This window comes from Paraburkholderia sp. Ac-20340 (genome assembly GCF_017104965.1).
GTDB lineage: Bacteria > Pseudomonadota > Gammaproteobacteria > Burkholderiales > Burkholderiaceae > Paraburkholderia.
In genome coordinates this window covers 400702-484407 of the sequence record NZ_JAAGPR010000003.1, presented here as the reverse complement: position 1 = coordinate 484407, position 83706 = coordinate 400702, and the positions used below count along the sequence as shown (strand labels likewise).

At 64.0% G+C, this 83706-nt stretch carries 72 protein-coding genes and 1 tRNA gene; 53 read left to right on the top strand and 20 right to left on the bottom strand.

All coding sequences use genetic code 11. From position 1 onward, the window contains the following. The 5 genes from hrpA to G3N59_RS07325 form a co-directional block, all read left to right on the top strand. A partial coding sequence (gene hrpA / locus G3N59_RS07345; RefSeq protein ID WP_241023228.1) for an ATP-dependent RNA helicase HrpA occupies positions 1-3991 on the top strand: 3991 nt, incomplete at its 5' end. A 196-nt stretch (positions 3992-4187) separates the two neighbouring features. Beyond that, positions 4188-5174, top strand: a complete 987-nt coding sequence (locus G3N59_RS07340; protein WP_346777857.1) for a beta-propeller fold lactonase family protein — start codon at positions 4188-4190, stop codon at positions 5172-5174. 19 nt (positions 5175-5193) lie between these two features. After that, a complete protein-coding gene (locus G3N59_RS07335; RefSeq protein WP_205981885.1) occupies positions 5194-6222 on the top strand; it encodes a sterol desaturase family protein in 1029 nt (342 codons plus the stop codon). 150 nt (positions 6223-6372) lie between these two features. Then, entirely contained in the window at positions 6373-7206 is an 834-nt protein-coding gene (locus tag G3N59_RS07330; RefSeq protein WP_205981884.1) for an EI24 domain-containing protein, read from the top strand. Between the two features lie 54 nt (positions 7207-7260). After that, positions 7261-8070: a molybdopterin-binding protein gene (locus G3N59_RS07325; RefSeq protein ID WP_205981883.1), complete on the top strand. Its 810-nt coding sequence runs from the start codon at positions 7261-7263 to the stop codon at positions 8068-8070. Positions 8071-8208: 138 nt separating this feature from the next. Here G3N59_RS07325 and G3N59_RS07320 read toward each other — a convergent pair whose 3' ends face one another. Then, positions 8209-8673: a rhodanese-like domain-containing protein gene (locus G3N59_RS07320; protein WP_205981882.1), complete on the bottom strand. Its 465-nt coding sequence runs from the start codon at positions 8671-8673 to the stop codon at positions 8209-8211. A gap of 379 nt (positions 8674-9052) precedes the next feature. On the opposite strand from G3N59_RS07320, the gene G3N59_RS07315 reads away from it, so the two are divergent. From G3N59_RS07315 to G3N59_RS07295, 5 genes are all read left to right on the top strand, one after another. Continuing rightward, positions 9053-9226 (top strand): hypothetical protein, encoded by a 174-nt coding sequence (locus G3N59_RS07315; protein ID WP_205981881.1) that lies wholly within the window; start codon positions 9053-9055, stop codon positions 9224-9226. Continuing rightward, positions 9223-10638 (top strand): type I glutamate--ammonia ligase, encoded by a 1416-nt coding sequence (gene glnA / locus G3N59_RS07310; RefSeq protein ID WP_205981880.1) that lies wholly within the window; start codon positions 9223-9225, stop codon positions 10636-10638. Before G3N59_RS07315 ends, glnA begins: the two co-directional genes overlap by 4 nt. Before the next feature lie 185 nt (positions 10639-10823). Further along, complete coding sequence (gene glnL / locus G3N59_RS07305; protein ID WP_205981879.1) at positions 10824-11966, top strand: nitrogen regulation protein NR(II); 1143 nt, start codon at positions 10824-10826, stop codon at positions 11964-11966. A 78-nt stretch (positions 11967-12044) separates the two neighbouring features. Continuing rightward, positions 12045-13613 (top strand): nitrogen regulation protein NR(I), encoded by a 1569-nt coding sequence (gene ntrC / locus G3N59_RS07300; protein WP_205981878.1) that lies wholly within the window; start codon positions 12045-12047, stop codon positions 13611-13613. A 115-nt stretch (positions 13614-13728) separates the two neighbouring features. Beyond that, positions 13729-15810 (top strand): prolyl oligopeptidase family serine peptidase, encoded by a 2082-nt coding sequence (locus tag G3N59_RS07295; RefSeq protein WP_205981877.1) that lies wholly within the window; start codon positions 13729-13731, stop codon positions 15808-15810. A 57-nt stretch (positions 15811-15867) separates the two neighbouring features. On the opposite strand, the gene xth is transcribed toward G3N59_RS07295, so the two are convergent. Then, positions 15868-16653, bottom strand: a complete 786-nt coding sequence (gene xth / locus G3N59_RS07290; protein WP_205981876.1) for an exodeoxyribonuclease III — start codon at positions 16651-16653, stop codon at positions 15868-15870. A gap of 153 nt (positions 16654-16806) precedes the next feature. Continuing rightward, on the bottom strand, positions 16807-17532 hold the full coding sequence (locus G3N59_RS07285; protein WP_205981875.1) for an SDR family oxidoreductase: 726 nt from the start codon (positions 17530-17532) through the stop codon (positions 16807-16809). An 82-nt stretch (positions 17533-17614) separates the two neighbouring features. Here G3N59_RS07285 and G3N59_RS07280 point away from each other — a divergent pair, with 82 nt between their 5' ends. Then, positions 17615-18235: a 2-hydroxychromene-2-carboxylate isomerase gene (locus tag G3N59_RS07280; protein WP_205981874.1), complete on the top strand. Its 621-nt coding sequence runs from the start codon at positions 17615-17617 to the stop codon at positions 18233-18235. A gap of 68 nt (positions 18236-18303) precedes the next feature. On the opposite strand, the gene G3N59_RS07275 is transcribed toward G3N59_RS07280, so the two are convergent. Next, a complete protein-coding gene (locus G3N59_RS07275) occupies positions 18304-19290 on the bottom strand; it encodes a nitronate monooxygenase family protein (RefSeq protein WP_205981873.1) in 987 nt (328 codons plus the stop codon). A gap of 172 nt (positions 19291-19462) precedes the next feature. On the opposite strand from G3N59_RS07275, the gene G3N59_RS07270 reads away from it, so the two are divergent. Together G3N59_RS07270 and G3N59_RS07265 are read left to right on the top strand one after the other, a co-directional pair. Then, positions 19463-20011, top strand: a complete 549-nt coding sequence (locus tag G3N59_RS07270; protein ID WP_205981872.1) for a helix-turn-helix transcriptional regulator — start codon at positions 19463-19465, stop codon at positions 20009-20011. Between the two features lie 132 nt (positions 20012-20143). Beyond that, a tRNA-Met gene (locus tag G3N59_RS07265) sits at positions 20144-20220 on the top strand. A 63-nt stretch (positions 20221-20283) separates the two neighbouring features. On the opposite strand, the gene G3N59_RS07260 is transcribed toward G3N59_RS07265, so the two are convergent. Continuing rightward, complete coding sequence (locus G3N59_RS07260; RefSeq protein WP_205981871.1) at positions 20284-21000, bottom strand: aspartate/glutamate racemase family protein; 717 nt, start codon at positions 20998-21000, stop codon at positions 20284-20286. 240 nt (positions 21001-21240) lie between these two features. Between G3N59_RS07260 and G3N59_RS07255 the strand changes: the two genes are divergently transcribed. After that, the gene (locus G3N59_RS07255; protein ID WP_205981870.1) at positions 21241-22527 is read left to right on the top strand and encodes an amidohydrolase family protein; all 1287 of its coding nucleotides are present in this window, start codon (positions 21241-21243) and stop codon (positions 22525-22527) included. 81 nt (positions 22528-22608) lie between these two features. Here G3N59_RS07255 and G3N59_RS07250 read toward each other — a convergent pair whose 3' ends face one another. The 4 genes from G3N59_RS07250 to fixL all read right to left on the bottom strand — a co-directional run bounded on the left by G3N59_RS07250 (position 22609) and on the right by fixL (position 29331). Next, positions 22609-24705, bottom strand: a complete 2097-nt coding sequence (locus G3N59_RS07250; RefSeq protein ID WP_205981869.1) for a M3 family metallopeptidase — start codon at positions 24703-24705, stop codon at positions 22609-22611. Positions 24706-24997: 292 nt separating this feature from the next. Next, positions 24998-25852, bottom strand: coding sequence for a bifunctional methylenetetrahydrofolate dehydrogenase/methenyltetrahydrofolate cyclohydrolase FolD (folD, locus tag G3N59_RS07245; protein WP_205981868.1), 855 nt, complete (start codon positions 25850-25852; stop codon positions 24998-25000). A 309-nt stretch (positions 25853-26161) separates the two neighbouring features. Continuing rightward, positions 26162-26818 carry an oxygen response regulator transcription factor FixJ gene (fixJ, locus tag G3N59_RS07240; RefSeq protein WP_205981867.1) on the bottom strand — a complete coding sequence of 219 codons (657 nt, stop codon included), beginning with the start codon at positions 26816-26818 and terminating at the stop codon, positions 26162-26164. Then, positions 26815-29331, bottom strand: coding sequence for an oxygen sensor histidine kinase FixL (gene fixL, locus G3N59_RS07235; RefSeq protein WP_205981866.1), 2517 nt, complete (start codon positions 29329-29331; stop codon positions 26815-26817). The genes fixJ and fixL overlap by 4 nt, the downstream gene beginning before the upstream one ends. Before the next feature lie 298 nt (positions 29332-29629). Between fixL and aceE the strand changes: the two genes are divergently transcribed. The 3 genes from aceE to lpdA all read left to right on the top strand — a co-directional run bounded on the left by aceE (position 29630) and on the right by lpdA (position 35936). After that, the gene (gene aceE, locus G3N59_RS07230) at positions 29630-32326 is read left to right on the top strand and encodes a pyruvate dehydrogenase (acetyl-transferring), homodimeric type (RefSeq protein ID WP_205981865.1); all 2697 of its coding nucleotides are present in this window, start codon (positions 29630-29632) and stop codon (positions 32324-32326) included. Between the two features lie 78 nt (positions 32327-32404). After that, positions 32405-34066 (top strand): dihydrolipoyllysine-residue acetyltransferase, encoded by a 1662-nt coding sequence (gene aceF, locus G3N59_RS07225; RefSeq protein WP_205981864.1) that lies wholly within the window; start codon positions 32405-32407, stop codon positions 34064-34066. 103 nt (positions 34067-34169) lie between these two features. Then, positions 34170-35936, top strand: coding sequence for a dihydrolipoyl dehydrogenase (gene lpdA, locus G3N59_RS07220; protein WP_205981863.1), 1767 nt, complete (start codon positions 34170-34172; stop codon positions 35934-35936). 266 nt (positions 35937-36202) lie between these two features. Here the strand turns inward: lpdA and G3N59_RS07215 are convergent, their stop codons facing one another. Next, the gene (locus G3N59_RS07215; protein ID WP_205981862.1) at positions 36203-36775 is read right to left on the bottom strand and encodes a phasin family protein; all 573 of its coding nucleotides are present in this window, start codon (positions 36773-36775) and stop codon (positions 36203-36205) included. A gap of 749 nt (positions 36776-37524) precedes the next feature. On the opposite strand from G3N59_RS07215, the gene pbpG reads away from it, so the two are divergent. The 3 genes from pbpG (at position 37525) to G3N59_RS07205 (ending at position 39812) form a co-directional block, all read left to right on the top strand. Continuing rightward, complete coding sequence (pbpG, locus tag G3N59_RS07210; RefSeq protein ID WP_205981861.1) at positions 37525-38706, top strand: D-alanyl-D-alanine endopeptidase; 1182 nt, start codon at positions 37525-37527, stop codon at positions 38704-38706. A 259-nt stretch (positions 38707-38965) separates the two neighbouring features. Beyond that, positions 38966-39274, top strand: coding sequence for a hypothetical protein (locus tag G3N59_RS36920; RefSeq protein ID WP_241023227.1), 309 nt, complete (start codon positions 38966-38968; stop codon positions 39272-39274). 13 nt (positions 39275-39287) lie between these two features. Continuing rightward, positions 39288-39812 (top strand): DNA-binding protein, encoded by a 525-nt coding sequence (locus tag G3N59_RS07205; protein ID WP_205981860.1) that lies wholly within the window; start codon positions 39288-39290, stop codon positions 39810-39812. 33 nt (positions 39813-39845) lie between these two features. Here G3N59_RS07205 and G3N59_RS07200 read toward each other — a convergent pair whose 3' ends face one another. Next, a complete protein-coding gene (locus G3N59_RS07200) occupies positions 39846-40646 on the bottom strand; it encodes an IclR family transcriptional regulator (RefSeq protein WP_205981859.1) in 801 nt (266 codons plus the stop codon). Between the two features lie 213 nt (positions 40647-40859). Here G3N59_RS07200 and G3N59_RS07195 point away from each other — a divergent pair, with 213 nt between their 5' ends. The 12 genes from G3N59_RS07195 to iscX all read left to right on the top strand — a co-directional run bounded on the left by G3N59_RS07195 (position 40860) and on the right by iscX (position 50457). Then, the gene (locus G3N59_RS07195; protein WP_205981858.1) at positions 40860-41582 is read left to right on the top strand and encodes a (Fe-S)-binding protein; all 723 of its coding nucleotides are present in this window, start codon (positions 40860-40862) and stop codon (positions 41580-41582) included. 38 nt (positions 41583-41620) lie between these two features. After that, positions 41621-43060, top strand: coding sequence for a lactate utilization protein B (locus G3N59_RS07190; RefSeq protein WP_205981857.1), 1440 nt, complete (start codon positions 41621-41623; stop codon positions 43058-43060). Positions 43061-43236: 176 nt separating this feature from the next. Continuing rightward, positions 43237-43473: a hypothetical protein gene (locus G3N59_RS07185; protein ID WP_205981907.1), complete on the top strand. Its 237-nt coding sequence runs from the start codon at positions 43237-43239 to the stop codon at positions 43471-43473. A gap of 102 nt (positions 43474-43575) precedes the next feature. Beyond that, positions 43576-44058: a low molecular weight protein-tyrosine-phosphatase gene (locus G3N59_RS07180; protein ID WP_205981856.1), complete on the top strand. Its 483-nt coding sequence runs from the start codon at positions 43576-43578 to the stop codon at positions 44056-44058. Between the two features lie 165 nt (positions 44059-44223). Next, entirely contained in the window at positions 44224-44757 is a 534-nt protein-coding gene (iscR, locus tag G3N59_RS07175) for a Fe-S cluster assembly transcriptional regulator IscR (RefSeq protein ID WP_143887201.1), read from the top strand. A gap of 79 nt (positions 44758-44836) precedes the next feature. Then, a complete protein-coding gene (locus tag G3N59_RS07170) occupies positions 44837-46060 on the top strand; it encodes an IscS subfamily cysteine desulfurase (RefSeq protein WP_205981855.1) in 1224 nt (407 codons plus the stop codon). A 107-nt stretch (positions 46061-46167) separates the two neighbouring features. Beyond that, a complete protein-coding gene (iscU, locus tag G3N59_RS07165) occupies positions 46168-46572 on the top strand; it encodes a Fe-S cluster assembly scaffold IscU (protein ID WP_205981854.1) in 405 nt (134 codons plus the stop codon). Between the two features lie 173 nt (positions 46573-46745). Beyond that, positions 46746-47069: an iron-sulfur cluster assembly protein IscA gene (gene iscA / locus G3N59_RS07160; RefSeq protein ID WP_205981906.1), complete on the top strand. Its 324-nt coding sequence runs from the start codon at positions 46746-46748 to the stop codon at positions 47067-47069. 108 nt (positions 47070-47177) lie between these two features. Next, positions 47178-47714, top strand: a complete 537-nt coding sequence (hscB, locus tag G3N59_RS07155) for a Fe-S protein assembly co-chaperone HscB (RefSeq protein WP_205981853.1) — start codon at positions 47178-47180, stop codon at positions 47712-47714. 159 nt (positions 47715-47873) lie between these two features. Then, on the top strand, positions 47874-49745 hold the full coding sequence (hscA, locus tag G3N59_RS07150) for a Fe-S protein assembly chaperone HscA (RefSeq protein WP_205981852.1): 1872 nt from the start codon (positions 47874-47876) through the stop codon (positions 49743-49745). Positions 49746-49891: 146 nt separating this feature from the next. Then, entirely contained in the window at positions 49892-50233 is a 342-nt protein-coding gene (gene fdx / locus G3N59_RS07145) for an ISC system 2Fe-2S type ferredoxin (RefSeq protein WP_205981851.1), read from the top strand. A 26-nt stretch (positions 50234-50259) separates the two neighbouring features. After that, a complete protein-coding gene (gene iscX / locus G3N59_RS07140) occupies positions 50260-50457 on the top strand; it encodes a Fe-S cluster assembly protein IscX (protein WP_027814936.1) in 198 nt (65 codons plus the stop codon). A gap of 109 nt (positions 50458-50566) precedes the next feature. Here the strand turns inward: iscX and G3N59_RS07135 are convergent, their stop codons facing one another. The 5 genes from G3N59_RS07135 to G3N59_RS07115 all read right to left on the bottom strand — a co-directional run bounded on the left by G3N59_RS07135 (position 50567) and on the right by G3N59_RS07115 (position 57448). Beyond that, entirely contained in the window at positions 50567-51292 is a 726-nt protein-coding gene (locus tag G3N59_RS07135) for a glycine zipper 2TM domain-containing protein (protein WP_205981850.1), read from the bottom strand. Positions 51293-51658: 366 nt separating this feature from the next. Next, positions 51659-53203, bottom strand: coding sequence for a lysine--tRNA ligase (lysS, locus tag G3N59_RS07130; protein WP_205981849.1), 1545 nt, complete (start codon positions 53201-53203; stop codon positions 51659-51661). 133 nt (positions 53204-53336) lie between these two features. Then, a protein-coding gene (gene prfB, locus G3N59_RS07125) for a peptide chain release factor 2 (RefSeq protein ID WP_205981848.1) occupies positions 53337-54441 on the bottom strand; the annotation gives its coding sequence in 2 pieces (ribosomal slippage) (positions 53337-54359 and positions 54361-54441; 1104 coding nt in all). 152 nt (positions 54442-54593) lie between these two features. Further along, positions 54594-56300 carry a single-stranded-DNA-specific exonuclease RecJ gene (recJ, locus tag G3N59_RS07120; RefSeq protein ID WP_205981847.1) on the bottom strand — a complete coding sequence of 569 codons (1707 nt, stop codon included), beginning with the start codon at positions 56298-56300 and terminating at the stop codon, positions 54594-54596. A gap of 17 nt (positions 56301-56317) precedes the next feature. Further along, a complete protein-coding gene (locus G3N59_RS07115) occupies positions 56318-57448 on the bottom strand; it encodes a regulator (RefSeq protein WP_205981846.1) in 1131 nt (376 codons plus the stop codon). 372 nt (positions 57449-57820) lie between these two features. Between G3N59_RS07115 and G3N59_RS07110 the strand changes: the two genes are divergently transcribed. The 9 genes from G3N59_RS07110 to ftsB all read left to right on the top strand — a co-directional run bounded on the left by G3N59_RS07110 (position 57821) and on the right by ftsB (position 69143). Continuing rightward, complete coding sequence (locus tag G3N59_RS07110; RefSeq protein ID WP_205981845.1) at positions 57821-59074, top strand: lipoprotein-releasing ABC transporter permease subunit; 1254 nt, start codon at positions 57821-57823, stop codon at positions 59072-59074. After that, entirely contained in the window at positions 59067-59798 is a 732-nt protein-coding gene (locus tag G3N59_RS07105; protein WP_205981844.1) for an ATP-binding cassette domain-containing protein, read from the top strand. Before G3N59_RS07110 ends, G3N59_RS07105 begins: the two co-directional genes overlap by 8 nt. A gap of 42 nt (positions 59799-59840) precedes the next feature. Beyond that, positions 59841-60629, top strand: a complete 789-nt coding sequence (locus G3N59_RS07100; protein WP_205981843.1) for a TatD family hydrolase — start codon at positions 59841-59843, stop codon at positions 60627-60629. A 61-nt stretch (positions 60630-60690) separates the two neighbouring features. Next, positions 60691-63270: a ComEC/Rec2 family competence protein gene (locus tag G3N59_RS07095; protein WP_205981842.1), complete on the top strand. Its 2580-nt coding sequence runs from the start codon at positions 60691-60693 to the stop codon at positions 63268-63270. Positions 63271-63411: 141 nt separating this feature from the next. Continuing rightward, entirely contained in the window at positions 63412-64215 is an 804-nt protein-coding gene (locus tag G3N59_RS07090) for an alpha/beta hydrolase (protein WP_205981841.1), read from the top strand. Between the two features lie 209 nt (positions 64216-64424). After that, positions 64425-66086: a CTP synthase gene (locus G3N59_RS07085; RefSeq protein WP_205981840.1), complete on the top strand. Its 1662-nt coding sequence runs from the start codon at positions 64425-64427 to the stop codon at positions 66084-66086. Beyond that, positions 66083-66937, top strand: coding sequence for a 3-deoxy-8-phosphooctulonate synthase (kdsA, locus tag G3N59_RS07080; protein ID WP_205981839.1), 855 nt, complete (start codon positions 66083-66085; stop codon positions 66935-66937). The genes G3N59_RS07085 and kdsA overlap by 4 nt, the downstream gene beginning before the upstream one ends. 401 nt (positions 66938-67338) lie before the next feature. Continuing rightward, the gene (gene eno / locus G3N59_RS07075) at positions 67339-68622 is read left to right on the top strand and encodes a phosphopyruvate hydratase (RefSeq protein WP_205981838.1); all 1284 of its coding nucleotides are present in this window, start codon (positions 67339-67341) and stop codon (positions 68620-68622) included. Positions 68623-68723: 101 nt separating this feature from the next. After that, positions 68724-69143 carry a cell division protein FtsB gene (ftsB, locus tag G3N59_RS07070; RefSeq protein WP_205981837.1) on the top strand — a complete coding sequence of 140 codons (420 nt, stop codon included), beginning with the start codon at positions 68724-68726 and terminating at the stop codon, positions 69141-69143. 120 nt (positions 69144-69263) lie between these two features. Here ftsB and G3N59_RS07065 read toward each other — a convergent pair whose 3' ends face one another. The 3 genes from G3N59_RS07065 to G3N59_RS07055 form a co-directional block, all read right to left on the bottom strand. After that, on the bottom strand, positions 69264-69686 hold the full coding sequence (locus tag G3N59_RS07065) for a hypothetical protein (RefSeq protein WP_241023226.1): 423 nt from the start codon (positions 69684-69686) through the stop codon (positions 69264-69266). A 76-nt stretch (positions 69687-69762) separates the two neighbouring features. Further along, the gene (gene hslO / locus G3N59_RS07060) at positions 69763-70725 is read right to left on the bottom strand and encodes an Hsp33 family molecular chaperone HslO (protein WP_205981836.1); all 963 of its coding nucleotides are present in this window, start codon (positions 70723-70725) and stop codon (positions 69763-69765) included. Between the two features lie 73 nt (positions 70726-70798). Beyond that, complete coding sequence (locus tag G3N59_RS07055) at positions 70799-71323, bottom strand: gamma carbonic anhydrase family protein (RefSeq protein ID WP_205981835.1); 525 nt, start codon at positions 71321-71323, stop codon at positions 70799-70801. Positions 71324-71541: 218 nt separating this feature from the next. Between G3N59_RS07055 and G3N59_RS07050 the strand changes: the two genes are divergently transcribed. The 10 genes from G3N59_RS07050 to G3N59_RS07005 all read left to right on the top strand — a co-directional run bounded on the left by G3N59_RS07050 (position 71542) and on the right by G3N59_RS07005 (position 80718). Then, the gene (locus G3N59_RS07050) at positions 71542-72387 is read left to right on the top strand and encodes a ferritin-like domain-containing protein (protein WP_241023251.1); all 846 of its coding nucleotides are present in this window, start codon (positions 71542-71544) and stop codon (positions 72385-72387) included. A 94-nt stretch (positions 72388-72481) separates the two neighbouring features. Next, positions 72482-73381 (top strand): alpha/beta hydrolase, encoded by a 900-nt coding sequence (locus G3N59_RS07045; protein WP_205981833.1) that lies wholly within the window; start codon positions 72482-72484, stop codon positions 73379-73381. Between the two features lie 117 nt (positions 73382-73498). Continuing rightward, positions 73499-74329, top strand: coding sequence for a 3',5'-nucleoside bisphosphate phosphatase (locus G3N59_RS07040; RefSeq protein ID WP_205981832.1), 831 nt, complete (start codon positions 73499-73501; stop codon positions 74327-74329). A 170-nt stretch (positions 74330-74499) separates the two neighbouring features. Next, positions 74500-75135, top strand: coding sequence for an L-threonylcarbamoyladenylate synthase (locus G3N59_RS07035; protein WP_205981831.1), 636 nt, complete (start codon positions 74500-74502; stop codon positions 75133-75135). Positions 75136-75195: 60 nt separating this feature from the next. Continuing rightward, positions 75196-75861, top strand: coding sequence for a site-2 protease family protein (locus G3N59_RS07030; RefSeq protein WP_205981830.1), 666 nt, complete (start codon positions 75196-75198; stop codon positions 75859-75861). A gap of 4 nt (positions 75862-75865) precedes the next feature. Continuing rightward, positions 75866-77068, top strand: a complete 1203-nt coding sequence (locus G3N59_RS07025) for a tryptophan--tRNA ligase (RefSeq protein WP_205981829.1) — start codon at positions 75866-75868, stop codon at positions 77066-77068. A gap of 6 nt (positions 77069-77074) precedes the next feature. Further along, complete coding sequence (locus tag G3N59_RS07020) at positions 77075-77743, top strand: class I SAM-dependent methyltransferase (RefSeq protein ID WP_205981828.1); 669 nt, start codon at positions 77075-77077, stop codon at positions 77741-77743. A 44-nt stretch (positions 77744-77787) separates the two neighbouring features. Beyond that, entirely contained in the window at positions 77788-78693 is a 906-nt protein-coding gene (gene dapA, locus G3N59_RS07015) for a 4-hydroxy-tetrahydrodipicolinate synthase (protein ID WP_205981827.1), read from the top strand. Between the two features lie 98 nt (positions 78694-78791). After that, positions 78792-79934: an outer membrane protein assembly factor BamC gene (gene bamC, locus G3N59_RS07010; RefSeq protein WP_205981826.1), complete on the top strand. Its 1143-nt coding sequence runs from the start codon at positions 78792-78794 to the stop codon at positions 79932-79934. A 7-nt stretch (positions 79935-79941) separates the two neighbouring features. After that, on the top strand, positions 79942-80718 hold the full coding sequence (locus G3N59_RS07005) for an MBL fold metallo-hydrolase (protein WP_205981825.1): 777 nt from the start codon (positions 79942-79944) through the stop codon (positions 80716-80718). Positions 80719-80831: 113 nt separating this feature from the next. On the opposite strand, the gene G3N59_RS07000 is transcribed toward G3N59_RS07005, so the two are convergent. Then, positions 80832-81530, bottom strand: a complete 699-nt coding sequence (locus G3N59_RS07000) for a Bax inhibitor-1/YccA family protein (RefSeq protein WP_027814910.1) — start codon at positions 81528-81530, stop codon at positions 80832-80834. 305 nt (positions 81531-81835) lie between these two features. Between G3N59_RS07000 and ndk the strand changes: the two genes are divergently transcribed. Together ndk and rlmN are read left to right on the top strand one after the other, a co-directional pair. After that, positions 81836-82261 (top strand): nucleoside-diphosphate kinase, encoded by a 426-nt coding sequence (gene ndk / locus G3N59_RS06995; protein WP_205981824.1) that lies wholly within the window; start codon positions 81836-81838, stop codon positions 82259-82261. A gap of 133 nt (positions 82262-82394) precedes the next feature. Continuing rightward, positions 82395-83555, top strand: coding sequence for a 23S rRNA (adenine(2503)-C(2))-methyltransferase RlmN (gene rlmN, locus G3N59_RS06990; protein WP_205981823.1), 1161 nt, complete (start codon positions 82395-82397; stop codon positions 83553-83555). The last annotated feature ends 151 nt before the right edge of the window (positions 83556-83706 follow it).

The following is an 83706-nucleotide window of genomic DNA, read 5'->3' as shown; positions in this document are numbered from 1 at the left end:
CCCGGAGCGCGAACCCCGCGAACCGCGCGAACCGCGCCCGCCCCGCGCCCCGCGTGCGCCCGTCACGCCCAACCCGATCCCGCCGATCACCTTCCCCGAAGCGCTGCCGGTTTCCGGCCGCCGCGAGGAAATCGCGCGCGCGATCGCCAACAACCAGGTCGTGATCGTCAGCGGCGAAACCGGCTCGGGCAAGACCACCCAGTTGCCGAAGATCGCGCTCTCGCTCGGGCGCGGCCTCGGCGCGGGCGGCAGCGGCCTGATCGGTCACACGCAGCCGCGCCGGATCGCGGCTTCGGCGACCGGCCGGCGTATCGCCGAAGAACTCGGCACGCCGTTCGGCGAAGTGGTCGGCTACAAGGTGCGCTTTACCGACAATCTGTCGCCCGGCGCCTCGGTCAAGCTGATGACGGACGGCATTCTGCTCGCGGAAACGCAGACCGATCCGCTGCTCAAGGCCTACGACACGATCATCATCGACGAGGCGCACGAGCGCAGTCTGAACATCGACTTCCTGCTCGGCTATCTGAAAGAGATCCTGCCGCGCCGGCCCGATCTCAAGCTGATCGTCACGTCCGCGACCATCGACGCCGACCGCTTCGCGCGCCACTTCGGCAGCGACGACAAGCCCGCGCCGGTGATCGAGGTGAGCGGGCGTCTGTACCCGGTCGAGGTGCGCTATCGCCCGGTGCAGGAAGACAGCCCGGCTGTGAAGAACGCGCAGGGCAATGCGCCGACGAAAAAATCGCAGCGCGACACCGATCGCGACCTGATGGACGCCATCGTCGATGCCGTCGACGAACTGTGCCGCGAAGGCTCGGGCGACGTGCTCGTGTTCCTGCCCGGCGAGCGCGAAATTCGCGACGCCGCCGAGGCGCTGCGCAAGCATCATCCGCCGCACACGGAAATCCTGCCGCTGTTCGCGCGCCTTTCCGCGCAGGAGCAGGAGCGCGTGTTCAAGCCGTCGAACGCGCGCCGCATCGTGCTCGCGACCAACGTGGCGGAAACCTCGCTGACTGTGCCGGGCATCCGCTATGTGGTGGATACGGGCCTCGCGCGCGTGAAGCGCTATTCGTATCGCAACAAGGTCGAGCAACTGCAGATCGAGTCGATCTCGCAGGCCGCCGCGAACCAGCGCGCGGGCCGTTGCGGCCGGGTCGCCGACGGTATCTGTATCCGGCTTTACGAAGAATCGGATTACATCGCGCGCGCGCGCTTCTCGGACCCGGAAATCCTGCGTTCGTCGCTCGCGGCGGTGATTTTGCGCATGAAGTCGCTGCATCTCACGGCGATCGAAACCTTCCCGTTCATCGAGCCGCCGCCGGGCCGCGCGATTGCGGACGGCTATCAACTGCTCAACGAACTCGGCGCCGTCGACGACGATAACGCGCTCACCACGCTCGGCCGCGAACTCGCGCGCCTGCCGCTCGACCCGCGCGTGGGCCGCATGATTCTGGCCGCGCGCGATTCGCAGTCGCTGCGCGAAGTGCTGGTGATCGCCAGTGCGCTTTCGGTGCAAGACCCGCGCGACCGCCCGATCGAGGCGCAGGAACAGGCCGATCAGGCGCATCGCCGTTTTGCCGACGAGCGCTCCGAATTCCTCCAGTGGCTGAAGATCTGGGCGTGGTTCGAGGATGCGGTCGCGCACAAGAAGTCGAACAAGCAACTGGTCGACTCGTGCCGTGCGAACTTCCTCTCGCATCTGCGGCTGCGTGAATGGCGCGATGTGCATTCACAATTGTTGACGGTGGTGCGCGAGCACGGCTGGCGCATCAACGAAGCGGATGCGACCTACGAGGAAATCCATCACGCGCTGCTGACCGGTCTGCTCGGCAATATCGGCCTGAAGGCGGAAGACGAGCCGCATTTCCTCGGCGCGCGCAGCATCAAGTTCCATCTCTGGCCCGGTTCGGCGCTGGTGAAGAAAGCGGGGCGCTGGGTCGTGGCGGCGGAACTGGTCGAAACGAGCCGCCTGTACGCGCGCTGTATCGCGAAGATCGAGCCGGAATGGCTCGAAAAAGTGGGCGCGCATCTGCTGAAGACCTCGCTGTCCGAGCCGCATTGGGAAAAGCGTGCGGCGCAGGTCAGCGCGTTCGAGCGCGGCGTGCTGTACGGCTTGCCGGTGTATCAGCGGCGTCGGGTGGCGTTCGGCAAACAGGACCCGGCGCGGGCGCGCGAATTGTTTATTCGCGGCGCGCTGGTCGAAGGCGAATTCGACACGAAGCTGCCGTTCTTCGCGCACAACCGCAAACTGCTCGCCGATATCGAGCAACTCGAACACAAGTCGCGCCGCCAGGACGTGCTGGTCGACGACGAACTGATCTTCGGTTTCTACGATCAGGCGATTCCCGACGGCATTTACGCGGGCGCGACGTTCGAGCGCTGGTATCGCGACGAGGTGAAAAAGAGCGGTCAGTCCGAGGACAAGCTGCGTCTGCTTTATCTCTCGCGCGACGACCTGATGCGCCACGAAGCGGCCGGCGTGACGACCGAGCTGTTCCCGAAGCGCATGACCATGTCGGGCGCGGCGATGGCGCTCACGTATCACTTCGAGCCGGGTTCGCCGCGCGATGGCGTGACGCTCGCGGTGCCGCTCTATGCGCTCAATCAGGTCGATGCGCGCCGCTGCGAATGGCTCGTGCCGGGCATGATCAAGGAGAAGGCGCATCTGCTGCTGAAGTCCTTGCCGCAGAAGCTGCGCCGCCATTGCGTGCCCTTGCCGGAATACGCGGCGGGTTTCGCCGATCGCCTGGGCGGCGAGCGCTTCGGTGCGGGCGGCCTGGTCGAAGCCTTGATCGCCGATGTGCGCGCACAGAAGCAGCTTCAGCTGAAATCGTCCGATTTCAAGCTGGAGACGCTGCCCGCGCATCTGTTCATGAATTTCAAGGTGATCGACGAGCACGGACGTCAGCTCGCGATGGGCCGCAATCTCGCGCAGTTGCGCACGGAACTGGGCGCGCAGGCGCAGCAGCAGTTCCAGAAGCTGGCGAGCGCCACCGCGCTGGCGGCGCTGGAAACGCATGCGCAGGGCGAGGGCGCTCAAGGCGCGGCAGCGGCAGATAAAGCGCAGTCGTCGCAAAGCGTGGCCAAAAAACTCAACACGCCGCACACGCCCGCAAGCGGTGACACGGCCGCGACCGCGCTCTACGAAAACCTCACGACGTGGAATTTCGGCAAGCTGCCCGAACTGCTGGAAATCCGCCGTGGCGGCCAGACGCTGTACGGCTATCCGGCGCTGGTCGATCGCGGCTCGCATTGCGACGTCGAGGTATTCGATTCGCCGGAAGAGGCGGCGCGGATTCATCGCGCGGGCTTGCGCCGTCTGTTCGGGCTGCAGTTGCGCGAGCCGATCCGCTATCTGGAGAAGAACCTGCCGGGCCTGCGCGAAATGGCGATGCAGTTCATGGCGCGCGCCACCCAGGAAGAGTTGCGCGATCAACTGGTCGAACTGGCGCTCGATCGCGCCTGCCTGCAAGACCCGCTGCCCGACGACGATGCGAGTTTCCACGCCCGCAAGGACGAAGGGCGCGGACGTCTTTCGCTGCTGGCGCAGGAGATTGCGCGCCTGGTCGGCCAGATTCTGGCGGAATACGCGTCGCTGGCGAAGAAGCTCGTGCAGGCGAAGGCGTTCGGCGCGCCCGCTGCGGATATGCAGGCGCAGGTCGATGCGCTCATCAGCAAGCGCTTTATTCTGGACACGCCGTACGCGCAACTGGTGCATTTCCCGCGCTACCTCAAGGGCGTGGCGCTGCGCATCGACAAGCTGCGCGCCGATCCCGGCCGCGACGCGCGTCAGGTGGCCGAATTCCAGCCGCTCGCGCAGCAGTATCAGCGTGCGCTGTCGCAACGTGGCGGCGTGTTCGATGCGCGCCTGAGCGAATTCCGCTGGCTGCTCGAAGAGTTGCGCATCTCGCTCTTTGCGCAGGAGTTGCGCACGCCGATGCCGGTGTCGGTCAAGCGGCTCCACAAGGTCTGGGAATCGATGCAGCGATGAAGTCGATGGCGCTTTGCGGGCCATAACAATAGTTCGAAAAAGGGGCGCGCGTTGCGCCCCTTCCACATTTCAGTGGCCCTACGTCAACCTTGCGAACCGGCAAGCGTTCTACAATCACTGATCTGCCAGGGAACGACTCTTCATGCGTACAAACGAATTCCGCCGTACCGCCGCAAGCTTTGCGAAAAAGGCCGTGATGTTTGCGTGCTCCGCGCTGGTCGGTGCCGCGCTCACCACGGTTATGCCGAGCATTGCGCATGCGAACAACATCATCGTGCTCAATTCGGGCGAGGCAACGCTGAGCCTCATCGACGACAAGACGCACGAACTCGTCGGCACGGTGCCCACGGGCAAGGAGCCGCATCACCTGTTTCCGACGCCGGACAACAGCTCGCTGATCGTCGCGAACTCGGTGTCGAACAACCTGCTGTTCGTCGATCCTAAAACCGGCAAGCCGCAGCGCTGGATCGAAAACGTCGAAGACCCGTATCAACTGGGTTTTTCGCCGGATAACAAGTGGTTCGTGACCACCGGCCTGCGTCTGGACCGTCTGGATATTTATCACTACGGCGGCGCGGGCAATTTCACGGTCGCGAAGCGCCTGCCGCTTTCGGCCATGCCCAGCCACCTGGCGTTCACGAAGGACAGCAATATCGTGTTCGTGTCGCTGCAGGTCTCGGGTGAAATCGCCGCGGTCGATCTGCCTACGCAGAAAGTGCTGTGGAAGATGAAGGTTGGCCCGGCGCCCGCGGGCATGTGGCTCACGCCTGGCGAAAAATATCTGCTGGTGGGCATGACGGGCGCCGATTACGTCGCCGTGGTGGACTGGCGCAACCAGAAAATCGTCAAGACGATCCAGGTGGGCAAGGCCGCACATAACTTCCGCTCGATGGTGGATGGCCGCCACGTGCTGGTGTCGAGCCGCGTGTCGAACGTCATCAGCATCATCGACGAAGAATCGCTTGAGAAAGTGGGCGAGATCAACGGCCTGATGCCCGGACCCGACGACATGGAACTCTCCGCCGACAAGCGCTGGCTGTGGGTAACGTTCCGTTTCGCCAAGCACATCGGCCTGATCGACATGCAGACGAAGAAGCTCGTCAAGACGATTCCGGTGGGCCGCTCGCCGCACGGCATCTACTTCTACGACCGCGCGCCGGTCATGTCGCCCAACGGCGCTTAACGTCTGCACGTCACCGCCCATGTTCGCCTTCCTCGGTTCCTGCGCGCATTGGGTGGTGGCTGGCGCCGACGACTTCGTGTCGTGGCTCCAGACGCTCCTCTACGTGAACGTGCTGCAACCGGCGTTATTCGACGCCGGTTTCATGAACGTGGACGAAGACAGCTTCGACGCGCTCTACTGGGTGATCGTCGGGCTGCTGGAAATGGTGGCGATGTATTTGCTGCTGCGTCCGCTCGAAGCGCTCATGCCGGCGGAGAAGTGGGGCGACCGCAAGGGCGTGGGCGTGGACGCCATCTATACCTGGGTCACGCGCCTGGGCATTCTCAATCTGTTCTTTTTCTTCGCCATGCAGCCGGCGTTCGACCGTGCGCAAAGCTGGCTGCGCCTGCATGGCGTCATGAGTGTCGATATCGACAATCTCTGGCCCGGTGTGACCACCGTGCCGCTCGTGGCGTTCGCGATCTATCTGGTCGTGCTCGACTTTTCCGGTTACTGGTATCACCGCCTGTCGCACCGCTACAGCCTCTGGTGGGAATTGCACGCGGTCCATCACAGCCAGCGCAAGATGTCGTTCTGGTGCGATAACCGCAACCATCTGCTCGATGTGCTGATGCAGTCGTGCATGTTCGCGGGCATCGCGCTGGTGATCGGCGTGCCGCCCGCGCAGTATGTCGTGCTGGTGGCGCTCACGAATTTCGTGCAGAACGTGCAGCATGCCAATATCCGCGTGCATTTTGGCTGGCTGGGCGAGCGGCTGCTGGTGAGCCCGCGTTTTCATCGGCGTCATCATGCAATCGGCTACGGTCACGAAGGCACCACGTATGGCTGCAACTTTGGCGTGCTGTTTCCGTGGTGGGACATGCTGTTCGGCAGCGCGTCCTTCAGCGAGCGGATCGAGCCTACGGGCATTCGCGCCCAACTCGCAGGCGCGCGTTATGGCGAGGGCTTCTGGGCGCAGCAGGGGCTCGCGTTCGCCCGCATCGGGCAGCGGCTGGCGGTGCGTCGGCGTCTGAAAGCCGGTTTTGCCCAGCGCAATTCACAACAATAAGATGCTCAGGCGGCCCACGCCGCCTTTTTCCTTTCACCGCCGCGCGCCTCGTGCGCCGGATGCGCGCCGTGGTTTATGCTGTCGTTTTGCCGCACTGAACCACGCAGGCTTCGTGACCCGTCTCCGTTTTTCCTCCGCTTTCACGCCCGCATGAACGACTTGTTGCGCTCGTTTGGACGCGCGCTCACCAGCGCATTCCACCCCTCGATGCTGTTCCTCACGTTTGTGCCGTTCCTGGTGGCGGCCGCGGTGTGGGGCGGTCTGCTCTACGCCTTCTGGCAACCGCTGATCGACGGCGTGCGCGGCACGCTCGACGCCTGGCCCGCCACCGGTTACGTCTACCATGTGTTCGACTGGGTGGGCTTCGGTTCGCTGCGCAGCATGATTGGGCCGTTCGTGGTCATCATCCTGTCGATTCCGCTGATCGTCATCACCGTGTTGCTGCTGATCGTCGCGCTGGCGATGCCGCGCGTGATCCGCCATCTGACCACGCGCCAGTACGCCTCGCTCGAAGCGCGCCGTGGCGGTAGCTGGTACGGCAGCGTGCTGCACTCGCTCTGGACCACGCTGCTGTGCATCGTGCTGCTGATCGTGACCTTGCCGTTCTGGTTCATTCCGCCGTTTTGCGTGCTGGTGCCGCCGCTGCTCTGGGGCTGGCTGACCTACCGCGTGATGACTTACGACGCGCTCGCGCTGCACGCGAGCAGCGCGGAGCGCCGCGAACTCGTGCGCCGCAACCGCCTGCCGCTGCTGGCGATCGGCGTGGCGAGCGGGCTGCTCGGCTCGCTGCCGACGGCGATCTGGGTGGCGTCGGCGTGGATGCTACTGTTCTTCCCCGTGATCGCCGCGCTGACTATCTGGATTTACGCTTTCATTCTGGTGTTCACGGCGCTCTGGTTCGGCCATTACTGCCTGCGCGCGCTGCAGCGCCTGCGCACGGAAGAGGCGCACCGTCTGGGCCATGAAGTGACCATCGTGCACTGACGTCCCCGGCATCCGCCGACACTTTCAAAGAACATTCATACGACGAGGCAACACATGGCATTTGGCGTCATCATCATCGGCGACGAGATTCTGTCGGGCCGCCGCACCGACAAGCATTTGCCGAAGGTCATCGAACTGCTGGGCGCGCGCGGCCTCGCGCTCGACTGGGCCGAGTACGTGGGCGACGATCCCGCGCGCATTACCGCCACGCTCAAGCGCTCGTTTGCCTCGGGCGATATCGTGTTCTCGACGGGCGGTATCGGCGCGACGCCGGACGATCACACGCGCCAGTGCGCGGCGGCGGCGCTAGGCGTGCCGCTCGCGCTCCATGCGGACGCAAAGGCGGCGATCAGCGAGCGCATCCGCGATATGCACACGGGCAGCGATCCGGTCGATTTCGGTTCGCCCGAAAATCTTCACCGCTTCCAGATGGGCACCTTCCCGCAGGGCTGCGAGATCATCCCGAACGGCTACAACAAGATTCCGGGCTTTTCGATTCACGATCATCATTTCGTGCCGGGCTTCCCGGTGATGGCGTGGCCGATGATCGAATGGGTGCTCGATACGAAGTACGCCCATCTGCATCATCAGATGCCGCACGCGGAAAAGTCGCTGCTGGTGTTCGAGTTGCCCGAATCGACGCTCACGCCGCTGATGGAAAGCATCGAACGCGATTTCCCGGGCGTGCGCGTGTTCAGTCTGCCGAGCGTGGGCGACAGCGAGCGCGGCGGCATCTATGCGCGCCGCCATATCGATCTGGGCGTGAAGGGTGAGCCGGAAGCGGTGGCGGCGGCTTTCGTGAAGCTGCGCGAAGGCGTGCACCTGCTGGGCGGCGATGTGGTGGAGCCGCCGGAAGCGGCTTGAAGTTGCCCGGAATCGCTCGATGAGGCTGGATGGAGCGCCCCGGCCGCATCATCGGCGTGTCACACGGGGCGCTCAAAGTGGCCGGTCAGGGTTTTGGGCTGGCGGGGGTTGTGAGGGTGTCTAACGAGCGAGGCAGCTTCAGGCGCCGAGCCACGGCAGGCCGCGGAAGCACCAGCCGGAAACGGTCTTGCGATGGCCTTCGCTGTTCTTGTCGCCTTCGAAGCCTTCGAGCAGATCGAAGGCCTGGGTGAAGCCGGCCTTGGCCGCTTCGATGGCGGCCAGTTTCGAGCGCGCGGCGCTGCGGCACAGGAACAGGATGGGCGTGTCGGCGTCGGCGACGCTCTTGAGCTGCGCGACGAACTCGGCGTTGGGCACGCCGCCCGGATAGCGCGTCCACTCGACATGCGCATACTGGCCGTCGCCGATCACCGGGCGGCCGACCCAGTCGAGTTCGGCGCGCGTGCGCACATCGACGAGCTTGACGCGCGCATCGAGTTGCAGGAGCTCGAACGCCTCGGCGGGCGAGAGCGCGCCGGCATACGGCAGCTGGTTCTCGGCGCGGCGCGTGTCGGCCTGGGCGTACAACTGTTCGAGCGTACTCATGACGATCAATCTCCCGTTTCATGTTGGACCAAAGGATTATTCTAGCGCGCTGCATGAGTGCGGGAAGCGCCGGGCCGTGGCGCGCTAATGAGCAGGAGCGGGGCACGGCACGCGTTGCAGGCAGGGCCGCCGCGCGTCGCGGTGGCATATTTGCGCAGGCTTGGTGCGTAAACCGGTTTATGCACCATAATGGAGTGAGTTTCGCGCGCCAAATCCGGGATTGCACGGAATTGGTGCCGGGAAGTGGCCCGAGAAGGGGGCGCTGGGGAAAACGAGGGGCGGGAGTTACCCGCATGTTCGGTGTAGTTGCCCCTTGGTTGCCCAACGCTCGCCCCTTGGGGACGCATCCGGATCAAATTTGCGCCACGCTGGCGCAAACATGGCACGGAAGCTGCTTTATATGTCGCGATCGAATCGCAACCGGCCTGCCACCGGACTCCGGCTGTACCAGCTGGCGACCGAAGGCATGCCGCAAAGCGGCAACCGGCAAGATCAGAAGATTGGGCAGGCGGCAGCGTTCGCCGAAATCGTTAATCAGGAGAATAGGTTATGAGTAAATCCGTGGCCGACGTCATGCAACTCGTCAAGGACGAAGACGTCAAGTTTGTCGACTTCCGCTTTACCGACACGCGCGGCAAGGAGCAACACGTTTCGGTTCCGCTGTCGCACTTTGACGAAGACAAGTTCGAGTCGGGTCATGCATTTGACGGTTCGTCGATCGCCGGCTGGAAGGGCATCGAAGCCTCGGACATGCTGCTCGTCCCGGACGCGAACACGGCTTTCATCGACCCGTTCTATGAAGAACCCACGCTGGTTCTGACCTGCGACGTGGTCGAGCCGGCTGACGGCAAGGGCTACGAGCGCGATCCGCGTTCGCTGGCAAAGCGCGCTGAAGCGTACCTGAAGAGCACGGGTCTGGGCGACACGGCATTCTTCGGTCCGGAACCCGAATTCTTCATTTTCGACTCGGTCCAGTGGAACACGGACATGTCGGGCTCGTTCGTCAAGATCGGCTCGGACGAAGCTCCGTGGTCGTCGGGTCGCGAAATCGAAGGCGGCAACACGGGTCACCGTCCGGGCGTCAAGGGCGGCTACTTCCCGGTCGCTCCGGTCGACACGTTCCAGGACATCCGTTCGGAAATGTGCCTGCTGCTCGAACAGATCGGCATCCCGGTCGAAGTGCACCACCACGAAGTCGCTGGTCAAGGCCAGAACGAAATCGGCACCAAGTTCTCGACGCTGGTTCAGCGCGCGGACTGGACGCAGCAGATGAAGTACATCATCCATAACGTGGCGCACACGTATGGCAAGACGGCGACGTTCATGCCGAAGCCGATCGTTGGCGACAACGGTTCGGGCATGCACGTTCACCAGTCGATCTGGAAGGACGGCCAGAACCTGTTCGCAGGCAACGGCTACGCAGGTCTGTCGGAATTCGCGCTGTTCTACATCGGCGGCATCATCAAGCACGCTCGCGCGCTGAACGCCATCACGAACCCGTCGACGAACTCGTACAAGCGTCTGGTTCCGCACTTCGAAGCACCGGTCAAGCTGGCTTACTCGGCACGCAACCGTTCGGCATCGATCCGTATTCCGCACGTCTCGAACCCGAAGGGCCGCCGTATCGAAACGCGCTTCCCGGACCCGATGGCCAACCCGTACCTGTGCTTCTCGGCACTGATGATGGCAGGTCTGGACGGCGTCCAGAACAAGATCCATCCGGGCGAAGCCGCCGACAAGAACCTGTACGACCTGCCGCCGGAAGAGGATGCAAAGATCCCGACCGTGTGCGCCGGCCTCGACCAGGCTCTGGAAGCACTCGACAAGGATCGCGAATTCCTGACGCGCGGTGGCGTGTTCACGGATTCGATGATCGACGCCTACCTCGCACTGAAGGAAGGCGAGCTGCAACGCGTGCGTATGACCACGCACCCGGTCGAGTTCGAACTGTACTACTCGCTGTAATCGACGATGGCGCTTCGCTCGCACTCGCGTAGCGAAGCGTCTGTCCGACGTTCGCGACGGGTCACGAAGGGACGGCGGTGCCGTCCCTTTTTTGTTGGCTGCGTGGACGTCATCGACGTCGTCGTGCCAACCATCATCGACATGGACAGCCAGCCGGCGCGCCCTCAAGCCACCGGTGCCGAAACATGGTGCTCAAGAATCTGATCAAGGCAAGAAAAGGCCACGCGGACGCGCTTTCGGACGATGTGCCGCTCGTCGAATCGGGTTTGCTGCCCGGCTTCGAAGCGCTGCCGACGGTCGTGCTCGTGCTCGACAAGCGCAGCTTGCGCGTGGCGTTCGCGAATCCTTCGGCCGAGGCGATGCTCGATCTGTCGCGCCGTCAGCTTTCGCAGATGGTGTGGTCCGATCTCTTTTCCAACGCCGACGAGTTGCTGGAGACGATCGCGTCGATCGCCGCGCATCGCTTTCACGCGACGCGACTCGACGCGACGCTGGAGCGCCCGGGCCGCGAATCGTTGCACGTGCACGCGATTGTCGGCTTCCTGGAAAGCGCACCCGATTACGTGCTGCTCGAACTCTTCGAGAACGAGCGGCATCTGAAGAGCGATCGCGAGGAGCGGATTCATGACCTCGCGACCGTCAATAAACATCTGATCCGCAATCTCGCGCACGAAATCAAGAATCCGCTCGGCGGTATTCGCGGCGCGGCCCAGTTGCTCGAATTCGAGCTGGGCACGCTCGAGCGCGGCGAGTTGCGCGAGTACACGCAGGTCGTCATCAAGGAGTCGGACCGCCTGCAGACGCTGGTGGACCGGCTGCTCGAACCGCACCGTCATCCGCATATTGTCGGCGACGTGAATATTCACGAGGTCTGCGAGCGCGTGCGCGCCGTGATTCTCGCGGAGTTCCCGCGCGGCCTGACGATCGAACGCGATTACGACGTGAGCGTGCCCGACCTGCGCGGCGACAAGGAGCAACTGATCCAGGCGCTCCTGAACATCGTGCGCAATGCGGCGCAGGCGCTGCGCGAGCGCATTTCGCGCGGCGACGCGCGCATCGAATTGCGCACGCGCGTCGCGCGCAAGATCACGATTTCAAAACGCTTGTGCAAGCTGGCATTGGACTTGCATATCATCGATAACGGACCCGGCATTCCCGAGGACATCCGCGACCGCATCTTCTATCCGCTCGTTTCGGGACGCGAAGACGGCAGCGGTCTGGGCCTCACGCTCGCGCAGACTTTCGTCCAGCAACACGACGGTCTGATCGAAGTGGAAAGCCGGCCAGGACATACCGAGTTTCAGATCCTGCTGCCGCTCGATGCCTGAAGCCGTTTGAAGAACATTAGCTGAACCTGTTTTCCGATCTACCGCTACCGCACGCCACCAGGACTTCTGACCGACCTTATGAAGCCGATCTGGATAGTTGACGACGACCAATCGATTCGCTGGGTGCTTGAAAAAGCACTCGCCCGCGAAAATTTCGCGACCCGCAGCTTCTCGAACGTGCGCGATGCCGCGGCCGCGCTCGACCACGACAGCCCGCAGGTGCTCGTCTCCGACATTCGCATGCCGGGCGGCTCGGGGCTCGAGCTGCTGCAAACCGTGCGCGAGCGTCTGCCGGGGCTGCCCGTCATCATCATGACGGCGTTCTCCGACCTCGACAGCGCGGTGGCCGCGTTCCAGGGCGGTGCATTTGAATATCTCGCCAAGCCCTTCGACGTCGATAAGGCAGTCGAGCTGATTCGCCGCGCCGTCGACGAAAGCATGCGCGGCGAGCAGCACTGGGACGAGCGTCCCGCCGAAGCGCCCGAAATGCTGGGCCAGGCGCCCGCGATGCAGGACATGTTTCGCGCCATCGGCCGGCTTTCGCATTCGGCCGCGACCGTGCTCATCACCGGCGAGTCGGGCACCGGAAAGGAGCTTGTTGCACGCGCCTTGCACCGACATAGCCCACGCGCGAACGGTCCGTTCATCGCGCTGAACACCGCGGCCATTCCGAAAGATCTTCTGGAATCCGAACTGTTCGGCCACGAGCGCGGCGCGTTCACGGGCGCGCAGGCGATGCGCCAGGGCCGCTTCGAACAGGCGGAGAACGGCACGCTGTTCCTCGACGAAATCGGCGATATGCCGTTCGATCTGCAAACGCGTCTGCTGCGTGTGCTGTCGGATGGCCAGTTCTATCGTGTGGGCGGCCACAATCCGCTGCGCGCCAATGTGCGCGTGATTGCGGCCACGCACCAGAATCTGGAAACGCGCGTACGTCAGGGTCTGTTCCGCGAGGACTTGTATCACCGCCTCAACGTGATTCGTCTGCGTCTGCCGGCACTGCGCGAGCGCAGCGAGGACATCCCGCTGCTCACGCGCCACTTCCTGCAGAAGAGTGCGCGCGAACTGGGCGTCGAGCCCAAGCGCGTGTCGGATGAAGCGCTGGCGTATATGTCGTCGCTGCCGTTCCAGGGCAACGTGCGTCAGCTGGAGAATCTGGCCAACTGGCTCACGGTGATGGCGCCGGCGCAGACCATCGAAATCAAGGATCTGCCGCCCGATCTGCTGCCCGCCCACGTGGCGGCGACCGAAGGCGCGCAGGCGCTGGCAGGCGACGTTGCGGCCGCGGGCGCAGTGGCGGTCAATGGCGCGCTTGCGGGTGTGGCGGCGGGCTCGGGCGTCGGCCTTGGCGGTTTGCCGGGCGTGGCGAGCGGCGTGGGCGGTGGTTTGCCCAGCGGCTTCCCCGCCGTCAATGGCGTGGCCTCGCTGGCGGTGAGCGTCTGGGAAAGCGGCTTGCGTACCGAAGTCGCGCGTTTGCTGCGCGAAAATAGCGCCGATGTCATGGACGAACTCTCGCGTCGTTTCGAAGCCGCGGTGATTCGCGAAGCGCTCGATTTCACGCGCGGGCGCAAGGTCGAAGCCGCCGAGCGGCTGGGCATCGGCCGTAACACCATCACGCGCAAGATCCAGGAACTCAACCTGGAATAAGCGCACCGTGCGCAGCGGTCAAGGCGGTCCCGGCGATGAATGCGCGGTCCGCCATGCCGCTGCGCACGAACCCTCTCGGGCATAATCGACGCTGTTTTCCTGTCGATGACCGAATATGCCCGTGACTTCTCCATGGCCCGCCGAGGCCGATCCTTTCCTGTCCCTCGAAGAACTCGACGATCCCGCCGCGATGGCGTGGGTCGAGCAGCAGAACGCGCGCACGCGTGCCGCGTGGCAAGGCGGCGCGCGTTTCGAGGCGCTGGAGAAGCGCCTGGCGCAAGCCTATCTGCCGCGTGAGCGGCCCGTGATCCCCACCCGCTGGCAGGAGTGGGCCTACGATCTCTGGGAAGACGAAGACAATCCCAAGGGACTCTGGCGCCGCGCGAAATGGGCGGACTGGCGTGCGCATCGTCCGCAGTGGGAAAGCCTGATCGATTTCGATGCGCTCGGCGAAGAGGAAGGCGTGCCCTGGGTGTGCGCCGGTATCGACATTCTCTATCCCGACGGCGATCGCGCGCTGATTCAGCTTTCCGATGGCGGCGCCGATGCCGTCGTCGTGCGTGAATTCGATCTCGAGCGGCGCGTGTTTGTCGACGGCGGGTTTGCCATCGGCAAAGAGGGCAAGCACACGATTTCGTGGATCGACCGCGATACGGTCTACGTCGGCTGGGACCACGGCAAGAAGACGCTCACGCGCTCGGGTTATCCGCGCGAAGTGCGCCGCTGGAGCCGTGGCGCGCGTCTGGCCGATGCGCCCGTGGTGTTCCGCGGCGAGTTCGACGATATCAGCGTGGAAGGCGACTACGATCCGATCGAGCAGCGTCACGACGTGGTGCGCAGCGTCGACTTCTTCGATTCATATTCATATCGTCTCGATGCGAACGGGCAGTGGCAGGTCTACGACGTGCCTTCGCACGTGGCGGTGGGCGCATGGCATGGCTGGCTGCTGCTCGAACCGCGTCTGGACTGGACGCTCGGTGCGCATACGTATGCGGGCGGATCGCTGCTGGCGATTCGCGAAGACGCATTTGTGGCCGGCGATCGCAATGTCACGGCGCTCTTTACGCCCACGCCGGTGACATCGGCGTGCGACTGGACCTATACGAAGAACGTCTTGATCGTCTCGTGGCTCGACGACGTGCAAAGCCGCACGATGCTCTGGCAGCCCGTCGAAGAGCAGGGCGCATGGACGTGGCAATCGCGCCTCTTTCCCGCGCGGGCAAGTTCGCAGGTGGAGGTTTCGCCGATCGAAGACACGCTCAACGATGAAGTATTCGTCGATGTCGACGATTATCTTTTGCCGCCCGAGTACTGGCTTGCCGACCTCGCGAAAGACGATCTGCAGACGTGGGAATTGCTCGATCGCTGGCCCACGCAATTCGATGCCGCACCGCTGACGGTGATCCGCTCGCACGCGCGATCGGCCGATGGCACGCGGGTGCCGTTCACGGTGATCGGCCCGCGCGACGCGCTCGAAGGCGGCGCGCGCAAACCGCTGCCGTGTCTGCTGGAAGGCTATGGCGGCTTTGCGATTTCGCTCACGCCGCAGTATCTGGTGGGATCGGGTATCGGCTGGCTGGAGCAGGGCGGCATCGTCGCCATCGCGCATATTCGCGGCGGTGGCGAATACGGTTCGTCGTGGCACGTGGAAGCGCAGCGCGAAAACCGTCAACGCTCGTTCGACGATTTCATCGCGGTTGCGCAGCAACTGGTGACGGAAGGCTTCACGAGCGCGCCGCAACTCGGCATTCGCGGCGGCAGCAATGGCGGCCTGCTGGTGGGCGCGTGCATGGTCCAGCGCCCGGAACTGTTCGGCGCGGTGCTCTGCGAAGTGCCGCTGCTCGACATGCAGCGCTATCCGCTGCTGCACGCGGGCGCTTCGTGGATCGACGAATATGGCGATCCTGAGGAGCCCGAAGAAGCGCAGGCGCTCGCGGCGTATTCGCCGTATCAGCGTGTGAAGCCGGGCGTGGTGTATCCGGACGTGCTGTTCACGACCTCGACCAGCGACGATCGCGTGCATCCTGCGCACGCGCGCAAGATGGTCGCGCGCATGCAGGAGCAGGGGCACGCGAACGTCTGGTATCTGGAGAACACGGACGGCGGCCACGGGCCGGGCAGCGATTCGCTGGAGCGCGCGCAGTACGATGCGCTGGTGTTCCGCTTTCTGTGGACTACGTTGGGCGGAACGTGGTGAAGCGGGTTTGAGCGCGGGCGGCGTACCTGATGCCGCCCGCGTTGGTCGATAAGGTTTTTAGCCCGCGAGATGGATATCCGCGATCACCGGCGTGTGATCGGACGGCTGTTCCCACTTGCGCGGCACCTTGTCGATCTCGCACGCCACCAGCTTCGGCGCGAGCGCGGGCGAGAGCAGGATGTGATCGATGCGCAGCCCCGCATTGCGGCGGAACGCGAACATGCGGTAATCCCACCACGTGAACATCTTCTCCGGCTGCTCGAACTGGCGATACGAATCGACAAAGCCCAGCGCGATCAGCCGCTCGAATTGCGCGCGTTCTTCCGGCGAAACCAGATTCTGGCCTTCCCATGCCTTGGGGTCGTGCACGTCGCGGTCTGCGGGCGCGATGTTGTAATCGCCGAGCAGCGCCAGTTGCGGATGCTGCTGCATTTCCTGGGCGAGCCAGTCGTGCATCGCATTCAGCCAGGCGAGCTTGTACGTGAACTTCTCCGAGCCCGGCGCCTGGCCATTCGGGAAATAGGCGCTGACCAGACGCACGCCTTCGACGGTCGCCGCGATCACGCGCTGTTGCGGATCTTCGAAGCCGGGGATATTGCGCACGACCGTGGCCTCGTCGACGCTGAGGCCGTCGCGCACGAGAATGGCCACGCCGTTATAGGTCTTCTGGCCCGCGAACCAACTGCGATAGCCGTGCGCTTCGAGTTCGGCGCGCGGGAATTTATCGTCGGTGAGCTTGAGTTCCTGCAGGCAAAGCGCGTCGACCTTGCTTTCGCCGAGCCAGTCGATGACGTGCTGCAGACGGACTTTCAGGGAGTTGACGTTCCAGGTGGCGATTTTCATGGATGATGAACCGGGTGATTGTGCGGCGGGCGAGTGCCCGGGATCGATGCCGGGACTATACCGCCCGCCTGCATCCGATCGATAACGAATCATACCGGGAACACGCCCGCACGCTGCGGGAGCCGCTGCGCGCTCATGCCGCCGCGCCGCCGCTCACCACTCCTCGATCCACGGCCTCAGATCCATTTCGTGCGTCCATGCGTCCCTCGGCTGCTGATGCAAGGTCCAGTACGCATCGGCGATATGCTCGGGATTCAGGATGCCGTCGCGCTCCTTGAGCTTGTAGCGTTCGGGAAAATTCTCGCGGATAAACTCCGTGTCGATCGCGCCATCGACGATCACCTGCGCGACGTGAATGCCTTCCGGGCCAAGCTCGCGCGCCATCGACTGCGCAAGCGCACGCAGCGCATGCTTGGCGCCCGCGAACGCGGAAAACCCGGCACGTCCACGCAAACTCGCCGTGGCGCCCGTGAAGAGAATCGATCCGCGCGCACGCGGCAACATCGCTTTGGCGGCCTCACGGCCCATCAAAAAGCCCGCGAAACAGGCCATTTCCCAGACCTTCTGATAAACGCGCGCCGTAGTCTCCGTCACGCTGAAGCGCACGTTCGCACCGATATTGAAGATGGCGACTTCGATCGGCGCGATATTGGCTTCGATTTCGGCGAAGAGGGCGACCATGTCCTCTTCCTTGCGCGCGTCCGAACCGAACGCGTGCGCGACGCCGCCTTCGGCTTCGATCTGCGCCACGAGCGGCGCGAGCTTGTCGGCGTTGCGGCGCGTCACGCAGGCGATATAGCCTTCACGTGCGAAGCGGCGTGCAATGGCACCGCCGGTGGCGTCGCCGGCGCCAATCACGAGGACGGCTTTCTTTTGCATCGGAGTAGTGGGTGTGCTTGTCATGTTCGTCTGTGTGGAGGAATATGCGTCAAGGCATTCACGTACAAATGGAGGAGAGACGATGAGCGATGTGAAAGTTGAGTTTCTGTTTGACTTTGGGAGTCCTAACGCTTACCTGAGCCATAAGGTGATCCCGCAGATCGAAGCGCGCCAGAACGTGCACTTCGAATATGTGCCGATTTTGCTGGGCGGCATTTTCAAACTCACCGGCAACCGTTCGCCCGCAGAAACGACGGCGAATATCGAGAACAAACGCAAATACATGTTCCTCGAAATCAAGCGCTTTATTGCGCAGCACGGATTGACGGCGTACCGCATGAATCCGCATTTTCCCGTCAACACACTGGCGTTGATGCGTGGCGCCGTGGCCGCGCAGCGCGAAGGCGTGTTCGAGCGTTACGTCGATCGCATGTTCGCGCATATGTGGGAAGACGGTCTCAAGCTCGATGATCCGGCCGTGCTGCGTGCCACGCTCGAAGCCGATGGTTTCGACGCGGCCCGCTTCGAAGCGGCGCTCGCCGATGCGGAAGTGAAAAGCACGCTGATGGAAAACACCGAAGCCGCGTTCGCGCGTGGTGCGTTTGGCGCGCCGACATTCTTCGTCAACGACGAAATCTTCTTCGGCAAGGACCGGTTGCGCGATGTCGAAGAGGAAATCGCGCGAGTGAAAGCGCGCGGCTGACGGGCTGACGCATCGCGCGCTTTCAAAGTGGGAACGCAAGCGCGAGTCATGCGTTCCCGCCTTGACGGTCAGGCTTCGACCGGCGTGTCTGCGGGCGCGGCGATCACACCCAGCCGCGCGCGTGCGGCGTCGTATTCGCGCTTCAGACGCGCGACCAGATCCGCAGCGGGCACGACGCTCTTGACCGCGCCGATGCCCTGGCCCGAACCCCAGATGTGCTTCCACGCTTTCGCGCCGCTCGACGCAAAGCTCATCTTAGACGGGTCCGATTCCGGCAGCGCGTCGGGATCGAGGCCGCTCGCCACGATGCTCGGGCGCAGATAGTTGCCGTGCACGCCGGTGAAGAGATTCGAGTAGACGATATCGGCGGCGCTGCTCTCGACGATCATCTGCTTGTATGCCTCGACCGCATTGGCTTCTTCAGTCGCGATGAACGCCGAGCCGACATAAGCGAGGTCGGCGCCCGCCGCCTGCGCCGCCAGAATGGCGTTGCCGTTGCCGATCGCGCCCGAGAGCAGCAGCGGGCCGTCGAACCATTCGCGAATCTCGTGAATCAGCGCAAACGGCGAGAGCGTGCCGGCATGGCCGCCCGCACCGGCCGCGACGGCGATCAGGCCGTCGGCGCCTTTCTCGATCGCCTTTTTCGCGAAGGTGTTGTTGATGACGTCGTGCAGCACGATGCCGCCCCATGCGTGAATCGCGTCGTTCACTTCGGCGCGCGCGCCCAGCGACGTGATGACGATCGGCACCTTGTATTGCGCGCACACGCCCAGATCGTGCTCCAGACGGTCGTTGGACTTGTGGACGATCTGGTTCACCGCGAACGGCGCAGCGGGACGGTCGGGATGCTTTGCGTTGTATTCGGCAAGCTCGGTCGTGATGCGATCGAGCCATTCGCCCAGCACATGCTCGGGACGTGCGTTGAGCGCGGGAAACGAGCCGACCACGCCGGCCTTGCACTGCGCGATCACGAGATCGGGGTTCGAGATGATGAAAAGCGGCGAGCCGACGACGGGAATCGACAGACCGCGGCGCAGGACGGCGGGCAAGGACATGCATATCTCCTGAACGGAACCGGCGGCCCCGGCGCAAGGGCGGGGCGCCGTCGTGTTGTTGGTGTCGATAAACATAGCAAAGCGCCAGACACTATGCAACCAGTTGCATAGTGTGTGCGCTCGGGGAAATAACCGGGGCGGTATCGCCGCAAGCGTGGTTTAGAATCGCCGCATGTCCACGCCACACGCCATCCTCATTGCCCTGCTGGAGAAGCCGTCGTCCGGCTATGACCTGGCTCGCCGCTTCGACCGGGCGATCGCTTACTTCTGGCAGGCCACGCACCAGCAGATTTATCGCGAACTCGGCCGGATGGTGGATGCGGGCTGGGTGGCCGTGGTCGAAGAAGACGCGGCGGCGACGCGCAAGAAGGTGTATCGGGTGCTGCCGGTGGGGCGCGAAGAAGTGGCGCGCTGGGTGCGCGAAACGCGTCTGACCGGCGACGACCGCAATCTGCTGTTGCTGAAATTGCGCGCCGATGCGGTGATCGGCCCGCTCGGGCTGATGGAAGAACTGCGCCGCATGATGGATGAGGCGCGCGAGCGACTCGATACCTATCGCGCCATCGAGCAGCGCGACTTCGGCGCAGCGTCGCTCACGCGTGGTCAGCAGTTGCAGTACGCGATCTTGAAGGCGGGGATTCGCACGCAGGAAACGTGGCTCGAATGGGCCGCTGAGCTGCAGGCGTTCTTTGACGAAGACGGCGGGCAAGCCAGCGAATAACGTTTGGATTCCGAATTAATTGCGATGCACGAAGTGATTCACGCTGGAATCCGCAAGTGCGTACAGAAGGGCTAGCAAAAATAAGTGTTGACTTCATGACAGCCGCACCCTATAATTCTTTTCTCTGACGGACGCGGGGTGGAGCAGTCTGGCAGCTCGTCGGGCTCATAACCCGAAGGTCGTAGGTTCAAATCCTACCCCCGCAACCAAAGCTGTTCTGTCAGAAGCAATCAAGGGTTACAACGCATCGGCGTGTAACCCTTTTTTGTTTTCTACGCGTCGGTTGTTCCCGCTGATTGCTTGAGCGACCAATCGACTGCCGCCTTCGCATGCAATGCGGTCGTATCGAATACAGGCAAGGCCGAATCGTCAGCGCCAATCAGCAGCGTGATTTCCGTGCAGCCGAGTATCACGCCCTGCGCACCACGCGCGGCCAGCGATTCGATCACACGCTGATACACGCCACGCGAAGCCGCTTGCACCACGCCGTGACACAACTCGTCGTAGATGATGCGATGCACGTCGTCGCGCTCTGAGGCTTCCGGCACGATCGCTTCGATGCCATGCACGTCGCGCAACCGGCCCACATAAAAATCCTGCTCCATCGTATAGCGCGTGCCGAGCAGTCCCACGCGCGTGACGCTCGCCGCGCGCAGCGCTGCGCCCGTGGGATCGGCGATATGCAGGAAGGGGATCGTGATCGCCGCCTCGATCGCCGCGCAAACGCGATGCATCGTGTTGGTCGCGAGCAGCACGATATCGGCGCCGCCGCGTTCCAGTTGCCGCGCCGCCTGCGCCATCAGCACGCCTAGCGCGTCCCAGTCTCCCGCGCGTTGCAGCGCTTCGATCTCCGCGAAATCCACGGTGGCCATCAGGCTGCGGGCATTGTGATGTCCGCCAAGCCGCGCCTTCGTTTCGCCGTTGAGCATGCGGTAATACTCCGCCGACGATTCCCAGCTCATACCGCCAATTACACCGATTGTCTTCATGGCCTGCATCGCGAATGGTTGAAGTGTCCGCACGAGTATAGGCGTGCTGTCCTGGCTGTACAGGTACGGTCGCGCCCAACTGTCACGATACGGCGAGGGGACAGTGACCAGACAGTTTTCTCGCAATTCCCGCCACTCTCGCATTTCCCGGCGGGCAGCCCGGATAGCGGCTGATTTCTGGCGCCGATAGAATCGATCCACCACCGAGCTATAGAACAAGACGCCAGCAAGGAGCCGCACATGGACCTGATCATTCGCCGCGCCGTGCTCGCACATGCGCATCCCGCCGGGCATCCCAGCGTCGATATCGGTATCGAGGCGGGTCGTATCGCCGCCGTCGAGCCGACTATTGCGGCGCAGGCGCGCGAGGAAATCGATGCAGCGGGCGCGCTCGTGTCCGCGCCGTTCATCGACGCGCATTTCCATATGGACGCCACGCTCTCCTACGGCCTGCCGCGCGTGAACGCATCGGGCACGCTGCTGGAGGGCATCGCGCTGTGGGGCGAACTCAAGCCCGATCTCACGCAGCAGGCGCTGGTCGAGCGTGCGCTCCAGTATTGCGACTGGGCTGTCGCGCGCGGCTTGCTGGCGATCCGCTCGCATGTCGATGTCTGCGATCCGCGTCTGCTTGCGGTCGAAGCGCTGCTGGAAGTGAAGCGCCGTGTCGCGCCGTATCTCGATCTGCAACTGGTGGCGTTTCCGCAGGATGGTTTGCTGCGCAGCGCGGGCGCGTTCGACAACCTCAAGCGCGCGATTGCGATGGGCGTCGATGTGGTCGGCGGCATTCCGCACTTCGAACGCACGATGGCCGACGGCGCGGAGTCCGTGCGCCTGCTCTGCGAATTCGCCGCCGAAAAGGGCTTGCGCGTGGACATGCATTGCGACGAATCCGACGACCCGCTCTCGCGCCATATCGAAACGCTCGCGGCGCACACGCACCGGCTCGGGCTGCATGGCCGCGTGACCGGCTCGCATCTCACGTCGATGCATTCGATGGACAACTACTACGTGAGCAAGCTGATTCCGCTGATGCGCGAATCGGGCGTTGCTGCCATCGCCAATCCGCTTATCAACATCACCTTGCAAGGGCGCGCCGATACCTATCCCAAGCGTCGCGGCATGACGCGTGTGCCTGAACTGATGGCGGCGGGCGTGACGGTCGCGTTCGGCCACGATTGCGTGATGGACCCGTGGTACAGCTTCGGTTCGGGCGACATGCTCGAAGTCGCGCAGATGGGCCTGCATGTTGCGCAGATGACGGGCGTGGACGCCTCGCGTGCGTGTTTCGATGCGGTGACGGTCAATCCCGCGAAGATTCTCGGCCTCGAGGGTTATGGCGTCGCGCCGGGTTGCGCGGCGAATCTGGTGGTGCTCGACGCGCGCGATCCCATCGAGGCGATCCGCCTGCGCGCCGCGCGGCTGGCCGTGATTAGCCGCGGCAAGGTGGTGAGCCGTCAGCCGGCGCAGCGTGCAACGCTCGCGCTGGACGGGCGGCCCGCAAGCGTCGATTTCAAGCTGCATCGATAAAACGCCAGGCAATAAAAAAAACCGCGCACGGTGAAGTGCGCGGTTTTGCTTGAAACGACCAGGCGATATAGCGCAGCGCGCTTATTGCGCCGGCGGCTGCTCCATGCCGTTATGACGCAGCAGCGCGTCGATATTCGGTTCGCGGCCGCGGAACGCCTTGAACGATTCCATCGCCGGGCGGCTGCCGCCCACTTCCAGAATCTCCTTGCGATAACGCGTGCCGGTGGCCGGATCGAGGACGCTCGACTGCGCAGCCTGCGCCGCTTCTTCGAACGCGGCATAGGCGTCGGCGGACAGCACTTCCGCCCACTTGTAGCTGTAGTAGCCCGCCGCGTAACCGCCCGCGAAGATGTGGCTGAACGTATTCGGCCAGCGCGAGAACGGCGCCTGCGCGATCACGTGATACCGCTCGTTGATCTCGCGGGCGAGATCGTTCACGGTCTTGCCCTTCGACGCGTCGAAATCGACGTGCAGCGCCATGTCGAACATCGAGAACACGATCTGGCGCAGCGTGCCCAGACCGCTCTGGAAGTTCTTCGCGGCGATCATCTTGTCGAACAGTTCGCGCGGCAGCGGTTTGGCCGTATCGACGTGCGACGTCATTTCCGTGAGAACGTCCCATTCCCAGCAGAAGTTCTCCATGAACTGCGAGGGCAGTTCGACCGCATCCCATTCCACGCCGTTGATGCCCGAGACCGACAGCTCATCGACACGCGTGAGCATGTGATGCAGGCCGTGGCCGAACTCGTGGAACAGCGTGATGACTTCGTCGTGCGTGAAGCAGGCCGGGCGGCCGCCAACAGGCGCCGAGAAGTTGCAGGTGAGGTAGGCCACCGGCGTCTGCACGCCGTTCGTTTCGAGCTTGCGGCGCGAGCGCGCGTCGTCCATCCATGCGCCGCCGCGCTTGCCTTCGCGCGCGTAGAGGTCGAGATAGAACTGCGCGACCAGCGTGCCGTCGGCGTTTTCGACGCGGAAGAAGCGCACGGTGTCGTTCCAGACCGGCGCGCTGTCGTCGCGAATACGCACGCCGAAGAGCGTTTCCGTGACCTTGAACAGGCCCTTGAGCACGAAGTCTTCAGGGAAGTATTGCTTGACCTCGTTTTCCGAGAACGAATAGCGCTTCTGGCGCAGACGCTCAGCGGCGAAGGCCATGTCCCACGGTTCGATCTGCGTGAGGCCGAATTCGCTGGCGGCGAACTCGCGCAGTTCCTGCCAGTCCTTTTCCGCATGCGGGCGCGCGCGCGTGGCGAGGTCTTCGAGGAAGCTCATGACCTGCGCGGGCGTTTCCGCCATCTTCGGCGTGAGCGAGACTTCGGCGAAGTTGTTGTAGCCGAGCATCTTCGCTTCTTCGGCGCGCAGCTTCAGTTGTTCGTCGACGATCGCGGTGTTGTCCCATTCGGGCTTGCCGCCGCCGTAGACCGCGCCGAGTTCCGATGCGCGCGTGACATAGGCGCGATACATCGTCTCGCGCATCGCGCGGTTTTCCGAGTATTGCAGCACCGGGAAATACGAGGGGAAGTGCAGCGTGAACTTCCAGCCTTCCTTGTTCTCGCGCTCGGCGGCTTCGCGTGCGGCGGCGATCACGTCTTCGGGCAGGCCGACCAGTTCGCTTTCTTCCTTCGCGTAGAACGCGTAGGCGTTGGTCGCGTCCAGCACGTGATCCGAAAACGCCTTGGCGAGCGCGGCCTGGCGCTCCTGCAGTTCGGCGAAACGCGGCTTCTGGTCTTCGGGCAGTTCCGCGCCCGAGAGGCGGAAGTCGCGCAGGGCGTTGTCGAGGATCTTCTTGCGCTCGCTCGTGAGCAACTGGAACGAGTTGTGATTCGTGATGGCCTTGTACTTCTCGAACAGCGCGAGATTCTGGCCGACGCTCGACCAGAATTCGGTCACGCGCGGCAGGTTTTCGCCATAGACGGCGCGCAGTTCCGGCGTATCGGCGACGGCGTTCAGATGGCCGATCACGCCCCAGGCGCGCGAGAGCGGTTCCGTGACGCGTTCGACCGGTTCGACCACGTCGCTCCATTGCGCGGGCGTCATCGGTTGCGCGGCGCGTTCGACGGCGGCGCTGGCGTTCGCGAGCAGCACGTCGAGCGCGGGCGTCACGTGTTCGGGACGGATCTCGCCAAAGCGCGGCAGGCCGGAAAAATCGAGCAGCGGATTATCGGAGGAAGTAATTGCCATGATGCGTCCTGTTCCTTCTGTCGCGGTTGATTCGCATGCGGTTGTCGCACTGTGTAGGGCCGGGGCGCGCCAGGCCAACTGAAAAGGCGCGCGCCCCGATAGATCGGTTATTGGGGCGCGGGGCGCACTTTCCAACCGGGTCGTCTGTGCAAATTAACAGAAGTCGGGGCAGGGTGGCGCAATCGGCGTCGTTGGCGCTAATGGAATGCCGCCAGCGCGCGATCCGCGCCCCAAAAAGCAAAGCGGCCCGCATGGGGCCGCTTCGTGACTGCGTGCGGGTCGGGCGCTGCGCTTACGCGCCTGCAGCGCGCTCTGCCGCTTCGATCGTGTTGACGAGCAGCATGGTGATCGTCATCGGGCCGACGCCGCCCGGCACCGGCGTGATGAAGCCGGCCTTGTCGAGCAGGCCTGCGAAGTCGACGTCGCCGCAAAGCTTGCCGTTGTCGTCACGGTTCATGCCCACGTCGATCACCGTTGCGCCCGGCTTGATCATGTCGGCGGTCAGCACGTTGCGCTTGCCCACGGCGGCCACGACGATATCGGCGTCGCGCGTGTGCTTCGCGAGGTCGGCGGTCTTGCTATGGCAGATCGTGACCGTCGCGCCCTTTTCGAGCAGCAGCAGCGCCATCGGCTTGCCGACGATGTTCGAGCGGCCGATCACCACGGCGTTCGCGCCTTCGAGGGGAATGTTGTACTCCTCGAACATCTTCATCACGCCGTAGGGCGTGCAGGGGCGGAACAGCGGCTGGCCGGTCATCAGCGCGCCGGCGTTGGCGACGTGAAAGCCGTCCACGTCCTTCTCGGGCGCGATCGCCTCGATCACCTTATGGCTGTCGATGTGCTTCGGCAGCGGCAGTTGAACCAGGATGCCGTGGATCTTCGGATCGTTGTTCAGTTCGTCGATGCGCTGGAGCAGATCGGCTTCCGACAGCGTGGCCGGATAGCGGTCGTACGACGAATGCAGGCCGTTGTCCTCGCACGACTTGATCTTGTTGCGCACGTAGACCTCGCTCGCCGGATTGTCGCCGACCAGCACGACCGCGAGGCCCGGCTGATGGCCGCGAGCGGTGAGGGCGGCAGCGCGCGTGGCGACATCGGCGCGCAGTTTCTTGGAGAGGGCGAGGCCGTCGATGAGAGTGGCAGTCATGGTCGGTCGAGAATCGAGGGTGGCTAGGGACAAAAGCGGGCAATCACGCTGGAGCGCGCCCGGCAGGGGCGATCGAATCGACGCGGCGGGTTCGGGGCTGAGGACCCGGGGAACCCGACGTCGCGCGCAGCGGGCGCTGCTGCGAAGGCCGACATTATACCTGTCAGACGGGCGTGACTTGTCGCGGCCGGACGGATCGTCAGCCGGGCGAGGCAGGAAAAATGCGGGGGAATGTGTTAGGGCGAACGTAGCGGACCACCCGTCGGGGTGGTCCGCTGGAGAAACCGTTCAAAGGTTGACAACCGCGGCTTACGACTGCGGCTGCTGCGCCTGTTGCGGCTTGTTGGAAAGCGCCAGACGGAGCAGGTCGGCGACCGTGTTCACGTTGAGCTTTTCCATGATGTTGGCGCGGTGCGCTTCCACGGTCTTGATGCTGATGCCGAGGTCGTCGGCGATCTGCTTGTTCAGGCGGCCGGCGATGATGCGCTCCAGCACCTGATGCTCGCGCGCCGTGAGCTTGCCCAGGCGTTCGGCGGCGGCACGCTGCTGCTGCACGTTGGTGCTTTCGCTGCGGGCCTTTTCCAGCATGCGCTCGACCAGCTTGCGCAGTTCGGCTTCGTCGAACGGCTTCTCGATGAAGTCCATCGCGCCCTTCTTCATGGTCGACACGGCCATCGGCACGTCGCCGTGACCGGTCACGAAGATGATCGGCAGCGAGGCGTTGTCGGCGATCAGGCGCTCCTGAAGCTCGAGCCCGCTCATACCCTGCATACGCACGTCCAGAATCAGACAGGCGATCTGGCCAGCCTGCTGTGCGGGCTGATAGGCGTCGAGGAATTCCTCGGCGCTCGTGAAGCACTGAACGCGGTAGCCGTTCGCTTCGAGCAGCCAGCGCAGGGAGTCTCGTACGGCCTCATCGTCATCAACAACAAAGACGGTTTCCTGGGTGGTGACTGGGCTGTTCATGGCTCTCCCGTAACGGTTTGTGGAGTCGGCTCGTCGCGGCCGTCCCTCGTGGGCTGGTCCGATTCGCCGATTGGCAGACTGCAATGGAACGTGGCGCCGCTGATGTGGCCGTCAGCTTCAATGTTGTTGACCACCCACAGGCGCCCGCGATGCGATTCGATGATCGAGCGGCAAATATTCAGCCCCATGCCCATGCCATCGGACTTGGTGCTGTAGAACGGTTCGAACAGACGCTCGGCCGTGGCTTCGTCCACGCCCGGGCCCTGATCCACCACGCTGATGCAGACGTTGCCGCCTTCGCGCTTCACGATCACGCGGATCACTGGATCCACGGCATTCGGGCGCGCGTCGGCCATGGCTTCGGCGGCGTTTTTCAGCAGGTTGACCAGCACCTGCTCGATCAGCACCGGATCGACGTAGATCACCGGCATGCGCGAGCGCATATCGGTCACGATGCGGATGCGGCGCTTGCGCGCTTCGATTTCGGCGAGACCCACGGCATCGGCGACGATATCGGCGACCCGCGCGGCCTGGCGCTTGGGTTCGGAGCGCTTCACGAATTCGCGGATGCGCTTGATGATCATGCCGGCGCGCACGGCCTGCTGCGCCGTTTTTTCGAGCGCGGGCAAGAGGTTTTCCGGCGCGCCACGGCCCGATTTCACCAGCGCCACCGTGCCCGAAGCATAGTTGTTGATCGCGGCGAGCGGCTGGTTCAGTTCGTGCGCGAGCGACGAGGCCATCTCGCCCATCGTCATCAGGCGGCTCGTGAACTGCAGCTTTTCGTCCTGCTGGCGGGCCAGTTCCTGGGCCTGCTTGCGCGTGGTGATGTCGGTGGCGATCTGCATCTGCGCGAGATGGCCGTCCACCCACTGGATGTACTGGCGGCGCACTTCGAACCACTTCTGGATGCGCTCGACGTAGATTTCCTGCGCGTCGGCGGCGCTGTCGGTGAGCGCGGTGGCGGGCAGGCCGGCGTAGGCATCGACCATGTCGATGGAATCCGACGAGGCGCTGGCGGAATCGAATCCGCCGCCGCCCGCGAGTTCCAGATGGCCGTCCGGGCGGATGCCGAACAGGTGGCGGTAGTAGCGGTTGGCGAACAGCAGTTCGGCTTCGTCGGCGGCCAGCACGGACACGGCGGCGTCGAGGCTTTCCAGCACCGTGGTGAAGCGCTCGTGCGCGGCGGCGAGTTCTTCGCGCGCGCGCTTCGGTTCGGTGATGTCGGTCATCGACGACATCCAGCCGGTCTGACGGCCCGAGCTGTCGATCAGCGGCGAAACGTAGAGGCGCGCATGGAACTGCGAGCTGTCCTTGCGGCGCACGCGCAGCTCGAAACCCGAGGAGGGCGCCTTGCCGCGCAGCGTCATGTCGAGCTGGCGCTGCATTTCCGGGTAGGCGTCGCGCGGCCAGTACGGGAACGGCGCGTTCTTGCCCACCAGATCGCTTTCATCCCAGCCCGTCATGCGACAAAACGCCGGATTGACGTGCGTGATCCGGCCATGCATGTCGAGCACGCGCATGCCGATCAAAACCGAGTTTTCCATCGCGCGGCGGAAGAACGCTTCCGCGTACAGCGCCTGCTGCGCCTCGAAGCGCTGGCGCGTGTGTTTCCACAGACTCCAGAGGCTCCACAGCACGAAACAGGACAGCCCCGCGACCAGCCACACGAGCGTATTGTTCGTGAAGTTGGTCATCTGCGGATACGAGTACACGCGCACCGAAACGCCCTGGCCCGGCGGGTCGAGCGGCAGGTCGTAGAACACGTCGCGCGGCAGGCGCGGGCGGGTCGAGGTGGTGGCGAGTTCGCGGTTGTTCGCGTCGAGGATCGAGATCTTGTACTTGGCCGACAGCTCGGACGGAATGTCGTGCTTCAGGATGCCTTCGACCGAGAACACGGCCGCGATCGAGCCAAGGAATTCCCGATCGCGGTATACCGGCGTCTGGAGCGTGATGTAGCCGTTGCCGACGTCGTCGTAAATAAGCGGCGAGTACACCTGACGGCGCGTCGAGCGGGCTTCGGCGAACGCGGCCTTTACGGCTTCGTCCATCTGCGCGTCGTTCGGCTTGGCCAGCCGCTGGCCGAACATCGGCATGGCCGTGGTGGGCCAGCGCGGCTCCTGCTGGCTCGTGTACCAGTTCAGATACAGGATTTCAGGATGACCCTGCATGATGTCCGTGGTGGACACCTGGAACGATTGCGGGTCGTTGTGGCCGGCCACCAGATCGCGCGAGAGCGCCTGCAATTGCTCCTGCGCGCCTGTCATGGAGAGGCGGATCTGTTGCTGGGCCCAGGCCACATTGCGGTAGAGCGTGTCTTCCTGCTGCTGCTGCTCGCGGCGGTTCAGGCTCCACAAGATCAGACTCATGACGATCAGGAACACCAGGATCGACAGGAGAGGCGTCAGCAAATAGGAATTCGACCACCACGGTCCGTGGTGCCAGCGGGACGGCGACGTGTCGCCGGGCGAACCGGGCGGCCGCGCCGAGCGTGCGAAAAGCCGTTCGGTCAACATGGCAAGGATTGTAGCTCAGCGTAAGACACGGAAATGCCGCGAAAAAAGCGATAAATCGCCGAAAAACGGGTTCAAACTGGCCGACTTCGGTACAAGGGCGCGAACGATTCAGCGTGCGCTGCAACAATTTTTCGCATTATAAAATCCCATCCCGCAATTCGAAAATTTCCTTGCGCGAACGCGGACGGCCTAATTACAATCGCCCGCAAAGCTGCTGCGGTCGGCCTGGTCACGTCTACACACGTTGCTGCCCGCATGGTCCGATCAACAGCGTTCCCCTTACATCCAGGAGACGAGCATGTCCGCTGTACCCGACGAAGTCCTGAAGTACGTTGCCGCTGACAAGGACGAAGATCCCCAGGAAACCGCCGAATGGCTGGAGGCGCTCGATGGCGTCATCTCGACCATCGGCCCCGACCGCGCCCACTACCTGATCGAGAAGCAGATCGAATTCGCCCGCGTGCATGGCGAACATCTGCCGTTCTCGGCCAACACCCCGTACATCAACACGATTCCGGTCGTGGCCCAGGCGAAGAACCCGGGCGACCAGGATATCGAGCACCGCATCCGCTCGTATACGCGCTGGAACGCCATGGCGATGGTTCTGCGCGCGGGCAAGCACACCAACGTGGGCGGCCATATCGCCTCGTTCGCGTCGGCGGCCACGCTGTATGACGTCGGCTACAACCACTTCTGGCACGCACCGTCGCCGGAACACGGTGGCGACCTGATTTTCGTGCAGGGCCACTCGTCGCCGGGCGTCTACTCGCGCGCGTTCCTGCTCGGCCGTCTGAGCGAAAACCAGCTCGACAACTTCCGTCAGGAAGTCGGCGGCGAGGGCATCTCGTCGTACCCGCACCCGTGGCTGATGCCGGACTTCTGGCAGTTCCCGACCGTCTCGATGGGTCTCGGCCCGATCATGGCGATTTACCAGGCCCGCTTCATGAAGTACATGCAGGCGCGCGGCATCGTGAAGACCGAAGGCCGCAAGGTCTGGGCCTTCCTCGGCGACGGCGAAACGGATGAGCCGGAATCGCTCGGCGCGATCGGCATGGCCGGCCGCGAGCGTCTGGACAACCTCGTGTTCGTCATCAACTGCAACCTGCAGCGTCTGGACGGCCCGGTGCGCGGCAACGGCAAGATCATCCAGGAACTCGAAAGCGAGTTCCGCGGCGCCGGCTGGAACGTCATCAAGGTCATCTGGGGTTCGCGTTGGGATGCGCTGTTCGCACGCGACAAGTCGGGCGCGCTGATGCGCCGCATGATGGAAGTCGTCGACGGCGAATACCAGACGTACAAGTCGGAGTCGGGCGCGTATGTTCGCGAACACTTCTTCAACACGCCGGAACTGAAGGCGCTGGTCGCCGACTGGTCCGACGACGACATCTGGAACCTGAACCGCGGCGGTCACGATCCGCACAAGATTTACGCGGCGTTCCACGAAGCTTCGAACTCCAAGGGCCAGCCGACCGTCATCCTCGCGAAGACGATCAAGGGCTACGGCATGGGCGAAGCCGGTCAGGCGATGAACATCACCCACCAGCAGAAGAAGATGCAGGTGGATCAGCTCAAGAAGTTCCGCGACCAGTTCCGCCTGCCGATCACCGACGAGCAGATCGTCGACGTGCCGTACCTCAAGTTCGAGGAAGGTTCGAAGGAACTCGAATACATGCGCCAGAAGCGCATGGACCTCGGCGGTTACCTGCCGGCTCGCCGCCAGAAGGCCGAGTCGCTGCCGGTGCCGGCGCTCGAAGCATTCGAGCCGCTGCTCAAGGGCACGGGCGAAGGCCGTGAGATTTCGACGACGATGGCGTTCGTGCGTATCCTCAACATCCTGTTGAAGGACAAGGCGATCGGCAAGCGCGTCGTGCCGATCGTGCCGGACGAATCGCGTACCTTCGGTATGGAAGGTCTGTTCCGCCAGATCGGTATCTGGAATCAGCAAGGCCAGAAGTACGTGCCGGAAGATTCCGACCAGCTGATGTTCTACAAGGAATCGGAAAGCGGTCAGATCCTGCAGGAAGGCATCAACGAAGCCGGCGGTATGTCGGACTGGATCGCCGCCGCGACGTCGTACTCGACGCACGGCGAGACGATGATCCCGTTCTACATCTTCTATTCGATGTTCGGCATGCAGCGTATCGGCGACCTGGTGTGGGCCGCTGGCGACATGCGTTCGCGCGGCTTCCTGCTGGGCGGCACCGCAGGCCGTACGACGCTGAACGGCGAAGGTCTGCAGCACGAAGACGGTCACTCGCTCCTGTGGGCGGCATCGGTGCCGAACTGCGTGAGCTACGACCCGACCTTCGGCTACGAACTCGCGGTCATCATGCAAGACGGTCTGCGCCGCATGGTGCAGGACCAGGAAGACGTGTTCTATTACATCACCGTGATGAACGAAAACTACGAGCACCCGGCGATTCCGCAGGGTGAGGCCGTAGCCGCCGACATCATCAAGGGCATGTACGCGTTCCGTAAGGGCGACGAGAAGGCCAAGGGCCCGCGCGTTCAACTGCTGGGCGCCGGTACGATCTTCAACGAAGTGATCGCTGCCGCCGACCTGCTGAAGAACGACTGGGGCGTCGAAGCCGACCTCTGGAGCGTCCCGAGCTTCACCGAACTGGCCCGTGAAGGCCACGAAGTCGAGCGCTGGAACCTGCTGCACCCGAGCGAGCCGCGCCGCGAATCGCACGTCGAAAAGCTGCTCAAGGGCACGGAAGGTCCGGTCATCGCTTCGACCGACTACATCCGCGCACTGGTCGACCAGATCCGTGGTCTGGTGCCGCGCAAGTTCGTGGTGCTCGGCACCGACGGTTTCGGCCGTTCGGATACGCGTGAAAAACTGCGTCACTTCTTCGAAGTCGATCGTTACTGGACGACGGTTGCAGCGCTCAACGCGCTCGCGGATGAAGGCAAGATCGAGCGCAAGGTGGTTGGCGAAGCACTCGCCAAGTACAACCTCGATCCGTCGAAACCCAACCCGATGACCGTCTAACGCATCACCCCCTGTGCATCGCAAGCGCGCCTCCCCGAAGCGGGGAGGCGTTCTTATGCGGCCCCGGAGACACTAACAATGAGTCAAGCGATCGAAGTCAAGGTGCCGGACATCGGCGATTACACGGACATTCCTGTGATCGAGGTGCTGGTGAAGGCGGGTGATACCGTCGAGAAAGAGCAATCGCTCATCACGCTGGAGTCGGACAAGGCGACGATGGACGTGCCGAGCCCGGCCTCGGGCACGGTTAAGGAAGTGAAGGTCAAGGTCGGCGATAACGTCTCGGAAGGCGTGCTCGTCCTCGTGCTGGAAGCCGCTGGCGCCGCTGCGGCTCCGGCTGCCGCACCGGCTGCGAAGGAAGAGAAGGCTGCTCCGGCTGCCGCGCCTGCGCAAGCCGCAGCTCCGGCTGCTGCTGCGCCCGCTGCAAGCGGCGGCGCGCAGACCGTCAAGGTCCCGGATATCGGCGACTACACGGGCGTGCCGGTTATCGAGATCGGCGTGAAGGTGGGCGACCGTGTCGAGAAGGAACAGTCGCTCGTCACGCTGGAATCGGACAAGGCCACGATGGACGTGCCGAGCCCGGTCGCCGGCATCGTCAAGGCCATCCTGGTGAAGGTCGGCGATAGCGTGTCGGAAGGCGCGGAAATCGTCGTCGTGGAAGCGGAAGGTGCGGCGGCTGCCGCACCGGCAGCGAAGGCGCCGGTCGAGCAACCGTCCGACGCTCCGCAGGCTGCGCCCGCCAAGGCCGCGCCCGCTGCGCCGTCCGCGCTCGCGCAGGCTCCGAACATTCCCGCAGGTGAAGGCGGCGCACGCCGTCCGAGCCACGCTTCGCCGTCGGTGCGCAAGTTCGCACGCGATCTGGGCGTCGACGTCGGCCGCGTTTCGGGCACGGGTCCGAAGGGCCGCATCACCCAGGACGACATCACGGCGTTCGTGAAGGGCGTCATGACCGGCGCGCTGGCCGCTCCGGCTGCTGCCGCCGCTCCGGCCGCAGGTGGCGGCGCAGGTCTGAACCTGCTGCCGTGGCCGAAGGTCGACTTCACGAAGTTCGGCCCGATCGATACGCAGCCGCTGTCGCGTATCAAGAAGATCTCGGGCGCGAACCTGCATCGCAACTGGGTCATGATCCCGCACGTCACCAACAACGACGAAGCGGACATCACCGACCTCGAAGCGCTGCGCGTGCAACTGAACAAGGAAAACGAGAAGGCCGGCGTGAAGTTCACGATGCTGGCGTTCGTCATCAAGGCCTGCGTCGCCGCGCTGAAGAAGTTCCCGGCGTTCAACGCAAGCCTCGACGGCGACAACCTCGTCTTCAAGCAGTACTACCACATCGGTTTTGCCGCCGACACGCCGAACGGTCTGGTCGTCCCGGTGATCCGCGACGCTGACAAGAAGGGTCTCGTCGACATCGCGAAGGAAATGGCCGAACTGTCGAAGCTGGCTCGCGACGGCAAGCTCAAGCCGGACCAGATGCAAGGCGGCTGCTTCTCGATCTCGTCGCTTGGCGGTATCGGCGGCACGCACTTCACGCCGATCATCAACGCGCCGGAAGTGGCCATCCTTGGCCTGTCCAAGAGCGCGATGAAGCCGGTGTGGGACGGCAAGCAGTTCGTGCCGCGCCTGACGCTGCCGCTCTCGCTCTCGTACGACCACCGCGTGATCGACGGCGCCGCTGCCGCGCGCTTCAACGCGTACCTCGGCCAGATCCTCGGCGATTTCCGCCGCGTGATCCTGTAAAACCGCTTCGACCGGCTCGCGCCGTCGCGCCGCATCCTGCCCGATCGTTCAGGCAGATGCGCGCCGCGGCGGGCGCGAGCCGGTCGTTCCTGAAGGGGACACCATGAGTCTCGTCGAAGTGAAAGTGCCGGATATCGGCGACTTCAAGGACATCGACGTCATCGAAGTCAACATCAAGCCGGGCGACGTGATCGAGAAAGAGCAGTCGCTGCTCTCGCTCGAGTCGGACAAGGCCACGATGGAAGTGCCCAGCGAAGTCGCGGGCACGGTCAAGGAAGTGAAGATCAAGGCCGGCGACAAGGCGTCGCAAGGCACCGTGGTCGCGATCGTCGAAGTGTCGGAAGGTGCGGCCGCTCCGGCTCCCGCTGCTGCCGCACCGAAGGCCGAAGCGCCCAAGGCTGCCGAAGCACCGAAGGCGGCTGCCCCGGCACCGCAAGCCGGCAGCTTCAGCGGCAGCGCCGACGTCGAATGCGACATGCTCGTGCTCGGCGCGGGCCCTGGCGGCTACTCGGCGGCGTTCCGCTCCGCCGATCTGGGCATGAAGACCGTGCTGGTCGAGCGTTATTCGACGCTCGGCGGCGTGTGTCTGAATGTCGGCTGCATCCCGTCGAAGGCGCTGCTGCACACGGCGCTGGTGATCGATGAAGCCGCTGCGCTCGAATCGCACGGCATCTCGTTCGGCAAGCCGCAGATCGACCTCGACAAGCTGCGCGACTTCAAGTCGGGCGTCGTCAAGAAGCTCACCGGCGGTCTCGCCGGCATGGCCAAAGCGCGCAAGGTCGAAGTCGTGACGGGCTTCGGTTCGTTCATCGACCCGAACCACATGGAAGTGGCGGGCGAAAACGGCAAGAAGATCGTCAAGTTCAAGCAGGCGATCATCGCGGCGGGTTCGCAAGCCGTGAAGCTGCCGTTCATGCCGGAAGATCCGCGCGTGGTCGATTCGACCGGCGCGCTCGAACTGCGTCAGATCCCGCAGAAGATGCTGGTGATCGGCGGCGGCATTATCGGTCTGGAAATGGCGACGGTCTATTCGACGCTCGGCGCGCAGATCGATGTCGTGGAAATGCTCGACGGCCTGATGGCCGGCGCGGACCGCGATCTCGTCAAGGTCTGGGAGAAGTACAACGCGAAGCGCTTCGCGAATGTCATGCTCAAGACCAAAACGACGAAGGCCGAAGCGAAGGAAGACGGCATCTACGTCACGTTCGAAGGCGAAAAGGCGCCGGCCGAAGCGCAACGTTACGACCTCGTGCTGGTCGCCGTGGGCCGCTCGCCCAACGGCAAGAAGATCGGCGCGGACAAGGCTGGCGTGGCGGTGACGGATCGCGGCTTCATCGAAGTCGACAAGCAGCTGCGCACCAACGTGCCGCACATCTTCGCGATCGGCGATGTGGTCGGTCAGCCGATGCTCGCGCACAAGGCCGTGCATGAAGGCCACGTGGCGGCGGAAGCGGCGCACGGCGAGAAGGCGTACTTCGACGCGCTGCAGATTCCGTCGGTGGCCTACACCGATCCGGAAGTGGCCTGGGCCGGCAAGACCGAAGAGCAGTGCAAGGCCGAAGGCATCAAGTACGGCAAGGCCGTGTTCCCGTGGGCCGCTTCGGGCCGCGCGATCGCCAATGGCCGCGACGAAGGCTTCACCAAGCTGATTTTCGACGAAGAGACGCATCGCGTGATCGGCGGCGGTATCGTCGGCCTGAACGCTGGCGACCTGATCAGCGAAGTCTGCCTCGCGGTGGAAATGGGCGCGGATGCGACCGACATCGGCAAGACGATTCACCCGCACCCGACGCTGGGCGAATCCGTGGGCATGGCCGCCGAGCTGTACGAAGGCGTCTGTACCGACCTGCCGCCGCAGAAGAAGAAGTAAATTCGCGCCGCGCCGCTTCGGTGGCGCGCGTGAAAGTAAAACGGCGCACTCCGCGAGGAGTGCGCCGTTTTCTATTTGGGTAACGCCAGAGGGTGCGAGAGGCGCCGGAGCGTAAAAAAGATTCCCGGTCACCGGTGACCGGGCAAGCGACATGCCGGGCGGCATGCCGGAGCGTCAGATCCGGCGCGAGGCGCGGGCGAAGTTCAAGGCAGGGCCGCGAACTTCGCGATGCGCCCCTTTAGCGCAATGCTGGACGGCCTTGAAACTCAGGCCGGCTTCTTGGCGGCAGCAGCGGCCGAACGCGAAGCCTGGGCAGCAGCCTTGCTGGCAGCAGCCGTAGCGGCGTTGAAGTTGCTTTCTGCCATTTCGACAGCTTGCTTCGTTGCCTTGTGGACCGTTTCGTACGTGGTGTTGGCGGCGTTGATGGCCGACTTGATCACGGCGACAGCGGTTTCCGAACCAGCCGGTGCGTTCTTCGCGACGTTGTCGACGAGCGATTGCACCTTGCGGTTCTGTTCTTCGTAATGAGCTTCAGCAACCTTCGCGAACTCGGCTTGCGTAGCCGAGGCGATTTCATAAACGTGGCGGCCGTACGAGAGGACCTTTTCTGCGAGCGGCTGGGCGTAGCTCGACTGCAGCGCGAAGAATTCCTGCGCGTCCTTTGCCGACAGAGCGCGCTGGGCGTGCTCCTGCGATTCCGCCAGATTCGAGCGAACGGCCTGAAGGTTCAATTCGACGAGCTTTTCCACGCTTTCGAAGGCCTTGCCGGTCAGACCGAACAGGGTTTCGAGGTTGGCTTTCTGTGCAGCGGCGAATTGCTCAGGGGTCAGCAGACTCATGTTTACGCTCCTGGATGGTGGCGGCCTCGTAGGTGGGTCGCCTGGAGTAAGTGGCAAGACTCTGGTGGTCTGTCAGACGCTGTTACAGCTTTGTGCGTCGCAACATTGATCCTGATTTTAGGTCGGCACAGATGAATGTCAAGGACTTTTGATGCGGCGCACAATCTCATTAAAGTATTGTTAAACAAGTACTTATGCGAGTGGCATGGGGGTGCGAAGACTATTTGCGTCGAGCTGCGGCACGGTGTCCACGCGTCATTTCCCGCAATCCCTTGCCTGACAAGGATGCGCATATGCGCGCTGGTTCTGGCAAGATTGAGTCTGACGGCGCAAACTGGGTTTTTGTGGTGCGCGCAGTCCGGTCCCATGAGGTTCTGTCAGGGAATGCACCAGGGTGCGTCCACCGGATTCCTACATGGAACGTTAAGCGGTTATTGCAGTCGAACCCGCGTCGCGTGGTTCGGCGGCATGGATGTCAGAGCAACGTCCTCGGTATTTATCCCACATAAAGTTAACTTTGACGCGCGCCGTTAATGCGTAGGCGACAGCAAACGTTGTCGGCGCAAGGCGCGGCAGGGTGGGGCCGTCCGGTCGATTGTCTGACTCCATCGAATGCGTGAAGTACATTGGTCTGCTCAATCAAAAACCAGACTTCGGTTTAACGAGTAGCCATAAGTGCTTCAATTTGCGAATTTTTCGTGGTTTTACTACACTTGGCGAACGATCCCGCCGCTTCATCCAGAACACCAATGAAATCCGACAAGTTCCTGTCGTTCAGACTGGTGCCCTCATCGGTTGTCAGCACCGCGCTGTCGGTGGCTGTTTCCGTGGCCATCAGTGCGACGCTGCTAGCGCCCGAGGGTGCTTTTGCTGCGTCGCAGAACACCGCCGCCGCAAAAACGGCGAAGGCCAAGAAGGCCACCAAGAAGGTTGCAAAAGCCGACGCGCCTGCGAAGGTCGCGAAGAAGGCGGGCGCAACCCGCACCGTCGCCGCAAAGGACGACGATGCGCGTCCCGCGGCGAAAAAGCGCCGCGTCAGCTACTCGATGAATGGCCGTCATCACACGGCGGTGCGTCGCGTGGCGTTCGAGCCGCGTCAGCCGAGCGTCGGTCAGGCGTTCGGCCTGCATGAGACGCCGGATTCGCTGATGCTGCGTTCGGGCGTGGCTTATGTGGTCGACCAGAATTCGCTCGAGCCGCTGTTCGACAAGAACTCGCGCGCCGTGGTGCCGATCGCCTCAATCTCGAAGCTCATGACCGCCATGGTCGTGCTCGATTCGAAGGCGCCGCTCACCGAGCAGATCGAAGTCACCGACGAAGACCGCGACTTCGAGAAGAACACGGGTTCGCGCCTTTCGGTGGGTTCGGTGCTCTCGCGTGAAGACATGCTGCACATCGCGCTGATGGCCTCGGAAAACCGTGCGGCAGCGGCGCTCTCGCGCTACTACCCGGGCGGCCGTCCGGCCTTTATCGCGGCGATGAACGCGAAGGCGAAGCAACTCGGCATGACCGACACGCACTTCGAGAACTCGACCGGTCTGACGAGCCACAATGTCTCGACCGCGCGCGATCTCGTGAAGATGGTGAACGCGGCGTACCAGTACCCGATGATCCGCCAGTTTTCGACCGATCACAGCTACGACGTGAACACCGGCAAGCGCACGCTGGCCTACAACAGCACGAATGCGCTGGTGCGTAACCCGTCGTGGGATATCGGCCTGCAGAAGACCGGCTTCATCAACGAAGCGGGCGAGTGCCTCGTCATGCAATCGACCATCCATGGCCGTCCGGTCATCATGGTGCTGCTCGATTCGAGCGGCAAGTATTCGCGTTTCGCCGATGCGACCCGTGTGCGCACGTGGCTCGATAACGGTGGTGCGGACCAGCAACCGCGCATCACGAGCGCGGACGCCGGCGGCGCGGGTACCTGATTCGTCGCGCTGCACGCCGTTTTTGTCTTTCGAACGCCCCGCTTTTGCGGGGCGTTTGTTTTTCTGCGATCGCTTTCAGGGCCGCAGGGCGATCAGGTTTTCCTACGCCATCCGGACGGCTGTTTGAGCCGCGATTCCATCGGCAGAATTTTCAGTGTTTCGACACGCGATGCCCAACCGGGTATGGCGAATCGTCCGCCTCTCGTTTGACGGTTGTCAATTGACAACCTGATGGGCGGCACATACACTGGGCTCGCCGATGAGACGAACGCATCCAAAGAAAGAGATCGAAGCCGCACTGGCTTACGCTGAAGCACAAGGTTGGTTAGTACGACAAAGCAAAGGCAACGGTCACGCGTGGGGAAGGATGTATTGCCCTGCAAAGCAGACCGATTGCCGCTGCGGGGAATTCTGCATTACGAGCATCTGGAGCACGCCGCGCAATGCGGGCAATCATGCGCACCTTTTGAAGCGCGTGGTCGATAACTGTAGCGCGCTGTGCGCCAAAACCCCGCCTGTGCCGTCTGCGCGGCAGCGCAACGGCAGTGGAACCGCAGCGAACCATTAAGCAGGAGTGACGCATGAACTATGTATTCACGCTCAAGTATCAACTTGCGCCCGAAGACTGCGACCAGGACGAACTGATCGAGCGCCTCGCGCAAGCCGGCTGTGACGACGCCACCATCGGCGTGGGACTGCCGGGGCGCATCGCGCTGGCCTTCGCACGTGACAGCGAAAGCGCGTGGGCAGCGATCTATACGGCGTTGCAGAACGTGAAAGAGGCGGTGCCGTTGGCGCGCCTGGTCGAGGCCGCACCGGACTTCGTCGGCCTGACCGACGTTGCGGATCTAACGGGAATGTCGCGGCAGAACATGCGCAAGCTGATGCTCGCGCACGTGGCGGATTTCCCGCAGCCAGTGCACGAGGGCAGTCCGTCGCTCTGGCATCTGGGCGATATCCTCACGTGGCTGAGTGCGCGCGAGGGTTATAGCATCGACGCCGCTTTGCTCGATACCGCGTGTACGGCCAAGCAGGTCAATCTGGCGAAAGACGCGCGCGAAGTCGATGCGCGCGTCAAGCGTCAACTGGCCGAACTCGTTACGTGAGAGGCGTGCTTGCCGCTATCGAGGCAGGCGCGCTCAAGCGTGCTGCACGTGACCTTCGGCGGGTTCGGCGTGGTAGCCGAGCGATTCCGAAATCGTGAGCGCCGTCTTGCTCAGTTGTCCCAGCCACGAATCCTGCAGTCGATCGGCAGGGGCGGAGAGCGACAGACCCGCGACCAGCTTGCCGGTATCGTCGTAGATCCCGGCTGCGATGCAGCGCACACCTAGTTCGAGTTCCTCGTTGTCGCGCGCGCAGGATTCCTGGCGCACATGAGCGAGTTCGCGTTCGAGGCGGCTCAGATCCGTGATGCTGTTGCGCGTATGGCCCGAAAGACCGGTGCGCGTCGCGTAGGCGCGAACGCGCGTTGCTTCGTCGGCGGCCAGAAAGAGCTTGCCCACTGAGGTGAGATGCAGCGGCGCACGGCCACCGATCGCACGCACGACCTGCATGCCCGAGCGCTCCGAATACGCGCGCTCGATGTAGACGATCTCGTCGCCCTGGCGGACGGACAGATTCACCGTCTGGCCCGTGAGGCGGTGGAGTTCACGCATCGGCGAAAGCGCCGCGTCGCGCACGGAAAGGCGTGCCTTGACCAGATTGCCAAGCTCCAGCAGGCGCATGCCAAGCCGATACGTGCCCGGGTCCGAGCGATCGACAAGGCGGCAGCTCACCATGTCGTTGAGAATGCGGTGCGCGGTGGACGGATGCAGTTCCGTGCGTTGCGCGAGTTCCTTCAGGCTGACCGGGTCGGTATGCGCAGCAAGCGCATCGAGCAGGCGCATCATGCGCTCGATCACCTGAATCGAGGTCTTCGGATCTGGATTGGTGTCGGTCATGGGGGCGTTTTCCGGGTACAGATTCGTTTGACGCGGGATAGGTGCGGGAAGCAAAAATTCATTGTATCTCGTATTGTGAAAAAAGTAAGCGTCTTGCGGGAAGCGCTTGCTGCGCTGCGGCAGCAACGCCCTGGGGCAGTTCTGCGTTGGTACAGGCGGCGAAACAACGGATAATCGGGGACGGTTTTCGATGCTTTCTAGAGGATTTCCCCCATGCGAGTCGGCCTGTTCGTCACCTGTCTTATCGACACGATGCGCCCCGAAATCGGCTTTTCGACGCTCAAGCTGATCGAAGAAGCCGGCTACGAAGTCGTCGTGCCGCCCGCGCAGACCTGTTGCGGCCAGCCGGCCTACAACTCGGGCGAACGCGCGCTGGCGCGCGATCTGGCGGAAAAGACGCTGCGCGAATTCGAGCAGTTCGATTACGTGGTGGTGCCCTCGGGATCGTGCGGCGGCATGATTCGCGTGCATTTTGGCGATCTCTTTCGCGATGATCCCGAACTCATGGCGCGCTACGGCAAGTTGCGCGAGCGCGTCTACGAGCTGACCGATTTCCTGGTGAATGTCGCGCGCGTCTCGCTGCCGGAAGGCGAGTTTCGCGGGCCGGTCACCTACCACGATTCGTGTGCGGGTCTGCGCGAGCTGGGCGTGAAGGCGCAACCGCGCGAACTGCTCGCGCAGCGTGGCGTGCAGGTGCAGGAAATGAAGGATTGCGAGCACTGCTGCGGTTTTGGTGGCACTTTTGCGGTCAAGTACGGTGAGATTTCCACCGCCATTGCCGACGAAAAATGCATGAACGTGCAGGCGAGCGGGGCGGGCACGGTGGTGCTCGGCGACCTGGGCTGCATGCTGAATATCGAAGGGCGCTTGCGCCGCACCGGCGACCACAGCACGCGCGTGCTGCATATCGCCCAGGTGCTGGCCGGCGACATCTGAAACCGCCGGCATTCACGACAACTCACGCTCCCCACGCCATGCAAGTTACGTCGATGCAATTCAAGGCACGCGCCGGCCAGAAGCTGGCCGATCAGCGCCTGCAACACAACCTCAAGAAGCTGTCGACCAAGTTCGTCAGCGCGCGCGCGGAGGCGATCACGGCGATCGACTTCGAAGCCACGCGCGCCGCACTCAAGGAGCGCCGCAACCGCGCGCTGGAGAATCTGGACGCCTGGATCGAGCAGTTCGAGGCCGAAGCCACGCGGCGCGGCGTAACGGTGCTGTTTGCCGAAACGGCCCGCGACGCGGCAAAACTGGTCGCGGATATCGCGCGCCGGCATGAAGTGCGCAAGGTCATCAAGACCAAGTCGATGGTGTCGGAGGAAATGCAGCTCAACACCGTGCTCGCGGAGATGGGCGTGCAGTCCATCGAAACCGATCTCGGCGAATACATCCTGCAGATCAACAACAACGAGCCGCCCAGCCATATCATCGCGCCCGTCGTGCACAAGGATAAGGATGAGATCGCCGATCTCTTCGCACGCACGCACGACAAGCCGCGCCTGACCGAGATTCCCGACATGACGCGCGAGGCGCGCGAAGTGCTGCGCCCCCATTTTCTGTCGGCGGATATGGGCGTGACGGGCGGCAATTTCCTCGTCGCGGAAACCGGTTCGGTCGTGCTGGTCACGAACGAGGGCAACGAAGGCATGTGTACGGTGATGCCGCGCGTGCACGTGGCCGTCACCGGGATCGAAAAGATTCTGCCGACGCTCGAGGATCTGGCCACCGCGATGCGTTTGCTGCCGCGTTCGGCAACCGGGCAGGCCACATCGAATTATTTTTCGATGCTCACCGGCCCGCGCGGCGCGGACGATCAGGACGGCCCTGAGCATATGTATGTCGTGCTCGTCGATGGCGGGCGCACCGGGCTGATCGGCGGCGAGTTCCAGGAGATGCTGCGCTGTATACGTTGCGGCGCCTGTATGAACCACTGCCCGGTGTATCAGAAGGTGGGTGGCCACGCTTACGGCTGGGTCTATCCGGGGCCGATGGGTTCGGTGCTCACGCCCAGCTACGTGGGCATCGACAAGGCGCTGGACCTGCCGCAGGCCGCTACGTTGTGCGGCGAGTGCAACAGTGTCTGCCCGGTGGGCATTCCGCTTTCGGATCTGCTGCGCAAGTTGCGCGAGAAGCAGACCGAGCGCCGGTTGCGGCCGTGGCGCGAGCGCGCGGCATTGGCCGCCTGGGGCTGGCTGGCGCTGCACCCCACCGCGTATGGGCTGCTCACCAAACTCGGCGTGCGGATACTGGAGCGTCTGGGCGGGCAGGCGCGCCTGATCCGCAAGCTGCCGTTCGCGCGCGGCTGGACGGACGGCCGCGACATGCCCGCGCCGGTTGGGCGAACTTTCCGCGAACTCTACGCGGCGCGCCACACGCATCTGGACGCCAACGTCCCGGCGCGCAAGCGTAGCTGATGCCCACGGCGACGCCTCCGCGCAGGCGTCGTCAAGCGCAATGCAGCCACTGTTTAATCTGCGGCAACAGTGTGTTCGACTTTGCCGGGTTTTTCCTGATTGCGAACCTCTATATCATTTCGACTGGCGATAGTGCGTCCGAACTCATCGCCCCACAGTCGATAGAGAGTCGCATCATGAAAAAGAAAATAGTGGTGTATTGGCCGGTGGCACTGATCGTGCCCCTTGCAGCAGTCGCATGGCTTCATGCGTGGAATACCGCCGAGCAACAATTCCCTCTGGCCGCCGATCAGGTGAGCGCAGAACTCGCGCGCGCCGTGTCATACGGCCTGGTAGGCGATGGCACCGAAATGAAAGCGCCGGTGAAGGCGCTGCGTAGCGCCGCGCCGCTGCCGCAGGCCAGCGCAATTTAAGCAGCGACGGGTCCGAGTCGAGCCAAGCGCACAAATCGTGCTCTTTGTATAATCGCGGATTCGCCGTTCGCCCAGTCCTTCGCCTTCCGTGACGCAAAAAGGATGAAAAAGGTTTCCGTCTGCTTCGTATGTCTCGGCAACATCTGCCGTTCGCCCACGGCTGAAGCCGTGATGCAGCGCCTTGTCGACGATGCGGGGCTGACCGGGCGCCTGCTGGTCGATTCGGCCGGCACCGGCAACTGGCACATTGGCGAGGCGCCCGACGAGCGCGCCCAGCGTGCCGGCAGCAAGCGCGGCTACGACCTTGCGGTGCTGCGCGCCCGTCAGATCGCGGCAGAAGATTTTGACGCGTTCGACCTGATCGTCGCGATGGACGACGCCAACGTCACGGCGCTCCAGCAGGTCGCGCCGGCGTCGGGCCGCGACAAGATCCGTCTGCTGATGGAGTTCGCGCCGAACGCGCAGGAGCGCGTGGTAACGGACCCTTATTTCGGCGGCGAAGCAGGATTCGAAGCGGTACTGGATCAGTGCGAAGCCGCGTGCACCGGCTTGCTGGCGGCCCTGCGCCCGCAACTGGCCGATTGAAGCAGGCTTGAAGTGAACGTTACGGCGCGCCCTGATATCAGTTTTGCGTCGTTTTCCCTTTTCGTCAGACGCCTAATAACCCGATTCACGGCGCGGATACTTGACTAAACTAGTCATGTATTTATACTTGACGAAAATTGTCGAGAATTGCGGTTCCCCTACATCATGAGACTCACCACTAAAGGCCGTTTCGCCGTTACGGCGATGATCGACCTGGCCCTGCGCCAGGAGCAGGGCCCGGTGACGCTTGCGGGTATCAGCCAGCGCCAGCACATTTCGCTGTCGTACCTTGAACAGTTGTTCGGCAAGCTGCGCCGTCATGAAATCGTCGAATCGGTCCGCGGACCGGGCGGCGGCTACAACCTCGCGCGTCGCGCCGAGGACGTCACGGTCGCGGACATCATCATCGCCGTGGACGAGCCGCTGGACGCTACCCAGTGTGGCGGCAAGGGCGCCTGCGAAGGCACCAAGCAGCACGACGGCCACTGCATGACGCACGAACTCTGGTCCACGCTGAACCAGAAGATGGTCGAGTACCTCGATTCGGTGTCGCTCAAGGATCTGGTGGACAAGCAGCGCGCCCGCGAAGGCGCCGCGCCCGCCGTCCTGCGCGACCGCCGCACCGAGGCGCCCGCGGTCGAGCCCGTGAGGGCGGTTCCGCTCGGGCCCAACTCGATCTTCAATATGGCGAGTTCATGAGCGCAGCGAGCGCCGCCAGTTAGCCAGACAGCAATACAGCACAGTACACGCGCAGCACCCAGATTCCCCGGAGCGATAGATGAATAACGACATTCCCCACCTGCCCATCTACATGGACTACAGCGCGACGACGCCCGTCGACCCGCGTGTGGTGGACAAGATGATTCCGTACCTGCGCGAGCAGTTCGGCAATCCGGCGTCGCGTAGCCACGCCTACGGCTGGGACGCGGAGCGTGCAGTCGAGGAAGCGCGCGAGAACGTCGCCGCGCTCGTCAACGCCGACCCGCGCGAAATCATCTGGACCTCCGGCGCAACCGAATCGGACAACCTCGCGATCAAGGGTGCCGCGCACTTCTATAAGAGCAAGGGCAAGCACATCATCACGGTGAAGACCGAGCACAAGGCTGTGCTCGACACCTGCCGCGAACTCGAGCGCGAAGGCTATGAAGTCACGTACCTGAACGTCAAGGATGACGGTCTGATCGACCTCGACGTGTTCAAGGCGGCGATCCGCCCGGACACGATCCTCGTTTCCGTGATGCACGTGAACAACGAGATCGGCGTGATCCAGGACATCGAGACGATCGGTGAAATCTGCCGCGAAAAGGGCATCATTTTCCACGTCGACGCGGCGCAATCGACGGGCAAGACGCCCATCGACCTGCAAAAGCTCAAGGTCGACCTGATGTCGTTCTCGGCGCACAAGACCTACGGTCCGAAGGGCATCGGCGCGCTGTACGTGCGTCGCAAGCCGCGTATCCGTATCGAAGCGCAGATGCACGGCGGCGGTCACGAGCGCGGTATGCGTTCGGGCACGCTGGCGACGCACCAGATCGTCGGCATGGGCGAGGCGTTCCGCATCGCACGTGAAGAGATGGAAACGGAAAACGCGCGTGTCGGCATGCTGCGCGACCGTCTGCTCAAGGGTCTCTCGGAAATCGAAGAAACCTACGTGAACGGCGACATGGCAAAGCGTGTCCCGCACAACCTGAACATCAGCTTCAACTTCGTCGAAGGCGAGTCGCTGATCATGGCGGTCAAGGACGTGGCGGTGTCGTCGGGTTCGGCCTGTACGTCGGCTTCGCTGGAACCGTCGTACGTGCTGCGCGCGCTCGGCCGCAACGACGAACTGGCGCATAGCTCGATCCGCTTCACGGTGGGCCGCTTCACGACCGAACAGGATGTGGACTACGTCATCAACCTGCTGAAGACGAAGATCGCCAAGCTGCGCGAACTGTCGCCGCTGTGGGAAATGCACCAGGACGGCATCGATCTGTCGACCATCCAGTGGGCCGCGCACTAAGCGCCACGCCCGGTAGACCTCGACAGAGCAACGAACATCGACCCGGCCGCAGCGCACACGAGCAGATAACTGCTGCAGCGCGGCCAACGCATTGAAGGAGTGTGATCATGGCATATAGCGACAAGGTTCTGGACCACTACGAAAACCCGCGCAACGTCGGCTCGTTCGCGAAAGACGACGACGCAGTCGGCACGGGCATGGTCGGCGCACCGGCGTGCGGCGACGTGATGAAGCTGCAGATCCGCGTGGGCGCGGACGGCGTGATCGAAGACGCGAAGTTCAAGACCTACGGCTGCGGCTCGGCAATCGCTTCGAGCTCGCTGGTCACGGAATGGGTCAAGGGCAAGACGCTCGACCAGGCGCTCGACATCAAGAACACGCAGATCGCCGAAGAACTGGCGCTGCCGCCGGTGAAGATCCACTGCTCGATCCTCGCGGAAGACGCGATCAAGGCAGCGGTCGCCGACTACAAGCAACGCCACACGGCGGACGCGAAGGTCGACGCGGCGTAACAGCCTTGCGCGGCGGCATGCCGCGCGAGCAGGCGGGACAGCGGCGCACCGGGTGGCGCGCCGCTGCGGAATGAACGATCTGGATGCAGGCAAGCCTGCGCCGCGTCGTGATCAAGCGGGCGCGAGCCGGAAGGCTCACATCGGCGCACGACATGGAGTGGGGCGAAAACGTTATGGCAATCTCGTTGACTGAAAAAGCGGCACAGCACGTGCAGAAGTATCTGATCCGTCGCGGCAAGGGCGTGGGCTTGCGCCTGGGCGTACGCACGACGGGCTGCTCGGGTCTTGCATACAAGCTCGAGTACGTCGACGAGCTCGCGCCCGAAGACAACGTCTTCGAAAGCTTTGGCGTGAAGGTCATCGTCGATCCGAAGAGCCTGTCGTACATCGACGGCACGCAGCTCGACTTCGTGCGCGAAGGTCTGAACGAAGGCTTCAAGTTCAATAACCCGAATGTGAAGGACGAGTGCGGCTGCGGCGAGTCCTTCCGCGTGTAAGCCTGCGCGTTGCGCTGAAAAGGCGGCCTGTGCCGCCTTTTTGATTTTTCGACGCTGCTTTGTCGATGTTCGCGATTCCTTCCCAGCCCCACCAGAACGCTCAATCCGATGGCCTCGCTTAATTCGCTTTCCGATAGCCACTTCGTGCTGTTTGGCCTGCCCGAGCAGTTCGCGATCGACGCCGACGCGCTCGATCACGCCTACCGCACCGTGCAGGCGCAGGTTCATCCCGACCGCTTCGCCGCGGCGGGCGAGGCGCAAAAGCGCGTCGCCATGCAATGGGCCACGCGCGCGAACGAGGCGTATCAGACGCTGCGCGACCCGCTCAAGCGCGCGAAGTACATGCTGCATCTGCGCGGCATCGACGTCGGCGCGGAGAACAACACGGCGATGGAGCCCGCGTTCCTGATGCAGCAGATGGAATGGCGCGAGGCGATCGAGGATGCGGTCGGCGCGAAGAATGTCGATGCGCTCGATTCGCTCGCCGGCGATCTGCGCGACGACGAACGCGTGCGTCTCACGAAGCTCGGCGCGTTGCTCGATAGCGGCTCGAACCAGCCGGCGGCGGAAGCGGTGCGCCAGTTGATGTTCATCGAGCGCGTTGCGGCCGAAGTCGATACGCAGATCGAGCGGCTGGAAGGCTAGGCGCGCGAGCGGGACAGCGAGCCAGACCGGCCAGGACCGAGTCAGACCCAAGCGCGCCAACGAAGCGACGCAAAAGAGCGTAGAACCACGGATACAGAGGCCGCCAGGCGCGCAGAATCTGCGCAGCCACGGCCTCAAATAGATCAAGCGATCACACAGATGGCATTACTGCAAATCTCCGAACCCGGCATGGCGCCGGCGCCGCATCAGCGGCGACTCGCCGTCGGCATCGACCTCGGCACGACGAACTCGCTGGTCGCCGCGGTGCGCAGCGGCGTGCCCGATGTGCTGCCCGACGAAGACGGCCACATGCTGCTGCCTTCCGTCGTGCGCTATCTGGCCAACGGCGGCCGCCGCATCGGCCGTCTGGCCAAGGCCGAAGCCGCCACCGATCCGCGCAATACCATTGTCTCGGTCAAGCGTTTCATGGGCCGCGGCAAGGCCGACGTCGAAGGCGCAGCGAACGCGCCGTACGAATTCGTCGATGCGCCGGGCATGGTGCAGATCCAGACCATCGACGGCGTGAAGAGCCCGGTCGAAGTGTCGGCGGAAATTCTCGCGACGCTGCGTCAGCGCGCCGAAGATTCGCTCGGCGACGAACTGGTCGGCGCGGTCATCACGGTGCCCGCGTACTTCGACGAAGCGCAGCGCCAGGCAACGAAGGACGCCGCGCGTCTGGCCGGGCTGAACGTGCTGCGTCTGCTCAACGAGCCGACGGCCGCGGCGATCGCCTACGGTCTCGATAACGGCTCCGAAGGCCTCTACGCGGTCTACGACCTCGGCGGCGGCACCTTCGATCTGTCGATTCTCAAGCTCACCAAGGGTGTGTTCGAAGTGCTCGCAGCGGGCGGCGATTCCGCGCTCGGCGGCGACGATTTCGATCACGCTGTGTTCGAATACGTGCTGGAGCAGGGCGGCGTCGAACGCGCCGCGCTCGCGCCCGAAGACGTGCGCCTGCTGCTCGATCGCGCGCGCGATGCGAAGGAAGCGCTGTCCTCGGCGGCGCAAGCGCGCATCGACGTCACGCTGTCGAACGGCACGGCGCTCGCCGTGACGATCGACGAAGCGCGCTTCGAGGCGCTCACGCAGGCGCTCGTGCAGCGCACGCTCACGCCCACGAAGAAAGCGCTGCGCGACGCCAAGGTCGGCGCGGCGGACGTCAAGGGCGTGGTGCTGGTTGGCGGCGCGACGCGCATGCCGGTGGTGCGCCGCGCGGTCGAACAGTTCTTCGGCCAGCCGCCGCTTGTGAACCTCGATCCGGACCAGGTGGTCGCGCTCGGCGCGGCGATTCAGGCCGATCTGCTCGCGGGCAACCGCGGCGGCGACGACGACTGGCTGCTGCTCGACGTGATCCCGCTCTCGCTGGGCGTGGAAACGATGGGCGGTCTGGTCGAGAAGATCATCCCGCGCAACTCGACCATTCCGGTCGCGCGCGCGCAGGAATTCACGACCTTCAAGGACGGCCAGACGGCAATTGCGATCCACGTCGTGCAGGGCGAGCGCGAGCTCGTGTCCGACTGCCGTTCGCTCGCCCGTTTCGAGCTGCGCGGCATTCCGCCGATGGCGGCAGGCGCGGCACGCATCCGCGTGACCTATCAGGTGGATGCGGACGGTCTGCTGTCCGTGTTTGCGCGCGAGCAGTTGTCGGGCGTGGAGGCGTCGGTGGTGGTCAAGCCGTCCTACGGTCTCGCCGATGACGACATCGCGAAGATGCTCGAAGACAGCTTCAAGACCGCTGACATCGACATGCGCGCCCGCGCGCTGCGCGAGGCGCAGGTCGAAGCGCAGCGCGTGATCGAAGCGACGCAGTCGGCGCTGGCCGCCGACGGCGAGCTGCTCGACGACGCCGAGCGCGTGGAACTCGACAAGCTGGTCGTGGCGCTGGCGCAGATCGCGCAAAGCGAAGACACCGACGGCATTGAAGCGGCCACCAAGGCGCTTGCCGAAGGTACCGACGAGTTCGCCGCTCGCCGTATGGACAAGGGCATCAAGCGCGCGCTGGCGGGCAAGAAGCTCGACGAGATCGGCTAAAGGCGCGGCTAAGAACGCATCGCGCTATGCGCGCTGCCTGCGTGCTTTCCCGATGCAGCGAAGCGCGCGACGCCAGTAGAATGGGTGTGCCACCGTCGGCAGACGGGGCGCGCCCGATATGACAAGTTTTGGATACGGAAATCAGAATGCCTCAAATCGTGGTGCTGCCCCATGTCGAACTGTGCCCCGAAGGCGCAGTGATCGACGCCAAGCCGGGTGAGAGCGTGTGCGACGTGCTGCTGGAACACGGCATCGCAATCGAACACGCCTGCGAAAAGTCGTGTGCCTGCACGACCTGTCACGTCATCGTGCGCGAAGGTTTTAACGCGCTCGAGCCGTCGGAAGAACTCGAAGACGACCTGCTCGACAAGGCATGGGGTCTGGAGCCCACTTCGCGACTGTCGTGCCAGGCGCTCGTGCCGGCCGAGGATGACCTCGTGGTCGAGATCCCGCGTTACTCGATCAATCACGCGAAGGAAAATCACTGATCCATCCTGAGGAGGAGCGCGCAGCCATGAAATGGACCGATACGCAGGACATCGCAGTGGCCTTGACCGACACCCATCCGGAAGTCGACCCGCAATATGTGCGCTTCACCGATCTGCATCGCTGGATCACCGAACTCGAAGGTTTCGACGATGATCCCGAGCGTTCGAACGAAAAGATCCTCGAGGCGATTCAGGCAGCCTGGATCGAGGACGCGGGCTACTGATAGCGCGTTCTCGCAGTGCCAATGAAAAAGGCGATTCACCCATCCGGTGAATCGCCTTTTGTGTTTCTGGCGCGGGTTTAACGCGCGGACCTCACGTGCCTCACCTAGCTCAAGCCGCTTCGAGCGCGCCGTGTTCGATACGCACGCGCTGGCCTTGCTGGAACGGCGGCGCTTCGTGGTACGTGAAGTAGCGCGTCTTGCCAGTGTCCATGCGCACGCGCACCGAATAAGCCGTCGTGCTGCGCAGATGCTTTTCCACCGAATTCCCGGCGAGGCCGCCGCCCAGTGCGCCGAGCAGCGTCATGGCCGTGCGGCCGTTGCCCGCGCCGAACTGGTTGCCGACCACGCCGCCCGCCACTGCACCGCCCACCGCGCCGATCCCGGTGCCGTGGCCTTCCGTGCGCGTGGCCGAAATCCCTTCGATGACGCCGCACGACGCACAGGCGGCCTGTTGCGGCTGCGCTTGCTGGGCGTACTGTTGTTGCTGCTGCCCGTATTGCGGCTGCGCAGCCGCCGGCACCTGTTGCTGCTGCGCCTCAGTGGGCTGCTGCGTGGGCGCGGTGTTCTGTGCGTATTGCGCGTTGGTTGCGGCCGTGGCCGGGCGCGTCGAATCCACGACCGGCTGCGAAGCCATCACGGTCGTCTGGCCGGTCTGGCTTTGTGCGCTTTGTTCGGCGTTGCTCGACGCCTTCGGAAAGACGCCGGTAATCGCCGCCGTCGCCGCCAGACTCGCGACGATCACCGCGCCCGCCGCCGTCGCGACAAGGGGATGAATGCGGCGATTCGGCGTGTTCGGATTGGTCTGCGTGGTCAGTTTCGGATCAGAATTGTTCATGACAGGCTCCGTCTTTGGCAGAGTTGGCTCGGGTGTTTCTCGTCAGACCAGTGTGAGCCAAACCTGCGACCCTGGCGTTTCAATTTGTAACCCGTCACGCGTGTTCGCCGAACCGGAAAAATGCGCCGGACGGTGTAGCGGGCTGCGCGGCCCTGCATGACGCGGTTTCGCCCGATCGCGCAATCGGCATACCTGGCGAAGGCGAGCGGCGTCCCGGCAGCTTTTACTGATCGTTACAAACGATTGGCAGTCGATCTGGCAACGCAACCGCGCGCGCCAAAAGAAACGGGGCGCATGCGGCGTGAACCGCATGCGCCCCGTGAGACGCGTCGCCCTTAAAGCAGGGCGGCAGAGTCTGTCAGCGACTTAGTCTTCGCGACGCAGATGCGGGAAGAGAATGACGTCGCGGATACTCGGGCTGTTGGTCAGCAGCATCACCAGACGGTCGATGCCGATACCGCAGCCGCCCGTCGGGGGCATACCGTATTCGAGCGCACGGATGTAGTCGGCGTCGTAGAACATGGCTTCCTCGTCGCCGGCGTCCTTCTGCTCGACCTGCTTCTTGAAGCGTGCAGCCTGGTCTTCCGGATCGTTCAGCTCCGAGAAGCCGTTGGCGATTTCGCGGCCCGTGATGAACAGCTCGAAACGCTCGGTGATGCCCGGCGTGGTGTCCGACGCGCGTGCGAGCGGCGAGACTTCAATCGGGTAATCGACGATGAAGGTCGGCTCCCACAGTTGCGACTCGGCCGTCTCTTCGAACAGCGCCAGTTGCAGTGCGCCCACGCCGGCGTTGAGGAACTGCGGCTGGTTCGCGTCCACGCCGAACTTCTTCAGTTCCGTGCGCAGGAAAGCGGCATCGGCGAGTTGCTCGGTCGTGTACTGCGGTGCGAACTTCTGGATCGCCTGCACGATCGTCAGACGATGGAACGGCTTGGCCAGATCGAGCTCGCGGCCCTGATAGTCGAGCGTGGCGCTGCCGCTCGCGTCGATCGCGGCCTGGCGGATCAGCTGTTCCGTGAAGTCCATCAGCCACGTGTAGTCCGTGTACGCGGCGTAGAACTCCATCATCGTGAATTCCGGGTTGTGACGCGGCGAAACGCCTTCGTTACGGAAATTCCGGTTGATTTCGAACACACGCTCGAAGCCGCCCACGACGAGGCGCTTGAGGTACAGCTCGGGCGCGATACGCATGTACATCTGCATATCGAGCGCGTTGTGATGCGTGACGAACGGCTTGGCCGCCGCGCCGCCCGGGATCGGGTGCAGCATCGGCGTTTCGACTTCCATGAAGTTCGCGTCCGACATGAAGCGGCGCACCGACGAAATCGCCTTGGTACGCGCCACGAACGTTTCGCGCGCTTCCGGCGTGACGATCAGGTCGACGTAGCGCTGGCGATAGCGCATTTCCTGGTCCGACAGGCCGTGGAACTTGTCCGGCAGCGGACGCAGCGACTTCGACAGCAGACGCAGTTCGGTCACGCGTACCGACAGTTCGCCCTTGTTAGTGCGGAACAGCACGCCCTTGGCGGCGACGATGTCACCGAGGTCCCACTTCTTGAACGAGTCGTAGACGGCTTCGCCCACGTCGGCGGGCGTGATGAAGAACTGGATCTGGCCCGAGCCGTCGCGCACCGTCGCGAAGCTTGCCTTGCCCATCACGCGCTTGAGCATCATGCGGCCGGCGATGGCGACTTCGAGCGGGTTCGCTTCGAGGGCGTCCTTGTCGGTTTCGGCGTGATCGCGCTGCAGATCGGCGGCGTGGTGGGTGGGACGGAAGTCGTTCGGGAAGGCGACGCCTGCCTCGCGCAGCGCGCGCAGTTTCTCGCGGCGCTCGGCGATGATCTGGTTGTCGTCGATGTCGGGCGCGGCGCTTTGCGTATTCTGCGCGTTCTGCTGGGTCGGTTCGGTCATGATGGCTCGGGTTCTGGGAGTTCGGTTCCGGCCGCGCCGCGCATCGTGGGAAAACCGCGACGATGCGCAGGCGGCGGGAGAGGGCGGCCGCTGGACGACAGGGCCGCCGTGGCGCGTAACAGGCTTGAAGCCCTTACACGCCCTGTTTCAGGCTTGCGCTGATGAAGGCGTCGAGATCGCCGTCGAGCACGGCCTTGGTGTTGCTGATTTCGACGTTCGTGCGCAGATCCTTGATTCGGCTGTTGTCGAGCACGTAGGAGCGGATCTGGTGACCCCAGCCCACATCCGACTTGCCCGCTTCCAGCTTGTCCTGCTCCGACTGGCGCTTGCGCATTTCGGCTTCGTAGAGGCGCGATTTGAGCATGGCCATGGCTTCGGCGCGGTTACGGTGCTGCGAGCGGTCGTTCTGGCACTGCACGACGATGCCCGACGGGATGTGCGTGATACGCACCGCGGAATCGGTCTTGTTGATGTGCTGACCGCCCGCGCCCGAAGCGCGGTAGGTATCGATACGCAGATCGGCCGGATTGACGTCGATCTCGAACGACTCGTCGATTTCCGGGTACACGAACACCGACGAGAACGACGTATGACGCCCGCCCGACGAATCGAACGGCGACTTGCGCACGAGGCGGTGAATGCCGGTTTCGGTGCGCAGGAAGCCGTAGGCGTATTCGCCTTCGACCTTGATGGTTGCGCTCTTGATACCGGCGACGTCGCCTTCCGATTCTTCCAGGACTTCGATCTTGAAGCCCTTGCGCTCGCAGTAACGCACGTACTGACGCAGCAGCATCGACGCCCAGTCGCAGGCTTCGGTGCCGCCGGCGCCAGCCTGGATGTCGATAAAGGCGTTGTTCGGGTCAGCCGGATTCGCGAACATGCGGCGGAACTCGACGTCGGCGACGCGTGCTTCGATCGCCTGGGCGTCGGCTTCGACGGAGACGAGCGTGTCTTCGTCGCCTTCTTCGCGCGCCATCTCGAAGAGATCCTGGGTGTCGCGCGAGTCGTTCTCGATGCCGTCGAGCACATGCACGACGCCTTCGAGAAGCTTCTTTTCCTTGCCGAGACCCTGGGCGTGCTTGGCATCGTTCCAGACGTTAGGGTCTTCGAGTTCGCTGTTGACTTCGACGAGCCGTCGGGCTTTTACGTCGTAGTCAAAGATACCCCCGTAGCTCGCCCGCGCGCGCGCGCAGGTCCGCCAGAAGGGCTTCGATAGCGTTGAGACGTTCCGCTTCCATTTTTGTCGTGATCCGGCGTGTAAAACACGCAATTATAGCCGATCGGGCATCGCTTGGCCCGGCCTCCAGCCCATGCGGGAGTGGGCGCGGGCGTATTTCGGCGCGCTCGATCGGCCAAGGCGGATCGCGACGGCGGCGCGATCGTTACAGGGTCAGAGCGCGGCGTGCTCCACGACCAGTTGCACGCGCGAAACGCCGTTCCAGGTGTCGCGCACCAGACGGTAGGCGACGGTGGTGTGCTGCGGCAGCGTTTCGGTGTGGTTGAACCAGATCGCGTTGAAGCGCTGGCGCCCGCGCAGCAGTTGCAGCTTCAGGTGCTTGTCCTTCACCAGCGCCTGCGAGGCGACTTCGAATTCGCCCGAGAACACCGGCGCCGGAAAGCCCTGGCCCCAGACCGCTGCGTCGATCATCTCGACGAAATCGGGCGTGAAATAGGCGTCTTCGAGATCGCCGTCGGTTTCCACGGTGCGGGCGAGCGCTTCGGCGGTCAGCCATTCGCGGCCTACACGCTCGAAGGCCTCGGCGAAGCGCGGCACGTCGGCGGCGGCGAGCGTCATGCCGGCCGCCATCGCATGGCCGCCGAACTTGTGGATCAGGCCGGGATCGCGCTTGGAGATCAGGTCGATGGCGTCGCGCAGATGGAAGCCGGGAATCGAGCGGCCCGAACCCTTGACCAGCTCGCCGTCATCGTCGGCGGGCGCGAAGGTGAAGGACGGGCGGTGGAACTTCTCCTTCAGCCGGCCCGCGACGATGCCGATCACGCCCTGGTGCCAGCCTTCGTTGAAGAGCGTGATGGTGGCGTTGCCTTGCGGATCGACATCGGCGAGATCGGCGAGCGCCTGCTGCTGCATGCCGGCTTCGATCTCGCGGCGCTCGCGGTTCATCGAGTCGAGCTGCTGGGCGAGTTCCCAGGCGCGGCCGGCGTCGTCGGTGGTCAGGCATTCGATGCCGAGCGACATGTCGGAAAGCCGGCCCGCCGCGTTCAGGCGCGGTCCGAGCGCGAACCCCATGTCGAAGCCCGAAGCGCTTTTCGCCTCGCGCCCCGAAGCCCGGAAGAGCGCGGCGATGCCCGGCTGCATGCGGCCGTTGCGGATGCGCTGCAGGCCTTGCGCGACCAGCACGCGATTATTGCCGTCGAGCTTCACGACGTCGGCGACCGTGCCGAGCGCGACCAGATCGAGCAGGCCGTCCAGACGCGGTTCCGGCTTGCCGTCGCTGAATGCGCCACGGCGGCGCAGTTCCGCGCGCAGGGCGAGCAGCGTGTAGAACATCACGCCCACGCCCGCGATGCACTTGCTCGGAAATTCGCAGCCAGGCTGGTTCGGATTGACGATGGCGCGCGCATCGGGGAGCGTGTCGCCGGGCAAGTGGTGATCGGTCACCAGCACTTCGATGCCGAGTTCGTTGGCCGCTTCCACGCCTTCCACGCTGGCGATGCCGTTATCGACGGTAATCAGCACATCGGGCGGGCCGCCCTTGCGCTGCGCAGCGAGCGCGACGATCTCGGGCGTGAGGCCGTAGCCGTACTCGAAGCGGTTCGGCACCAGATAGTCGATCTGCGCGCCGAACATGCGCAGGCCGCGCACGGCCACTGCGCAGGCGGTCGCGCCGTCGCAGTCGTAGTCGGCGACCACCAGCATGCGGCAGTCCGCTTCGAGCGCGTCGGCGAGCAGTTCGGCGGCTTCTTCGAGGCCTTTCATGCCGGTGGGCGGAATCAGGCGGGCGAGGCCGGTTTCGATCTCGTCGGGCTGGCATACGCCGCGCGAGGCATAAAGCCGCGCGAGCACGGGATGCAGGCCGTGGCGGATCAGCGCCTCGGTGTCGGCGGGGGAGCAGGCGCGGGTGACGATTCGGGTCATGCTTGACGCTTGAGAAGTTATTCGATGAACAGCGACGCGAATTCGCGGCGTCGCCAGAATTTGCGCAGATCGCCGCGCGTGGCTTCCAGCGTGATCGAGCCGGTATCGCCGCACAGCGTCACGCCCAGTTCGGCCAGCGTGCCGTTTTCGAGCGCGGCCAGCGCGGGCGCGAACCAGTCGCGCTCCAGTTGCGCGAAGGCGGCGTTCCAGCGGCCCCAGTCCTGCTGGATATAGGCGGCCGAGAACGGATCGATTTCGATCAGCGTCGTGCCAGGCGTTGCTGCGTCCGATCGATCGGGCGAAGCCGCGAGCGCGGTGAAGGTTTCCGGCACGCCAAGCAGTTGCGCGCCCGATGCCAGCGCCAGACCGCGCGTGGCCGCGGCATCCGAGCGCACGCGCGCGAAGGCACGCTGCACCGGCCGCATCGCGCCTTGCGCATGGAACCAGATCGAGTTGACGGCGGGCAGGCCGCGCGCCTCGCGCGCTTCGTTGACCGGATGCTCGAACCAGGCCATCTGCACTTCGTTCTGCACCTTCATCCATGCGCGCGAGCGCTGGCCCGAATGCGCCTCGTGCGGCAGCCAGATTTCGATATTGCGGCCGCTTGCGCGCAAGGGCGACGCGCCGGCCAGCGTGCCGAACTGATCGCTCGACAGATACCAGCGTTGCGGCGTGGGCGCTTCGATGCGCACGCCCAGTTCCTCGATCAGCGGCCTGGCGACCGCGTAGAGCGCGGCGGCGTCGCTGTCGGTCAGTTCGAGCGAATCGGGATCGATCAGCACCAGATGGTCGTGCGCGATGCGCACGTGAACCGGCTGGATGCAGGCCCAGGTGCTGTCGCCGGGCGTGCCGCCATCGGCGAGCAGCATCCATGGCGCGAGCGGCGCTTCGTCGTCGGCAGCGGCGCCGTTGGGCGCGGCGTTGGCGCGGGGCGCATTGGCGCCGAAGGCGCGCGCGACCCAGCGCTCGTGCGGCAGCGTGCGCTGGAAATCCTCGCCGATCACCTGTTCGCCGAGTCGCCCGCGGGCGACCAGCTTCGACAAGGCGGGGAACTGAAGCCCGGCAAGGGCAGTGGACGCCACGGCCGCCGAGGGCAGCGCGAACGGCACGAGAAGATGGAGGCGGTCTGCGGACATGATGGAGCGCATTGTACTTCGGCGCTGGCGCAGCGCGGCTCGCGAGTCGGGGTGCGTGGGCGTGGCGGCCTCCCGTTGCGCGTGGGTCTCGCCATACAAATCAGTCACTTGCGTACGTGCCGATACAAAACTGCCGGGCACCTGCGTGCGAAATTCGCGTCCAATCTGTCAGGCGCGGATCGTCTCGCACACCGCCGCAAAGTCCTTCAGGGGGCGGGAGTGTGGCAAACTTCGCGCTTGATTGTTGGCTTGACCGGCGCCTGGAGGGTCGCGCCGGCACCACACGCAAAAACGTGGCATGCGCGCTGCATCGGGCTTCTGGCCGGGAAGCGGATGCCACGTCAGCATCACGACGAAGCAACGACGAAGCACAAAAGGATTCGCTTGAAACTTCCCTACGAATGGCAGATAGGCTGGCGCTATACGCGCGCCGGCAAACGCACGACCGGCAACGGTTTCATCTCGTTCATCGCGCTGATTTCGATGTCGGGCATCGCGCTCGGCGTCGCGGCGCTGATCGTCGTGCTTTCGGTGATGAACGGCTTCCAGCGCGATGTGCGCGACCGCATGCTCTCGGTGCTCGCTCACGTCGAGATCTTCTCGCCCACGGGTTCGATGCCCGACTGGCAGCTCACGGCGAAGGAAGCGAAGACCAATTCCGAGGTGATCGGCGCGGCGCCTTATGTCGACGCCCAGGCGCTGCTCACGCGTGGTGACAGCGTCAGCGGCGTGGCGCTGCGCGGCGTCGAGCCGTCCGAAGAGCCGCAGGTTTCCGATATCGACAAGGAAATGAAGCTCGGCAGCATGAACGATCTGACGCCGGGCAGCTTCAATATCGTGCTCGGCGCCGATCTCGCCGTGAGTCTGGGCGTGACGAAGGGCGACAAGGTCACGCTGGTCGCGCCGGAAGGCACGATCACGCCGGCCGGCATGCTGCCGCGCCTGAAGCAGTTCACGGTGGTGGGCGTGTTCGAGTCCGGGCATTACGAGTACGACAGCACGCTCGCGCTCGTGAATATCCGCGATGCCGAAGTGCTTTATCGCCTCGCCGCGCCCAGTGGCGTGCGCCTGCGCCTGAAGGACATGCAGCGTGCGCCAACGGTCGCGCGCCAGCTCGTGCACACGCTGTCCGGCGATCTCTACATCCGCGACTGGACGCAGCAGAACAAGACGTGGTTCTCGGCGGTGCAGATCGAAAAGCGCATGATGTTCATCATCCTCACGCTGATCATCGCGGTGGCGGCGTTCAACCTCGTGTCGTCGCTGGTGATGACGGTGACGAACAAGCAGGCCGACATTGCGATTCTGCGCACGCTCGGCGCGCAGCCCGGCTCGATCATGAAGATTTTCGTCGTGCAGGGCGTGACGATCGGCTTCGTGGGCACGGCCATTGGGGTTGCGCTCGGTTGCCTGATCGCCTGGAGCATTCCATGGCTCGTGCCGATGATCGAACATCTGCTCGGCGTGCAGTTCCTGCCGCCGTCGGTTTATTTCATTAGCGAGCTGCCTTCGGAACTCGTCCCGGGCGACGTGATCCGGATCGGCTTGATTGCGTTCGTGCTGTCCGCGCTGGCGACGCTTTATCCCAGCTGGCGCGCGGCCAAGGTACGTCCCGCGGAGGCACTGCGTTATGAATGAGCGTCAATCGGTTCAAGCCGCGGCGGGCGATTACCCTTATGTGATCGAAGCCAGCGGCATCTCCAAGGTATTCGGCCAGGGCGCGCTTTCGGTGCAGGTGCTGCATGACACCGATATCACCGTGAAGCGCGGCGAAAAGCTCGCGATCGTGGGCGCGTCGGGTTCGGGCAAGAGCACCTTGCTGCACGTGCTGGGCGGTCTTGACGAACCGGGCACGGGTAACGTCAAACTGCTCGGCAAGCCGTTTACGGAACTGTCGGAGCGCGATCGCAACGATCTGCGCAACCGCGCGCTGGGCTTCGTCTATCAGTTCCACCATCTGCTGCCGGAATTTTCGGCGCTCGATAACGTGGCGATGCCGCTGCGTATTCGCCGCATGCCGCAGGAAGCGGCGCGCGCCGAAGCGCTGGCGATTCTCGATCGCGTGGGGCTTGCGCATCGTGCGCGGCATCGGCCGGGCGAGCTGTCGGGCGGCGAGCGTCAGCGCGTCGCGATTGCGCGTGCGCTGGTCACCAAGCCGGCCTGCGTGCTCGCCGATGAACCGACCGGCAACCTCGACGGCGGCACGGCGGACAACGTCTTCAACCTGATGATGGAACTCTCCGACCAGTTCCAGACGAGCTTCGTGATCGTCACGCATGATGCCGAGCTGGCGGCGCGTTGCGACCGCATCGTGCGCCTGCGCGACGGCATGCTGCACGAAGAGCCGGTTGTGCCGGTCTGATCGACGAGATTCGTTGGCCTGGCTGGCCGGAGCGCGCCTTTCATGTGGATCGACACGCATTGCCATCTGGATGCCGGTGAGTTCGACGCCGATCGCGATGCGGTGGCGTCGGCGGCGCGCGAGGCGGGCGTCTCGCGCATCGTGATTCCGGCCGTCGCGCGCTGGAATTTCGACACCGTGCGCGCGCTCGCGCATCGCACACCCGGCGCGGTCTACGCGCTGGGGATTCATCCGCTCTATACGCCAGGCGCACGTGACGAGGATCTCGCCGAATTGCGCACGCAGATCGAGGCGAGTCTCGACGATCCGAAGTTCGTCGGTATCGGCGAAATCGGTCTCGACTATTTCGTGCCGGGACTCGACGACGCGCGCCAGCAGCACTTCTACGACGCGCAATTGCGTCTCGCGCGCGAGTTCGAATTGCCCGCGATCTGCCACGTGCGCAAGTCGCAGGACAAAGTGCTGGCGGGCCTGCGCCGCAATGGCGTGCGATGCGGCATCGCGCATGCGTTCAACGGCAGTTTCCAGCAGGCGAACGCCTTTATCGAACAGGGCATGCATCTGGGTTTCGGCGGCAATACGACTTTCGAGCGCGCGTTGCAGATCCGGCGCCTGGCGGAGCAGTTGCCGCTGGAAGCGATCGTCATGGAAACCGATGCGCCCGATATCTCGCCGTCCTGGCTCTACAAGCAGCGCAACTCGCCGGATCAGGTGCCGCGCATCGGCGCCGTGCTCGCGGCCTTGCGTGGCCTGACGCCCGAGGAACTCGCCCTTGGCACAACGGCTAACGCTGCGGCGGCGCTGCCGCGGCTCGCGCTTTCGTCTGCATAATTTCCTCTCGTGGTGAAGCGCTTTTGCGCGTGTTGCGCTTCACCGGAAATCGGGAGGCGCGATGCGGGCAATGTGGTGCGGTTTTGCGCTGGGCGTCATTGCGTTGCAGCGCGCGGCGGGGCTGCCGGGGCGAGGCGTCTGGTTCGCGCTGGCTGCCTGCATTGCTGTTTGCGTAGCCTGGGCGGTTTGGGCGTTTCGTGAGCGCGACGATGCCGGTGCACGGCGGTTCGCGCGGCAAGTTTCCGCGTGGCTGGCGCTCTGGCTGGCGGCCGCTGGCGTGGGCTGGGGCTACGCGGCATGGCGCGCGGAAATCCGGCTCGCGCAGACGCTGCCCGCCGCGTGGCAGAAGCGCGATATCGAAGTGACAGGCCATATCACGCGCATGCTTTCGCAGGATGCGGGCGCGGCGAGTTTCCTTTTTGCGGTCGACGCCTGGGGCCTGCGTGCGCCTGATGCGCAAGCGCTGCCGTCGTTGATCCAGTTGAGTTGGGTCGCGCGCGATGCGCCGTTGCCGACGCTCACGCCGGGTGCTCGATGGCGCTTGAGCGTGCGGCTGAAACGTCCGCATTCGGAAGGCAACTTTGGCTTGCGCGATTCAGAAGCGACGTTGCTGTCGCGCGGTGTGCGGGCGACCGGCTATATCAGCGATGAACAGCATGCGACGCGCTTGAAGCCGGACGCGCAAAGCGTAGGTGTGTTGATCGAACGCTCGCGTGCGGCAGTGCGGGCGCGTATCGACGCGGTGCTCGCCGATGCGCCGCATCGCGGCCTTGTCGTGGCGCTGGCGACCGGCGCACAGGACGCCGTCAGCGACGCCGACTGGCGTCTGTTGCGCAACACCGGCACGAGTCATCTCGTGGCGATTTCCGGCTTGCATCTGGCTTTTGTCGCCGGGCTGGCGGGTTGGCTCGCGGGTGCGCTCTGGCGTCGTGTGCGCTGGCGCGGTGTCGAAGCGCCGATCCACCTGCCCGCGCAAAAAGTGGCCGTGGCGGGGGCTGTCGTTGCAGCGGCGGCTTATGCCGCGCTCGCCGGTTTCAACGTGCCGGTGCAGCGCGCGCTCTGGATGCTGGCGGTGACGGCGGTGGCGCTTTGGCAATCGCGCGAGGTGTCGCGAAGCCACGTGCTCGCGTGGGCGCTCGGGCTCGTTCTGTTGCGCGATCCATGGGCGGTGACGGCGCCGGGCTTCTGGCTGTCGTTCGGCGCGGTTGCGGCCATTCTCTTTGCGGCGAGCGGCGTGCCGCATGTGCGTCGCCTCGATGCATTCGCGCTGTCGCCGGAAGAGCTCGATCCGATGCGCGAGCACGAAGCCGCGCCCGCGCGCAACGGTCTTGCGCGAGCCGTTCGCGCGCGGATCGCCACGATCTTTAGCCGCGAGCGCTGGCGGCGGGCTTTCAACCGTTTCTCATCGAGACTAGGCGACAGCGCACGTGTCCAGTGGGCGGTGACACTGGCGCTCGCGCCGCTCACTGCGTACTGGTTCATGCAGATACCGCTGATCGGCCCATTTGCCAATGCCGGCGCGATTCCGTGGGTGAGCCTGTTCGTCACGCCGATGGTGCTGGCCGGCGTCGCGTTGCCCACGCCGATCGACGGCTACGCGTTTCAGGCCGCCCACACCATGCTGACCTGGCTCCTCGATGCGCTCGGGATGCTGGAGGGCTGGCCGTGGGCCTTGCTGCGCTTGCCGCAACCGGGTGTGTGGGCGTTGTCCTGTGCGGCTGTCGGCGTGGTCTGGCTGCTTGCGCCACGTGGCTGGCCGCTGCGCTGGCTTGCGCCCATCACGTGGTTGCCGTTGCTGGTGCCGTCGCCAACCGGTCCGCCGCCGGGCGCATTCCGGCTGACGGCGCTGGACATCGGGCAGGGCACATCGGTGCTGGTCGAGACCGCGCGGCACACCTTGTTGTTCGACGCCGGACCCGGACCGGAATCGACCCACGCGGGCGAGCGTATCGTCGCGCCTTATCTGCTGACTCACGGCGTGATGCGGCTCGACACGCTGATGATCAGCCACGACGATTCCGATCATTCCGGTGGCGCACCCGCGGTGCTCGATGCCGTGCCGGTGCGGCAGTTCGTGGCGGGCATCCTGCCGGCGCATCCGCTCTGGGCCAGCGCGCGCAAGCTGGGAGCGCAGGCCGTGCAATGTGCCGCCGGGCAGCGCTGGCATTGGGACGGCGTCACGTTCGAGGTGCTTTGGCCCGACGCAGGGCCGCTCTCCGGCAAACCCAATACGCATTGCTGCGTGCTGCGCGTGTCTACCGCGGAGGGGCCGGCGGGCGCGGTTTCCGCGCTGCTCGCCGCCGATATCGAAGCCGCCGCCGAACGCACGCTGGTTGCCCGCGACGCCGCCGCGCTGCGGTCCCAGGTGCTCGTAGTGCCGCATCACGGCAGCCGCACATCGTCGACTGAACCGTTCCTCGACTCTGTCTGGCCGCTCGTCGCGATATTTCAGGTAGGCTATTTGAACCGTTTTCATCACCCGCATCCGGGCGTGTTTGCGCGCTACGCGTCGCGCGACATCGTACTTGCGCGCAGCGACGCGGATGGCGCGGTGCGTATCGAAGCCGCGCCCGGCACGCTCGCCGTCGCGCGTTTTCGCGACACGCAGCGGCGTTACTGGATGGACGCGGGCGACGACTGACGGATGCAGCACACGCAGAAGATGCAGCACACGCAGCACATGCACCACTCGCAGCACACAACAAACAAGACAGACACAGGGAGCAGGCGGCCAGGCGATGCGTGCCATGGCGCCGCCTACCGGAACGGAGACAACACGCCATTGAAGAACGTCATCCACTTTTCTCACGCGAACGGCTTTCCGGCCTCGACGTATCGCACGCTCTTCGCGGAACTCGGCGATACCTACGACTTGCGTTACATCGAGCGCATCGGCCACGACACGCGCTTTCCGGTCACGCGCGACTGGCCGCATCTCGTCGATCAACTGCTGGAAGACATTGGCCGCAGCTATGAAGAGCCGGTGTGGCTGGTCGGCCATTCGCTCGGCGGTTATCTGTCGCTGATGGCGGCGCTCAGGAAGCCGCAGTGGGTGAGGGGCGTGGTGATGCTCGACTCGCCGGTGATCGCGGGCTGGCGCAGCAGCATGCTCAAGGTGTCGCAATGGACCGGGCTGGACGAGCGGCTGTCGCCGGCGGCGGCCACGCGCACGCGCCGCACCAGTTGGGCGAGCCGCGACGAAGCCTGGCGTCACTTCCACTCGAAGCCCGCTTTCGCGCGCTGGGACGAGCGTGTCCTGTCGGACTATATCGATCACGGTATTCCTCAGACTTCGCCTGACGGCACCCGCACGCTCGCCTTCGACCGTCGCACCGAATATCTGATCTATCGCACGCTGCCGCATACCTTCGGCACGCGTCTCGCGCACGGCTCGCCGGTGCCGGTCAGCTTCATCGCGGGCACGCGCTCGAAGGAGATGCGTCAGGTCGGCATGGCTGCGACGCAACGTCTCGCCGGCGAGCGCCTCGAGTGGATCGAAGGCAGCCATCTCTACCCGATGGAGCGGCCGATCGAGACCGCGCGCGCGGTGCAACGCATGCTCTATGCGATGGAGAACGGCGGCTGAACCGGGTCGTCTGGATCGGCTGAAACCCGGCGCCTGGAGCGAGCCCGCAGCGCGCGTCCAAAAGGGCGCGATCGGCATCGATCTGCTTGACAGGCGCTTGCGCAAAGGCGCCTGACGATGCCGCACACGATTGTGCAAAGTGCTCAAGCAAAATTCAGGGTTAGCCCTTGCTTTACGGTATAATCCGTTTTTCCCGCGAGCATCTAGCGATGACCAAATATGTATTCGTCACCGGCGGCGTAGTTTCTTCCCTTGGCAAGGGTATTGCCGCCGCCTCCCTCGCCGCGATCCTCGAATCGCGCGGTCTCAAAGTCACCCTCCTCAAGCTCGATCCTTACATCAACGTCGACCCCGGCACGATGAGCCCGTTCCAGCACGGCGAAGTGTTCGTGACGGAAGACGGAGCGGAAACCGACCTTGACCTCGGCCACTATGAGCGCTTCATCACCACGAAGATGCGCAAGGCCAACAACTTCACCACGGGCCAGATCTACGAATCGGTGATCCGCAAGGAACGCCGCGGCGACTATCTGGGCAAGACGGTGCAGGTCATTCCGCACATCACCAACGAAATCCAGGCGTTCGTCGAACGCGGCGCGGCTTCCGCGACGTGCGGCGAGCCCGATGTGGCAATCGTTGAAGTGGGCGGCACGGTGGGTGACATCGAATCGCTGCCGTTCCTCGAAGCCGCGCGCCAGATGAGCCTGCGCCTCGGTCGCAACAGCTGCTGTTTCGTGCACCTGACGCTCGTGCCGTTCATTGCGACGGCTGGCGAACTCAAGACCAAGCCCACGCAGCATAGCGTGCAGAAACTGCGCGAAATCGGTATCTATCCGAACGTGCTGCTGTGCCGCGCCGACCGCCGTATTCCCGACGACGAGCGCGCGAAGATCTCGATGTTCTCGAACGTGCCGGAAGACTCCGTCATTTCGGTGTGGGACGCCGACAGCATCTACAAGATTCCGCAGATGCTGCACGATCAAGGTCTCGATTCGATCGTTTGCGACGAACTCAAGCTCTCCGCCAAGCCCGCCGATCTGTCGATCTGGTCGGAAATGGTCGAAAAGCTCGAAAACCCGCAGCACGAAGTCACGATCGGCATGGTCGGCAAGTATGTCGATCTGACCGAGTCGTACAAGTCGCTGATCGAAGCGCTGCGCCATGCGTCGATCAAGACGTCGGCCAAGGTCAACATCGAGTACATCGATTCGGAAGTGATCGACGAGCAGGGCGTCGATAGCCTCAAGCACCTCGACGCGATTCTCGTGCCGGGTGGTTTCGGCCGTCGCGGCACCGAAGGCAAGATCAAGGCGATTCAATACGCTCGCGAAGCGAAGGTGCCGTACCTCGGCATCTGCCTCGGCATGCAGCTCGCCGTGATCGAATTCGCCCGCGATGTCGTGGGTCTGAAGCACGCGAACTCCACGGAGTTCGACGCAGACACGCCGGACCGCGTGGTGGCACTCATCACCGAATGGGCCGACCGCGAAGGCAAGGTCGAAAAGCGCAGCGAAGATTCGGACCTCGGCGGCACGATGCGCCTCGGTTCGCAGCGTTGCCCGATCAAGCCCGGCACGCTCGCAGCGGAAATTTATGGCAAGGACGTGAACGAACGTCACCGTCACCGTTATGAAGTCAATAACGGCTACGTGCCCAAGCTCGAGGCTGGCGGCCTTATCATCAGCGCCCGTACCCCGAGCGAAGATCTGCCGGAAATGATGGAACTGCCGCGCGACATGCACCCGTGGTTTGTCGGCGTCCAGTTCCACCCGGAATTCACGTCCACGCCGCGCGACGGCCATCCGCTGTTCAAGGCGTATGTCGAAGCGGCGGTCGCGCACCAGAAGGCGCGCGCTGAGGAGAAAGCATGAACCTGTGCGGTTTCGAGGTTGGTCTCGACAAGCCGTTCTTCCTGATCGCGGGCACCTGTGTCATCGAATCTGAACAGATGACGATCGACACGGCGGGCCGCCTGAAGGAAATCACCGAAAAGCTCGGCATCCCGTTCATCTACAAGTCGTCGTTCGACAAGGCCAATCGCTCGAGCGGCAAGTCGTTCCGCGGTCTGGGGATGGACGAGGGTCTGCGCATCCTGTCCGAAGTGAAGCGTCAGCTCGGTCTGCCCGTGCTGACGGACATCCACACGGAAGAGGAAGTGGGGCCGGTGGCATCGGTCGTGGACGTCCTGCAGACGCCCGCGTTCCTGTGCCGTCAGACCGACTTCATCCACGCTTGCGCACGTTCGGGCAAGCCGGTGAACATCAAGAAAGGCCAGTTCCTCGCGCCGCACGACATGAAGAACGTGATCGACAAGGCCCGCGATGCGGCACGTGAAGCGGGGCTTTCCGAAGACCGTTTCATGGCCTGCGAACGCGGTGTCTCGTTCGGTTACAACAACCTCGTGTCGGACATGCGCTCGCTCGCGATCATGCGCGAGACGGCAGCCCCGGTCGTGATGGACGTCACGCATTCGGTGCAACTGCCGGGCGGCCAGGGCACCAGCTCGGGCGGCCAGCGCGAATTCGTGCCGGTGCTCGCGCGCGCTGCTGTCGCGACGGGCGTGGCGGGTCTGTTCATGGAGACCCACCCGAACCCGGCCCAGGCGAAGTCCGATGGTCCGAATGCCGTGCCGCTGAACCGCATGGCCGACCTGCTCGAAACGCTCGTGACGCTCGACCAGGCGGTCAAGCGCACGCCGTTCCTCGAGAACGACTTCAACTGACAGGTTGAACGGAATCACGCAGTAAAGCACCGGCGCGCTCGCTGCGCGTCGCGTGCCTTGTCGTAAAGTTTCAGCGTTGTTTGTGTATTGCGCGCCGCTTCGATTGCATGAGCGGCGCGATGGAGGAGCCGCGGTACGCGGCCCGTCCGCCCAGCAGGTGTCATGAAGCGATGCCATGCTGCGCAGGAAGGCAGTCGCGCCGCGCCAGATGTACAAGGCAGCGTGGCAGCGCAGCGGTTACAGCAGGTGCGTAACCCTCGCGCTGCAACAAGTTGAACCCGACGACCGCGCCGCCTGTCCCATATGACGGTGTGTCCCGCCCGAGTGCAGAAACTGCGCCGCGCCGGACTATGCAGAGGGTGCGTGTCTCGCAAGAATTACTGTCATTTCCTGAGGAAACCATGAGTGCAATCGTAGATATCATCGGTCGCGAGATTCTGGATTCGCGCGGCAATCCCACCGTCGAATGCGACGTGCTGCTCGAATCGGGCACGATGGGCCGTGCGGCTGTGCCGTCGGGCGCATCGACCGGCTCGCGCGAAGCGATCGAACTGCGCGACGGCGAAGCCGGCCGCTACAACGGTAAGGGCGTGCTGAAGGCCGTCGAGCACATCAACACCGAAATCTCCGAGGCAATCATGGGCCTCGACGCATCGGAACAGGCCTTCCTCGACAAGACCCTGCTCGAACTCGACGGCACCGACAACAAGTCGCGCCTGGGCGCCAACGCGATGCTGGCTGTCTCGATGGCCGTCGCGAAGGCGGCTGCTGAAGAAGCTGGTCTGCCGCTGTATCGCTACTTCGGCGGTTCGGGTGCGATGCAACTGCCGGTGCCGATGATGAACATCGTCAACGGCGGCGCACACGCGAACAACAGCCTGGACATCCAGGAATTCATGATCGTGCCGGTGAGCCAGCCGACGTTCCGCGAAGCGCTGCGTTGCGGCGCGGAAATTTTCCACGCGCTCAAGAAGATCCTGTCGGATCGCGGCATGAGCACGGCCGTGGGCGATGAAGGCGGTTTCGCACCGAACTTCGGCAGCAACGACGAATGCCTGTCGACCATCCTGCAAGCGATCGAAAAGGCGGGCTACCGCGCGGGTGAAGACGTTCTGCTGGCACTCGACTGCGCAGCGAGCGAGTTCTACCACGACGGCAAGTACCAGCTGGCCGGCGAAGGCCTGCAACTGTCGTCGGCTGAATTCGCCGACTACCTGGCCACGCTCGCCGACAAGTTCCCGATCGTCTCGATCGAAGACGGTATGCACGAGTCGGACTGGGCAGGCTGGAAGATCCTGACCGACAAGCTCGGCAAGAAGGTCCAGCTGGTGGGCGACGACCTGTTCGTCACCAACACGCGCATCCTGAAGGAAGGCATCGAGAAGGGCATCGGCAACTCGATCCTGATCAAGATCAACCAGATCGGCACGCTGACGGAAACCTTCGCAGCCATCGAAATGGCCAAGCGCGCCGGTTACACGGCCGTCATTTCGCACCGTTCGGGCGAAACCGAAGATTCGACCATCGCGGACATCGCCGTTGGCCTGAACGCGGGTCAGATCAAGACGGGTTCGCTCTCGCGTAGCGACCGTATCTCGAAGTACAACCAGCTGCTGCGCATCGAAGAAGACCTCGGTGATATCGCCAGCTACCCGGGCAAGTCGGCGTTCTATAACCTGCGCTAAGCGGACCTGAACCCCGGCAGCGGCCTTGCTGTCCACTTTCGTCATCCCTTCCGCCGCCCTGCGTTAAGCGCAGGGCGGCGTGTATTTATCCGGCACTACTCATGCGGCTCGTCACTGTCGTCCTGATCATCCTGCTTGCGCTGATCCAGTATCCGCTCTGGTGGGGCCATGGCGGCTGGCTGCGCGTGCACGAACTGCAAGGCGAACTCGCCCAGCAGCAGAAGCAGAACGACGACGAAAAACTGCGCAACGAACGCATCGCGGGCGAAGTGCAGGATCTGCAGAATGGCACGGCGGCGGTCGAAGAGCGCGCGCGTTATGAGATGGGCATGGTGAAGGACAGCGAGGTGTTCGTGCAGTTCGTGTCGCCGAACCAGCCGTTGCCGTCGACGCCGGTCGGTTCGTCGAATACGTCCACGCGCGGCGAGATGTCCACGCCGGTCAAGGTGGTGCCGAACCCGGTATCACGCGTGCCGGAGAAGCGCCACGGTCACGGCAGGGAAGCGAAGAAGGCCGGCTGATTTCCGCTGGTTTTCGCTTGCCTTGCGGATAAAGCGGGCAAGGCAGATAAACAAAAAGCGCGACATCCAGTTGGATGCCGCGCTTTTTGTTTGTGCGTCGGAAACCGTGCAGGACGTGGCTTACCAGCCCCAACCCCAGCCCGGATAACCGTACCCGATGCCGGTGCCCCAGCCACGTCCGCCCCAGCCGCCGCTGTAGTAGCTGCCGTAGACGGTGACGGGCGGCGCGTAGGCGCGCGACCAGGCATCGGCGGCGGCTTCGGCTGCCATGGCGCGGTCCTGATCGTTGAGCGCCTGCTGGTCGATGGCGTCGTAACGCTTGAGCTGATCCTGCGACAGCGACGGCGCCATGCCGGGCATTGCCGCAGCGTTTTCGGGCAGACGGCTGTAGATCGGCGAAGGGCCGGGCGGATCGAGCGTGCAACCGCTCGTCAGCACGACGCCCGCGCCCAGTGTGGCCAGCGTGACGGCGGCAAACAGCGTGCGCGCCGATCGCCATCCAGCGCGTTCTACAGCGTGCCCGGCCCCGAAGCGTGTATTCATGTCTTTTCCTTCCCCAGTCAGACGTAGCGTCCCAGGCTGCCCGGATCCGCAGGTCTTGAACCGGAGAAGGCCGGTATCAATGACGCTGGTCCGCGGCGGGGGACACACCTTCTGAGAGCCCCGGCGAGGCGAAAAGTTGCGCCACATCGACGGGATCGAACTCGTAGCGCTGGTTGCAGTAGTCGCAATGCACTTCGACGTGACCGCGCTCGGCGATCACGCTGTCGGCCTCTTCGCGGCCCAGCATCTTGAGCATCGCGCCGACCTTTTCGCGCGTGCAGCTGCACGCAAAGCGCGTGCCGGTAGGCTCGAAATGCTGCACGTTTTCCTGCCAGAACAGACGGCGGAACAGCGTTTCGGGCTCCTGTTCGAGGAGTTCCTCGCGCGAGAGCGTGCCGCCGAGCGTGCAGACGCGCTCCCAGGTATCGGCGTCGAGTTCGTGCGGATGCGGCACGATGCCGCCATCGCCCGGCAGCTTCTGCAGCAGCATGCCAACGGCGCGGTCTTCGTTCGCGCCAAGCCACAGACGCGTATCGAGCTGCTCCGAATGATGCATGTAGTGCTCGAGCACTTCGGCGATCGAGGCGAGCGGGCCGTCTTCGCCGTTCATCGGCACGATGCCCTGATACGGCTGCTGGCCCGGCTGCTTGTTGGCCGGATCGAGCGTGATGACGCAGCGGCCGTCACCGCTCACGTTGACGAGCTGGTCGAGCGTGAGGTCGTCGGTAAAGACCGAAGCGTCGTTAGGGTCGATGCCGTCCGACAGACGCGCGGTCGCGCGCATCGACAGGTCCGAACTGCACTGCACGACCAGCATCCGCACCGGACCATCGCCCAGGATCTGCATGATCAGCGTGCCGTCGAACTTCAGGTTGGCCGAAAGCAGGGCGCAGGCGGCCATCATCTCGCCGAGCACGGTGCGCACGGGAGCCGGGTACTGACGGCGCGCGAGCACCTCTTGCCACGTGTTACGCAGCGAGACGATCTCGCCACGCACCGGCGCGGCGCTGAACATGAATTTCTGCAACTGGTCGTTCACAATCTTTTCCTTCGTTTCGTTCCTGGCGGCGCGGCCCGCGTCGCACAGCGGCAAGCCCTGACTACCAGAGGCTTTAGCCGATGCGCACGAGCTGCGCCTTGAAATACTCCCGGCGCTCGGCGTAGACGTCCGCGTTACGCTTGAGGCCGGCGATGTCCGCCTCGGTCAGTTCGCGCACCACTTTGGCGGGCGCACCGAGAATCAGCGAGTTGTCGGGGAACACCTTGCCTTCGGTGACCACCGCGCCCGCACCAACCAGACAGTTGCGGCCGATCACCGCGCCATTCAAGACCACCGCCTGAATGCCGATGAGCGCGCCTTCCTTGACCGTGCAGCCGTGCAGCATGGCCTGGTGGCCAACCGTCACGTTCGCTTCGAGCGTGAGCGGGTAGCCCGGGTCGGTATGCAACACCGCGCCTTCCTGCACATTGCTGCGCGCGCCGACCGAAATCAGCTCGTTGTCGCCGCGCAGCGTGGCGCCGAACCAGACGCTCGATTCCTCGGCGAGTTCGACCTTGCCGATGATGGTGGCGTTGTCTGCGACAAACACGCTTTCGTGAATGGTGGGCGCTGCTTCGCCAAGCTTGTAGATGGCCACGGTGTTGCGTCTCCTGTTTTCTTGCGGTAACTGCGGGTTGCGCGCCCGGACACGTCACGGCGCGGGCGGCGCAGAGCGGGTGAATCGCGTATTGTAAACGGTTGCGCTCAATGCTTCCGGGGCGCTGTTTTCCCGGTCATTCGAGTTCCACGCCCATTTCCGTCTGTTTCGCGATGAGTTCCGTGCTTTCCGCCGCTGTTCAGCCCGTTCCCACTCCTTTGTCCGCGCCGCTGCGTGGCGGTTGGCGCGCCGTCGCGCTAGCCGCGCTGCGCGAGCGCGATCCGCTTGCCAAGGCCGAAGCCGTGAGCGCGCTCCATGCGCGCACGCTCGAGGCCGCGGCGCGCGGCGAGTCCGCCTGGGACGCTCCACACGCACTGGAAGCGCCCGCCGATCTGCCCGGCCGCCCAGCGCAGCCCGAACTGGTCGAGCCGCGCAGCCTGCAGCGCCGCAGCATGAGCACGCCGCAAGGGCGCGTGGTGCTGCTGCACGCGCTCGCGCATATCGAATTCAACGCGATCAATCTGGCACTCGACGCCGTCTGGCGTTTCCCCGACATGCCCAACGCCTTTTACGCCGACTGGCTCAAGGTCGCGGCGGAGGAGGCGTATCACTTCTCGCTGGTGCGCCAGCGTCTTGCCGACTACGGCCATCAATACGGCGATTTCCCCGCCCACAACGGCCTGTGGGAGATGTGCGAGCGCACCTGCGACGACGTGCTCGCGCGCATGGCGCTGGTGCCGCGCGTGCTGGAGGCGCGCGGTCTGGACGCCTCGCCGCCGATCCGCGCGCGCCTGAAGCAGGCGGGCGACCACGAATCGGCCGCGATCCTCGACATCATCCTGCGCGACGAAGTCGGCCATGTGCGCATCGGCAACCACTGGTTCCGGCAGCTGTGCGACGAACGCGGGCTCGATCCGCACGAGGCGTGGCTCACGCTCGCCGCGCGTTATCACGCGCCCCGAATGCGCGGTCCGTTCAACGTCGAGGCGCGCCGCTCGGCGGGTTTCGACGAAGAAGAACTCAACGCGCTGATCGCACAGGACGCCGCCGCGAGCGAAAAATAACGCCGCCGCGCGACATCAGGTGTCACACCGATCGAAACATGCTGGTGTGCCGATATAATCGAACGATCATTCGTTTTTGTGCGAGCGCAGCGCAATGAATCTTTCCCGATCTGAATTCGTCACCGTCAACGGTATCCGTCTGCATGTGCGCCGCTGGGGCGCGGAAGACGCACCCGTGCTCTTCATGCTGCACGGCTGGATGGACGTGGCGGCTTCGTTCCAGTTCGTCGTCGATGCGCTGGGCGGCGACTGGCAGGTCATCGCGCCCGATATGCGCGGCTTCGGTCTGTCGGACTGGCCGGCGGCGCAGCGCGGTGGCGGCAGCTACTGGTTCCACGATTACGTCGCCGATCTCGACGCGCTGCTCGATCATTACGCGCCGGACGGCCAGGTGAACCTCGTCGGCCATAGTCTGGGCGCCAACGTGGTGTGCTTCTACGCGGGCGTGCGGCCCGAGCGTGTGCGGCGCGTGGTCGATCTGGAGGGTTTCGGCATGTCGGCGACGGTGCCGGCGCAGGCGCCCAAACGCGTGCGCGACTGGCTCGACGAAATGCGCTCGCCGCCGCAACTGCGCCCCTACGCCACGCTTGCCGATGTCGCCGCGCGCCTCGTCAAGACCAATCCGCGCCTGCAAGCGGCGCGGGCGCGCTTTCTCGCGCAGCACTGGTCGAAGCCCGTGGCGGGCGCGAACGGCGAGGGCGGCTATATGCTGCTCGGCGATCCGGCGCACAAGATGGTGAACCCGGTGCTGTACCGGCTCGAAGAGATCATGGCGGTGTGGGCCTGCGTGAGCGCGAAAGTGCTGCACGTCGAAGCCACGAATTCCGAGACGCTGGCGTGGATCGCCGGCAAAGTGCCCATCGACGAATTCAAGCAGCGCTTCGCAGCGTTTCCCGACTGGCGCGAGCGCTTTATCGAAGAAGCGGGGCATATGGTGCATCACGATCAGCCCGAAGCCGTGGCGCGGCTCATCGAGGCATTCTGCGCAGCCTGATCGCTGCATCGAGCTGACAGGAAAGCTGACAGGAACGAAGCCGGGCCATGCCCGGGACCACGGGCACGCTTTCGTCGCATTGCAGTAAAATAGACGCTCTCATTCCTTACGCCCGCAATGAACGCCGATCTCCACTGTCACTCCACCGTCTCCGATGGCCAGATGGCCCCGGCTGCCGTCGCGCAGCTGGCGAAGGCAGGCGGCGTGACGCTGTGGGCGCTCACCGATCACGACGAACTCGGCGGCCAGCGCGAAGCGCGCGAGGCGGCGGAATCGCTCGGCATGCGTTATCTGAGCGGCGTCGAGGTTTCGGTCACGTGGGCGTCGCGCACCGTGCATATCGTCGGTCTGCATGTCGATCCCGAATGCCCGGCGCTGGTCGACGGGCTCGCCCGCACGCGCAATGGTCGCGCGGCGCGCGCTGAAGCGATCGGCGAGCGTCTGGGCGAACTCGGCATTCCGAACGCCTACGAAGGCGCGCTCCAGTACGTCTCGAATCCCGATCTGATCTCGCGCACGCACTTCGCCCGCTTCCTGGTGGAATCGGGCCGCGCACAGACCATGCAGGACGCGTTCTCGCGCTGGCTGGGCGACAACAAGCCCGGCTATGTCTCGCACCGCTGGGCCAAACTCGCCGATGCCGTGGGCTGGATCAAGGCCGCCGGCGGCGAGGCCGTGGTCGCGCATCCGGGGCGCTACAACTACACGCAACTCGAATTCGACGCCTTCTTCGGCGAATTCATCGATCTGGGCGGCAAGGCCATCGAAGTCGTCACCGGCAGCCACACGCCCGACCAGTACGGCGAATATGCTGCGGTGGCGCGCCGCTTCGGCTTCGAGGCGTCGCGCGGCTCCGATTTCCACGCCAAGGGCGCGGATTCGATCGAGCCGGGCACGCTGCCGCCGCTGCCGTCCGATCTCAAGCCTGTCTGGGAGCGATGGCTGTAGGCCGCGTTTCCCACGCGGCCCGTCGCCTTCGTTTCTGAGCCTGATCGCGTTTTTCGCATGCTTGCGCACGGCCGGGTGCCGCACGGATGCCGCTCTTGTGCCACTGTTGCACGGCGTGACGCGTCCGGTTCGCTCTCCATCCGCTTTGCCTACGTCAGCTGATTACTGCCATGTCACAGTTTTTTCGGCTTCACCCTGAAAATCCGCAGCCGCGCCTCGTCAAGCAGGCGGTGCAGATCATCCGCGATGGCGGCGTGATCGCGCTGCCGACCGATTCGAGCTACGCACTCGCCGCGCGCATCGACGATAAACAGGCGGCCGAACGCCTGCGCCGCATCCGTCATCTCGATGAAAAGGCGCTGCTTTCGCTGATGGTGCGCGACCTGTCGGAGCTGGCCAATTTTGCGATGGTCGACAACCGGCAGTACCGGCTGATCAAATCGGTGACGCCGGGGCCGTATGTGTTCGTGCTCGAAGCGACCAAAGAGGTGCCGCGCCGGCTCTCGCATCCGTCGCGCAAGACCATCGGCCTGCGCGTGCCGGGCCATCCGATTCCGCTTGCGATTCTGGAAGAATTGGGCGAGCCGCTGCTGGCCTCGACGCTGATCCTGCCGCCCGACACGGACCCGCTGAACGACCCCGAGGAAATCCGCGAACGCCTCGAAAAGCAGCTCGACCTGGTGATCGACGGCGGCGCCTGCCCGTGGGAGCCGTCGACCATCATCGATCTGAGCGGCGACGAACCCGTGCTGGTGCGCGCGGGACGCGGTTCGCTCGCGCCTTTCGGCCTCGAAGAAGAGGCCTGATGCGCGCTTTGTACTCACGACGACCGGCGCGCCGCTAGCGCGTTGTTACAATACGCCGCCATGGAAGCCACGATCATTCAGACGCTCGTCGTCTACGCCTTGCCCGTCATCTTCGCGATCACGTTGCACGAAGCCGCGCACGGCTATGTCGCGCGCATGCTCGGCGACAACACCGCCTATGTGCTCGGCCGCGTGTCGCTGAACCCGATGCGCCATATCGATCCGGTCGGCACGATCGCGATGCCGCTGATTCTGTATTTCCTCACCAGCGGCGCGTTCGTGTTCGGTTACGCCAAACCGGTGCCGATTGCGTTCGGCAATCTGCGCAATCCGCGCTGGGGCACGCTCTGGGTCGCGGCCGCGGGCCCGGCCTGCAATTTCGTGCAGGCGCTCGCGTGGGGCGTGTTCGGCGTGGCGCTGGCGGTGGCGGGCGTCGACGAAGCGTTCTTCACGCGCATGGCCGCTGCCGGCGTGGGCGTGAATCTGGTGCTCGGCGTGCTCAACCTCTTTCCGCTGCCGCCGATGGACGGCGGCCGGGTGCTCGCGGCGCTGCTGCCCACGCGTGCGAGCATTGCGCTCTCGCGCCTCGAGCCCTATGGTTTCATCATCGTGATGGCGCTGCTGGTCTCCGGCGTCTTCACGCGATTCTGGCTGCGCCCGCTCGTGTCGATCGGCTACGACGTGGTGACGGCAGTGCTTACTCCCCTTGTTTCGCTCTTCTCATAAGATCATGTTCCCAGACCGTATTTTCTCCGGCATGCGGCCCACCGGGTCGCTGCACCTCGGCCACTATCACGGCGTGCTGAAAAACTGGGTCCGGCTTCAGTCCGAGTACCCGTGCTTCTTCTGCGTCGTCGACTGGCACGCGCTCACGACGCACTACGAGACGCCGGATGTGATCGAGAAGAACGTCTGGGACGTGCTGATCGACTGGCTGGCTTCGGGCATCGATCCGAACCAGGCGACGCTCTTCATCCAGAGCCGCGTGCCCGAGCATGCGGAACTGGCGCTGCTGCTCGGCATGAGCACGCCGCTGTCCTGGCTCGAACGCGTGCCGACCTACAAGGAACAGATCGAAAAGCTGCGCGACAAGGATCTGGGCACCTACGGCTTCCTCGGTTACCCGGTGCTGATGGCCGCCGACATCCTGCTGTACCGCGCTTCGCTCGTGCCGGTTGGCGAAGATCAGGTGCCGCACGTCGAAATGGCGCGCGAAATGGCGCGCCGCTTCAACTACATGTACGGCCGCGAGCCGGACTTCGAAGAGAAGGCCAACGAAGCTGCGAAGAAGCTCGGCGGCAAGCGCTCGAAGCTCTATCACGAGCTGCGCAACGCCTACCAGCAGGAAGGCAACGAGGAAGCGCTCGAACAGGCGCGTGCGATGCTGTCGGAATCGCAAAGCCTGTCGATGAGCGACCGCGAGCGCCTGTTCGGCTACCTCGAAGGCTCGCGCAAGATCATTCTGCCGGAGCCGCAGGTGTTGCTGACCGAAGCCTCGCGCATGCCGGGCCTCGACGGCCAGAAGATGTCGAAGTCGTACGGCAACACCATCGCGCTGCGCGAAGACGCGCAATCGATCGAAAAGAAGGTCCGCACCATGCCGACCGACCCGGCACGCGTGCGCCGCACCGATCCGGGCGATCCGGACAAGTGCCCGGTGTGGCAGCTGCATCAGGTCTACACGGACGCCGACACGCACGAGTGGGTGCAGAAGGGCTGCCGCTCGGCCGGTATCGGCTGTCTGGAGTGCAAGCAGCCGGTGATCGAAGGCATCCTGCGCGAACAGCAGCCGATGCTCGAACGCGCGCAGAAGTACATGGACGATCCGTCGCTGCTGCGCGCCATCGTCGCCGATGGTTGCGACCGCGCACGCAAGTACGCGACCGAAACCATGCGCGACGTGCGCGAGGCGATGGGCCTGTCCTACACCTGAAGCGCGATGACGATGCACGCAACCCAGACGCTGCACGGGCTGGGTGAGCCATCGGACTGGGTGCGCCAGTGGGCGCACCTGATCGCGCCGGGCGGCACCGTGCTCGATCTGGCTTGCGGGGCCGGGCGCCACGCGCGCTGGCTCGCGCAGCGCGGGCACCCGGTCGCGGCGCTCGATCGCGATCCGCTCGCGCTGGCCACCCTGCGCGACGTACCCGACATCGGCACATTAGAGTGCGACCTCGAAGGCGCACCCTGGCCGCTGGCCGCCGATGCGCGCTTCGCCGCGATCGTTGTCACCAATTATCTGCATCGTCCCTTGATGCCGCGCCTGCTCGATGCGCTGGCGCCAGGCGGCGTGCTGATTTACGAAACTTTCGCGCAAGGCAACGAAACCGTCGGCAAGCCGTCTAATCCGGCGTTCCTGCTGGCGCCCGGCGAGTTGCTGGCGGTCTGCATGCCCACTTTGCGTGTGATCGGCTATCAGGACGGTTTTCTCCAGCATCCGCGCGAGGCCTTCGTGCAGCGCATCTGCGCCGTGCGCGAAGCCCACGCCGAAGCGGAAAAACCGGCGCTTCCAGGCGCAACGCAGTCAGCGGTTCAGCCGGCAGAAATACCCGGTCATATACAGGCGACTCAGGTACAACCCGTATCGCGTTACGTTCTGACCATCTAATCCGCTACAATCGCGGTTTAACGTACTCATTTCCTTGACGTTTCATGGCTAACGGCACTCAGGACGGCATCAAGCTTGGCGGCAGCATTCCCGCGATCGTCACCCCCATGCACGAAGACGGCAGTCTCGATCTGCCGGCCTTCCGCAAACTGATCGACTGGCACGTGGAAGAGGGGACGGATGCCCTCGTCGTCGTCGGCACGAGCGGTGAATCCGCTACGCTGGACGTCGAAGAACACATCCTGATGGTCCAGACGGCCGTCGAACACGCCGCAGGCCGCATGCCGATCATCGCGGGCGCGGGCGGCAACTCCACCGCCGAAGCCATCGAACTGACGAAGCACGCGAAGGCCGTCGGCGCGCAGGCTTCGCTGCAGGTCGTGCCGTACTACAACAAGCCCACGCAAGAGGGTCAGTACCTGCACTTCTCGAAGATCGCCGAAGCCGTCGATCTGCCGGTGATTCTGTACAACGTGCCGGGCCGCACCGTCGCCGATATGACGAACGAGACGATCCTGCGCCTTGCACAGGTGCCGGGCATCGTCGGCGTCAAGGAAGCGACGGGCAATATCGACCGCGCCGCGCACCTGATCAAGCACGCGCCGGAAGGCTTCAAGATTTTCAGCGGCGACGATCCCACGGCGATCGCGCTGATGCTGCTGGGCGGCCACGGCAATATTTCGGTGACCGCGAACGTCGCACCGCGTCAGATGAGCGATCTGTGCAAGGCCGCCATCGCCGGCGACGTGAAGACGGCGCGTGAGATTCATCTGAATCTCCTGTCGCTGCACAAGAACCTGTTCATCGAATCGAACCCGATTCCGGTGAAGTGGGCGCTGCAGGAGCTGGGCCGCATCGAAGGCGGTATCCGTCTGCCGCTCACGCCGCTCGACGCGCGTTACCACGACGTGGTGCGCTCGGCGCTGCGCGAGGCCGGTCTGATCGGCTGAGCCGATTCGCCGCATTTTCAATCGACGTCGCCATCGCCCATACGCTGACAGACTTCTGGCAGATCAAGGCTTAGCGTTCCCGTATTACGAAGGTCCACATGAAACGTTCCGCTCTTTCCCTCCACGCAACCCGCATGGCGGTGCTGGCGCTCGCAGTCGGCTCGCTCGCAGGTTGCGAGTCGCTGAACGACATGTTCGCGTCGGATCGCGTCAACTACAAGGACACGCCGAGCGCACCGCCGCTGGCTGTGCCGCAGGATCTGTCGGCTGCGCCCGGCGGCCAGAAGTACGTCGCCCCCGCACCGACGCTGACGCTCGGCGGCAGCGCCCAGCGCACCGTCACGAAGGCGGGCAACGCCACGCTGGGCGTGCCGGACACGAAAGACCCGCTCGGCATGCACGTCGAGCGTGACGGCGATCACCGCTGGCTCGTGATCGACGGCCGCACGCCGGACGACGTCTGGCCGCAACTGCAGGAATTCTGGTCGGAAAGCGGCTTTACGCTGACGACCGATTCGGCCGCCACCGGCATCATGACCACGGACTGGGCCGAAAACCGCGCCAACATTCCGGACGACTGGTTCCGTCGCACGATCGGCCGCGTGATCGATTTCGCGTACTCGTCGGGCACGCGTGACCGTTTCCGTACGCTGGTGACGCGCGGGGCGGACGGCCAGACCGACATCTCCGTCACGCATAGCGCGATGGAAGAAGTGCTGACGGGGCAGGACAAGACCGGTTCGAAGTGGGTCGAGCGTCCGCGCGATCCGGCTCTCGAAGCCGCGTTCCTCGCCAAGATCATGCAGAAGTTCGGCCTGACCGACGCGCAGTCGAAGCAACTGCTGACCGATGCACGTCCGTCGTCGTCGGCTGCCAAGGTCGCAGCGGGCGCGGACGGTACGACGCTCGATCTGCCGGAATCGTTCGATAGCGCCTGGCTGCGCGTGGGCCTTGCGCTCGACCGCACCAACTTCACGGTCGATAACCGCGACCGCGAAAAGGGCATCTACTACGTGCGCTACGCCGATTCGATGCAGGAACTCAAGGGCGACGGTCTGTTCGGCAAGCTGTTCTACAACCCGAAGAAGGACGCGAAGAACCAGGGTCCGGAATTCCTCGTTTCGGTGCGCGCGAAGAGCGATTCGCAAACCCAGGTGGCCGTGCTCAACCAGAGCGGTCAGGTCGATACGTCGTCGGACGCACAGCGCATCGTCACCGCGCTGCACGCGCAACTGAACTGATCCGGCCGTGCGGTTTGCGAGCCTCGGCAGTGGTAGCGAAGGCAACGCACTGGTCGTAGAAGCAGGCAGCGGCACGACGCCTACGCGCGTGCTGCTGGACTGCGGTTTTTCCGCGAAGGAAGTAGAGCGGCGGCTCGCGCGAGCAGGCCTCGCCGCCGATACCCTGAGCGCGATTCTCATCACCCACGAACACAGCGACCACATCGGCAGCGCGCTGACACTTGCGCGCCGCTGGTCGATCCCGCTCTATACGAGTTGGGGGACGGCGCGCGCAGTCGGCGCCGACGAGGCGGCGGGTGTCGAACTCAATGTGCTGTGGGGCGACGAAGCCGTCGAAATCGGCGAGCTTGGCGTGCTGCCTTATACGGTGCCGCACGATGCGCGCGAGCCGCTGCAGTTCGTGTTCAACGATGGCGCGAGCCGGCTGGGCGTGCTGACGGACGTGGGTGAATCGACGCCGCATATCAACGCGGTGTTGAGCGGCTGCGAAGCGCTCGTGCTCGAATTCAATCACGATCTCGACATGCTGGCGACGAGCCGATATCCGGCTTCGTTGAAGGCGCGCATCAGCGGTGCTTATGGGCATTTGAACAATGATGCGGCAGGCGAGATCCTTGCTGCGCTCGACCGATCGAAGTTGCGCCACCTGATCGCCGCGCATTTGAGCCAGCAGAACAACACGCCGGAACTGGCGCGATCAGCCATGATGGACGTGCTGGGCAACGCCGCCACGGAAATCGGGGTGGCATCGCAGGCCGAAGGATTCGACTGGATTTCGCTGTAACGCCACGACGATCCTCCAGATGCTCGAATCGCAGCACGAAAAAAAGCCCATGACCTGAGTCATGGGCTTTTTGTTTGCGGGTCCGAACCGGGTGCGATCCGGCCCTTCAAGCTTTAGTTACGATTGCCGCCGAAGATGCCGAGGATCGCCAGCAGGTTCGTGAACACGTTGTACAGATCCAGGTAGATCGCGAGCGTGGCCGAGATGTAGTTCGTCTCGCCGCCGTTCACGACGCGCTGCACGTCGAACAGCATGTACGCCGAGAAGATCACGATCGCCATCACGGACACCGTGAGCATCAGCGCGGGCAGATGCAGGAAGATGTTCGCGACGCTGGCGAGCAGGATCACGATCACGCCCATGAACAGCCATTTGCCGAGGCCCGAAAAATCGCGCTTGCTGACCGTGGCGATGGTGGCCATTGCGGCGAAAATCACGCCGGTGCCACCGAAAGCGAGCATGATGAGCGACGGGCCGTTCGAAAAGCCGAGGATGAACGACAGCAGGCGCGAGAGCATCAGGCCCATGAAGAACGTGAAGCCGAGCAGCACGAACACGCCGACCGAGCTGTTCTTCGTGCGCTCGATGGCGAACATGAAGCCGAAAGCGATCGCGAAGAACGCGAGCAGGCTCATGGCGGGGCTGGTGGCGGCGAAAAGCGAGAAGCCCGTAGTGACGCCTACCCACGCGCCGAGCACCGTCGGCACCATCGACAGCGCGAGCAGCCAGTAGGTGTTGCGCAGTACGCGGTTGCGGGTCTCCGCCGAGGTGACGCTGCCGCCACGGCCGAAGTTATAGGGATACTCGTTCATGCTTTCTCCTTGCGTGAGACGCGTGGTTAGCGGCGACCGGCAGATGCGTGCGCCACTCCTCGTAAGATATGCGCGGCGCTCCAGAGTTTCAACGGGTTGCCACACAGTTTGGGCTATCGTGAGGGAGCGTATGCCGGGATTCTTAAACCCCGCTGAAAGCCCCGGCGGCGCGGCTCTTGCGCGCTTTTGCGCTTGTCTTTGGCTGGTTATCCGGCCTAACAGGGTTCAATCGCAATCATACATGGGAACATGCTACAATTGCGGATTCATTTGGACCTGTAACCTCTTAATTTTCTGGAGTTTTTATGGCGATCGAACGCACCCTGTCGATTATCAAGCCGGACGCAGTGGCAAAGAACGTGATCGGTCAGATCTACAGCCGCTTCGAAAACGCTGGCCTGAAGATCGTTGCTTCGCGCATGGTCCACCTCTCGCGCGCTGACGCAGAGAAGTTCTATGCTGTCCACGCAGAGCGTCCGTTCTTCAAGGACCTCGTTGAATTCATGATCTCGGGTCCGGTCGTGATCCAGGCGCTGGAAGGCGAAAACGCCATCCTGAAGCACCGCGATCTGATGGGCGCAACCGACCCGAAGAAGGCAGAAAAGGGCACGATCCGCGCTGACTTCGCAGACAGCATCGACGCAAACGCAGTTCACGGTTCGGACGCAGCGGAAACGGCACGCGTTGAAATCGCGTTCTTCTTCCCCGAAGTCAACGTTTACTCGCGTTAATTCATCAACGCGCGGTAAGCAGCAGTTCACAGTAGCATAGGGTCGCGAACGGCGATGTCGTTCACCGTGCGGCGCCGGGTTCTCCTGAAACTGGCGGTGAACGCGCTCTCGCACTGAAATGGCAGGATTCGATATGACGAGTAGTTCCACCGTCAACCTTCTCGATCTCGACGCCCAAGGGCTCGTCGCTTATTGCGAAAGCCTGGGCGAGAAGCCGTTTCGCGCCAAACAGCTTCAACGCTGGATCCATCAATACAATGCCGCCGACTTCGACGGCATGACGGATCTGGCGAAATCGTTGCGCGAGAAGCTCAAAGGGCGTGCCGTCATCGGCATGCCTGACATTATTTCCGACAACGTTTCCTCCGACGGCACGCGCAAATGGCTCGTGGACGTCGGCAATGGCAACGCGGTCGAAACCGTGTTCATCCCCGAAGAAACGCGTGGCACGCTATGCGTGTCGTCGCAGGCGGGATGCGCGGTCAATTGTCGGTTCTGTTCGACCGGCAAGCAGGGTTTTTCCCGCAATCTCACCACCGCCGAGATCATCGGCCAGCTGCGCATGGCGGAATTCGCCCAGCGCGCGTCGCTGGGCGAGGCGGGCGGTCGCGCCAATGGCGGCGACGGCAAGGGTGAGCGCGTCATTACGAACGTCGTGATGATGGGCATGGGCGAGCCGCTGCTCAATTACGACGCGGTCGTGCCCGCCATGCGGCTGATGCTCGACGACAACGCCTACGGCCTGTCGCGCCGCCGCGTGACGCTGTCGACTTCCGGCGTGGTGCCGATGATGGACCGTCTCGGCGCAGATCTGCCGGTGGCGCTCGCCGTCTCGCTGCACGCGCCCAACGACGCGCTGCGCGACCAACTCGTGCCGCTGAACCGCAAGTACCCGCTGCGCGAGCTGATGGCCGCGTGCCAGCGCTATCTGAAAGTGGCGCCGCGCGATTTCATCACGTTCGAGTACTGCATGCTCGACGGCGTCAACGACACGGAAGAGCACGCACGCCAGCTGCTCGCCGTGACGCGTGACGTACCGTGCAAGTTCAACCTGATCCCGTTCAATCCGTTCCCGGAATCGGGTCTGCTGCGCTCGAAAAACGAGCAGATCAAGCGTTTCTCGCAGATTTTGATGGACGCAGGCGTGGTCACGACTATCCGCAAGACGCGCGGCGACGACATCGACGCAGCCTGCGGCCAGCTGGCAGGCGAAGTGAAGGACCGCACGCGTCTGGCTGAACGTACGCAGCGCGCGGGTCAGAAAGTCATCGAAGTCAGGCCGGTTCAGCATTGAGCGGCCCGGCTCGCCATAACGCGAGCCAAAACCGGTGCGCCTGCGCGGGGGGATACGCAGCGCTGCCGGCAGTTTGATAGAAACGTTGCATAAGCGATCGTATGCGGCACAGATGCCGCGCATTTTGTTATAAACGGTCTGCGAATCGGGA

What these genes read in the sequence shown, in the direction of transcription:
- G3N59_RS07340 (WP_346777857.1), top strand. Translation starts at nt 4,188, where the DNA reads ATGTTTGCGTGCTCCGCGCTGGTCGGTGCCGCGCTCACCACGGTTATG.
- G3N59_RS07335 (WP_205981885.1), top strand. Translation starts at nt 5,194, where the DNA reads ATGTTCGCCTTCCTCGGTTCCTGCGCGCATTGGGTGGTGGCTGGCGCC.
- G3N59_RS07330 (WP_205981884.1), top strand. Translation starts at nt 6,373, where the DNA reads ATGAACGACTTGTTGCGCTCGTTTGGACGCGCGCTCACCAGCGCATTC.
- G3N59_RS07325 (WP_205981883.1), top strand. Translation starts at nt 7,261, where the DNA reads ATGGCATTTGGCGTCATCATCATCGGCGACGAGATTCTGTCGGGCCGC.
- G3N59_RS07320 (WP_205981882.1), bottom strand. Translation starts at nt 8,673, where the DNA reads ATGAGTACGCTCGAACAGTTGTACGCCCAGGCCGACACGCGCCGCGCC.
- G3N59_RS07315 (WP_205981881.1), top strand. Translation starts at nt 9,053, where the DNA reads ATGGCACGGAAGCTGCTTTATATGTCGCGATCGAATCGCAACCGGCCT.
- glnA (WP_205981880.1), top strand. Translation starts at nt 9,223, where the DNA reads ATGAGTAAATCCGTGGCCGACGTCATGCAACTCGTCAAGGACGAAGAC.
- glnL (WP_205981879.1), top strand. Translation starts at nt 10,824, where the DNA reads ATGGTGCTCAAGAATCTGATCAAGGCAAGAAAAGGCCACGCGGACGCG.
- ntrC (WP_205981878.1), top strand. Translation starts at nt 12,045, where the DNA reads ATGAAGCCGATCTGGATAGTTGACGACGACCAATCGATTCGCTGGGTG.
- G3N59_RS07295 (WP_205981877.1), top strand. Translation starts at nt 13,729, where the DNA reads ATGCCCGTGACTTCTCCATGGCCCGCCGAGGCCGATCCTTTCCTGTCC.
- xth (WP_205981876.1), bottom strand. Translation starts at nt 16,653, where the DNA reads ATGAAAATCGCCACCTGGAACGTCAACTCCCTGAAAGTCCGTCTGCAG.
- G3N59_RS07285 (WP_205981875.1), bottom strand. Translation starts at nt 17,532, where the DNA reads ATGCAAAAGAAAGCCGTCCTCGTGATTGGCGCCGGCGACGCCACCGGC.
- G3N59_RS07280 (WP_205981874.1), top strand. Translation starts at nt 17,615, where the DNA reads ATGAGCGATGTGAAAGTTGAGTTTCTGTTTGACTTTGGGAGTCCTAAC.
- G3N59_RS07275 (WP_205981873.1), bottom strand. Translation starts at nt 19,290, where the DNA reads ATGTCCTTGCCCGCCGTCCTGCGCCGCGGTCTGTCGATTCCCGTCGTC.
- G3N59_RS07270 (WP_205981872.1), top strand. Translation starts at nt 19,463, where the DNA reads ATGTCCACGCCACACGCCATCCTCATTGCCCTGCTGGAGAAGCCGTCG.
- G3N59_RS07260 (WP_205981871.1), bottom strand. Translation starts at nt 21,000, where the DNA reads ATGAAGACAATCGGTGTAATTGGCGGTATGAGCTGGGAATCGTCGGCG.
- G3N59_RS07255 (WP_205981870.1), top strand. Translation starts at nt 21,241, where the DNA reads ATGGACCTGATCATTCGCCGCGCCGTGCTCGCACATGCGCATCCCGCC.
- G3N59_RS07250 (WP_205981869.1), bottom strand. Translation starts at nt 24,705, where the DNA reads ATGGCAATTACTTCCTCCGATAATCCGCTGCTCGATTTTTCCGGCCTG.
- folD (WP_205981868.1), bottom strand. Translation starts at nt 25,852, where the DNA reads ATGACTGCCACTCTCATCGACGGCCTCGCCCTCTCCAAGAAACTGCGC.
- fixJ (WP_205981867.1), bottom strand. Translation starts at nt 26,818, where the DNA reads ATGAACAGCCCAGTCACCACCCAGGAAACCGTCTTTGTTGTTGATGAC.
- fixL (WP_205981866.1), bottom strand. Translation starts at nt 29,331, where the DNA reads ATGTTGACCGAACGGCTTTTCGCACGCTCGGCGCGGCCGCCCGGTTCG.
- aceE (WP_205981865.1), top strand. Translation starts at nt 29,630, where the DNA reads ATGTCCGCTGTACCCGACGAAGTCCTGAAGTACGTTGCCGCTGACAAG.
- aceF (WP_205981864.1), top strand. Translation starts at nt 32,405, where the DNA reads ATGAGTCAAGCGATCGAAGTCAAGGTGCCGGACATCGGCGATTACACG.
- lpdA (WP_205981863.1), top strand. Translation starts at nt 34,170, where the DNA reads ATGAGTCTCGTCGAAGTGAAAGTGCCGGATATCGGCGACTTCAAGGAC.
- G3N59_RS07215 (WP_205981862.1), bottom strand. Translation starts at nt 36,775, where the DNA reads ATGAGTCTGCTGACCCCTGAGCAATTCGCCGCTGCACAGAAAGCCAAC.
- pbpG (WP_205981861.1), top strand. Translation starts at nt 37,525, where the DNA reads ATGAAATCCGACAAGTTCCTGTCGTTCAGACTGGTGCCCTCATCGGTT.
- G3N59_RS36920 (WP_241023227.1), top strand. Translation starts at nt 38,966, where the DNA reads ATGAGACGAACGCATCCAAAGAAAGAGATCGAAGCCGCACTGGCTTAC.
- G3N59_RS07205 (WP_205981860.1), top strand. Translation starts at nt 39,288, where the DNA reads ATGAACTATGTATTCACGCTCAAGTATCAACTTGCGCCCGAAGACTGC.
- G3N59_RS07200 (WP_205981859.1), bottom strand. Translation starts at nt 40,646, where the DNA reads ATGACCGACACCAATCCAGATCCGAAGACCTCGATTCAGGTGATCGAG.
- G3N59_RS07195 (WP_205981858.1), top strand. Translation starts at nt 40,860, where the DNA reads ATGCGAGTCGGCCTGTTCGTCACCTGTCTTATCGACACGATGCGCCCC.
- G3N59_RS07190 (WP_205981857.1), top strand. Translation starts at nt 41,621, where the DNA reads ATGCAAGTTACGTCGATGCAATTCAAGGCACGCGCCGGCCAGAAGCTG.
- G3N59_RS07185 (WP_205981907.1), top strand. Translation starts at nt 43,237, where the DNA reads ATGAAAAAGAAAATAGTGGTGTATTGGCCGGTGGCACTGATCGTGCCC.
- G3N59_RS07180 (WP_205981856.1), top strand. Translation starts at nt 43,576, where the DNA reads ATGAAAAAGGTTTCCGTCTGCTTCGTATGTCTCGGCAACATCTGCCGT.
- iscR (WP_143887201.1), top strand. Translation starts at nt 44,224, where the DNA reads ATGAGACTCACCACTAAAGGCCGTTTCGCCGTTACGGCGATGATCGAC.
- G3N59_RS07170 (WP_205981855.1), top strand. Translation starts at nt 44,837, where the DNA reads ATGAATAACGACATTCCCCACCTGCCCATCTACATGGACTACAGCGCG.
- iscU (WP_205981854.1), top strand. Translation starts at nt 46,168, where the DNA reads ATGGCATATAGCGACAAGGTTCTGGACCACTACGAAAACCCGCGCAAC.
- iscA (WP_205981906.1), top strand. Translation starts at nt 46,746, where the DNA reads ATGGCAATCTCGTTGACTGAAAAAGCGGCACAGCACGTGCAGAAGTAT.
- hscB (WP_205981853.1), top strand. Translation starts at nt 47,178, where the DNA reads ATGGCCTCGCTTAATTCGCTTTCCGATAGCCACTTCGTGCTGTTTGGC.
- hscA (WP_205981852.1), top strand. Translation starts at nt 47,874, where the DNA reads ATGGCATTACTGCAAATCTCCGAACCCGGCATGGCGCCGGCGCCGCAT.
- fdx (WP_205981851.1), top strand. Translation starts at nt 49,892, where the DNA reads ATGCCTCAAATCGTGGTGCTGCCCCATGTCGAACTGTGCCCCGAAGGC.
- iscX (WP_027814936.1), top strand. Translation starts at nt 50,260, where the DNA reads ATGAAATGGACCGATACGCAGGACATCGCAGTGGCCTTGACCGACACC.
- G3N59_RS07135 (WP_205981850.1), bottom strand. Translation starts at nt 51,292, where the DNA reads ATGAACAATTCTGATCCGAAACTGACCACGCAGACCAATCCGAACACG.
- lysS (WP_205981849.1), bottom strand. Translation starts at nt 53,203, where the DNA reads ATGACCGAACCGACCCAGCAGAACGCGCAGAATACGCAAAGCGCCGCG.
- recJ (WP_205981847.1), bottom strand. Translation starts at nt 56,300, where the DNA reads ATGACCCGAATCGTCACCCGCGCCTGCTCCCCCGCCGACACCGAGGCG.
- G3N59_RS07115 (WP_205981846.1), bottom strand. Translation starts at nt 57,448, where the DNA reads ATGCGCTCCATCATGTCCGCAGACCGCCTCCATCTTCTCGTGCCGTTC.
- G3N59_RS07105 (WP_205981844.1), top strand. Translation starts at nt 59,067, where the DNA reads ATGAATGAGCGTCAATCGGTTCAAGCCGCGGCGGGCGATTACCCTTAT.
- G3N59_RS07100 (WP_205981843.1), top strand. Translation starts at nt 59,841, where the DNA reads ATGTGGATCGACACGCATTGCCATCTGGATGCCGGTGAGTTCGACGCC.
- G3N59_RS07095 (WP_205981842.1), top strand. Translation starts at nt 60,691, where the DNA reads ATGCGGGCAATGTGGTGCGGTTTTGCGCTGGGCGTCATTGCGTTGCAG.
- G3N59_RS07085 (WP_205981840.1), top strand. Translation starts at nt 64,425, where the DNA reads ATGACCAAATATGTATTCGTCACCGGCGGCGTAGTTTCTTCCCTTGGC.
- kdsA (WP_205981839.1), top strand. Translation starts at nt 66,083, where the DNA reads ATGAACCTGTGCGGTTTCGAGGTTGGTCTCGACAAGCCGTTCTTCCTG.
- eno (WP_205981838.1), top strand. Translation starts at nt 67,339, where the DNA reads ATGAGTGCAATCGTAGATATCATCGGTCGCGAGATTCTGGATTCGCGC.
- ftsB (WP_205981837.1), top strand. Translation starts at nt 68,724, where the DNA reads ATGCGGCTCGTCACTGTCGTCCTGATCATCCTGCTTGCGCTGATCCAG.
- G3N59_RS07065 (WP_241023226.1), bottom strand. Translation starts at nt 69,686, where the DNA reads ATGAATACACGCTTCGGGGCCGGGCACGCTGTAGAACGCGCTGGATGG.
- G3N59_RS07045 (WP_205981833.1), top strand. Translation starts at nt 72,482, where the DNA reads ATGAATCTTTCCCGATCTGAATTCGTCACCGTCAACGGTATCCGTCTG.
- G3N59_RS07040 (WP_205981832.1), top strand. Translation starts at nt 73,499, where the DNA reads ATGAACGCCGATCTCCACTGTCACTCCACCGTCTCCGATGGCCAGATG.
- G3N59_RS07035 (WP_205981831.1), top strand. Translation starts at nt 74,500, where the DNA reads ATGTCACAGTTTTTTCGGCTTCACCCTGAAAATCCGCAGCCGCGCCTC.
- G3N59_RS07030 (WP_205981830.1), top strand. Translation starts at nt 75,196, where the DNA reads ATGGAAGCCACGATCATTCAGACGCTCGTCGTCTACGCCTTGCCCGTC.
- G3N59_RS07025 (WP_205981829.1), top strand. Translation starts at nt 75,866, where the DNA reads ATGTTCCCAGACCGTATTTTCTCCGGCATGCGGCCCACCGGGTCGCTG.
- G3N59_RS07020 (WP_205981828.1), top strand. Translation starts at nt 77,075, where the DNA reads ATGACGATGCACGCAACCCAGACGCTGCACGGGCTGGGTGAGCCATCG.
- dapA (WP_205981827.1), top strand. Translation starts at nt 77,788, where the DNA reads ATGGCTAACGGCACTCAGGACGGCATCAAGCTTGGCGGCAGCATTCCC.
- bamC (WP_205981826.1), top strand. Translation starts at nt 78,792, where the DNA reads ATGAAACGTTCCGCTCTTTCCCTCCACGCAACCCGCATGGCGGTGCTG.
- G3N59_RS07000 (WP_027814910.1), bottom strand. Translation starts at nt 81,530, where the DNA reads ATGAACGAGTATCCCTATAACTTCGGCCGTGGCGGCAGCGTCACCTCG.
- ndk (WP_205981824.1), top strand. Translation starts at nt 81,836, where the DNA reads ATGGCGATCGAACGCACCCTGTCGATTATCAAGCCGGACGCAGTGGCA.
- rlmN (WP_205981823.1), top strand. Translation starts at nt 82,395, where the DNA reads ATGACGAGTAGTTCCACCGTCAACCTTCTCGATCTCGACGCCCAAGGG.